The following is a 113,234-nucleotide window of genomic DNA, read 5'->3' as shown; positions in this document are numbered from 1 at the left end:
TACCCGAGCAGTACGGATCTCACCCTGGGAATCGGTGCGGAATGCGTCATTGGCAAGGGTGGCCACCTCTGGACGAGCCCCTTGGGTCCAGTCACGCAGACATTCATCGATTAAAGCCCGTGCAGCCTGCAGACGTTCATCGAACGCTATCGACTCCTGCACTGAGCGCTGGATCTTGAAGCGTCCATCGAAGCTATAAAGAGTGACATTACCCTTCTTGCCGCCAAGTTTAATGTCGTACTGTTCGGCACTCAGCTCGATAAACGCTTCGATATCTCCAAACGCGACTGCCTTGAAGTCGACCAGTTCGGTGTTGAGTTCACTGGCGCGATCCACCAGATGACGCACCAATCGATCACGCTCGATGTCGATAGGCTTGATCAGACTTTCGGGCACCATCCGGCCCTGTGCATCTTGCCAAAAACCTTCGGGCACTAAAGTTTGCGGGGCGTTATTCATCATCTTTTTCCTCAATGGTGGTGGCGCCTTTCCGGCTCGGGCTGATGGCCCATTGGACGGGCTTGGTGTCCACGCAATCGCATGTCGCCAGATCCATTGCGCAGTTTTCACAGCTGTTAGCCGAGTCCTGGTGCGCCGAGGCAGTCAGCGTTTTTTGAAGTACTTCGATGATGTCCCGAACGCCGACTGCGTGACTTTCAGGTTTGTTCAGCGTGGCGGCTGTCAACTTGGTGATCGCATTGGCCACACCTTTCAGCGTGTAGAGCTGTTCACCGAACGACTCGACGAGTTCAAGCGCGAACTGCCGACCTTCCAAGCGCAAGTACTGGTTGATTGGCGCAGTCATTGGTCCTGCTCCTTCACTTGGGAAAACCATGAAACGTAGATGCCGCGAATCTGCACCGAGTGGCGAGTCATTGAATCTCGCGTCTTACTGCTCTGGCCGCGAATTTCGTGAGCAAACCGGCGTGCGACTAGGTCCACATCATTGATCGAGACAACGATGCGTTTTTCGAGGAAGTTCAGCTCCAGGACAGGAACGCCTGCTGCGCGGATATCGCGGGTTAAGTCGTTGAACGTCGACAGCAATGGCTGAAATTCTGGTGCCAAGAGGCTCAGCGGTGGTTTTGGCTGCGACGGCACGAGAGAAAGATTCGCCACGTCACACCCCCTTCACAACGTCAGCGGTGATCATTGGCACGCCCAGCTGTGTCGCGAGATTCATCGCCGCGATCACCAGGTTGCCGATGGCCAGCGGGTACAGCAGGGAAACCGTCTCGTCGCGAACACCACGCCGGCTGGGCTGGGACAGTCGCGCCGCAATGGCCTGAATGCCGCTGGCATCAATGACTTCGCCGAGCACTTTGCCCGCACGGTCAAAACGAAAATTCAAGAACTCTTCCAGGCGACCACCTTCGATTGGCGTCAAGGTGACCCGCTCGCAACGCTGAACGACTTCACGCACATCGGCGTTGCGTTCGCTGAGTTTCACGCCCAGTTCCGGCTGTCCGATCATGATGATGCTCACCAGCTTGGTGAACCCGACCTCCAGTTCCAGGATGCGCTTGAGGTGTTTCAGCGTCGGGATCGGCAGACTGTGTGCTTCTTCGATCACCAGGCAGTGGCGGTATCCGGCTGCGTGAGACTCTTTCAGAGCCTTATGCAGTTGAGCAAAGCGCGCCTCGGGGCTGCTCTTGGGTTTCGCCAGTGGTGCGACAGCAGCCATCATCGACTCAGCAATGTGAGTGCTTTTGAGGGATTTACCCTTCGTGTCGTTGTCTTCGGAAGCCAGGACATAGGGCTCGATGATGATCACCGGGTCATTGTTCTCAGCAATGCGGTTCACCAGGTCACGGCGAAGAGTGCTTTTACCCGCGCCGGACTCACCCTCGACCGCGAGGAACCCACCGTGGCGAGCGGTCTGATACATGATCTCGCGAACGTAGCGAATGTCTGGACTGACCCACATGTCCTGGGCGCACTGCAGCTCATCAAACGGATCGCGGAACAGGCTGAAGGCTTTGCGGGTATTTGGCTGCAAGGTCTGTTTAGGCAGTAACATAGGTTCGTCCTCCCCGGACGGCTCTTTTTTAAGGGCCGGATCTGTCGTGTTGGCGCACGGCAGATCCACTTCTTCAAAGGCGTTGGCGATATCGGCATCGTTGGCGCCAGATTCGGTCAGGAACACACGAATGCGCCCCTGCAGTTCGTCGCAGTCCAGACTGCGCGGCCAGTGGCCGTGGTTCAGCAGCTGGGCCACTGTGGCTCCGCTGAGACTCAGCGACTCGGCCAAGGCCGATTGCGAGCGGCCTACCCCCTGTAAAATTTGCTTTAGCTTCAACATCAATCACCTCCAACCGCAGCCAATACCAGGCTGAACGGTTTGCGCATGACCTCAACAGGTCGTTTCAGCTCGGCCTCAATGGCATCAAGCTGCTCTTGGGGAATTCCCTCCGGATATTTCTGCTGCAGCCAGCTGAAGCTTTCTGCGGACCAGAGATTGGCCAGACGTGGTTGCAGCCACTTCGCCGCCTCGACATGGGTTAACAGGGCGTGCTCCACTGTCGGGGCATTGACGTTTAGTGACGTACCGCGACGCGGGAGATAAGACGGAAGCACGGTGTCGCTGACATGTTTGTGCGGATCGATCAGGCCACCGAACGGCACAGCCTTGGCCTTACGAGCGGCTTCGGCGTCGGCTTGATTGGTGGTGCCGGTAGCGAGCTGTTCCAGGACCTTGCGCGATACCTGGGCCGGGGTTTCGGCGTGGCTCTTATATTGCTCACCAATCGTTGCCGAAGTTTCGGCAAAGCCGAACTCGTCCATCTCGATCCGCTCGATAACGTGATAGTTTTCGCGGCCGTCTTCACCGACCAGGACTGCGATGGCAGCATCCTTGTCGCGCCAGCAGTTGCGGGTAATCAGCAGCTTCTCGCCGACCATTACGCCCGGTACCGAGCTGACATCGAACTGAGCGCCACGGAACGAAACTCTCAACAGGTTGCTGACCTTGCGGTACTCCGGCGTGCTGACCGCCAGTTCTCGGCAGACCTCAATGCTCGGAGCCAAGCGCAGCTGTTCCTGCTTGATCAGCTGCCATACGCCATACCGGGTGCGCCGTGTACGGGTGTGAATCGCGGTGGCGTTGTAGTAACGCATCCACTTGTCAGCCCAGGTATTGATCTGCTCCAGGCTGTTCGCCGCCTGAAACTTCAACGCACTTTCAAACTCACGTTCAACGATGTTGTGCGCCTGTTCGACCTGACCCTTGGCCCGTGCATTGCCCACCTGGTTGATGATCAAGTTGATAGACATGGCACGGCAAAGGTTGCGAAAAATGCCACTGGTCATAGCTGCACCTGGGTCGGTCATCAGCATCCAAGGCACACCATGAAACGGGTCTGACCCGTGACGTTTTTGCATCGCGTTGATCAAAACGTTGCACAGGTTCTCCGCCGACTCAGCGCCCAGCACGTACTCCAGGTACAAAGTGCCGCTGGTGTGATCGGTGATGACGTAACGCCATAGCCGCTGACGTTCGATCTTCTTCAGGTTGCTGGGCTTGCCGTCATAGAACTCGTTTTTTTTCATCTCCCGTGCGCCATCATCAGCGAGGTAGAACTGCGTCGAGATCGATGCGTCCACCTGCCAAACATGGTTGGGATGATTGCTGGCCAGCGATACCGCAGGTGCGTCGTGCAGCAGTTGTTCCGGGTGCAACTTGTAACTCTGCAGGGCGCGACTGATTGCGCCGCTGGTCAACGGGCGCAGCAGGCCAGTTTCTTCATCCACCCGGCCAGCCACAATCAGGCCATTGCTGCGCAGCCGTTCGACGGCACGTTCGATGGTGGATAACTGCTTGTTGTTGGCGCGGATCGACTCCAGGAGCACTGCTGATATCAGACGGGCTTCTTCCAATGGCAAGGCGCTGTTACCTGCATCACTGCGACGTTTACGCGGCTTGGCCACTCGGACCTCCTTCAGCTTGCGCTGAAGTGTTTGGAGGGAAACACCCAGCTCAGCCGCGCCCGCCTTGTAGACGGCTGTACGCTGACCGTGCGGTGCGTTATCGGCGCGCAGGGCGATCTGCGCCAGTTGCTGGGTCTGTACTGGGTTCATGAATTAAGCCTCTGCCTGACTCAGCCATACCGGGGTGTCGCCCTGGTGTTCGGGCAGGTGAAACTCGCTGCGCACCGATGCCAAGGTAGTTTCGAGTTGGTGAATCAGAGCGGCTTTAAAGGTGCGATGGTCTTCACCACTTTCTGCGGCGTGCGCCTCCAGCTTGGTGAAGCCTTCACGCAACGAACCCAAGATGTTGGCTTCGGCCTCGTATGCAACGGCTGCGACTTCCTGGCGTAGTTCTTTCGCGGCCTCATCGGCAGGCATCGACTGAATGCGTTTGCGGGTTTTCTCCAGCTCTTGCTTGGTCTTGTCCAGTTCGGCGGTTTTCTTCGCCATGACTTCGCTTTGCGCTTCGTAGTCGGCGTTGGTCTCATCGAGGCGCTGAGTCAGCTCTTCTTTTTCCTTGGCGTGCTTGGCGATGATCTCTTCGGCAAGATCAACAAACGCGTCCTTGTCCCCGGCTTTGGCAACTTCGATCAATGCGGCTTTTGCGTCTTCAGGTAGGCGTCGGTACTGGCGCATTTCGCGGTATCCGATGCCCATGCGGGACATCGAGTCGAGGGCACTTTCACCGAACAGGCGAAGATTGCGAATATCCTCATCTACCTGGTCAACTGAGCGACCGAGCACCTGACAAAACTCTTCCCAAGTGCCGGTCAAAATTTCCGGACCGGTCCGGAGTTTCATGCCTTTAATTGCCCTGTAGAGCTTGTTTTCTTTGACGAAGGCTAATTTTGAAATCCGGACCGTCCGGGAAAAATCCTCAAAAGCACCAGCAGCTTGAGCCTGCCCGAGCAACTGATTTACGAGGTCACGTTCCTCGCTGTGCGAAGCCAGCATCGTTGCCATCAAATTCTGATCAGCAGTCAGTGCAGCACCATCCAGTGCGGGCAGGTCAATTGCCTCAGCGACTTCCTGTAGTTTGCGTCCCATCTTCATCCCCTTATTTCATTGAACCAGCAGCGATACGTTGATTGATTTCCTGCATCCGGTCGGTCAGGCGGGCCATGTGTTCGGCATGGGCCTGGGCGATTTGCAACATGCCAACGGAGTGAGCGAACCGACCGTTATCCAACTTCACCGCCAGCCCTTCTTCGATCAGGGTTTGCATGGCGCGGGTGATGTTGCTGGGGCTGTCCTTTGCCAACTGAGCCAGTTCGGTATTGCTGAGACCGGTTACCGTGTGGCCCTTCAGCGCTTTGAGGACACGCAATACTCGTGCAGCGGCAGAGACGGTACGGCTCATGGCTGTCCCTCCAGTTCGAGTTGTGGTTGTTGGGTTTGGCTGACATTGCCCCGGTGCCAGGCAAGCCCCTCCATCGCCGCCTGGATGGCAGCAAGGGTCTCATCGGCTTCGCAGTTGTTGGCATAGAAGGCCAACAGCTTTCCGGTCGCGGTGGTCAGCATTTCCTGCAGGGCTTGTGTGTCCTGTGCGGTGCACTTGCGACCTGTCGGCATTGCAATGGTCAGTCGGCCCGAACTAGCCGCGATCCAGCGCGTGACGAAATCGCAGCCGCAGGCCCGTTCATAAGGAAGGATAAAATTGGCAGGCATACGACCAGTCTGCAGCCACTTGTAAACCGACCAATGATCAGTGACCCCCATCTCATCGGCGATGCGCTCCACGCCTTTGTTGTGGGCCTCCTTTGCGAAGTCCTTACACAGCTCCATTGCATGGCGCAGTGAGGTCGGTTGGGCGTTCTTCCAGCGACGGCGATTCATTGGAACGCCCTCAGTAGAACTATTTCCAAACAATTACTCCGTTTGCAACTAGGCAAAAGGATTACTCCAGGCGCAATCTTTTCGGGTACATTCGCCGACATGGATACGAGATATGACCGACCAAATTGAAAAGCTGGAAGCCCAGGTGAATGCTCTGGCACAAGGCTGGTTGCGCCTTGTTGCGATGCTTGAGGTAGAAGGAGTAGTGAAACCGGAACGCATTGATCAGGTTTTGCTACCGATCCGCTGGCCGGGTCAACCAATTGAAGGCGAGGCAACGAAGACAATAGCTTGGCTGTGTGATCAGTTGGCTGGAGCGCGGGACGCTCGTAGGACGTCAAGGTAGCCATCACGCAGCCAACGCCATGGAGGGTTTGAGACCAAGTTTGACCGCAATATCATGGGCCTTGCCGTAGTTGGCTTTGGCTTGGCCATTGAGGACGCGGTACACCTCGTTACGGGTGTAACCGTTTTCGATAGCCCATTGAGTGATCGTTTTGCCGACACGACGGAAGTTTTCTTTCACCTGGTCGGCGGTTAGGGCTTTGGCATGGGTGGCCATAGTGGTGGCTCCTGTGATGCAAAGATAATTGGGTTATGTGGCAATCATGATGGTATCTAAAAAGATACCTGTCAAGTGGTGATGTATGCTTTTGAGTATCGGAGAGCGCCTTAGAGAGGAGCGAGAGCGGCTGGGTTACAGCCAATCTGCGATTGGAGCTGTCGGGGGAGTCAGGAAGCTTGCTCAACTGAAGTACGAACAAGGTGAAAGGTATCCCGGTGCGGACTACCTTGCTGCGCTTGCAAAGATCGGCGCAGATACGCTTTACATCGTGACTGGGGAGCGGTCTGCGGGTGCTCTCACAGCGGATGAAACTGAGTTGCTAGAGAAATTTAGGTCAGCACCATTAGCGGTAAAAGCGGCTGCTATCGCGGCTGTCACTGCCGGCTCTGCTTCTGTCAAACAAACATTCCATGGTGCGGTGGGCCAGTCGGTTGCTGGCGATGTCACCAACAAGGCAGGTGTTACCTTCAATTTTGGGGATGTGAAATCCAAGGAGTAACCCATGAGCCAGGATTTTCATGGTGATGTTGGCCAAGCGGCGGCTGGTGACATCAACAATTACGGCATCAATATCAACCTTGCCGACAAAGCTGAAGCGCGGGGGCTGGTCACAGCTCAGCGGAAGGAGCTACATCAATTGCGCGCAAAGTGCGAGGAACTGGGTGATGATCCGCGGGATGTTTGGCGCCTTGTTCATGCTCAGCTTGGGGTCACAACAATTAGCGAAATCACCGCTGAGCAGTTCTTAAATGCACGAGGCGTGTTGCAAGCAAGGCTGGAATATCTGCAAGAAGAAGCTGATAAACGTAGGTTGGTCGGCAAGGTATTGCGGGTCGTTGCTGAAAAAGATGCCAAGGCTGAGATGAACAATTTCTGCGAGTTAACCTTCGGCCGCACACAGCTCAACAACCTTTTAAAAACTCAGCTGCAAATGACCCTTGAGTTTGTCCAAGGCTTCGTGCCAAGTCGGCAGGAAACACTATCGACTCCCGAGGCCGGCAACCTGACCATCAAGGAATTTTTGATTTTGCATCAGAAAAATGCAGCGGGATTATTCTTCCTCGGTATCTGTATTGGCGGTATTTTGTTCTAGTTGGAATATGGAGGCGCGTGAAAGCGCCTGTTTGACATCTTCAGACTTTAAATAGGGAGATCACCTTTGAAAGTTATATTTTTTATTCTGGCGTCATTTTGCTCCATGGCAGCAAGTGCGCAGACTATTGCGGAAAAGCTAACGACATTGAGCCTGGATAGAACGGTTAGAAGTAGCTCTCCAGAGGTGGAGCGCACACAGGCGGCACTCACAAGAGGCTTAACCGTTTGCAATGTCGAGGATGAGGAAAAGCTCGCTAACATCGCATGGTTCATCACCAAGAAAATTCGCGCTGAAGGCCAGTATGCCGAGGCTACGGACGTAATCGAAGGAGCCAATGCTGTGCTTCTTGGCGCAAAAGCCAAACAAGATTGCGCTGAACTGCTGTCTTTGTATGCGGTGAATCGTATTCAAGGAAGCACGCACTCGGATGCAGTCGCTGGTGGTCGAGGCCTCTACCGCTCAACTGGAGTTATTGAGTAAACACATAGAGAAGTTTTTGTAGTTAGTAATCTCTTTAAACTCGATTAAAAGCCCTCCTGTACCACGCCGCCCATCATGGCGGCGTGTGTATTTCTGGCGTCCGAAAGTGGCGGCGCCATTACAGGAGGCGTCCCATGCGACCCGAAACCCCTCGCGGTATCCGCAACTTCAATCCCGGCAACATTCGTCATGCCAAGGGCGTTCGCTGGCAAGGCATGGCCGTTGCCCAGTCTGATACCAACTTCGTTCAGTTCAATGGCCCACGTTGGGGCATTCGAGCTATTGCCCGTGTACTCATCACATACCAGGACAAGCGTCTGGCCGCTGATGGCAGCCGGATCGACAGTGTGCGCGAGATTGTTGAGCGCTGGGCTCCGGCCTCCGAAAACGACACACAGGCGTACACCCTGCAAGTCGCTCGCGCCATGGGTCTCGATCCGGACTTTGAAGGCGTCGATGTGTATCGGTACGACACCATGCGCGCCCTGGTGCTGGCGGTTATCCACCATGAAAACGGCTCAGGTCCATTGCCTGGCGGACAGTGGTACGGCGAATCGGTAATTGCGGATGGGCTGGCCCTGGCTGGCATCGAGCGCGGGGTACAGCACGGTGCGGGAGTTCCCGCATGAAACTGATCCGCGATTGGCGGTGCTGCTACAAACTCTACAGCGTCCAACTCGGCGTGCTGATCGCCTTGTTTGGTTTCGCTCAACTTGAGCTGCTACCGATGTGGCAGGCGCAGCTTTCACCCAGGGCCTACGCAGCGTTCAACAGCGGTCTGGGACTGCTGCTATTCGTCGCTCGCCTGATCAAACAAGCCCCTAATCGGGAGGTTCAGCCATGAGATTGAACCTGTTTGGCAGGACCTTCACGGCGCTGATGGCGGGCTTGATTGGCGCCTGGCGCTGGACTATTCCGAGTACAGCCGCTGGCACCTGGATCAGATCCAGCGTCATGCCTCCTAGCTCCCATGGAAAGACCGGCATCACTGCGGCAAAACGCCGTGCACGTAAATCACGCAATCGCTTGAGGCATCGTCATGGGCGCGCTTGAACAGCTTGTCTGGCCGTTACCGGCTCGCCTGGCTGCGATGGCTTTGTCTTGCTTCCTCAGTGCAGCGGCAGCGGGTTCAGTGGCCTATGGCTTCGGGTTTCGTTACGCCGAATCGTTGGGCGCCACCGGCATGGCAAACCTCAAGAGCACTCACGCAGAACAGGCGCTGGCCGTCGAAACCGCCAACCGTGTGCAGCTGCTGCAGCAAGTCAACCGTGCCACCGAAACCGAGGCCCTGCTGTCTGCCACGGTCGACCGTTTCACAGAAGAAAAACGCCAGCTCCAGGAGCGCATTCCCCATGTCACGACCCAATACATTGCCGCGCCTGGCGCTGCTGCTGTGCCTATCCCTCGTTGCGTGTTCACTGCTGGCTGGTTGCGCGACTACAACACCGCCCTCGGTGTGCCCGCCTCCGGACCAGGCACCACTGCCACTACTTCTGAAAAAGCGACCTGGCCCGCCACCGGCACTGACGCCGAGCTACTGGAAAGCGGCGTCACTGCCGCCGACATTCTTGCCCACGCCCAGGACTACGGCGTGTGGGCCCGATCCAACCTTGCCCAGCTCAATGCCCTGCTTGATCTCCAAGAAAAGGACTGACGCCCTATGGATGTAGCTGAACACGCTACAGAAGAAGACGACATCGCTGAGGCTGCACTGCGCGTTCGTAACAGCGGGTTGCAACGACGCTCAGGTCGCTCGGCCTACCGTTGTGAGGAATGCGGTGACGCCATTCCCGAAGATCGTCGCCAGGCGGAGCCTGGTACCGAACATTGTTTTGATTGCATAGACGCCTTGGAATTATTGGCCACTCGGGGTTTTGAATGAACTTGAACGAACTCAACTTCGGCTTTCAGTCCGTGCAGTGGCTGATCCTCACGGTACTCGGCATTTACACCTGGATGACCAAACGCCAGGCGGCCAGTGCTCAGGAACTGTTGGAGCTGCGCACCCGCATCGTCGCCCTGGAAGAACACGTTCGACACCTTCCAGACCAGACGGCCGTGACCGATCTGCTGGGGGACATGAAAGCCGTACGTGCCGAACTGTCGGGGGTCAAGGATGCGCTCGGCCCTTTAGCCCGTTCGCTGGATCGGATCAATGATTACTTGTTGCGAGAAAAAGCATGAGCCAATACGCCGACTTTATCCGCCAGGACGTTCGCCTGGTGATCCTGCGCCTGCTGGTCGAGATGACGGCCTATCGCGCCAACAGCTCTGTCCTAACCATGGCCCTGGATAGTTACGGCCACACACTCAGCCGTGATCAGGTGAAAACGGAGCTGCATTGGCTGGCCGAACAAGGCGCTCTGACTGTTGTCGATGTCGGCCCGGTGCTGGTGGCCACGCTCAGCGAGCGCGGCCAAGACATTGCTGCAGGGCGTGCTCGCGTTCCTGGTATCAAACGGCCGGGGGCATAACCATGGCGGGCAAGTCCTCCATCAATCGTCTGCCGTCGATTGTCAAGGCCTATATCCAAAAGTTGTTGCGCGAAGACCGCATGACTTTGGACGACATGCTGTCAGATATCCAGGCGCGCTTTCCCAACGAAAAAGCCCCCAGCCGCAGTGCGCTGGGTCGCTTCAAACTCGGTTTCGACGAACTGACAAGCAAGGTTCGCCAACAGCGCGAGATGGCCGAAGTCTTTGTTGGTGCCTTCGGCGAGGATGCCTCGGACAAAACCGGCGTGTTGTTGGTGGAAGCCATCTCGACACTGACCTATCAAGCAGCCATGGGCGCTCATGAAAAGGACGAGGTGACCATCGCCGAAGTTTCGGCGCTGGCACGCGCAGCCAAAGCCACCATGGAGGCGCGGACGATGAGCGTGAAGGAGCGTCAGGTCATCGAGAAAGCGGCCCGCGAACGTCTGCTCCAGGAGCAAGCCGCCGAGCTGGATAGCGCCGTGAAAGCCAAAGGCATGACCGAAGATCAAGCCATGTTCTGGCGCCAGAAATTCCTGGGCGTGAAGCGATGAAACCCTCTGCCAGCACACTGCGCGTCATCGAGTGGGACGAGCTACCACCGAGCGTCCGGGAAATACCATCGGGGTACAACCCGTTGGACGAGGGCATCTTGATGGCCCACCAGTCGGAATGGCTGGGTATCGATGCACAAATCAAGCTCTGTGAAAAAGGTCGACGCACCGGCATTACCTTCGCCGAGGCATTGGACTCGGTCATCACCGCTGCTTCGCAAAAGTCTGCAGGCGGCATGGACTGCTTCTACATCGGCGACACCAAGGAAAAGGGCCTGGAGTTCATCGGCTACTGCGCGAAGTTCAGCCGGGTGATGGCCGAGGCTCAGGCGTCGGGCGTCAGCGAGATCGAGGAGTTTCTGTTCGACGACCAGGACGATGCGGGCAACACCCGGCAAATCAACGCCTACCGCATCCGCTACGCCTCGGGCTTCAAGATCGTTGCGTTGTCCAGTAACCCGGCCGGCGTGCGTGGTTTGCAGGGCAAGGTCATCATCGACGAAGCCGCGTTTCACCGTGACGTGTCGGCCGTGCTCGATGCCGCCACCGCGCTGCTGATTTGGGGCGGTCGAATCGTCATCATCAGTACGCACAACGGCAAGGGCAACGCGTTCAACCAGATGGTCAACGACATCCGGGACAAACGTTATGGCGACAGCGCCGAAGTCTATCGGGCCACCTTTGACGATGCCGTGGCCAACGGCTTGTTTGAGCGCGTGTGCTACATGGCCGGTAAGGTGGCCACGGCAGAAGACAAGGAAGCCTGGTACAAGAAGATCCGCAACGCCTACGGCCCCCGCAAGGCACAGATGCGTGAAGAGCTTGATGCGATCCCACGTGACGGCAACGGCGTGTGCATTCCCGGCGTGTGGATCGATGAGGCCATGCGCCCCGGCCGAATCGTACTGCGCCTGGCGCTGCAGGACGACTTTACCCAGCAGCCCGTTCAACGCCGCGATGCCTATGTTGAGGACTGGATAGAGCGCAATCTGGCGCCGCTGGTAAGCCAACTCGCTCCAGATCTGCGCCACTACCTAGGCATGGACTACGCCCGGCACCGTGACTTTTCCATCGCATGCCCGATGTCGGTCGACCAGTCTCGCCAGCGGGACGTGCCTTTTGTCATCGAGATGCACCGTGTCCCTGCACGCCAGCAAAAGTTGGTGCTGTTCTACACGCTGCGCGGGTTGCCTCGCTTTAGTGGTGCGGCGCTCGATGCGTCGGGCAACGGCGAAACACTCGCCGAAGAGACCGCCGACGAGTTCGGCCACAACCTCATCAAACAGGTCAAAATCAGTCGGGCCTGGTACGGCGCGTGGATGCCGAAGTTCGTCGGACTGTTTGAAGACAACACCATCACCATTCCCCAGGACGACAATCTGCACCAGGACGTACGCGCCATCGAGACGGTGGACGGCATCCCGATGATCGTTAAGGCCCGTTCACAAGACCTCAAAGACCCGGATCTGTACCGCCACGGAGACTTCGCGGGGGCCGGCGCACTGGCCAACTTTGCCACGCTGGAAGTCACCTCCGGCCCGGTGTCGGTCAAATCACGCCGCCCTCGTCAGGGCAGACGCATCACTCAGGGATACGCATGAACAAGAGAGGCTTGTGGGTCAGCCCCACCGAATTCGTCAGCTTTGCCGACGCCAAGCGCAGCTCGACGCTCAACCAACATATTGCCACTCGTGGGCGTTCCAACGCGGGCGGCTTCAGCGGCGCCAACCTGCCCAACCCCGACCCAATTCTCAAGGCACAGGGCAAAGACATCACTGTCTATCGGGACCTGCGCAGCTCTGCGTTGGTAGGCGGCAACGTCCGGCGTCGCAAGGCCTCCGTGCTTTCACTGGAGCGCGGAATCAAACGCGGCGTCGCGCCAATCAAGGTCGAGAGTTTCATCCGTGACTGGCTCACTGACCTTGACCTGGATCGCATTATTCGCGAGCTGCTCGATGCGCCGCTGTTCGGTTACCAGCCCGTTGAGCTGATGTGGCAGCCGGTAGGCATGAACCTGGTTCCAGAAGACCTGCTCGGCAAACCGGCCGAGTGGTTTTTCTATGACAAGGACAACGAACTTCGCTTCCGCTCCAAAGAGGCCGGCCAAGACGGCGAACTGTGCGACCCGCAGCGTTTCATCGTGGCCAGACAGGACGCAACTTACGCCAACCCCTACGGCTTCCCAGACCTGAGCATGTGCTTTTGGCCGGCGACCTTCATGAAAGGCGGCCTGAAATTCTGGGTCCAGTTCACGGAGAAATACGGCAGCCCTTGGGTCATCGGTAAACACCCACGCGGTGCCACCGACGGCGAAACTGATTTGCTGCTCGACAGCCTTGAAGCCATGGTGCAAGACGCCGTCGCCGCCATCCCGGACGACTCCAGCGTGCAGATCATCGAGGCCGCCGGCAAGGCCGGCAGCGCCGATGTTTACCGCGAGTTGTTGGAGTACTGCCGCAGTGAGATCAACGTGGCCATGCTCGGGCAAAACCAGACCACAGAGAAGGACAGCAACCGCGCCAGCGCGACAGCTGGCGCCGAAGTGGCGAAAGACATTCGCGACGGTGACGCGGGCATTGTCGCCGCCTCATTGAACGCCTGTATTCGCCTGGTCGTCGACCTCAACTTCGGCACTGACGTCGTGGCGCCGTTGTACGAGCTGTGGGAACAAGAAGAAATCGACAGGACACTGGCCCAACGTGATAAGGCGTTGACCGAGTCCGGGGTGAAGTTCACCAGTGCCTACTGGAAACGCACTTACAACCTGCAGGACGGCGATATCAATGAGGCGGTGGCCACCACCGAATCACCGGAGTTTGCTGAGCCGACTGTACGGCCACTACTGGATCAGATCGCCCTCGATCAGGCCATTGGCAGCTTGCCCGCCGAAGCGTTGCAACAACAGGCCGAGCAGGCCGTGGCGCCATTCATCGAAGCATTGCAGCGCGCCCGCGATGACTCAGAGGCGCTCGGTCTGCTTGCTGAAGCGTTCCCACAGATGGACGGCGAGGCGCTTCAACAACAGCTTGCCAACCTGTTGTTCATTGCTGATACCTGGGGCCGGTTGAGCGCCAGCGCGGACCGGGAGGATTGATATGGCTGCCTCGGATAAACGTCTTAGCCCCACCGACCTCAAAGCCATCTTTGGCCTTGAGCCCGAAAAGGCCATCGCCTACCTCAAGTTCAAGGGCTACGCGATCACCTGGAACTGGCAAGACATGCTTGATCAGGCGCACGACCAGGCCTTTACCGTGGCCAAGGCGATGCGCCTCGATCTGCTATCTGATATTCGGGCAGCACTGGAAACCGCGCTGCAGGACGGCCAGACCCTCAAGCAGTTCATCACGAACATGCAACCGACTCTGGAAACTCAAGGCTGGTGGGGGCAACAGGTCATTGTCGATAGCGAGGGCGTCGGCGAACTGGTGCAATTGGGTAGCCCGCGCCGGCTCAAGACGATCTATCAGACCAACCTGCAAAGCGCCTACATGGCAGGCCGTAAGGCCGACATGGAGCAAACCACCGACACCCACCCGTACTGGATGTACATCGCCATCCTGGATGGCAAGACCCGACCAAGTCACCGAGCACTGCATGGTCAAGTGTTCCGCCACGATGACCCCATCTGGTCCGCGATCTTCCCACCCAACGGATTCAACTGCCGCTGCCGTGTTGTCGCCTTGAGCGAAGCCGCAGTGAAACGTCGGGGTTTGAAGGTCGTGTCGAGCGAGGGGCGTATGTTCACCGATACCGTGGAGACCGGCACCGACAAACGTACCGGCGAGGTCAGAACAGCGCCGGTCACAGGCATCCGCACCACGGACGCGGCAGGCAAATCCGTAACATTCCGCACAGATCCAGGATTCAACCACGCACCCGGTACTGGCCTTGCCGACATGCTCAAACGCAAACAGACAGCCGCTTAGGAGATTTTTAATGTTCACCGTCGAACTGGATCACCAACGGTTGCAGACCGCCCTACGGAAGGTTGAGTGGGCCGTGGGTGATCTCGCGCCACTCATGCGCGGCATCGCTGCCGAGCTGGGCAGCCAGACTGAGGAGAACTTCGAAGCGGAAGGTCGCCCCGATTGGGCTGAGCTGTCCGATGTAACCACCACACGCCGCGAAAAAAACGGCAACTGGCCTGGACAGATGCTACAGGTCAGTGCGGCTGGTTTGGCGGCCTCGGTCACCACTCACGCGACCGATAGCTCGGCACTGGTCGGTAGCAACAAACCCTATGCAGCGATGATGCAGTTCGGTGGTGACAAGTCGGACTTCCCTCATCTGTGGGGCGACATACCAGGTCGTCCGTATTTACCGATGAACGCCGAGGGCGAGCTGCAGCCTGAAACTGAGGAAGCCATTCTTGAGTTGGCTGTGAATCATCTGGAAAAAGCCGCCCGCCTGTAACCCCTCTAGAAGCACCCAGCTGACCTTGCAGCTCCGGTTCATCCTCACAGCCACTGGAAAATCGTCGTAAAGGCTTTATAAAGGCTCATTGGGCCTCTCTTGATGCGGGGCCGCGCATAGAAGTGAGATTGCGATGAGCCAGATGAACAAAATGGAGCAAGAGGTCGTTTATCTTACTGCCGTGGTTGAGCTGATTAGATCAATGGTCAATAAAGCCATGTTCAGTGTCATCGCTGAGGGGGAGCACAAAAACGTTTGGTTCGAGTCGTCTACTCACAAGCAATTTTTTTCAATCGCGTTGGTGGATTTTTTATCCACCACTGACAAAGATGCCCCTGTGCCGAAGACCTCCTATTTGAACGCACTACGGACCATTGCCAACGAACCGAGTTTTGAACAATCCGGATCGGTGGCACACCTGAAACAGACCATCGATAATTTTTCGAACTGGCTGGATACAGAAATCGAGGTAGACGCTTGGCTCCCGTCTATTGATCAACAGGTAGTTTTGCAAATATCTCGAAGCTTGCTGCTGAAAATCGGCGGCAATCTATCCAAGCATAATTTCCTTCGCTCGGTAGGCGTTGCGAAAGATCTGCAACGCCTCCTGTCGAACGCTGGAGCAGACGTGGAACTGCACCAAGCGATTCTCGCGCAGCCGGAGATTTATGAAGTCTTTCACATCGATGTCGCCGCCTATCACGCAAGCACAATTGCCGAATTCCTGAATGAGCTTTGGTGGGGCATCCAGACCTATCTCACCCCCGAGTTTCATCGAAGCATAATTCGTGAATACGACGGCACTGGCAGATATCGGTATCAGTATCCAGCTGAAATAACGCATCCCTTTGGTAAAAGTTGCTATTGGAATCTCCTGAATCAGGTTCGCTCGGGACCGATCTTTGAGCGTTTTAAAATCACGCCCCACCTCAAAGGTAATTACTGAGCTAACAGCCAACTCACTCTTTAAACTCGATTAAAAGTCCTGGGTCATTCATTGGCCCAGGCTGTGCGCATTACCTCCACGCAGCGCACAGTCATGAAACCACTGCACATCTTCAAATCCGGCAGCCACACCGCAATGAATGGCGTCAGCTTCGACTTTAGCGAGTCTGATCTGGCCGCCACGGTGGACGCGTACGACCCGGCCCTGCACGAAGCCCCGATGGTCATCGGCCACCCGAAGCATGACGCCCCGGCCGCTGGCTGGGTCAAGTCGCTGACGGCTACTGCTCAAGGCCTGATCGCCGAACCACAACAGGTCGACCCGGCATTCGCTGAGCAAGTGGCCAAGGGCAGCTACAAGAAAATTTCCGCCTCTTTCTACCACCCCGACGCCGCTAACAACCCCGTGCCCGGCGTGTACTACCTGCGCCATGTCGGCTTTCTCGGCGCCCAACCGCCAGCCGTAAAAGGGCTACGCCCCATTGAGCTGGCCGACGGAGAGGAAGGCGTTGTCGAGTTCGGCGACTACGGCCACGAACTCAACTCCGACATGTGGCGCCGTTTCCGCGAATGGCTCATTGGCAAATTCGACAAAGACACCGCCGATCAGGTGGCCCCATCTTGGGCTATCGACAGCCTCGCCGAAATCGCCCGCCAGCCCGAACCGGGCGATCAACCCGCTTTCTCCGACCCCACCCGATCCACTGAGGTAACCAACATGTCCGTCCAAGACAAATCCGCCCTGGAGGCGGAGAACAAGCGCCTGAAGGCCACCATCGCAAAACACGACAAGGACGCCCGCTCCGCTGCCCAGGAAGCCATCCACGCGAAGAACGTCGAGTTTGCCGAGAAACTGGTGGCAGCGGGCATGAAACCCGTTCACGCCTCGGCGGTGATTGCTGCACTGGACTACGCCGACTCCAGCGAAACCCCGTTGGAGTTCGGCGAAGAGGACGCCCGCGAGCCATTGAGCGATGGCCTGAAAGCGATCTTCAGTGACCTGGCCGGCGGTGTCAGTTTCGCTGAAGTCGCCACCAAGACCCGCGCCGGACAGACCATTCCCCAAACCACCAACCCATTGCTGGCCGACGCTGAAGCCCGCTCGAAACGATAGGAGGCCCCATGGCCACGTTTACTCAACCGAAAGATCCGGGCGACTTGCTCTTGGTCGAGGTCTGCCCAGGCTGGACGAAAGACAAAATCACTTTGCTGGCGGGGACGAATTACCCATTTGGCCAGGTTCTGGCGAAAGTCTCCGGCAAGTACCAGGCGCTTGATCTCGCTGGCACTGGCTCGGCCAAAAAGTCTGCGGCGGTTTTGATTGAAGCAGTGGACGCAACGGTCGGTGACAAGCCCGGCGTGGTGGTCTCCCGCGGAGCCGTCATCGACCCCGCCGAACTGGCATGGCCAGCCGGCGTCACCGAACCCCAGAAGGCCACCGCCCTGGACGAACTCAACGCCCTTGGCATCGTTGCCCGTACGGCCCTCTGATCAGGAGTACTCCATGAATCTGCAAGACATGTTCAGCATTGCCAACCTTACCGCCGCCGTGAACAAGCTTCCCGCGATTCCCGGCAAAGTCGGCGCGATGGGGTTGTTTGACGAGAAAGGCGTTACCAGCACCAGCGTGGTTATCGATGAACGCGAAGGCCGCCTGATACTCGTCCCGAACACCTCGCGCAATGACGATCCTGCCGCAACCAAGGCTGGCAAACGAAAGCGCCGTAGCTTTGAAACACTGCACCTGCCGATCAACCGGCCAATCCTGCCAAGCCAGTTGCAGGGCATCGCTGCATTTGGCCAGGAAAGCACCACCGCACCCGTGGCCACGGTGATCAACGACAACCTGCAAGAGCTGAAAAACAGCATCGAGGCCACCCGAGAGTTTCAGCGTGTGGGCGCCTTGCGTGGCAAGTTGCTGGACGCAGACGGCTCGGTTCTGTTCGACCTGTTTGACGAATTCGACGTCGAACAGAAAAAGATCACGGTTGCCCTGGGTAACGCTCAAACCAACGTGCGTAAAGCATGCCTGGATGCCAAGCGCTACGCCGAATCTAAGCTGGGCGGCGTCATGGTCACGGGTTTCCGTTCTTTCTGCGGGCCTGATTGGTTCGATGCCTTCACCGATCACGCCAAGGTCAAAGACGCCTTTGCCCACTATCAGGAAGCCCAAGACCGTATCGGCGGAGACATGCGTTCCGGGTTCACCTTCGGCGGCATCGAGTTCATCGAGTACGACGTCACCGTCAGCGGTCAACGTTTCATTCCGGCCGATATTGCTCAGGTGTTCCCGGTGGCCCGTGGTGTGTTCCGCATGTTCAACGCACCGGCCAACTACAACGAAACCGTCAACACCCTGGGCCAGCCGTTCTACAGCAAGGCTGAGGAACGCAAGCTGGGCAAAGGTTGGGATCTGGAAGCCCAGGCCAACCCGTTGGCCATGTGCTTGTTCCCTGAAGCACTGGTCGAGCTGAAGGCGGGCTGACCTATGCGCTACTGCACCCGCGCCGACATCGGCAACGCTATTCCTGATATGACGCTGATTCAGCTCTCCAACGATGATCCTGCGGCTGAGCTGCCCAATGAAAGGGTCATTGAGGACGGCGTACGTCAGGCGGAAGAGTTGGTGGATGGCTACCTTCGGGGCCGCTACAACCTGCCGCTCGATCCAGTGCCGACTTTGTTGCGGGACGCAGTGGTCTACTTGGCGCGGCACTGGCTGTATCAGCGCCGCCCCGAGGGTGCATTGCCCGATGCAGTGAAGGACAGCCGCAAGGACACCATCAAGCTCCTGGAAAGTATCCGCGATGGTGTTGTTACCTTGGGCATGCCCAGCGGCCAGGCTGCGCCAGAGCCTGGTGAGATTCGCGTGCGCGCCCGTCGTCAGCAGTTTGATAGCGATCTCTGGGGGCGTTACTGATGAGCACAGCCCAGCCCAAAACCCAAACCGAGCAGCTACTCGATGCGATGCGTGCCCGACTGCAGGAACAGTTCGGGCAGTCGTTGATGGTCGAGCTGTTCCCCGAGAACCCAACAGCGTATCGACTGAATCATCCGCGTGGGGCGATCTTGCTGGCTTACGGAAAATCGACCTTCGGAGGGTCCGAAGCCGGTGATGCGATGTTCCAGGCACGCAATATCGTCGTCAGATTGACCCTAGTGTTCCGCCAGCTCAATGGCAAAGACGGTGTGATCAGCTACCTCGATCAGATCCGCACATGCCTGACCGGCTGGTATGCACCTCACTGTGACCAGGCGTGCCGTCCTGTTGCCGAGCAATTTATCGGCCAGATAACTGGGCTGTGGCAATACGGCCAGGACTTCGCTCTTCGTGCCACTCAGCTGCAGATCATGGCTCCTGAAGGTGGGCCGCTGCTCAAACATGCTCATTTCGAGGAAGACCAATGACTCTTACCCGCTACATCTATACCGGCCCGCAAAGCGCCGCCTCCCTGCGGGTAGGCGAATCCCGCGAATTGCTTGAAGTGCAACTGCTCTCTGGAAAACCGGTCGAGCTGCCGGCCGATCACGAGTACACCCTGGTGTTGTTGGAACTCAAGCACCTGGTACTTGCACCACCTGACGCGAAACCTGCCAGCAAGACTGCGGTTGCGCCTCAGAAATCTGGACAGGAGTAACGCCCATGCCTGCTAACTATTTGCACGGTATTGAAACTACCGAGGTCGAACGTGGGCCTCGGGCCATTCGGGTGGTCAAGTCGGCGGTCATCGCCGTGGTTGGCACGGCGCCCATCGGTCCGGTCAATGAACTGACTTTGTCCTTGAATGATAAGGACGCCGCTCAATTCGGCTCGCATCTCACCGGTTTCAGCATTCCAGAAGCACTGGAGGGTATCTACGACTTCGGCACCGGTACGGTGCTGGTGGTCAACGTGCTCGATCCAGCTATCCACCGCACCAATGTGGTCGACCAGGTGAAACAGTTTGGCGACAACGACCTGCTGCAGCTGGAGCACGGTGCCTTACAACTGCTGGAGTTGAAGCCCTCTGACGGCGCTACGTCGTTCGTACTCGACACGGATTACACAGTGACCATGCTCACTGGACGTGTGAAACGCCTAGCGACAGGTGCAATTCCAGCCAATGGCCAGGTGAAGGCCAGCTACACCCACGCCGACCCGAGCAAAGTTACGCCAGCTGACATCATTGGCGGGATCACCGTCGCCGGACGTCGCACCGGATTGAAGGCCTTCCAGGACAGCTACAACCTGCTGGGCTTTTTCCCGAAGATCTTCATTGCGCCAGGCTTCAGTACTTTGAATTCGGTGAGTGTTGACTTGATCGCGGCCGCTGGCCAGGTCGGTGCGGTCACCTACGTTGATGCCCCCATCGGGACCACGGTGCAGCAAGTGATCGCTGGGCGCGGTCCTGCAGGTGCAATCAACTTCAACACCAGCAGCGACCGTGTCCGTCTGTGTTATCCGCATGTAAAGGTGTACGACGCAGTAACCAATGGCGAGCGTCTGCAGCCGCTCTCAATCCGAGCTGCAGGTCTGCGGGCTAAAGTCGACAACGACAAGGGCTACTGGTGGAGCAGCTCTAACCAGGAGCTGGTTGGCGTGATCGGTCTGGAGCGGCCATTGACCGCTCGCGTGGACGATGCGAGCAGTGAGGTCAATCTGCTCAATGAAAACGGCATCACTACCGTCTTCAATTCGTTCGGTACCGGACTGCGCTTGTGGGGCAACCGCACTGCGGCTTGGCCGACCGTCACGCACATGCGCAACTTCGAAAACGTGCGGCGTACCAAGGATGTGGTCGACGAGTCGATCCGTTACAGCTCATTGCAGTTCGTGGACATGCCGATTACCAGCTCGCTGATCAGCAGCATCACGGAAAGCGTCAACCTGTTCCTGCGTAAGCTGATCGGCGACGGAGCGTTGATCGGTGGTGAGTGCTGGTATGACCCAGCACGCAACCCACAGCCGGAGCTGGAACTGGGCCATGCCCTGTTCAACTACAAGCTGACTGTGCCGTTGCCATTTGAACGCGGCACCTTTGAAACTGAAATCACCGGGGAATACCTGGTCAACCTGGGAGCCGCATAAATGGCAGGCTTTAGCGCACACCGCATCTCCAATGCTGCCATTTATCTGGATGGGGCGAGCTTCTTCGGCCGTGCCGAAGAGATTGATCTGGGCTCAATCAAAACCGTGACCAGTGACTTCCAGGGGCTGGGCATGGTTGGCCTGATCGAACTGCCTGACGGGATCGATAAGCTGGAAGGTAAGATCACCTGGAATAGCTTGTACTATGACGCCGCAGTCAAGCTGGTCACGCCATTCAAGAGCGTCCAGTTGCAGTGCCGTTCCAACGTCCAGGTCTTCAACAACGGCGGCCTCGTTGACGAGATTGCTTTGGTCACGATGATGACCATTACGGGCAAGGAGTATCAACTGGGCAGTCACAAGCCACGCGATCCAACCAAGTACGAAACGCCATTCTCGGCGACGTATGTGCGGCAGGTAATTGATGGGCAAGAGGTAGTACTGCTGGATTACCTGGCCAACATCTTCAAGGTTGGCGGGCAGGATCAGTTGTCCAGATACAGGCAGAACATCGGACAGGCATAAAAATGGAAAAGGCAGTCAACCTTCCGGTTAACTGCCTTTTTTGTCATTCCGCAATAGCATTCGGAACAGAGTTGTACAGCTTCAGAGTCTGCAGAGTAGCGACGTAATAATCACCTTCTCCCCGGATGTATTTTTCGTCTGCAAGCCACGCAAGCACGCTTTTAAGAACCTTCTCCTCAGGGCTATCTCGGTAAAAACCTGAAACACTCAAGAAACCGCTGGTTTCTGCCTTTTGGTATTCGCCTTTAGGAAGCTCAAATGTCTCAGCGGTAATTTTTTCCGGCACTGGGCAAGCATCTACCAGAATCTCCAGAACCTTCTTCGCGAGAATATTGAACTGCTCTTTATTGTCGTTACTCATACCAACCATCTCCTTGGGGTCTAAAAAGCTACGTCATAGAGCGGGTGATGTTAGGGCAATTTTCCGAGATACGCAGTCTCTTTAAACTCGATTAAAAGTCAGCGCCACGACCAGGTGCGATGCTTAGGGCTCATTTAGAGCAGTCGATCAGACCGACAACCTGGAGCACCAAAGATGGCCGAAACAATCAGCTTGACCCTCAAATTTCCTTTCAAGAGTGCCAGCGGCGAGACGATCTCGAAGCTGCCGATCAAGCGTCTCAAACGCAAAGACATCAGCGCCGCGCAGGCAGTCGTCAAAGACGAAGCCGCGCTGGAAGACATGCTGGTGGCCAAGATGTTGGGCATCACGCTGGAGGACCTCGGTGAATTCGATATCGCTGACTCTAAGTCAGCCACCGAGGTGTTGCGGGAAATGTCCAATGGAGGAGACCTTGCTGCAGTCCTGGGACGAGGCACTGTTGCTGGTGCTGAGGATGCAGCCGTCTGAGATTGCCCGACTGGAGATGGTGGAATACTGGCGCTGGGTCGAGACCTGTCAACGCGAGATCAATCGTCGTATCGAACTCGCCGAGCACATGAACGGCTGATCACTGCCATCAACCCGATCACCACCCCCGCCAACAACGCGCCGCCCGCTGCAATGGGGGCGGCCGCTAGGGCAAGCACCGGCAGCCCCAAGCAGAACATCAAAACCGCCGCCCACACGGGCAGGTTCGTCAGGCAAAGCCAGGCAAGCCAGATCACACCGATGCCGATGGCCAGTGCATAGAGGGTTTTGGCGGTGCGTATAGCGGTCTTCTCAAACATGCCCACAGCGTAGCAAATTATGGCTAATGAAGTTCTGGTTGGACTAAAGATCGGGGCCGCGGTATCGGGCAGCCTGAATGCTGCATTCGGTTCGGCCAAGTCGACCGTTCAGCAGCTTGGTCGCGCCACTGACGGGTTGACGGCCAAACAAAAGCTCATCGGAACTGAGCTGGCGTCGACCCTAGCACGTGGTGGCACCGGCATCGAGCGCATGCGTCGGCAGTACGACCAGGTCGGCCGCACCATTGATCAACTCAAGGTCAAGCAAGACCGTCTCAACACCAGTATCGCTCGGGGCGAAACCCTTAAAAACAAACGTGGTGAACTGCGTGGCCAGGCCATGGAGACGGCTGGTACAGCCGCTGTTATTGGTGCGCCAGTTGTTCAGTCGATGCGTACTGCTATCGACTTCAAAGATAAGACCAATGACATCGCAATCACTGGCGGCTTCAATGCAGAAGAGGAAGCGCAGCTCGGCAATGTAATGCGAGGCGCGGCACTCAAGTGGAATCAAACTCAAACCGAAGTCGCTGCAGGTACAGCGGTGTTAATCGCTGGCGGGATCTCCAGTGCCAAAGAGCTTGCTGCTTATGCTCCAGTGATGGCTAAAACTGCTACGGCAACTCGCGCCAGTATGGATGACCTCGGTTCAGTGGCCATCGCTTTGAATGACAACCTTGGAATCGGCGCAGCCGGACTTGAGCGATCAATGAACATGCTGGCCTTCGCTGGCAAAAGCGGCCAGTTCGAATTGGCGGACATGGCCAAATGGCTCCCGCAGCTGACGCCTCAATTTGCCGCGCTCGGTATCACTGGCGAACGCGCAGTTGCCGAGATCGGCGCGTCACTGCAAATCGCTCGCCGAGGCGCTGGCAGTAACGATGAAGCGGCCAACAACTTTAAGAACTTCCTTTCGAAACTCACCGCGAAAGACACCCTAAAGTCCTTCGAGGGCGCGGGGATCGACCTCACCACGTCAATGAAGAACTTGGTGGGGAAAGGTCTCACACCTGTTCAGGCGATGCTGGAAGTCATTACTGACTATGTTGGAACTAAAGGACCAGAGGCCGCAGGCAAGTTTCAAAGCGTCATGGCCATCAAGGATGACGAAGAGCGTCAGATTGCCCTCAACCGTTTGAATGAAGCCTACAAGCTGGGTGAATTGTTTGCGGACCAACAGGTGCTGTCATTCATTCGTCCGGCCATGGCGAACAGAAAGGATCTTGCCGGTATCCAGCAGGGCAGCATGGATGCCGCCGATAAAGGTGGGCTTGATACAGACTGGAAAAAACGGATGGAGAGTCCGAAGGAGCAGCTAAAAGCGCTGACGATCAATCTTTCGGAGATAGGAATAACCATTGGCAGCACGCTGTTGCCAGCACTCGTCGAAGTTACACAGGCTGTCATCCCGGTGATGCAGTCATTTGCCACCTGGGCCAGTGAGAATCCTGCGCTTATCAAAGGTGTCATCGGCCTGGTCGGTGGCCTTTTGCTCGGCAAGTTAGCCTTCATCGGCGTTGCCTACGGGGCCAACCTTGTGCTTTCGCCCTTCGTGGCCATGAGCACCACTATCACAACACTTTCGTCGAAGTGGACTCTACTGCGCGGCATGTGGCAGATGGGTAAGTTCGCCCCCTTAATCAACGGCATGAGCAAAGGCGCCAGCGCCGTGAGCTGGTTGGCTCGAGGCAGCGTGATCCTCGGCAAGGCTCTGGGCGGCAAGTTGCTTTTTGGCTTGCGCGTTGCGGGCCAGGCGATTCTTTGGCTTGGTCGAGCCTTAATGATGAACCCCATTGGACTGCTGATCACGGGAATCGCCGTGGCGGCTTACCTGATTTATCGCTACTGGGAGCCGATCAAAGGCTTTTTCGCCGGTTTGTGGACGGAGATCAAGGCCGGCTTCAGCGGTGGTCTCTCAGGCATTTTAGGGTTGATGGCTAACTTCTCTCCGGTCGGCATGTTTTACAGAGCCTTTGCCGGAGTGATGAGTTACTTCGGAATTGAACTGCCGGGCAAGTTCACCGAGTTCGGCGGCATGATCATTGATGGTTTGGTCAATGGCATCGGCAACGCTTTAGGTGCTGCCAAAGAAGCGGTCGTCGGTATCGGCACTTCGGTCAAAGGTTGGTTTACCGAAACACTCGGCATCCGGTCTCCGAGCCGCGTGTTCATGGGTTATGGCGCCAACATCAGCGAAGGCGCCGCTATTGGTATCAGTGCGCAGTCAGACCTGGTCCGTAAAGCGGCACTGGGCATGGCTGAACAATCGGGTGTCGACCTTGCGCCGCCGAACCCGGCTGATGTATCCAGGGCGAGCATGATGGGGAATGCTGGAGGCGCATCTGCTGAAATGGGTTCCGGCATGGGCGGCGGCCCAAGCTTCACTTTCTCCCCGCAAATCAACGTACCTGGTGGTGCGGATATACAGCAGCAAGTTCAACAAGGTCTGCAGGCCGGCTATGTCGAGTTCACGCGGATGATGGATCGCTACATGCACGACAAACGCCGCCGTAGTTATGGCCCATCTGATGAGGGGATCGCCTGATGTTTGCAATTCTGGGTGATATCGAATTCACCGTGGCTGGTGGCATCAGCGGTATGGAGCAAAGCGGATCGGCCGATTGGGCAGAGCACGCACGTATCCAGGGGAAACCTTTGCTGGAGTGGATCGGTGAAGGTCTGGATGAGTGCAACCTGACCATCGAGCTGCACCCAGTCCTGGGTGACCCCGAGGAGCGGTTACGAACTCTGCGCTTGGCTAAGAGCAAACATGAGCCTCTGGCCTTTGTGATGGGAAGCGGCGAGTACCTCGGTGCCTACGTCATCACCAACATCTCCAATGCCATCCGCCGCTCAACGGCCGTGGGCCAGATCAAAGCTGCCACGGTTCAGCTGAGCCTGAAGGAATACACTGGGGCGTTCACTCGCAAGGTCGCTCGGCCAGGATTGCTCGATCCAGCTTTGAACGGCACAACGGCAGCCACAGCCGGTAAGCCCGGACTTATCTCACGGCTGATGCCATCCCCCAGTACCGTCCAGGCAGTGATTGGTCATGCGAAAACAGCCGGGAACATCCTGAAGGCAGGCCAGAACTTGTATGAGACGGTCAAGAGCGGCAACGCTTCGATGATCCTCGGTCAAGTCCCACAATTGCTGGGTGTCACTGCCAGGGCCATCGGGCCGTTGCAAGGACTGACGTCAGTGGCTGGGTTGCTCGATGACGGCGCCGATCTGTCGCGTCTAGGTGAGGACGTATTGGGCAGTGTGATGGGTGCTCGATCAGCCCTTAACCCGGTCGACCTGGGCAACATCGTCGACCGGTTCTCCGCGTCCCGCGAGTCGCTTGGCCAGGCGCTCACCACAATGGACGGCGCCCGCACCCGTTTGGCAGGGTTGGCGGCGCAAGTCTTGACCAGGAGGGCTTAATGTTTATTCCCCATATCACCACCGATGGCGAGCGTTGGGACCAGTTGGCCTGGCGCTACTACGGTGATGCTCATCGGTATTTGCCGATCGTTGAGGCCAACACCCATGTGCCGATTACCGCCGCTTTACCAGCAGGTTTGACCTTGGCCATTCCCATACTTAAACCCGTGCCCACCACTGAGGATCTTCCACCATGGATGCGATGATCCCCAAGCAAGTACCGGAAGCACGTTTCGTGCTGGCCTACCAGCAGAGCAACATCACCCGAAACGTCAGCCAGCACTTGATCTCTTTGTCTTACACCGACTATCTCACAGGCCAGGCTGACAGCCTGGAGGTCGAGCTAGAGGACACCGAGGGTAAGTGGCGTGATGCCTGGTATCCAGGGCATGGTGACAGCTTGACCCTGTCCATTGGCTGGGAAGGCGAGCCGCTACGCGCCCTTGGCCGGTTTGAGATCGATGAGGTAGAGCTTAATTGCCCGCCCTCGACGATCACCATTCATGGCCTGGCCACCGGGATAAAGGCGGCATTGCGGACCACCGAACACCACGCTTATGAAAACACCACGCTGGATGCCGTGGCCCAGAAGATCGCGGCACGTCAGGGACTGGAGCTGATTGGCAGTATTGAGCCGATCAAGCTCGACCGGTTGACTCAGCAGGAGTCCGATCTGACCTTCCTGCGCAACCTGGCAGCTGAGTATGACTATGCCTTCAAGGTGACCGGCAACCGTATGGTCTTTCATGCCATCAGTGAGTTGGCCAAGGGCGCCCCGGTGGCAACGCTGGTGCTCCAGGACTTAAGCAGTGTGAACTTGCGCGATCAGATCAAGAGCGTCCCTCAAGCCATCGAGGTGAAACACAAAGAACCTGCAAAGAAAAAGCTGATTGCCTACACCATCGAAAATGGTGAAACCGTTGCTGTTCCCAGCAGCGTGAGCAAGGCAACCACCAGCGGTGACACCAAGAAGAGTCGTAAGCGCAGCGCCTCGGCCGAGGAGTCAAAGGCGAAAGCCAAAGCGGAGCTGGCCAAGGCCAACCGAGAACGCACCACCGGCAGTTGGGGCGCGATGGGTCGGCCCAACCTGCTCAGCGGCAACGTTGTGACCTTGGTCGCGGCCGGCAAACTCGGCGGTAACTACCTGATCACCTCTTCACAACACCGCATGACTCGCAGCGGTTACACCGTGGAAAAGTCTGTCTGTCGCATCTCGGCGCCCTCAATCACATTGACCCAGGAGAGCAGCCAGCCGGACCTGGCTTTAACAACCTACGGCATTCAGAAAGAAGTGGTGGCCTGATGGGTGTTGAGCTGGAGTACGGTGAAGTCAGCGCCGTGGATCATCTGACTTGTCGCATACGGGTGCGCCTGGATGATCGTGATGGGGTAGAGAGCTACTGGCTCAATGTGCCCCAGCGCAACACCCAAGGCACAAAGCGTCGGCCTTTGATGCCTGAGCTGAACGAGCAGGTAGCCGTACTGCTGGACTCTGACGGTGTGGGTGGTGTTTACCTGGGCGGGATCTATTCATCGGCCGAACCGCCGCCAGTTGTCGATGAAGACACGGACTATGTGCGCTATAGCGATGGGACTGTCTCGGCGTACGACCGTGCAGCTGGGTTGATGACGCTGGAGTGCGTGGGGGCGTTGCGCTTGAAATGCGGCCGCAACATCACCGTCGAGGCGGGTGAGCCGGTGGTGGTGAAGGCGCCTTCAGCCACGTTGGATGTACCGCAGGTCACCATGAATGGAAACCTGCAGTTGAACGGCAACCTGATGGTAGATGGCAACGTCAATGCAACAGGTACGGTCATGGATGGCGGTGGAAACTCAAACCATCACACCCACTAGCTCTCTTTAAACTCGATTAAAAGCCCCACCGTCCGCTCACTCGCATCATGGGTGCATGACGACACCCATTCCCTACACCAGCATCACCGCCGCCCACTGGCAGCCTGCCCTCGGAACATCCGGCGAGGTGGTCGAGGGCCTGCGCGACATAGACCAAGCCATCCGCATTGTCCTTACTACACCCAAGGGCAGTGACGCTCATCGGCCGGACTTCGGCAGTGATCTTCATTTATATATCGACTGGCCCGTCAACCGTGTGACCCCGCACCTGGTGCGTGAAGCGGTCGACGCTATCCGTCGCTGGGAAACCCGAGTCTCGATCGTCCAGGTGCTGGTGCTCATTGAGGACTCACGCGTCATCTTGCGCGTGCAGTGGCGGGTTGCGGATGGTGTCGCCCAGATGACAGAGGTGCCCTATGCGCGAGCTGCCTAAGCCAATATTCATCCAGATTGATCCGGCTGCAACTGAGGCGGATCTGATCGCCAGGTACGAGGCGAAGGCGAACAAAACTCTATATCCAGCCCAAGTTGAGCGGCTGTACATCGACCAAATCGCCTACGCCGTGACCCGTCTGCAGATGGGTATTCAGAACGCGGGTGAGCAACTGCTGGTTCGGTTTGCCAAAGGGCCGATCCTCGACTACCTGGGTGAGTTGGTCGCCACTCCCAGGCTGCTGGCCGTGCCAGCGCGCTGTGCGCTTCGATTCAGCATGCCAACAGCAGTGCAGCAGCCCTTACTCATTCGGGCAGGAACTCGCGTCAGCACCCAGGACGCCAAGCTCGCTTTTCTCACTGACCAGGACGTCATTATCCCAATTGGCCAGACCCTGGTCGGCGTGACGGCAACCTGTCTGACCGCTGGTGAGCTTGGCAATGGCTGGGCTGTTGGCCAAATCAGCAGCATTGGTAATCCGCCAGCATCTGGTCTGACTGCGACCAACACCAGTGTCACTGCCGATGGTGCCGAGGACGAAGAAGACGACCGTTATCGCGAGCGGATCATCCTGGCACCGGAAGCTTTCAGCAATGCCGGCAGCCGCGGGGCTTATCGGTATCACGCCCTCGCAGTGCATCAGTCGATCATTGATGTTGCCGTCCATGGACCGGACGAAGGGCAACCGGATGGTCATGTTGCGCTGTACCCTCTGACCGACACCGGCTTGCCCTCGGCGGATCTGCTGCAACGGATCAAAGATCAGGTTAGTGGCGAAAAGCTTCGCCCGCTGTGCGATACGGTTCATGCCCATTCACCCACCGAAGTCACCTACCAGATCAAGGCTCGCATCACCTTCTACAACACGGCAGATCGAACTGAGGCCATGAAGGCAGCCAAAGCTGCGGCTGAAGTTTATGCCGTTGAACGACGTGCAGGGCTCGGTCGCGATATTGTCCAGGAACAACTGACCGCGTTGCTGCAGGTGAATGGCGTATATCGGGCTGATCTGGAGTTCCCGAGCGCCCTGCGTGAACTGATCGGTAACGAGTGGGCTAACTGCACCTCGATCCAGCTGGTAGATGCAGGGGTGGCGTATGGCTGACCAGCAGCTACCACCTGCCTTGGCGGGTGACGAACGTTTTGCTCTGCTTTGCAAGCTGCTCAATGAGACGCTGGACAGCCTCGATATTGACGCAATGTTGGTTTACCTGGTCGACCTGGTGAAACCTCAGTTGCTACCGACCTTGGCAGAGCAGTTTTCTCTCCTCGATGAGGCCGCCTGGATGCTGGCCGAGTCGGAGGACGCTAAACGCAGCCTGATCAAGAACTCTGCTCAGTTGCATCGCTACAAAGGCACGCCCTGGGCAATTCGCGAGGTCATACGTCTGCTCGGCTTCGGCGAGGTGACGCTTCAGGAAGGCCTTGGGAACCAGGTGCGTGACGGTTCCATCACCAGGGATGGGAGACACGTCCACGGCGATCCGTCTGCATGGCCGCTTTACAGGGTCTTCCTTGAGCGAGCCATCACCAATGACCAGGCTGCGCTTTTGCGCCGCCTTCTTCTTTCCGTCGCTCCAGCTCGCTGCCGGCTGGTGTCGCTCGACTATCAGTCCGTGGCGATTCGGCATAACGGCGTGGCCCGTCGCGACGGCCAATACAACCATGGGAGTAGCTGATGGCCGAACTACCTGAATTAAACGAATGGCCGGAAGGCATATACCAACTTGAGACGTCTGACCCTGTATTAGGTGGACCGGAAGGCATCGACAACCTGCAGGCCAAACAGCTCGCTAGCCGCACTAAGTGGTTGAAGGCACAGTTAGCGCTTCTGGGTGAAAACAAACAGCCTTTGGATGCGACACTCACCGCGCTTGCAAACCTGGTGTTGACTGGTAACAAACTCATCTACGCGACCGGAGTAGATACTTTTGCTACTACCGCGTTGTCCTCTTTCATCCGTACGTTACTTGATGATGTAGATGACGCCGCCGCTAGGGACACGTTGGGAGCGGCGCCACTGGTCAGCCCGGCGCTAAGCGGCACCCCGACAGCGCCCACCGCAGCGGCTGGCGTGACCTCATCGCAGATAGCCACCACAGAATTCGTGCAGACCGCGATTGCAAAATACAGTTCTGTCACCGCTATCAGTGTTAGCCAGGCACTCACGGCAGCCCATCGCGGGCTAGTACTAATAGATGCTGCCGCTGGCGACCGGACGATCACCCTGCCGGCATCCAACGCCGCCCTGGGTGTTATTGATTTGGTTCTGCGCCGAGTTGACCTGGCGACTAATGCTCTGACTATCGTTGCGTCCGGCGCAGACAAGCTAATGCTCGACACTACGGTTTCTTCGGTCGGCCAGGCGTCGACCGAGTTGCTGTTTGCGGGTGACTACCTGATCTTGCGCAGCGATGGCGCCGGTAAGTGGTGGTGTGTGGGGCAGTGCCAGCTGCCCGGCAGTATCGCGACAGGTTTTACCGTTCTTTCCACGACGGGGGCGTCGACCTACACCGTTCCACCGGTGCTGCGTTCGGGTCGCCGCTGGGCGAAGGTCAAAGTCACTGGTGCCGGCGGCGGTGGTGCTTGTAAATCGGTTTCCCCTGGGCCGGCTGGAGGTTCGGGCGGGGGGGTGGCCGAAAAGCGCATCAATCTTGCCGGGGTGGCCACCGTGTCAGTGACCGTGGGCGCCGGCGGCGTTGGTGGGGCTACGGATGGAGCGATTGGTGCTGTGGGCGCGGCCTCAACGTTCGGGGCTTATTGTTCGGCCCAAGGAGGCGGCGCCGGCCAAGTCAACGGCAACTCGCCAGTCGGCGGCGTAGGGGTGGGTGGTGATCTCAATTACACCTTGGGTAATGGTTGCCCGGCGATATCCGGTCCTGGCGGCTCCCTGTTTGGTGGCTCAGGGGGTGGCGGCGTAAGTTCCATTGCTTCCTCCGATGGTAGCACTCCGTTAAGACCAGGTTGTGGGGGTGCTGGTCGAACGACGTCTGCGGCCCCGTCGGGAGCTAATGGTCTTGTGGAGATTTCATGGTGAGGACTATGTGGGCACTTATCGAAAACGGCACGGTGGCCGAAACTACCGATATCGATCCTGTGGGCCGCTACCACGCCAGTATGCTTTGGTTGGCTTGCCCGGCCGAAGTGGCGGCGGGCTGGGGCTGGGATGGTGAGCGTTTTGTGGCACCGGTGGCCGAGAGTCGCGACCTTATCAAGGCGCGGGTGTGGGCGGCGATCAAGGCCGAGCGCGACCGCCGCAAAGAGGCCGGCTTTCAGGTGGGCGTGCAATGGGTTCATTCCGACTTGTTCAGCCGCAGCCAGTGGCTGGGACTCAAGGATAACGCCCGTGACGCCTTAGCCGCTGGGGGCGGCATGGGCGATGCCTTGCGCGACAGCGAAGACAATCCCGTGGTGTGGAAAATGCTCGACGGCTCGTTTGTGGCGGTTACCGCACAGTTGGCGTTCGATGTCGTGGCGACAGTCACCCGTTCCGACATCGCGATGTTCACCGCGGCCGAGGTGCATAACGCGACCATGTTGCTGTCGGCCGATCCTGCCCGCTACGACTACACCAGCGATTGGCCGCCTTCGTATGCCGAGTGGGCAGCCGCGCAGGGGACTGAATAATGGGGGCGGTGCGGGTGCTGTTCACCCGCCGCCGGGCTATTGGAAGCCTGCTGATACGGGGCATTACCTGGTCGGCCTTCAGTCACGTCGAAATCGTCATTGGTGATCAGGTCATTGGCGCCAATATGTTCTGCGGCGTGAGCCTGACGCCGCTCAAGGAACGATTGGCCATGGCGAGCTATGCGGCGCTGGTGGACATGCCGTGCCCTGATGTTGACGCGGTCAAGGCCGCTGCTCTGAGCAAGCTGGGGGCCGGTTACGACTACCTGGGGCTACTGGGCATCCTCGTGCACTCTGACGACTTCCAAGAGCAAGAGCGGTTCTTCTGTTCGGAGTTCGTCGCGTGGGCCTTCCGTGAGGCCGGCTTTCCGCTACTGCGGCCGGAGTTGACCGGTCGCGGAACCCCGCAGCACTTGTGGATGCTTCCCGCGCCCACGCAGACCGCCGGTAAGCCTGAGACATTGTTGGATTTGACCTAAAGTCGAGCAACGCCATTGCTTCGACTTGGATCGCCGAGCGAAGTGAGCGCAGCGAAGGAGGTGCGCTGCTCTTCATCTGAAATACTCAAGCCGATCCAATCGGCCTGTTTTGATATTCTGTTGCAACGGGTGCAAAAAATTCTGCACTCACTTATCTCAAATCATGGCGTGGATTTTTCGCGCCCGGCATCAGCCTGCATCGAAATCTTCACGAAAATTACCCCGCCTCGCCCTCCTCCCCAATGATTCCGGGCTTTTTACGGTTTCAGCGAAACGCGTCCTGACAGTCCTCCCAACCGATCCCGCTTTGCGCCGTTTGCGTGATGAGCCATGGCATCGCCGTTTTCACAGCATCCTGCTTCACATTGAAGTTAATCACCCCATGTCGCCATAGCAGCATCAGCGTCAACACGCGTTGCGCGCTCGGGTTGCCCTTGAGCTTGCCGGCGCCGTCCTGGGCATCGATGTCCCACAAGGCCACCTGCAAACCCTGCGCCTTGAAGAAGCCTTCGGCATCCGAGCGACGCTGGCCATCGGGCGGGCGGAACAGCGGCACGTAATTCTCCGGCAGCTTGCTTTTCACCAGCTCGACGCTACGTCGCACCGAGTCCTGCCAGTCCTGCCAGTGGCTGTGAGAACGAAATTCCCAGCCTTGCACGCCGATGCACTGCGCTGAATAGGTCGCTTGCACACTGGCCACCGAGCGCTCGGACAGACGCGCCTGGATGTCTTTGCCCAGCACGAAGAACGTGCCGCTCATATTCGACTTGCGCAGGTACTCCGTCACCCACCCGGTGTTGTCCGGCGTGACATTGGCGGCGCTGTCGAAGGTCAGCAAAAACAGCCGGTCATGCATCTCGTCGCCGTTGCGCTCATAGTCGCCAAAACGATCGACTTCGCTGCTGCTCTGTGGAAATAGTGCAGCCTTGCGCAGTTGCTCGTCGAGGTACTGGGCGTGAAACAAACGGCTCGGCTCCGACCACTTTATGTAGTAGCTGTCGTCGCTGACCTGAAACTTGGCCGCTTGCTGGCGCAGGGTGTCCATGTCCTCGACGAGGAAACAAAAGGAAGCATCCTGATCACAGCTCTGCTGGGCGAAGTTGTAGTTGGCGAGCAGGCGTTGCCACATGCGCTGGCGCAGGTTGTTGACGGACTCCAGATTGAGGGTCCGCAAGCCCAGGCGGTGCGCCAGGGCAGGCTCATCCAGCGACTCGCTGGCCAGCAACACGCGGGCGAACATGAGGATTTCGGCGCGTGATGCGACGTCAAACAGCGTCGGGCTGCTGAGCTGTTCCGGCCAGGTGCTGCGATCAAGCGTCGCCACATCGCCCGGCGCCGCCATGGCTCCGAAGCTCAACAGCCACGCCGAAAATAGAAAAACGATACGCAATGGGATGTCTCCATAACAAAACCCGCGCGGCACTATAGCTGATCTGGCCCCTATTCCCGCAGCAGCGCCAAACACCTGTAGGAGCGAGGCTTGCCCGCGAAGGCGGTTTGTCAGTTTAATCATGAGTGACTGACACACCGTCTTCGCGGGCAAGCCTCGCTCCTACAGGGGAACGTGCAAGCCGTCGATCACCTATGGACTTGATAGCTGGAGTCAACCGGCCCAACCCCCTAGAATCGCCCCCACGATTAAAGGAGACGACTTCATGCTGATGGTGATTTCCCCCGCCAAGACCCTCGACTACGAAACACCGCCGGCGACCCAGCGCTTCACCCAGCCGCAGTACCTCGACCATTCCCAGGAGCTGATCATGCAGCTGCGCGACCTGACGCCAGCGCAGATCAGCGAGTTGATGCACGTCTCCGACAAGATCGGCGGCCTCAACGCCGCGCGTTTCGGCAGCTGGACGCCCGCGTTCACACCAGAAAACGCCAAGCAGGCGCTGCTCGCCTTCAAGGGCGACGTGTACACCGGCCTGAACGCACAAACCTTCAGTGAAGCCGATTTCGATTACGCGCAACAGCACTTGCGCATGCTCTCAGGCCTGTATGGTCTGTTGCGCCCACTGGACCTGATGCAACCGTATCGGCTGGAAATGGGCACCAAACTGGCGAATGCCCGCGGCAAGGATCTGTATGCGTTCTGGGGTACGCGGATCAGCGAATGGCTGAACGAAGCACTGGCCGATCAGGGCGACGATGTGCTGCTGAACCTGGCCTCCAACGAGTACTTCTCGGCGGTCAAACGCAGTGCCCTGAACGCGCGCATCATTAATACCGACTTCAAGGACTTGAAGAACGGCCAATACAAGATCATCAGTTTCTACGCGAAAAAAGCGCGCGGAATGATGAGTCGTTTTGTCATTGAAGAACGTGTCAACGACCCGGCAGACCTCAAAAAATTTGACGTTCAAGGCTATCGCTACAGCGCCGAGCAGTCTAAACCGGACCATTTGGTGTTCCTGCGCGATCACGCGCCAGAGTAAGCACCGGGTCGGTGCACGACAGCAAAAAAACGTCGTGCACCGCCGTCTGATCGTCCGACAATCCCCCGCCTTACTTGCCGACATATTGGCGCCAAAAATACATCACTCAATTTTCTAACTATTGTTTCACTCGACTTTGATGATTTTTTTCAGTAGTGGCACTGAAAATTTTTATCGGTAGTGGCACAAAACTATCTAACCCGATAATCGGCCTATATATAAAGGGCCAAACGGCAAGTGCTATCAATATGAGAGCAGTGCCATCTTTCTCAATATTTCAAGAAATTTCAGAATTCGCGATGGGCGGACTGGAACTATGTCCAAATGCGTAGCTCATACCATCGGTAACGATTCTCCCAGCGTTTGTGCGAGATAACTTACGCAGAGAAGAGCGTCACGTAGCGAAGTTGTCACATTAACTTCTAAAGGTCGGACCTCTAATCTGGGCAACCCATAAAGGACAGGAGATAGGCTTATCAATATCCCCTGCAAGGCCAAGGCAGCGCCCCTATAAACGTGCTCACCTGAGCACCCAACCGCTTGATTTACGGGCTTCTGCCTGGCATTGAGCGCGCAAGACCAATGCACGAATGTCTTCTGATCAGAAGATTGGCTGCATAACAGGGCATATCAAAATAATAAGGCCTAGTTGCGCACATCTTGAGTGCACTTATTTAGACACTCGGAACTTTGTATGCCTGCACGCGGCACTGTGGCGCCTGTAAGCCGCACTTTCGAGTGCACTATACCGCTGAACACCATTAACTCCGGCCATGTAATGGCTTGATAAAACACAGAGGTAATTGCGATGCGCATCAGCATATTTGGTTTGGGTTACGTCGGCGCAGTATGTGCCGGTTGCCTGTCTGCACGGGGCCATGACGTCGTTGGCGTCGATGTTGCCAAAGACAAAATCGATATGATCAACGCCGGTAAATCGCCGATCGTTGAACCGGGTCTGGGCGAACTTCTGAAGAAGGGCATCGAGACGGGCAAATTGCGCGGCACGACCAACTTCGCCGAGGCGATTCGCGACACCGACCTGTCGATGATCTGCGTCGGTACGCCGAGCAAAAAGAACGGCGACCTGGAACTGAACTACATCGAAGCCGTGTGCCGCGAGATCGGTTTTGTCCTGCGTGACAAGACCACCCGCCACACCATCGTGGTTCGCAGCACCGTTTTGCCGGGCACGGTCGCAAACGTTGTCATCCCGATCCTCGAAGACTGCTCCGGCAAGAAAGCCGGCGTTGATTTCGGCGTTGCAGTGAACCCTGAGTTCCTGCGTGAAAGCACCGCGATCGCCGACTACGACCTGCCGCCAATGACCGTCATCGGCGAGTTCGACAAGGCTTCGGGCGACGTTCTGCAAGCGCTGTACGAAGAGCTCGACGCACCGATCATCCGCAAGGACATCGCTGTCGCCGAGATGATCAAGTACACCTGCAACGTGTGGCACGCCACCAAGGTGACCTTCGCCAACGAGATCGGCAACATCGCCAAGGCTGTCGGCGTCGATGGTCGTGAAGTGATGGAAGTGGTCTGCCAGGACAAGACGCTGAACCTGTCCCAGTACTACATGCGCCCAGGCTTCGCGTTCGGCGGTTCTTGCCTGCCGAAAGACGTGCGTGCCCTGACCTTCCGTGCCGGTTCCCTGGACGTCGAAGCGCCGCTGCTGAACTCGCTGATGCGCAGCAACGTGTCGCAAGTACAGAACGCATTCGACATCGTTTCCAGCCACGACAAACGCAAAGTCGCCCTGCTGGGCCTGAGCTTCAAGGCTGGTACCGATGACCTGCGCGAAAGCCCGCTGGTTGATCTGGCGGAAATGCTGATCGGCAAGGGTTACGACCTGAGCATCTACGACAGCAACGTCGAATACGCCCGTGTCCACGGCGCGAACAAGGATTACATCGAGTCGAAGATCCCTCACGTCTCGTCCTTGCTCAACGCTGACTTCGACGACGTGATCGCCAACTCCGACGTGATCATCCTCGGCAACCGTGACGAGAAATTCCGCGCCCTGGCGCAGAACGCTCCGCACGGCAAGCAAGTCGTCGACCTGGTTGGCTTCATGTCCAAAGCCACCAGCGTCAGCGGCCGCACCGAAGGCATCTGCTGGTAACAAGCGGCTCCCTGTAGGAGCCAGGCTTGCCGGCGAACCAGGCAACGCGGTGTGTCAGGCACGCCGCCTTCGCGGGCAAGCCTCGCTCCTACGCTTTTTCGCCTGCCTTAACCCCATCGGGCCACCCCACAGGCTCGCCCGAGATAGAGACGGATGCAGATTATGCACAGGCTAAAGCACGGCCTACTTCAGGCCGCCGGTTGGCTGTTTTACCTAAGTTTATTGATGGGCATCGCCATGGCGTTGCCTGCGTCCACATTCGATTCCGATTCGAAGGACTTTATCTTCCTCATCGGTTTCATCGGCATCTGGCGCTACTCGATGGGCGCCACGCACTTTGTGCGCGGCATGCTGTTTCTGTACGTGGTCTACCCGCACCTGCGGCGCAAAGTGCGCAAGCTGGGTGACGCGGCAAACCCGTCCCATGTGTTTTTGATGGTCACCAGTTTTCGTATCGACGCGCTGACCACCGCCCAGGTCTACGCCTCGGTCATTCGCGAAGCGATCGACTGCGGCCTGCCGACCACCATGGTCTGCTCCATCGTGGAAATGTCCGATGAGAAGCTGGTGAAAAGCCTTTGGTCCCGGATGAATCCGCCGGATCGGGTCAAGCTCGACTTCGTGCGTATTCCCGGCACCGGCAAGCGTGATGGCCTGGCCTACGGTTTCCGCGCCATCTCCCGCCACCTGCCGGACGACCGCGCAGTGGTTGCAGTGATCGATGGCGACACCGTGCTCGCCGAGGGCACCGTGCTCAAGACCGTGCCGTGGTTCCAGCTGTTCGGCAATGTCGGCGGCCTGACCACCAACGAGTTCTGCGAAGTGCGCGGCGGCTACATCATGAGCGAATGGCACAAACTGCGATTCGCCCAGCGCCACATCAACATGTGCTCGATGGCCCTGTCCAAGCGCGTGCTGACCATGACCGGCCGGATGTCGGTGTTCCGCGCCACCGTGGTCACCAACCCGGACTTTATCGCCGACGTGGAAAGCGACTCGCTGCAACACTGGCGCCTGGGCCGCTTCAAGTTCCTGACCGGTGACGACAAGTCGAGCTGGTTCAGCCTGATGCGTCTGGGCTACGACACGTTCTACGTGCCGGACGCCGCGATCCATACCGTGGAACATCCGCCGGAAAAAAGCTTCATCAAGGCCAGTCGCAAACTGATGTTCCGCTGGTACGGCAACAACCTGCGCCAGAACGCCCGCGCCCTGGGCCTGGGGGTTAAACGCCTCGGCCTGTTCACCTCGGTGGTGCTGTTCGATCAGCGCGTGTCGATGTGGACTTCGTTGTTGGGCCTGACCGTCGCGCTGATCGCCAGCTTCAAGTACGGCACCGCGTTCATCCTCGTGTACCTGCTGTGGATCGGTATTACCCGCCTGATCCTGACCGTGCTGCTGTCCTTGTCCGGTCACCGGATCGGCCCGGCCTACCCGGCGATTCTCTATTACAACCAGATCGTTGGCGCGCTGGTGAAGATCTACGTGTTCTTCCGCCTCGACCAACAGTCCTGGACTCGCCAGCCCACTTCCCTGACCCGTGATCTCGCCAGCTTTCAACGTTGGTTCAACACCTGGTCGTCTCGGACCATGACCTTCTCCGCCGGCAGCATCTTTGTTGCCGTGCTGCTGATGATGGTCTGACCGCCCCCTTATTGAATTAACCAGGAAAACGCCCCTATGAATACCGCCGTCAACGCCAACGTAGTGCATGAGTCAGAAGCCCAGCGCCAACACGCCCGAGTGAAAATCCCGGCCAAGCTGCGTTTCTTCGGTCCCGACCGGACCCCGATGGAAGCTCGAGTGATCGACCTCTCCGCTGGCGGTCTGGCTTTCAACGCCGGTCAGTTGCCACTGAAAATCGGTGACGTGTACAAGGCTCGCCTGCAGTTCGTCATCGATAACCTCGGCCTGGCCATGGACGTGGAGCTGCAAGTGCGCTCCTTCGACCGCCCGACCGGTCGTGCCGGTTGCCAGTTCCAGAACCTGGAACCACAAGACATCTCGACCCTGCGCCACTTGATCACTTCGCACCTGGCCGGCGACATCGTCAGCATGGGTGAAGTGCTGGCGACCCTGCAGCGCGACAACTTCACCAAGGCGCGCAAGATGAAGGACGGCGGCCACGGCATGACCGCGTTCGGTCGCCTGCGCGCCGTGACGTTCAGCCTGGCGATTTTCCTCGTCGGCCTGGCGGCATTCGGTTTCATCTTCAAGTCGGTGTACGGCATGTACTTCGTCAGCCACGCCCAGGCTGGCCTTGTCAGCGTGCCAGGCATGAACATCACCATGCCGCGCGACGGCACCGTGCAGAGCCTGATCAAGGCCGACGGCGTTGCCGCCAAAGGCGCTCCGCTGGCGACGTTCAGCACCAGCATGCTCGATGTGCTCAAGGGTCATCTTGACGACAATCAACTGCAACCGGCCAAGGTTGAAGAGCTGTTCGGCAAGCAAATGACCGGCACCCTGACCTCGCCGTGCGATTGCACCGTGGCCCAGCAACTGGTCGCCAACGGTCAGTACGCCAGCAAAGGCGACGTGATCTTCCAACTGGTGCCGCGCAACAGCGAAGCCAACGTTGAAGCACGCTTCACCTATCGCCAGTTCGCCGATGTACGTCCAGGCAACACGGTCAGCTTCCAGATCGCCGGCGATGACACCACCCGCAGCGGCAAGATCGTCAGCAGCACCAGCCTGAAAAGCGCCGACCTTTCCTCCGACATCCGCGTGCTGATCCAGCCGGACGAGCCGCTGGACAGCAAGTTCGCCGGTCGCCCGGTTGAAGTGAACAGCACCCGTGGTCCGAACCTGAACTGGCTGATCGACAAAGCCATGGCTTCCGGTCTTTAAGCAGAGGACATGCCTGTGACGACTCCAAATATCCTCAGCACACCGCATACCCTGTGGGAGCGAGCCTGCTCGCGATGGGATCAACGCGGTTCAACTGATTCACCGCGCTGCCTGAATCGCCAGCAGGCTGGCTCCCACATTGGAACAGTGTGTGCCTTGGCATTGGCAGTCAGTCTGGCCGGTTGTGCCGGCCTGCCCGACCAGCGTCTGGCCAACGAAGCCCTTAAGCGCGGCGACACCGCGCTGGCGGCGCAGAATTACCAGCAACTGGCAGACTTGGGCTACAGCGAAGCACAGGTTGGCCTGGCCGATATCCAGGTCGACAGCCGTGACCCGGCACAAATCAAACAGGCCGAGGCGACTTACCGCGCCGCGGCCAGCGTTTCGCCGCGGGCTCAGGCTCGCCTGGGTCGCCTGCTGGTGGCCAAGCCGGGTTCCACCGAAGCCGAACAGCACGAAGCCGAAGGCCTGCTGAAAAAAGCCTCGGCCGCTGGCGAAGGCAACACCCTGATCCCGCTGGCGATGCTGTACCTGCAATACCCGCACAGCTTCCCGAACGTCAACGCCCAGCAGCAGATCAGCCAATGGCGCGCCGAAGGCAAACCGGAAGCGGGCCTGGCCCAAGTGCTGCTCTATCGCACCCAAGGCACTTACGACCAGCACCTGGACGAAGTGGAAACCATCTGCAAAGCCGCGTTGAACACCACGGACATCTGCTACGTCGAACTGGCCACGGTCTATCAGAAACAGGCCAAGCCTGAGCAACAGGCCGAGCTGATCAAGCAGATGCAAGCCGCTCAAGCTCGCGGCACGGTAACCGCTCAGCGCGTGGACAGCGTCGCTCGCGTATTGGGCGATGCAAACTTGGGCAAGACCGACGAGAAAACCGCTCAGTCGCTGCTCGAAGGCATCGCTCCGGGCTACCCCGCTTCCTGGGTCAGCCTTGCGCAATTGCTCTACGACTTCCCGGAACTGGGCGACGTCGACACGATGATGAAGTACCTGGACAACGGCCGCGCCGCTGACCAGCCGCGTGCCGAGCTGTTGCTGGGCAAGCTCTACTACGAAGGCAAAATGGTGCCGGCCGACGCGAAGGCCGCCGAAGAACACTTCAAGAAAGCCGTCGACAGAGAAGTGGCTGCCGATTACTACCTCGGCCAGATCTACCGCCGCGGTTACCTGGGCAAGGTCTATTCGCAGAAAGCGCTGGACCACCTGCTCAAGGCGGCGCGCAACGGCCAGAACAGCGCCGACTTCGCCATTGCCCAACTGTTTTCCCAAGGCAAGGGCACCAAGCCCGACCCGCTCAACGCTTACGTCTTCAGCCAATTGGCCAAGGCGCAGAACACCCCGCAAGCCACCGAGCTTGCGCAAACACTCGAAGCCCAACTGCCGCCTGCCCAGATCAAAGAGGCCCAACGCCTGTTGAAACAAGAACAGGCCGTTCGTGGTGCCTTGAGCCAGAACACGCTGGAACTGCACGCCCTGCAAGAAGAAGACGGCGAGGAATCCCTATGAAGCTGAATCCATTCGTGAAGGCCGGTATCGGCCTGTCATTCGCCCTCTTGTGGTCGTGCCCGACCCTGGCGGCCCTGACCGAAACCCAGAACTATGGCCTTGACGTCAAAGTCACCGCCCAGTCCGAAGACGACACCGACCTGGGTACGGCAAGCGGAGGCGACGTCAACGGCGTCGGCCTCGACCTGCGTCCATGGATCTACGGCGAGAGCGGCGCGTGGAGCGGCTACGCCATGGGTCAGGCCGTGACGTCCACCGACATCATCGAGACCGACACCCTGCAGCAGTCCGACAGCGACGGCACCCAAGCCACCGACAACGGTGATCGTAAGAGCAAGAAAAACTACCTGGCGATGCGCGAGTTCTGGGTCGGCTACAGTGGCTTGACGCCGTACCCTGGCGAGATCCTCAAGCTCGGTCGCCAACGCCTGCGCAACGATGACGGCCAATGGCGCGACACCAACATCGAAGCCCTGAACTGGACCTTCGACACCACCCTGCTGCGCGCCAACGCCGGTGTCGCAGAACGCTTCAGCGAATACCGCACCGACCTCACCGAGCTGGCGCCCAAAGACAAGGATCGCCTGCACGCTTACGCCGATGCGGCGTATCAGTGGACGCCGGGCAACTGGGTCGGCATTCGCGGTCATCACACCCACGATGACGGCAAGCTCGACTATCCGGAGCCAGGTGTTCCCGCCGATTCTCTGGACAAGAAAGAGAACGGCGACATCAGCTGGATCGGCCTGACCGCCGACAGCGACGCCTACAACTGGCGTAACACCAACACCGTCAACTACTGGGGCAGCGTCACCGGCATGAGCGGCGACCGCGACACGGTCAATCCGCTGAACGCCGATGGCACTCCGCCCGCTCAAGCCAAGACCAGTGGCAACGTCGATGGCTGGGCCACTGACCTGGGCGTGCGTCTGCGCCTCGATCCGCAATGGCAAGTCGGTGCAGCCTACGCCCGCGCTAGCGCCGATTACGAACAGAACGGCCTGGAAAGCAACCGTTCGAACTACACCGGTACCCGTTCGAGGGTTCACCGTTTCGGCGAAGCGTTCCGCGGCGAAATGAACAACATGCAAACCGCTACGTTGTTCGGTTCGTGGATGCTCAACGACGAATACGACGCCAGCGTGATCTACCACAAATTCTGGCGTGTCGACGGCAACAAGCCAGTCGGTAGCAACGGCATCAACGCCGTGCAGAACGACACCGACGACGTGACCGGCGCCGTGCTCTCCAGCACGTCCCTGCCGCTGGAAGATGGCAACAAAGACCTCGGCCAGGAAATGGACGTGGTCGTCACCAAGTACTTCAAGCAAGGCCTGCTGCCGGCCTCCCTGAGTCAGTCGATCGATGAGCCTTCGGCCCTCGTGCGTTTGCGTGGCGGTGTGTTCAAGCCGGGCGATGCGTATGGCAAAGGCGTCGACTCGTACATGCACCGCGCGTTTATCGACGTGATCTGGCGCTTCTGATGCGAACCGCGAAGGGAGTTCCTGACATGAACAGTCCGAAGAGAGGCTCGTTGACCTTGCTGGCCGGCGCGATGCTGCTGGCAAGCTCGGCGGCCTTCGCCACGGTGGAGCCGGCCGCGCCCGTCCAGAAAGGGCAGCCGGCGACCGTTGCCAAGGGTCTGCAACAGGCCAAGACCTACACCGTCAGCAGCGCACCGACCGAGCCGCTGGAACTGGCTGCGCCGAAATTGCCGGACACCTCCGGCTACACCGCCGAAGCCATCGCCGCGAAAATCGTGCGTACCAAGGCCGGCAAAATCAGCGTGCGCCGGATGATGCAGGAAGACGCGCTGAAGGACTTCATCGGCGGCGACAACAAAATGGCCGAGTGGGTGGTGCGTCAGCACGGTATCCCGCAGGCAATCTTCGTCGACGACGGCTACATGAACCTCAAGGACCTGGCCAAGAAAGTACCCAAGCAGTACTTCAGCGAAACCTCGCCAGGCGTGTTCCTGGCGAAGTTGCCGATCGTGGTCGGCAAGAACGGCATTCTGGAAATCGACAAGCAGACCCAGGAATTGCGCCTGTCCCAAGAGGCCGGTTCGTTCCTGGTCAACGACGGTCAGCTGTTTGTGCGCGATACCAAGATCACTGGCTGGCGCGAGAAGGAAAACGGTCCGGCGACGTTCAAGTCACCGAAAGAATTCCGTCCGTTCCTGCTGGCCTGGGGCGGCACCCAGACTTACATCGCCAACAGCAAGATGGCCAGTTTCGGCTACGCCAACAGTAAGTCGTACGGCGTGAGTATTTCCCAATACACGCCAAACATGGCCAAGGTCCTCAAGCGCCCTGAACCGACTGGCTGGATCATCGGCTCCGAGTTCTCGGACATGTGGTACGGCTTCTACTGCTACGAAACCCGCGACTTCGTGGTCAAGGGCAACACCTACAAAGACAACATCGTTTACGGCATTGACCCGCATGACCGTTCCCACGGTCTGATCATCGCCGACAACACCGTTTTCGGGACGAAGAAGAAGCACGGGATCATCATTTCCCGTGAGGTCAACGACAGCTTCATCTTCAACAACCGCAGCTACGACAACAAGTTGTCGGGCCTGGTGATCGACCGTAACAGCGTCAACAACCTGATCGCCTACAACGAGATCTACAAGAACCACACGGACGGCATCACCCTCTACGAGAGTGGCGACAACCTGCTGTGGGCCAACAAGGTGATCAGCAACCGTCGCCACGGCATCCGTATTCGTAACAGCGTGAACATTCGCCTCTACGAAAACCTCGCCATGGCCAACGGCCTGACCGGCGTCTACGGCCACATCAAGGACCTGAGCGACACCGACCGGGACATCAAGCTCGACCCGTTCGACGCCCAGGTGTCGCTGATCATCGTCGGCGGTGAACTGGCCGGCAACGGCAGCGGACCGCTGTCCATCGACTCGCCGCTGAGCGTCGAGTTGTATCGCGTGTCCATGCTCGCGCCGACCAAATCCAGCGGCATCAGCTTCAACGGGATTCTTGGCGAGCGCCAGGATGAAATTCTCGACCTGCTGGTGCGCCAGCAGAAAGCCGTGCTGATCGACCCTGTCGAACGCCAGACCGAAATGCAGGACTGAGGATAATTTTATGCACCCACACTTGATCAAATTACTCAGCCTGTCGGCCCTGACCGCCGGCATTCTCGCGGCCAGCGCCGGCGTCCGTGCCGATGAAGTCAAGGCGCCCAGCTTCAGCGCCGAACCGTGCTGCAACCTGTGCCCCGAAGCCCATGACGCGAAGAACTACACCACGCGCTACCAGCAGAACTTCACCACGCTGGTGCAGGCTCAGGGCGACTGGTTGTTCCGTACGCAAGAAGACTTGCGCACCGAATTCGACACCACCCCTGCCGGCTACAAACGCATGAAAGAACTGCACGATGCGTTCAAGAGCAAAGGCGTGGAACTGGTCGTCGTTTACCAGCCGACCCGTGGCCTGGTGAACCGCAACAAGCTGAATCCGGAAGACAAAGCCAAGTTCGATTTCGACAAGGCGCTGAAGAACTACAAGACCATGCTCGGGCGTTTCGCCGCCATGGGTTACGTGGTTCCGGACCTGTCGCCGCTGACCAACGAATCGCTGCCCGACACCCTGCCGGCCCACGACTTCTACTTCCGCGGCGACCAACACTGGACGCCGTATGGCGCCCAGCGCACGGCGAAAATCGTCGGCGAGAAAATCAAGCAATTGCCTGAGTTCGCGGACATTCCCAAGCGCGAATTCGAGAGCCATAAGTCGGGTCGCATGGGCAAGACCGGAACATTACACAACATGGCCGGTCAACTCTGTGGCACCAGCTACGCGATCCAGTACATGGATCAGTTCACCACCGAGCCAAAGGGCGAAGCCGCCGACGGCGACCTGTTCAGTGACTCCGGCAATCCAGAGATCACCCTGGTCGGCACCAGCCACAGTGGCAAGAACTACAACTTCGCCGGTTTCCTCGAAGAGGCCATCGGCGCCGACATCCTCAACGTGGCGTTCCCCGGCGGTGGCCTGGAAGGTTCGATGCTGCAGTACCTGGGCAGCGAAGAGTTCCAGACCAAGCCGCCGAAGATTCTGATCTGGGAATTCTCGCCGCTCTACCGCCTCGACCAGGAAACCATCTACCGCCAGATGATGGCGCTGCTGGACAACGGTTGCGAAGGAAAGGATGCACAGATGACCGGCAGCACCACGTTGAAACCGGGCAAGAACGAATTAATGGTCAACAGCAAGAACCTGAACCTGCAAAACGGCAGTCACCAGGTCGACATCCAGTTCGCCGATCCGTCGGTGAAAGTCCTGCAAGCCACCCTCTGGTACATGAACGGTCGCCACGAGGACATCAAAATCGAAAAACCTGAAACTTCCGACACCGACGGGCGCTTTGCCTTTGAGTTGCGTACGGACGAAGACTGGGCCTCGCAGAATCTGCTGGCCGTCGAAATCCAGGGCCCTGAAGCAGGTGCCACGCCACAGAAAGTCGAAGCGAAAATCTGCAAACGCAACGTATTCCCAGGCGCCGGGCAGCGTACCGCCCAGGCAGGGCAATGAGGTTCATATGCAAACCCGAACTTTGAAAAGATTACTCGCACCATCACTGCTGACGCTGGCGATGTTTGCCGGCGCCACCCAGGCCGCCGCGCCACTGCGCCCGCCACAGGGCTACTTCGCGCCGATTGAAAAAGTCAAAACCGGCGACAAGAGCGAAGGCTGTGATGCGATGCCGACGCCATACACCGGCTCGCTGCAATTTCGCAGCAAGTACGAAGGTTCCGACAAGGCCCGTTCGACCCTGAACGAAGCCTCGGAAAAAGCCTTCCGCGACACCACTGCCGACATCACCAAGATTGAGCGCGGCACCAGCAAGCGCGTGATGCAGTACATGCGTGACGGTCGTCCGGAACAACTGGAATGCACCCTGAACTGGCTGACCGCGTGGGCCAAGGCCGATGCGTTGATGTCCAAAGACTTCAACCACACCGGCAAGTCCATGCGCAAATGGGCGTTGGGCAGCATGGCGTCTTCGTACATTCGCCTGAAGTTCTCCGACTCGCACCCATTGGCAAACCATCAGCAAGAGTCGCAGTTGATCGAAGCCTGGTTCAGCAAAATGGCGGATCAGGTGGTCAGCGATTGGGACAACCTGCCGCTGGAAAAAACCAACAACCACTCGTACTGGTCCGCCTGGTCGGTGATGGCAACGTCCATCGCCACCAACCGTCGCGACCTGTTCGACTGGTCGGTGAAGGAATACAAAGTCGGCGCCAATCAGATTGATGCGCAGGGTTTCCTGCCTAACGAGCTGAAGCGCGAGCAGCGCGCCCTCGCCTATCACAACTACGCCCTGCCACCACTGTCGATGATCGCCAGTTTTGCGCTGGTCAACGGTGTGGATCTGCGTCAGGAAAACAACGGCGCGCTGAAACGCCTGGGTGATCGAGTACTTGCGGGTGTCGAAGACCCGGAAGAGTTCGAGAAAAAGAACGGCAAGGAACAGGACATGACCGACCTCAAGGTCGATTCGAAATTCGCCTGGCTGGAACCGTTCTGCACGCTCTACACCTGCTCGCCGGATGTGCTCGAGAAAAAACACGAGATGCAGCCGTTCAAGACCTTCCGCCTCGGGGGTGACCTGACCAAGGTCTACGACCCGGCCAACGAGAAAGGCAAAGGTTCCTAGAGCCAAACGCAAAACCCCTTGTAGGAGCGAGGCTTGCCCGCGAAGAACGATGACACGGTTCATCAGTTCAATCGCGTCACGGCCTTCGCGGGCAAGCCTCGCTCCTACAGGGTCAGTGTCAGGTTTGAATTGTGTGTTACGCCCCCCGGTTTTCGGTGGGGGGTTTGGGGGGGCCGTTGGCCCTTGACTGTTGGTTAAACATGGAGAGACCGGGATGGTATTTTCATCCAACGTGTTCCTGTTTTTGTTCTTGCCGATCTTTCTCGGCATGTACTACTTAAGCGGAATACGCTATCGCAACCTGCTGCTGCTGCTCGCCAGCTATGTGTTCTATGCCTGGTGGCGTGTGGACTTCCTTGCGCTGTTCGCAGCCGTCACGCTGTGGAACTACTGGATCGGCCTCAAAGTCGGTGCCGCAGGCGTTCGGACCAAACCGGCACAGCGCTGGTTGCTCCTGGGCGTGGGCGTCGACCTGTGCATCCTCGGCTACTTCAAGTACGCCAACTTCGGCGTCGACAGCATCAACGCGATGATGACTTCGGTCGGTCTGTCGCCGTTCATCCTGACCCACGTGCTGTTGCCGATCGGGATCTCGTTCTACATCTTCGAGTCCATCAGCTACATCATCGACGTCTACCGGGGTGATACCCCGGCGACCCGCAACCTGATCGACTTTGCCGCGTTCGTGGCGATCTTCCCGCACTTGATCGCCGGCCCGGTGTTGCGTTTTCGCGACCTCGCCGACCAGTTCAACAACCGCACCCACACCCTCGACAAGTTCTCCGAAGGTGCCACGCGGTTCATGCAGGGTTTCATCAAGAAGGTGTTCATCGCCGACACCCTCGCGGTGGTGGCCGACCATTGCTTCGCCTTGCAAAACCCCACCACGGGCGACGCCTGGCTGGGCGCCCTCGCCTACACCGCGCAGTTGTACTTCGACTTCTCCGGCTACAGCGACATGGCCATCGGCCTGGGCTTGATGATGGGTTTCCGCTTCATGGAAAACTTCAAGCAGCCGTACATCAGCCAGTCGATCACCGAGTTCTGGCGTCGCTGGCACATCAGCCTGTCCACCTGGTTGCGTGACTACCTGTACATCACGCTGGGCGGTAACCGCAAAGGCACGTTGATGACCTATCGCAACCTGTTCCTGACCATGCTGCTCGGTGGTCTGTGGCACGGCGCGAACATCACGTACGTCATCTGGGGTGCGTGGCACGGCATGTGGCTGGCGATCGAAAAGGCCCTGGGCCTGAACACCTCGCCACGCAGCATCAACCCGATCCGCTGGGCGCTTACCTTCCTGCTCGTGGTCATGGGCTGGGTGATCTTCCGCTCGGAAAACCTGCACGTCGCCGGTCGTATGTACGGCGCGATGTTCAGCTTCGGCGAATGGTCGCTGTCGGAACTCAACGCGGCCAGCCTCACCGGCCTGCAAGTGGCAACCCTGGTGGTGGCTTACATGACCCTGGCGTTCTTCGGCATCCGTGATTTCTACAGCAACCTGCCGCCCGAGAAGACCAAGCCTGTGGTGAACGTCGAGGCCGATGGCCCGGCCGCCGCTCAGCCTGGAATGATCAAAGCCGTACCGGGCGACAACCCGGCCAGCATCCACGAGCCTGGTTACACCGTCGGCGTTGAAGCCACCGTGCAACCGGCTTACTGGACTGCGGACTGGTCCCGTTACGTGATGCGCACGCTGGTACTGGTGCTGTTCATCGCCTCGATTTTCAAACTCTCGGCGCAAAGCTTCTCGCCGTTCCTTTACTTCCAGTTCTGAGGGATCTGACCATGACCCGCTCATTACGTATCTTCTACATCGCCCTGTTCATGGTGACCCTGCTGGTGCTGGGCCTGTGGTCGACGCGCAGCTTCTTCGGCTTCAGCACCAACGCCGATGCGACGGTGCTCAATGGCCGCTGGGCCAAAGCCGTGGAAACGCATTACGACGACGAGTTCCCGATCAAGCGCCTGGGCACCAACCTTTGGGCTGCGCTGGATTTCAAACTGTTCAACGAAGGTCGTCCGGGCGTGGTACTCGGTCGCGATCAGTGGTTGTACAGCGATGAAGAATTCAACCCGATCGTCAACGAAGAGTTGAACCTGCAAGGCAACTACGCGCTCGTAGAAGGCGTACGTCAGGAATTGAAAGCCAAGGGCGTGAAACTGGTGATGGCGATCGTGCCGGCCAAGACTCGCCTGTACCCGGAACACCTGGGCGCAGTGAAGCCTTCGAGCATTCACGCCAACCTGTATGAAGACTTCCACGCTCGTGTGGCGGCCAACAAGATCATCGCCCCCGACCTGTTCGGCCCGATGCTGAAAGCCAAGCTGGATGGTCAGCAAGTGTTCTTGCGTACCGACACCCACTGGACCCCGGAAGGCGCGCAAATTGCCGCCGAAACCCTGGCTAAAACCATTGCCGAGAAAACCCCGCTCAGCGGCGAGCCGCAACGCTTCGTCACCGAACCTGCGGAGAAGGTCACGCACAAGGGCGACCTGCGGTTGTTCCTGCCGCTGGACCCGCTGTTCGAAAACCTGATGCCGAAGACAGAGCCGTTGCAAAAGCGCAACACCGTGGTCGCGCAAGACCAGCCTGCCGGTGATGACGCGCTGTTCGCCAACACGGAAGTGCCGGTGGCCCTGATCGGCACCAGCTACAGCGCCAACCCTAACTGGAACTTCGTCGGTGCGCTGAAACAAGCGCTGAACAGCGACGTGGTCAATTACGCCGAAGACGGCCACGGCCCGATTCTGCCGATGCTCAGCTACCTGAAAAGTGATGCTTTCAAGAACAGCCCGCCACAGGTGCTGATCTGGGAGTTTCCTGAACGTTATCTGCCTGTGAACAACGAAATCGGCGACGCCGACCCGCAGTGGGTCGCAGAGCTCAAAGAAGCCGGCGCCCGCCAACAAAACGTAGCCGCAAACACTAAATCCGAGACGCCCGACCGGGCGCAAAACTGAAAGAGAGAGGTACTACCATGACTTTCACTACTACTCCTCGCCGTCTCGCCAAGACCTTTGCACTTGTTGCTGGCATGAGCGTGTTGTCGATGTCCGCCTTTGCTGGCGACGCCGCACTCTACGGCCCGACTGCACCAAAAGGTTCGAGCTTCGTACGTGTCTACAACGCCGGTAACGCTGAAGTCAGCGCCACCGTCGGCAGCACCAACCTGGCCGAAGTCGCGCCGCTGTCCAGCACTGACTTCAGCTTCATGCCGGGCGGCGACTACAGCGCCAAGGTCGGCAGCCAGACCCTGCCGGTGAAACTGGCCGGCGACCACTATTACACCCTGGTCAACAACGCCAGCGGCGCGCCGCAACTGATCGAAGAGCCGCCGTTCAAGAACAAGCAGAAATCCCTGGTTCGCGTACAAAACCTCAGCGACAAGGCCCTGACCCTGAAAACCGCTGACGGCAAGACCGAAGTGGTTCCGTCCGTGGCGGCCAAGGGCCGTGGCGAGCGTGAAATCAACCCGGTCAAAGTCAGCCTGGCCCTGTATGACGGCGCGACCAAAGTCGGCGACGTGAAGCCGGTTGCCCTGGAACGCGGTGAAGCCGCCGTGCTCTACGTCACCGGTAAAGGCAGCAGCTTGTCGCCAGTCTGGGTAAAACGCCCGGTTTCGACGCGCTAAATAATTCGTCAGGACGGTGATCCCCTGTAGCAGCTGGCGAAGCCTGCGTCCGGCTGCGCAGCAGTCGCAATCCCGGCAACTCGGTCGTTCTGAATGACCGCATTGTCTGGATTGACGACGGCTACGCCGTCGAACGCAGCCTCGCAGGCTCGGCAGCTGCTACAGGTGATCCGGCCTGGCTACGGAATAAGAACAAGAGTGAAACGACAGAACGCAGTAGCTCTGACCCATACGATTTTCAAGGAGTAACAATATGATTCCGGTGATCTTGTCAGGTGGTAGCGGCTCACGTCTTTGGCCGCTTTCCCGTAAGCAGTTCCCTAAACAGTTCCTCGCCCTGACCGGCGAACACACGCTGTTCCAGCAAACCCTGGAACGCCTGGTGTTTGAAGGCATGGACACCCCGATCGTGGTCTGCAACAAAGACCACCGCTTCATCGTCAACGAGCAGTTGGCCAACCGTAAACTGGAAACCCAGCGCATCCTGATGGAACCGTTCGGCCGCAACACTGCGCCGGCCGTGGCCTTGACCGCGATGATGCTGGTCAACGAAGGTCGTGACGAGTTGATGCTGGTGCTGCCGGCCGACCACGTACTGGAAGACCAAAAAGCCCTGCAACGCGCCCTGGCCCTGGCCACTGTCGCCGCCGAAAACGGCGAAATGGTGCTGTTCGGCGTACCGGCCACCAAACCGGAAACCGGCTACGGCTACATCAAGTCCACCAATGACTCGCTGCTGCCCGAAGGCGTCAGCCGTGTCTCGCACTTCGTTGAAAAGCCGGACGTGAAACGCGCTACCGAATTCGTCCAGTCCGGTGGTTATTTCTGGAACAGCGGCATGTTCCTGTTCCGCGCCAGCCGCTTCCTGGAAGAGCTGAAAAAACACGATCCGGACATCTACGACACCTGCCTGCTGACCCTTGAGCGCAGCGAACAGGATGCCGACACCATCACCATCGACGAAGCCACTTTCGCCTGCTGCCCGGACAATTCCATCGATTACTCCGTGATGGAAAAAACCCAGCGCGCCTGCGTCGTACCGCTGACCGCCGGCTGGAGCGATGTCGGTTGCTGGGCGTCGCTGTGGGAAGTGAATGACAAAGACGTCAACGGTAACGTCACCAAAGGCGACGTGGTCATTCAGGACAGCAAGAACTGCATGATCCACGGCAACGGCAAACTGGTGTCGGTGATCGGCCTGGAAAACATCGTGGTCGTCGAAACCAAGGACGCCATGATGATCGCCCACAAGGACTCGGTCCAAGGCGTGAAACAAATGGTCAACACCCTCAACGAGCAGGGCCGCACTGAAACCCAGAACCACTGCGAAGTCTATCGTCCGTGGGGCTCCTACGACTCGGTGGACATGGGCGGCCGCTTCCAGGTCAAGCACATCTCGGTCAAACCGGGCGCGTGCCTGTCGCTGCAAATGCACCACCACCGCGCCGAACACTGGATCGTGGTCAGCGGCACTGCCGAAGTGACCTGCGACGAGAACGTGTTCCTGCTCTGCGAAAACCAGTCGACCTACATCCCGATCGCGTCGGTCCACCGTCTGCGCAACCCGGGCAAGATTCCACTTGAGATCATCGAAGTGCAATCGGGCAGCTACCTGGGCGAAGACGATATCGAGCGGTTTGAAGATATCTACGGTCGCTCCACCCCGATCGAACGTGGCGTGTCGGTGAAAACCATCGCGCAGTAAGCGTTCAGCAAAACCAGAAGCCCCCGTCCAGTCCGCTGCGTTCCCTATCCGCAGCGGGTTGGGTGGGGGCTTTTTTTGCTGGTATCAGCCCTGTGACACCTGCCGAAGCGGAGCTAAACGGGACCTTCCACTCAACGATTGCCGTCTACCGGCATAAGGCTTGGGCGCGACAAGCCCGATCAAATCCTGGTTTCTGTTCAACTGCTGAACGACTTCCCCTGTCTGCGATGAGAGCTCGGCGATACGCTCGAAGACGCTCGGGTCTGAGCTGCCAGAGCCGGCGAACTCGTTGTTTATGGCCTGCATCCGGAATTCCACCATATCGATCACCTCCGGAACGGCCTCGTGGACCATGCTCAGCGATTCGGCATTGAGCCCCTGTGACGCCTGGTAAAACTCCCGTCCTATCTTGATCAGGCCCGGCGCTTCTGATCCCAGCTTGCTGGCGACTTTATCGACCAATTTATCAGCCACGGCGGTGGCGATCTTTTTCCCCAGCTTCGTTCGCCCTTCAGGGGTCCGAGGGTCCATTGCCGACAGCTCGAATTTTATCGTCCTCAAGTTGGTTTTACTTTTGGGTTCAACGGCCTCGATGAATGATTTAGGGTTCATTTCATTGCCTTTGAAGCTGATCGGGCGATCCAGTTGATAGGTATCCACCACCCTGGAAATCAGCGCATTTGCCGCTTTAGCCCCGACTGTCGCCCCCGCTTTGCTTCCCAACCCAGCGGTCACAGGACCTGCCAGCCCGCCAATGGCACCGCCCGCCGCAGCCCCCGCCGCCGTGCCCACCGAACTGACAACACTGCTGGCAAGCTGGGTAATGACACGCCTGCCCAACGCTTTGAAACGATGCTGGGCATAGACGTGATTGAGTAGCGAATTCTTGAAATCTGAAGCGCTGCCTCCCACCGACGACAACAGGGTTTGTTGCTTGTCCAGGCTGTCATTCAGTTGCGAAGCTTCGGTCGATTCGCCACCGTCGCTATCGACAAAAGTCACGGGTGAGTTGCCCACCATCTGATACAAATTAGGCCCATCAATCAAACCTTTAGGATCAGGATTGAGCCAACGGAACATCCACGGTACGTAGTAGCGCAATCCATAGTAATAAAGCCCCGTCGCATCCCGCTCCTTGCCCGAATAACGAATGGTCTTATAGTCGGCTTCAATCACATCCGGGCCGGCGTACCACGCGGTTTCGCCGTAGGGGTAATAGACTTCCTGGCTGATGATCTGCGCATCGTCGGCCAGTTCCACGCTGCAGGATTTCAGGTGTTCGACCAGGGTGTAGCGGTACTGATCGTTGACGCCGGACGGCGGCGCGCTTTCCCAATGCAGCACCCGAACACCATTGAGGCCGGCCTGCGCGGTGATGACCTGCAGCGCTTCCCCGGTGCCACTGTCAGTACGAAGTTCCAGACCCGGCAAGTAACGTACTTCGGCCGTCACGGCTCGGGCATTGGTCTGCAACGAGCGACTTTTGCGCACCCGCTGGCCAGCAGCATCATAGAGATAGAGCTCGCAGTCATTGCGGCCGGAATCGCGCTCCACCGGGCTGACAGAGTGCAATTGATTACGCAGATCCCACGTCAGAAAGCGGCCCTGATCCAGCTCCAGTAAGTTGCCCCTGGCATCGAATGCAGCGGCGATGTCTGCTTCGGTCGGCGGCACGCCGTTGCGCCAGGGCAGGCAGCGATTGCTGTACCGCGCGGCGGTTAATTCACGCCCTGGGTGTTGCGCACCAACATGCGTCAGCTTCAGCAGATTGCCGCCCTCGTCATAGCAGAAGCTCTGATGGTAATTGCTGACTGCTGCCGGATCCGTACGACCGACTGAGTCAGGCCCTCGGTTGGGGCCGCCCGCCGCCCAGCCAAACGCCTGGATCAATTGATAAAGGCTGTCGTAGATAAAACGACTGAGAGGGTCTATGCGTTGATTGTTGAAGTAACGCACCGGCAGCGCCTTGTCTTCGATACTCAGCACATTGCCCATTCGGTCATAGATGTAGAACAAGTGTTGCAGCAAACCGACTCGTTCACTGTACGCCCGTCGCTCCATCAGACGACCATCTTCGGGGCGATACGTGAGCGTTGTTTGTACGTCGTTGCCTGCCACTTCTCGTATGGTCTGACCCTCGGCGTTGTATTCGATCTCGCCGACCAGCATTTGCCACGAGGATTGTCCTGCCAGATTCAGGGCGCTGCGGCGTAACCGGCCATCAATGGTGAGGTTGAAGCGCTGGCAATTTTGCCTGGCGTCGACCGATTCCAGCACATCCCCCAGCGCCCCGTAACGCCACGTCGAGCGCGCGCCCTCTCCCGGCTCGAGTAGTTTTTGTCGATCCGCTATCAACTCCGGCCAATCAGGTGCAACGGTTTCCTGGGTGAAGTGTTGAACGTGGCTGGTGGATTGGCCGGTGATCGCGAACGCCTCAAACAGCAAGGTCCCGCCGGGGCCATCCTGGCGAATCAACTGCCCGCATCGGTTACGTTCACGGTTACCCGGATCAGCACCACCATATTCCATACGTTCGGCACATTGGGGTGGTTGCGTGGCGACGTGCTCAAACACTGCCACTGGACGAAGCAGGTTGTCGTAGTGAATCTCGCGCCGGGTACCACGACTGTCCCAGCCTCGGCGCTCTTCATTGGCCAGACCGAAAAGAATAATCTTTGAGCCGGCATCGACGCTGACCGTACATACGGGATCACCGGGCAACGAGTGCACGGTCAGGAGATTGGCCGGGGCCGAGGGATCGTCCTTTTGCAACGCCCACAACCGCGGATCCCAGCGTTTTACCGGAAAACCTGCGGCATCGTGCAGGGTGCGATTGATGCGCGCCAGCGCGGTGGCGTCTTCGTCTGCGCGCCAATATTCAATCGAACGAATCGGCAGCCCCCGCGGGTCAACGACGGATAATCCGGGAGTTTTGTAATGCAATCCCAACGTCGAAGCCTGCATGCCGGTCCGTCCCTGTTTGCCTGCGGTTATCTAACCCCTCGTGACAGCGGCTGGCTACTGTCAGAAATTACAGTGCCGACCAACGGTGATCGCGGATGATCCGTGAATGTCCATTCCCGCAGCCGTTCGGTAGGATGGTGGTCATGAGTTCAAGGAGCGTTCAAACATGTTCATCGGCGTCCTGCTGGTCATCACCTGGCTGATTTTATTGCTGCGCTACCCGGCCAAGGCGTTGCCCGTCTCTGTGGCGGCCGCCATCGGTCTGGGTCTGGTGGCCACGTGGGTGATCTGGATGGACAACCGCGAGGTCAAGCAACTGGCGCGCCTGGAGTTGCGCATTACCTACGCGCCGGAACACTGCCCGGCAGACCGCCCCTTGCAGCTGACCATGAACAACGGCAACGACGTGCCGCTGACCGAGTTGCGCTGGCGCGTCGCCGCGTATGCGCCGGGTGATACGGTCAATCTGGCCGACAATCAATATGCCGCCCCGCGCTATCGCGGACCCGGCGAACTGCAGGCCGGCGCCCATTGGGAAGACTGCTTGCCCCTGCCGCCGCTGCGTCCTGGCTATCGCCCGCAAACCCTGGAGTTTCGCGCCGAGCGTTTGCAGGGTAGTTTCTCCGACTGATCCCCTACTTCTTTTTGCACAAGGACCGCGCCATGCCCGTTGCGTTGATTACCGGTTGCTCCAGCGGCATTGGCCGCGCCCTCGCCGATGTGTTTAAAGGTGCCGGATACGAAGTCTGGGCAAGCGCCCGCAAGGCTGAAGACGTGGCTGCGCTGGCAGCTGCCGGTTTCACCGCTGTGCAACTGGACGTCAACGACGGCGAGGCACTCGACCAGTTGAGTGAGCGCATCAACCAGCAACATGCTGGCCTCGATGTGCTGATCAACAACGCCGGTTATGGCGCGATGGGCCCGCTGCTGGACGGCGGCGTGCCGGCGATGCAGCGCCAGTTCGAAACCAATGTGTTTGCGATCGTCGGTGTGACCCGCGCGCTGTTTCCGGTGCTGCGCGCCGCCAAAGGGATCGTGGTGAACATCGGCAGCGTTTCCGGGGTATTGGTCACGCCGTTTGCCGGCGCGTATTGCGCCTCGAAAGCGGCGGTGCATGCGCTGAGCGATGCATTGCGCATGGAGTTGGCGCCGTTTGGCGTGCGCGTGATGGAGGTGCAGCCAGGTGCGATCGAATCGAGCTTCGCCAAAAATGCCGGGCATGAGGCGGAGCAGTTGATCACCGAGCAATCGCCATGGTTTCCGCTGCGTGAAGGCATTCGTGCGCGGGCCAAGGCCTCCCAGGACAAGCCGACGCCTGCCAAGGAGTTTGCGATCGGTTTGCTCAAGGCTGTGCAACAGAGCAAACCACCGCGCCTGATTCGTCTGGGTAATGGCAGCCGGGCGTTGCCATTGTTGGCGGGGTTGCTGCCGAAAGGGTTGTTGGAGGCGGGGTTGATGAAGCGGTTTGGGCTTAGGGGGCAACTCTAAGACCGAGTCGACGCCATCGCGAGCAGGCTCGCTCCCACAGGGGAATGCATTCCAAATGTGGGAGCGAGCCTGCTCGCGATGACGTCTGAATCCTCTCTGCAGAATTTCAGGAAACAATCATGACCGACTACACCGAATACTTCGACGAAGTGATCCAGGCCCACGTCGCCATCGAGCAATGGCTGGCCGAGGACCAGGACGAGTCCGCACTTGAGCGCCTGCTCACGCGTTTTTCGCCACAGTTTTCCATGATCTCGCCATTGGGTCGGGTGCTGGATTTCGCCGCGCTGAACGAGTTGTTCCTGCGGGCGGGCGGAAGGAAGCTCGGCTTCAGGATTGAGCTCAGCGAGTTACGCGGGACCGCGCTGTACGACGGTGGCGCGGTGGTGAGTTATCGCGAGCAGCAGACTGATGCGACGGGGCTGCACTCTGATCGCCGCTCGACGGTGGTGTTTGAAAAGCAGGCGTCCGGCTCAGTGATCTGGCGGCATTTGCATGAGACGTTTTGCAAGGGCTGACACGGTCGCCTTTCGTGGCGAGGGAGCTTGCTCCCGCCGGGCAGCGAAGCGGCCCTCAAATGGGACTGCCAGGCAGTCCAGCGGGAGCAAGCTCCCTCGCTACAGGGTTACTCGCCAGCTGCAGATTTAACGACGACAGTGCAAGTAATCCCCGCCGCCAGCCGCACCCCGTTTAACATCGGGTTCACGTCCGCAATCAGCTCGCGACTCTCCGGGTTATCCCGGTCGTAGATGCCGTGTGAAATGCTTTCCACATCCCCCTTCAGCGCCATAGACATTCCTCCGCTCGTCCGGAATGTGCTGGTACCTGTTATTTCTGACAGTAGACACCTCCCCTCCCCAAACACAGACTTCTACTGACCGGAACGAGTCCCTGTTCGTATGTGTTTCTGATGGGATGCATAGGTACTTTGATCGTCATTTGGCTAACCGGAGCCCTTTAATCCTATCGAGGTACTTATGAACCAGAACACTATCGTACGTCGCCCTGGTGACCGCGACAGATCATTCGGTGTCGACGGAGAGGTCACGCTGAGCATCCTTCCCGACGAAATCCATTACACACGTCTGATAAAGGGTGTTTTGGCACTCCCGGACAATAGAATTCTGTTGAGTATGACGCTGGAAACGAAAACCGACTTCGGACAATACGGGCTTGCAATACTGACCTCTGAGGGCGAACTGGACAAAGGTTTTAACAATGGAAGTCTGCTGATTGGCTCTTTCGAGGGGGATGCACCATGCGACGGGGGCAGACTTTTGCGTCTGGCGGACGGACGCCTTTTAATGCTCGGTGCACATATTGAGTACTCTGGACCCGAGCCGATAAACCACTTGGCCGTTGCCTGTTTCTCCAGTGATTATTCACCGGAAAAAACTTTCGGAGTAAGCGGCACCGGCCACCTCGTTATTGAAAATCAGCCCGACGAAATTTGCATGACGAACGACTCCAGAGTTGCCGAGCAAGCGGATGGAAAAATACTCATCTGCACTACTTATCACCAACACGGCAACTGGAGAAATACCACCGGGGTACTCTATCGGCTGCTTCCCGACGGAAAATTCGACACGACCTTGAACGGCACCGGTCGCCTTGATTTCAAAATGCAAGACCCGAGTACACCGACCGGCCTCTCCGCCCTGCTGCCCCAAGCCAACGGAACAATCGTGGTAGCGGGTTATGGAGCCTTGCACTCTGAAACCGAAATAGCGCTTTTCGCGCGCTTCGATGACAAGGGCGTTCTCGACCCGGAGTTTGGCAGCCCAAGTACTCCCGGCTACTGTGGCATAGAAGTAGACAACCACCCGACCCGGTTTAACGGACTTCTATCCACGAATCAAGGTTTTGTCGGGCTGGGCCAAGCCGGTGAGTCGGGCATCCCTGACACCAAAGGAATGCTTGCCGGCATCACAAAAAATGGCTTGCCAGATCCCGACTTTAACCATGGCAAGCCGCTGATCACGAAATACGATAAGAACAGGGAGAATGCGTGGCTCGATGGCTACGTGCAACTCGATGGAAAGTTAGTGATCTCAGCGGCACGACATTACATATACATTTCGCGTTGGCTACCCGACGGCACTCACGACCCAGAGTTCGGCATTGCCGGGCTTGTTAAGGAAGACTTTTCCAATGTCGCAGATCCGGTCATTGTAGGTGTCCGCCCCGATAACACATTTTTCTGGGCAGGCAACCCCATCGGGATCGACGGCGGGCTTGGCAAACTGATCACCTACTTCAGTTGAATCACTAGCGTGATGCGTGCTGTAACGGCGACGGGGATTGTTTCACCACAACAGTGCAAGTAATCCCCGCCGCCAACAGCACCCCCTCCGGCACTTCATCAATGTGAATCCGCACCGGTACTCGCTGCGCCAGGCGCACCCAGTTGAACGTCGGGTTCACGTCCGCAATCAGCTCGCGACTCTGCGGGTTATCCCGGTCGTAGATGCCGCGAGAAATGCTTTCCACATGCCCCTTCAGCACTTCGCCGCTCATCAACTGCATGTCGGCCTTATCGCCCACTCGCACGTGCGGCAGTTTGGTTTCCTCGAAGAAGCCGTACACCCAGAACGAGTTCATATCGACCACGGCCATTTTCGCTTCGCCGATGCGCGCGTAGTCGCCGCGATGCACGTTGAGGTTGGTGACGTAGCCGTCCACCGCCGCACGGACCTCGGTGCGTTTGAGGTTCAGTTCAGCGGCTTCCAGTTGCGCCTGGGCATGCTGGTAATCGGCCAGGGCCGAGTCGGCGATGTTGCTCGCGTCGTCGCGGTTCTCCCTGGAGATCACCAGCGCGTCCATGTCAGCGCGGCGATGGGCGTTGACCTTGCGCATCTCCCACGTCGACTTGCGCGAGGCCACCAGCGACTGCGCCTGTTTGACCGCGATGCGGTAGTGCTCGGGGTCGATGCGCATCAGCAGATCACCCTTCTTCACCAGCTGGTTGTCGCGCACCGGCACCTCCACCACTTCACCGGTGACGTCGGCGGCGACGTTGATGATGTCGGCGCGCACCCGGCCGTCGCGGGTCCACGGCGTGTCCATGTAATGCACCCAGAGGGTCCGGCCGATCCATAGCGCGAGGGCCAGTACCAGCAGGGTGGCGAGCAGGCTGAATAGCTTTTTCATCAGATCGTTCTCAACGGTAGACAGTCAGCGCCAGGGCGCCGAACAGACAGGTAAACAGGCTCAGGCGCAGCAGCGCCGGGTGCCAGAAGAAGCGGTACAGGTCGAACCCGGACAGAAACCGGTCGAGCGCCCAGGCCAGTGCGGCGGCGATGAAAAACATCAGCGTCATGGTCGGCATGTACACGCCGTGGAAGGCGATTTCACGCGGCATGTTCAACTCCTTGGGGCTGAGTGATTGCGTAAGCGGCGAGTGGCGATTGCGGGTCCAGTAATGAAGTACGAATGAAGTGCAAATAACTCTTCACCCGACGCAACGCCGAGGTATCGAAGTGCGGCGCGAACGGTTCGTCGGTAGCTTGTACGCGGCTGATGGCATGGTCGACCGCGATCAATCCGCGCTCCAGATTGCTCTGGCTCGGTTGCAGAAACAGCCGCACCAGCGAGCGACCCATCACGCGGATCGCCTGGCGCCACGGCTGGGATTCGGCGTAGGCCGGATGCACCGGCAGAATCGCTTGTTCCTTGCGCAACTCGATGATCGCGTGGCCGACCTCCAGCACCACGAACATCCAGCGCAGCAAGTCCCGTTGCACCTGCGGCTGGCCCGCCGCGAGGCCGTAAGCCTGATGCAGCAAATCCCGGGTACGGCTTTCAAAACTCGAAGCCAGGCCCTTGAGCTTGCCGCTGATCGCGTACACCACTTGCCCGCGCAAATCCTGTTCGAGCCGGCGCCATAACCACCGGCTGTTCGGCGGCAGAATGATCGCCCCGGCTGCCGCGCACACCAGCATGCCGAGCACCATGGCGATGTAGTCGTTGATGAACGCGTAAGGGTTGTAGACGGTGAGGTTGTCCGGCACCGAACCGGTGCTGAAGAAGATCAGCAAGCCGAGGCCGACACCGGCGTATTGCGGCCGCGAAGTAAGGAACGAGCCGAGCACGATCACCGGCGCGAGCATCACGCACAGCAGGGGAAAACCGTCGATCCACGGGAAGATGAAAAACATCTCGACGAAGCCGATCAATGCCCCGAGGAACGTCCCGCAAGCCATCTGGAATGCCATGCGCTTCGGGTTGGGTGTCGCGGCGGAAAGGCCGACGGTGGCGGCGGCGATCAGGGTCATCGTCGCCCCGCTCGGCCATGCAGTGGCGACCCAATAGCTGCCAAGCACCACCAGAATGAACGCCGCACGAATCCCCGACGCGGCCGAGGCCATCCAGTTGGTTTGCGGGGTGAACGGCTCGTCCCATTGCTCCCGTGCATGACTGTGATCGGCCAGCGATGCGTGGGTCTGTGCATAACTGTGCAACTCGTCGACGAAGCGATAGAGCAGTTCGTACGCGGTGTGGAAATCGAGCTGCTCGGCGTCGCTCGGATCGCTCTCCTGAAAGGTCGCCCGCAGGCTGCGAACCCGCGCCGGCAGATTTTCCTTGTAGGTGGTCAACGCGCTGGTCAGGCGTGCGGCGTCGGGGCTGGTCAAGGCGCGGCCGCTGAAGCCGTCGAGCAATTCCGCCAGGTCCTGCAACCCCGGTTTGATCGCCGCCACCACGTGGTCGGTGCCGCTGCTGCGCAAGCGTTCGAGCAATTGGTGCAAGGCGTTGAACCGCGTGGTGATGCCCATGAATTCGCTGTTCAAGCGACTGAGTCGACCGTTGCGCCGACGCATGTGCGGGTCCTCGAACACGGTGACGCTGCGCAGCCCTTCCAGCCCGACCGCCTCGGCGATAAAGCGCACGTTACTGGCCTCGAAAGCCTCCCGTTTGCTGCGGCCGCGCAGGCCATCGGTAACGAACAAGGCGAACACACCGAAGCGCTGATACAAGGCGTTGCGCATCGCCGCGCTGGCGGTTTGCGGCAGGATCGCGGCGCTGACTACGGTGGCGCAGAGAATCCCCAGGGAGATTTCCAGCACCCGCCAGACCGCCGCCATGAACGCGCCGTCCGGGTGGGCCAACGCGGGCAAGCCAACCATCGCGGCGGTGTACCCGGCGAGCACGAAACCGTAGGCGCGAAAGTTGCGATACCGCGCCGCGCCGGCCGAACAGATGCCGACCCAAATCGCCAGTGAGCCGAGGAACAGTTCGGTGTTCTGGGCGAACAAGGCAATCAACGCCACCATCACCGCCGACCCGGCCAAGGTGCCCAGAAAGCGGTAAAAACTCTTGGCGAACACCTGACCGCTTTGCGGTTGCATGACGATGAACACGGTAATCATCGCCGTGCGCGGCTGCGGCAATTCCAGACGCATCGCCAGCCACAGCGTCAGAAACGCGGCGAACAGCACTTTGAAAATGTAGACCCAGGTCACGCCGTCGCTACGTGCCCAGTCGAAGAAACCCCGGCGCCATTCAAGGGAATACAGCCAGCGCAGAGGTGCGGGCGAGGGAGTCATGGAATCCTGTTCACTTTAATTCAGTCAGGTGGAGAACGTGTGGGAGCCAGCCTGCTGGCGATAGCGGTGTATCAGGTGACATCAGCATTGACTGACACACCGCTATCGCCAGCAGGCTGGCTCCCACAGGTTCTGTGTTCACTTGAGAAGCGTCGGGGTTATCGGTGCCGCGGTCCGACTGTCTTCCGGCACATCGTCACCCGCACCCAGCCCACCACCCAGCGCCGTCACCAGTTCGGCATGAGCACTTAGTCGCGCCGCCTGAACCCGCTGCTGCACCTGCTGTTGCTTGAACAACAAAGTCTGCGCGTTGAGCACATTGAGGTAATCGGTGAGCCCGCGCTGGTAGGCGATCATCGCGATGTCGTAGGTTTTCTGCGCGGTGACCACGGACTCGGCAGCGAAGGTTTGCTGCTTGTCGATGGACTCGCGGCGGATCAACTGGTCAGAGATGTTCTTCAGCGCGTTGACCAGCGTCTGGTTGTACCTGGCCACGGCGATGTCATACCCGGCCGAGGCTTCGCCCAGCTCCGAACGCAAGCGGCCGCCATCGAAGATCGGCAACGAGATCGCCGGACCGATGCTGTAGTTGAGTTTCTTGCCGGTCAAAAACTCCAGCGCCCCGCCGCCGGTGGCCATGTAGCGGAGGCTGCCGACCAGATCGACATTGGGATAGAAACCGGCATGGGCCACATCGATGCCCCGCGCCTGAGCCGCTACTTGCCAGCGACTGGCGACCACGTCCGGGCGTTGACCGAGCAATTGCGCGGGCAGTGACGACGGCAGTTTCAGTGGTGCGGCCAACGACAGCGTGGGTCGCTGCAACTGCGCGCCCTCCCCTGGCCCCTTGCCCGCGAGGGCTGCCAGTTGGTTGCGGCTCAGGGCGATTTCTTCGTCCAGCGCGTCGATCTGACGATGGGTTTCCGGTAGCGGCGTTTGCGCCTGGCTAACTTCGAAATGCGTGCCGATACCGCCGTTCAAACGTTTTTGCGCGAGATCGAGAATTTGCTGCTGTTGTTTCAGGGTCGCGGCGACGATGTCCCGCTGCGCGTAATGCAACGACAGTTCGATGTAGGCGCGCACGATGTTGTTCTGCAATTCGAGCTGGGCCAGACGCGCTTCGGCAGCGCTCATGTGTGCCATGTCTACGGCGCGCTCGGTGGCGTTGCTTTCACGGCCCCAGAGGTCGAGGGCGTAGCTGAAACCCAGCGCGGCGTTGTTGTCCCAGGTCGTGGTGTTGGCCAGCTCGCCCGGCCCGTAGAACTGATCAGTGGGCCAGTTGTGGCGCTTGAGGGTGGATTCGCCATTGATCTGCAACGATTCGGCAGACTCGGCGATGCCGGCCATGGATTTGGCCTGTCGCACTCGCGCAGTAGCCATGGCCATGGTCGGGCTGCCTTGCACGGCGAGGTCGATCCAGCGGTTCAGTTGCGGGTCGCCATAGGCCTGCCACCATTGGGCGGTGGGCCAGTGAGCGTCCTGCGCGGCGCTCTGGATGGCTTCGTCGGTGGCCAGTGAATTGGCCTCCAGTGCCTTGCCCTGTGGGGCAATGCCTCCGGTTCCGATACAGCCGCTGATTGCGAGGGATAAGGCCAAAACACTGAGCGTCTGAAGCGCTCTGCTGATGCGACGCGGCACTGCTGAAAATTCCTGAAAGAAGAGGCGTACGAGGTCCTGTGTAGGAGCGAGGCTTGCCCGCGAAGGCGGCGTATCAGTCGACATCGTCGGTGACTGTCAGACCGCCTTCGCGGGCAAGCCTCGCTCCTACAAAGGATCGGCGCAATTCTAGGGGTGGGTCTTAATGGCGATAAGCTGGGAATCCTGTGAATCTTTGTTACCGTTAACGCGATAATCCCTTGGTCGGGGTCACCGCCCCGCAACTTCGTGTCACAATTTGCCATCGCACCCGAGAGCACCTCATGGACACTTTGCAAAACATGCGCGCCTTCAGTTACGTGGCCGAGGCCGGCAGCTTCACCGCCGCCGCCGTGCAACTGGACACCACCACGGCCAACGTCTCGCGCGCGGTCTCCAACCTGGAAGCCCACCTGCAAACCCGCCTGCTCAACCGCACCACACGCCGCATCGCCCTGACCGAGGCTGGCAAGCGCTACCTGTTGCGTTGCGAGCAAATACTGGCCTACGTCGAAGAAGCCGAAGCCGAGGCCAGCGATGCCCACGCCCGCCCGGCCGGGCAGCTCAAAGTGCACACCATGACCGGCATCGGTCAGCACTTCGTGATCGACGCCATCGCCCGCTACCGCAAAACCCACCCCGACGTCACCTTCGACCTGACCATGGCCAACCGCGTGCCCGACCTGCTCGACGAGGGCTACGACGTGTCCATCGTGCTGGCCAGCGAACTGCCGGACTCGGGTTTCGTGTCTCAGCGTTTGGGCATCACCTACAGCATCGTCTGCGCCTCGCCGGCCTATGTGAAAGCCAACGGCTGCGCCCACAAGCCCAGCGACTTGCTGAACCACGCGTGCCTGCGCCTGGTGAGCCCGGTGATCCCGCTGGAGAAATGGACCTTCGACGGACCCGAAGGCCAGGAAATGGTCACCATCAACAGCTCACCGTTTTTGGTGAACTCGGCGGATGCAATGAAGACAGCGATCATCAGCGGCATGGGCGTCGGCGTGTTGCCGGTGTATGCGGCGATTGAAGGACTGCGCAACGGCACACTGGTGCGGGTGATGCCGAACTACCGCTCGCAGGAACTGAATCTGTATGCGATCTACCCGTCGCGGCAGTACCTGGATGCGAAGATCAAGACGTGGGTCGAGTATTTGCGTGGGTCGTTGCCGGAGATATTGGCGGCGCATCAGGCGGAATTGGTGGCGTATGAGTTGAGTGGGAGTTTGGGCGGGGTTCGGGTGGCGAACTGATTTCACGGTCCTACAGACGCGGCGATTTTGGGGAATGTTTCCGACGGGTTCTGTCGGTTGTTGGGTCGGACGGGAAATGGGTAGGCTTTGTGGGTCGCTGGCATTTCAGCGATCGGGTCTGGAAAACCCGAAGAAGGATTACGGCGCATGACATAATGCGGCGCTTTTTTAGCACCGCGATTTGAGTTATGGCGGCTGTGCGTGGGAGACCTTCGGGTCTGCCGGGTTTGATCCTTTCTCGGTTTTTCCAGTCCGCGTACAGCTGCCACCCTTTCGTCTGGAAAACGAAAAGTGGCAGCTCCTCGACTCTAAGGATCTTTGCCAAATGATTAAAGAAACTCCGAATCCCCCGGAAACTGACGACGTTTCCCCATACGAATCCCTCGATTCCAAAAAACTCAACGACGCCGCCGAGCGCGCGTTGGATCACTACCTAAACCCCGCAGCCCTCAAATCCCCTGCCACCCGCAAACCCAGCACGATGTTTTTGATTGCACCGAATATCAAAGACGAAGATCTGTTGGCCCACACCTGCGAGTCGCTGGCCCAGGCCAGTGTGATGGCGAGTGATTTCGCGGACTATCTGGAAGGCCCGCACCGGCACAAGGCGATGGCCATTCAACAGATCGTCATGCTGGCCGAACTGGCAGCGAACCGGATGCTGGATAACGTCGCCGTACCAAAACCTCAGCCGCACAGCTAATCCCCTGTGGGAGCGAGCCTGCTCGCGATGGCGGTCTGACATCCGGCATTGATGTCGTCTGACACTCCGCCATCGCGAGCAGGCTCACTCCCACAATTGAATTGGGCGCATCAGCAAGGGTGGCTATCCGATCGCCATCGCAGCGATGCAGCGGCCCGACAAGCCAGCTTTTACAATTGAATTGCTAAGGCTCTTATGCCAAGTGGATATCAAATAAAACACCTTAATAGCCAACACGTATAACAAACTGTCAAAACTGACAGTAGACATAATGCTCGTTCAAATCGAAACTCTATGACGCATTCTCACTAATCTTTGAAGGAGCAAGAATATGTCTCAACTAATCGATAGCTGGCCAAATGTTGGCACAGCTAACGCAAAAATTGACAACGACTTCCCATTGCCGGAATTCAACGGTGTTGTCACGACAGTTTTGAAACAACCACTATATTTGTATCTGGGTGCCCGCCAGAAAATCAGTACGACCGAAACCATTCTATTAAAATTAACGGTTTCACTGTCCATCAAGGCAGGACGTTACGAACTGACCAACAACGAAATGATTTTTCACGCACCTAACTTTGTAAAGGAATGGGTGGATGAAGATGGAGCAATACGATCAAAAAGGTATTACCCCGACGACAACATCGGGTATGTAGACGTTAAAAAAATTGATATTGAAAAGGGTATCTTCGAAGCAGATTTTGACGTCTCACTTCAGAATGAAGGAAATCACCATCAAGCGATCGGTTATATAAACGCTACTAGATGGAGCGAGTGAACCGGTAATAGAGGCAATTGTAAACACGGTTTGTTTTCCACAGAAGTAGTTCCTCACCGCCCTCCTGGCACTTGGTAGGAGCGGTCGTGAGGTGCAGGGTAATCGAGGCGCTCGCAAAACCCTCGACAAGAATGTTAGCGTGCTTGGCATTCTCCAAGCCCCGACGAGCCCTCCTCCCATGAAAAAGACCGTCCTCGCCTTCAGCCGCGTCACCCCGGAAATGGTCGAGCGCCTCAAGCAAGATTTCGACGTCATCGTCCCCAACCCGAAAAACGGCGACATCAACGCCCAATTCAACGAAGCCCTGCCCCACGCCCACGGCCTGATCGGTGTCGGTCGCAAACTCGGTCGCACGCAACTGGAAAACGCCGCCAGACTCGAAGTGGTCTCCAGCGTCTCCGTCGGCTACGACAACTACGACGTCGCCTACTTCAACGAACGCGGGATCATGCTGACCAACACGCCGGATGTCCTCACCGAAAGCACCGCCGACCTGGCCTTCGCCCTGCTCATGAGCAGCGCCCGCCGCGTCGCCGAACTCGATGCCTGGACCAAGGCCGGCCAATGGCAAGCCACCGTCGGCGCACCGTTGTTTGGCGGTGACGTGCACGGCAAAACCCTGGGCATCGTCGGCATGGGCAACATCGGCGCGGCCATCGCCCGTCGCGGGCGGCTGGGCTTCAACATGCCGATCCTCTACAGCGGCAACAGCCGCAAGACCGGGCTGGAACAAGAACTCGGCGCGCAGTTCCGCAGCCTCGACGAACTGCTGGCCGAAGCCGATTTCGTCTGCCTCGTCGTGCCGCTCAGCGAGAAAACCAGACACATGATCAGCCACCGCGAACTGGCCCTGATGAAGCCAAGCGCCATCCTGGTCAACATCGCCCGCGGTCCGGTGGTCGATGAGCCTGCGCTGATCGAAGCCCTGCAAAACAACCGCATTCGCGGCGCAGGCCTGGACGTCTACGAGAAAGAACCAATGGCCGAGTCGCCATTGTTCCAATTGAAAAACGCGGTGACATTGCCGCACATCGGCTCCGCCACCCATGAAACCCGCGAGGCCATGGCCAACCGCGCGCTGGCTAACTTGCGCAGCGCACTGCTGGGCGAGCGACCGCAAGATCTGGTCAACCCGCAAGTCTGGAAAGGCTAACTAAAACGGGCAGACACTTTTAAAGTATCTGCCCGCTTTTACATAACTTGCAATTCAGTCAACACACTAAAATCAGTTAAGCGCTATACACTCCACACCACTAATCCGACCCTACGGAAAACAGTGACGGAGCACACTCACCTTGAACAGCCTTACCACCGACAAAATCATCAGATATAGCAAGTTTTCATTGATGGCTTATATAAGCTTTTTTGGCCTACTGGTGATGTACAGCAACTTCACCGACTATTCATCCAACTATGAATACGTGGGCCATATTTTGAGCATGGACACCACCCGGGAAAACATCAACCTGAACTACCGGGCAATCACCTCGCCCATGCTCCACCACCGGATCTACTGGCTAATTATCACCCTTGAAGTGATTTATACCGCCTTCTGCCTGTTTGGCGCCTATCACCTTTACCGAAATATGAATGCGTCCGCCGAGGTGTTCCATGAGGCCAAGAAGTTCTCACTTATTGGACTGATGATCGCCATCTTTGTCTATTACGTCTGCCTGCAAGTGATCGGCGTGGAGTGGTTCAACATGGATGAATCACAAGTCTGGAACGCCAAGGACTGGGCTCGGCATATCGTCGATTTCATACTTCCGCTGCTGATATTCGTCGCCCTCAGGACTGAGCGCTGAGCGCGCTCGGGCCCAGGTTTTTCAAGCAAGCTTGCCATTGCCTTGCGCCATCGGCACCTTGGGTTTACGGAACACCAGCACATTACCCAGCATCACCAACACTAACCCCATCAATGCCGGCGCGGTCCATTGATAACCTTCGGCAAATGCCGAGACGTTAAGCGCCACTACCGGGAACAGGACGGTGCAATAGGCCGCTCGCTCCGGGCCCATCCGCCCGACCAGCGTCAAGTACGCGGTGAAGCCGATGACCGAACCCGGAATCACCAGGTACAGCAGCGAACCGATGTAGCGCGTATTCCATTCCATGTCGAACGGGATGCCCCTGACCAGACACCACATCGACAACATCGCGGCGCCATACGCCATGCCCCACGCGTTGGTGGTCAGAGGCTTCAAACCGGCCTTCTGTTGCAGGCTCGAGAGCATGTTGCCGGCCGAGAAACATAGGGTGCCGAGCAGCGCCAGGCCCAAGCCGAGCAAGGTTTCCGGGCTGGCTGTGTGGCCGGCCACCTCCGGCCAGAACAACAGGCCAAGCCCGGACAGGCCCAACGCACCGCCCATCAATACGTTGCGGGCGATTTTCTGGCCGAAGAACACCCGTGCATTGAGGGCGTTCCACAGGGTGGCGGTGGAAAACACCACGGCAACCAGGCCACTGGGAATCCACTGACTGGCGGTCAGGAAACACATGAAGTTGACGCAGAACAGACACAAGCCCTGGGCCAGGCAGATCAAATGCCCGCGACGGTTCATCACTTGCAGGCGTCGGCTGAGCAGCAGCAGGACGAACAGCACCAGCGCAGCCAGGCCGAAGCGATAGACGATCGACACGGGAATGGCCACCACGCCCAGCTGCCATTTCAAGGCAATCCAGGTGGTGCCCCAGATCAGCACGGTCAGCAAATACAACGAAAGGTTCATGGCGACAGCTCCGGGATGGGCAATGCAGTTCACTTTGTAGCGAGCGAGCTTGCTCGCGCTGGGCTGCGTAGCGGCCCCAAATCCTGGAAAACTCCCCCAGTTTTGTGAGTGCTGCGCACTCAAGCGGGAGCTAGCTCCCTCGCCACAGTGCATTGCCTGATTAGGGATCCAGTGTGCTGCGCCAAATGTGGGCGCACTTGCATAAACTTGCGCTTTTGTTGGCCGACAGGCTGGCAGGCCAGCGGCTACGGAGTAGGATGCGAAGCGTTGGAGAGAAAACGATCATGCCCGCACTGGAAACCCTGCAAGTCTTTCAAGCCCTCAACCGCTCGCCCAATGCTCGCCTCGAGCACAGCGCCGAGCTCGGTGACGGCATGGCTGCAGCCTTGTGGAGCAACCATCACGACGCCCAGGACTACGAGGCGCCGAGCCACCACACGCTGTCGTGCTACATCGCCGGCGGCACCGGCACCTTCCGCCGCGACCAGCCCGGCACCAAGGGCGGCCCGGACAAGTTGTGCATTCTGCCGGCCGAGCATCAATCGGGCTGGGTAATCAACGGCGACATTCGCCTGGCCCACGTGTATTTCAGCCCCGAACAATTCGCCCTCGGCTGCGTCACGCTGCTGGATCGCGAACCTCGCGAACTGCAATTGCGCGAAGCCACCTTCCTTGACGATCCGGCACAAGCCCGGCGCTTCCACCAAATGCTTACCCTCAACTGGGACGAACCCGGCGAACGCCTGCTCACCAGCAGCCTCGCTCACGAAATGCTCAGCCATGTGTTGCTCTGTCAGGTCGGGATGCGTGAGGGCTTGCGACTCAAGGGTGGACTGGCGGCGCATCAGCGGCGGCAGTTAGTGGAGTTCATCGACAATCAATTGGCCGAGGCCATCAGCCTTGGGCAATTGGCGGCGTTGTGTGCGTTGTCGGAGTATCACTTTGCGCGGATGTTTCGCGAGAGCTTTGGCTTGCCGCCGCATCAGTATGTGTTGGCTCGAAGGCTGAGCCGGGCGCGGGAGTTGTTGCGTTCGACGTCGCAGCCGTTGGGGGAGATTGCATTGGCGTGCGGGTTTGCCAGTGCGAGTCATTTCACCAATCGGTTTCGGCAGATTTTGGGCGGGACGCCTGGGGAGTATCGGCAGGCGTTTTTGCGTTAATCCTGAGATTTGCGGCGTCTGTCATGCAGTCTTCGCGGGCAAGCCTCGCTCCTACAAGGGCAACGTAAAACGTGTAGGAGCGAGGCTTGCCCGCGAAGAACGATGACGCGGTCTGCGATCAGAATTCCAATGTGCTCGACAACGAAATCTGCCGCGAATCCCCCATCGACACAAAGAACCGGCTCGCCGCCGAGGTGTAGTAGGTGCGGTCAAACAGGTTCTTCACGTTGAGCTGAAATTTGACCTTCTGCCCTTCAACCTTGGTGTCGTAAGTCGCGAAGGCATCGACCACGGTGTAGCTCGGCAGGTCGAAATCGTTGACGGCATTACCCGCCCGCTCGCCGACATACCGCGCGCCCGCGCCGACGCGCAATTGATCGCCGCCGATAATGGTCCCGAAGTCGTAGACCGCCGACAGCGAGCCACTGTTCTTCGCCACGTTTTGCAGTTTTTTGCCCTTGTAGTCCGGGTCTTCGGTGACTTCGGCGTCGGTGTAGGCATAGCTGCCGATCATGCTCCAGCGGTCGCTGAGCTGGCCGCTCAAATCCACTTCCAGACCTCTGGAGCGCACTTCGCCGGCGGCGCTGTAAATCGTCACCGGGCCTTCGGAATTGGCCACCAGCACGTTGCGTTTCTTGATGTCGAACAGCGCGACGTTACCGGTCACGCGACCCGGCATGTCGAGCTTGGCGCCGATTTCCCAGGACTTGGCTTCTTCCGGCGCGACGCTGCCGTCGAGCACGGTGCTGCTGCCGCTCAACGGTGCGATGGTCGAGTTGGGCTTGAACGATTCGGTGTAGCTGCCGTAGAACGACAGTTCATCAGTGAAGCGATAGACCAGACCGGCGCGGGGCACCCATTTCTGGCCGTTGCTGTCGGTGTTGGCCTTGAACGGCACGCCTTTGCCGGCGTACTGGTCGTATTCCTGGAAGCGTGCGCCCGCGACGAAAATCCATTGATCGGTGAGGTGAATCGAGTCCTGCAGGAAGATCGAATCGCTACGCAGTTCGTCGGTCTGCGCGCTGTCGGCCGGGCTGACGGTGGTGCCGGCGACTTCGCGGCCATAGACCGGGTTGACGTAGCTGAAGGTGCTCAGGCTTCTCTGGCGGATCAGGTCTTCGCGGTAGATCTTGCGGTACTCGTCATCGATGCCGAACACCAGGTCATGTTGCATTCCCAGCAGGTTGACGTTGCCTTCGAGGCTGGCGGTGGTGAATCGGTCGGTGCTGATGGCGTTCTGAGTACCGTCCATGCTGCGGGTCAGCGTGCCCCGTCGGGTGTCGATGGCGGTGACGCGCACCTGGCTGGCGTCGTAGGTTTCACGGTTCCAGCTGTAGCCGAAGTGGGCGTTCCAGTTGTCGTTGAGCTCGTGATCGGCCTCGAAGTGGTACAGGTCCGAGCGGCCTTCCATGTTGTTGAACGGCTCGTCCAGACGCTCATTGCGCGAGATGTCCAACGGGTGATTGGTGCGTGGGTCGATGATCGTGCCGCGGTCGAACGGGGTCAGGAACTCGCGGTGTTCGTAGGAGAACAGCAGCTTGGTGCTCTCGCCGAACCAGGCCAGCGACGGTGCCACCAGCGTCTCGCGGTGGGTGCCGAAGTTGCGCCAGTAATCCTCGTCTTCGTGGTCCAGTACCATGCGGTAAGCGAAGCCGGAATCACCGAGCGCACCGGTGCTGTCGAGGCCGCCGCCGCTGCCGTTTTTGCCGTCGCCGTAGGTCGAACCGCGCAGCGTCAGGGCGTTGTATTGCTCGAGCTCGGGTTTCTTGCTGACCATGTTGACCACACCGCCCGGGTCCTGGATGCCGTACAGCAGCGAGGCCGGGCCCTTGAGCACTTCGACCCGGTCCACGGTCGCATTCATGCCTCGACCCTGCACGATCGGCATGCCGTCGCGCATGATCGAGCCGTTACGGTTGTCGCCGAAACCGCGGGTCATCACCGAATCCTGAGTGCTCGCCAGCGTGTTGCCCTGAGTGATGCCGCTGACGTTGGCCAGCGCATCATCCAGATTGCGTGGTGCCTGATCGCGAATGACCTGGGCCGGGATGACGTTGACGGTCTGCGGGATTTCCTGGAGCAAGGCCGACGAGCGCATCACCGAACTGGTGGGCGGCGGCTGATAGCTCATGGATTGATCGGCCACCGAGTTGATGGTGGTCGTGCCCAGACTCAACGTGCCGGCGGTGGGCAGCGGTTCAAGCACCAGGGTGTGAGCGTCGCTGCGGCGGAAGGTGAAACCCGAACCGCTGAGCAGACGCTGCAGGGCCTGCTCGGCGCTCAACTGGCCATTGATCGCCGGGGCAGTGAGACCGTACGGCGCTTCATCGGTGTAGACCACGCTGATGCCGGTGACCCGACTGAAGTCGCTCAGGGCCTGGGGCAGCGGTTTGGCAGCGATGGCGAAGCTGAACTGCGTGTGCTGCAGCGTGCCGGCAGCCTCAGCGGCCGATGCGACGCGTGATGGCAGCAACGCCAGCGCCAACATGCTCAGTGCAGAAGCACCCAACCACTGTTTGACCGAACCCGATTTTGCCCTGGACTTCATTGCTCAATGACCTGTGTAGAACCTACGGGATGCGAATGACTCGCAGTTTCAGTCACTACACGGATGGGGGTCGGGTTTACCTCACCATAATTTTGAAAATAATTTTTTTGCCTTGGGAGATGTGGTGTTCGGTCTGACGCCTTCGCGGGCAAGCCTCGCTCCTACATTGATCGCGCATGATCTGTTGGAGCGAGGCTTGCCCGCGAAAGCGCCGGTAGCCTCAGCGCAAAATAATCAGATGCCCCAAAACATTGGTCTGCTCAAACCCCAAAACGCCCTGCAAAGAACTCAAAACCACCTCCGGGTCCTTGCTCGGAAAACTGCCACTCACCCGCCGCGCCGCCAGTTCATCATTGAGCAGCACAATCCGCCCCGGGTAATACCGCCCCAAGTCCTGCACCACATCAGCCAACGTGGCCTTGTAGTAATTAAGCCAACCCTGACGCCACACCAACTGCGCTTCGCTGTCCACCGCGTGCAGCTTTTGCGCCGAGCCTTCGCCGTAAGCCACTTGCTGGCCGGCGCTCAGAATCTGTTGCTCGGCGTACTTGTCCGCGGTCACGCCGACCCGCCCGGACAGCACCGTAACTTGCGCGCCGTGCGGTTGCAGGCGCACTTCGAACTGCGTGCCGAGCACCTGCACCTGACCCTTTTCCGCAGCGACCACAAACGGATCACCCGTGTGGGTCACGCTGAAAAACCCGGCACCGCGGCGCAGCTGAACATGGCGCTCACCACGACTGATATCCACGGCGATGGCGCTGTCGGCATCCAGCGTGACTTGCGACTGATCGGCCAATGTAACGGTGCGAATTTCCCCCGGTGCAGACACATAGTCCGCCCCCAGATCATCGATCCAGCGCGTCGGCTGCCAACCCGCACCGAGGCCGATCATCAGCACCAGGCATGCGGCCATGGCCAGCGCGCCAGACCAGCGCCGCACGCTGGAGCGTCGAGATTGGTTCATGGCATTAAGGTAACCCTGCAAGGTAAACGCATCTTCGTCGGCCAGGGTGCGCGCCGGCGCTTCGCTCAATTCCCACAGCACTTGTGCCTGGGCGTAAGCCTCGGCGTGGGCGGGATCGGCCTGGAGCCAGCGACTGAAAGTGAGTTGATCGCCGCTGCTGGGCTGGTCGTGCAACAGGCTCAGCCAGGCGAGCGCGGCCTGCTCCTGAGCGGACGTCGGGGTGACGCGGTCGGGTTGATTCACGGTGCTTTCCCTGGCGTGCGCGTTGGCGGTTCCCGCAGGCTGGCCTTGCAGGCATCGAGGGCGCGCATCATATGTTTTTCCACGGCGCTTTGGGACAGGCCCATGGCCTTGGCGATCTCGGCGTATTTGCGCCCGTGGATGCGGTTGAGCAGAAAGATTTGCCGGGTGCGTTCCGGTAACGCGCGCAACGCCGCTTCGACGTGACGCAGATCGTTGCCCGCCTCCAGCGCGGCTTGTGGTTCGCTGCCCTGGCTGTCCGGCTGATCCGGCATCCAGCCTTCGTTGACCCGCACCCGCGTGCCTTCACTGCGCAAATGGTCGATGGCGATGTTGCCGGCGCAACGCAGCAGGTAAGTGCTGAGTTCCTCGACTTGCACCAGTGGCCGCCGCCAGAAACGCAGAAACAAGTCCTGCACCAGATCGGCGGCGGTCGCTCGGCAGCCGACACGCCGGCTCACCAGCGCTTCCATCTGCGAACGCTGGGACAGGAACACCTGAAGGAAATGCGCACGGGCGCCACGATGTTCTTCGTCGTGTGATTCAGGTGGATTAGTGATCATCACTGCGCGAACACTGCAACGGGGCTCGCGAGCACGCTCAACCCGGCCAACGCCAGAGCCAGACGCGGGCGATACGGCAACAACAACACCAGCAGCAAGGCGCTGAGCATCAACACCGCGAACCACTCCACCAACCCCAAGCCCCAACCGGTATTCGACACCGCCGCCCATAAGGAAACCGCCAGCAACACCCAGCCGCTCAGCTTGAACGCTTTGCGCCGCCGGGCCGATGCCTTGCGTCCGAGCAATTCGGCGTGATGCCGATCCATCGATAAACACAGCGCGGTGAAACCGCCGTAACACAGCAGCAAGGCCAGCAACATTCAGTTCACCTTCTGCTCAAGCGTGATCGGTCGGGCACGTTCTTTAACAACACGAACGGCCTGCCCGGTGCGCTGCATTTTCCACGCAGCCCAGGCCAGGAACAGGCCACTGCCCAGGCAGGTCAAATCGAACCCGGCGAGCGTCCAGTCGCCTTGAGCCAGCGTCACACCCAAGTGGTACGGCGTGGTCAAAGCATTGAGTAGCGGCACACCGCAGAACAGCACTGCGGCCAACGCCAACTGCTCGACCCACGCCGCGCGGCCGCGGACCACCGCATGAATCACGCTCACGCCCCAAACGATGAAGAAGCTGTTCACTTCCCAATCCGCCCGGGTCGCCATCTCGACCGGCAGCAGCCGATTGGCCCAGAAGAAAGCCGCCACCGCGACCACCAGCCCGGACATGCTGGCAATGTTCAGCACTTCCACCAGCCGCAGCTCGAAGGGCATCACCGCGCTTTTCGCATGTTTGAGCTGGCGCTTGCCGAGCCAGATCACCAGCCCGGTTCCAATCATCGCCGTGCTCGCCAGACCGCAAATGAAGTACAGCCACCGAAGAACGGGGCTCGCGAAATGGCCCATGTGCAAACCATAAAAACTGCCGGCGATGGCCATCGGCACCGGTTGCTGCGGCGTGGCGCTGAGTTGTTGACCGGTCACGCCGTTGAAGGTCACCGCGCTGCTGGCGTCATAAATCACCCGGTCGGCATCGTCCCTTGAGACGACAATCGAGGCATTCGCATCCCCCGGATTGTTCACCGTCAAACGTTCTACCCGACCGCCCGACCACTGCGTGCGCGCCCGCTCCAACAGCGGCGCCATCGGCGCCAGCTCAGCCGGTTTGCCGGCGAGTTCGGGTGTGCTGGAGGCCGGGAACACCTCTGCGTAAAACGCGCGTGCATCACCTTTGTACGAGGCCAGGATGCTCGCCGGCATCACCATCGCCATGAAAATCACCAGGCTGCTGTAAGTGATCATCAGGTGAAACGGCAACACCAGAACGCCCACCGCGTTGTGCCCGTCCAGCCAGGAACGCTGGCCTTTGCGGGGGCGGAAGGTGAAGAAGTCCTTGAAGATTTTCTTGTGGGTGATGATCCCGGTGATCAGGCCGATGAACATCACCATGGCCGCGATGGTCGACAACCAGCGACCCCACGGATAAGGCATTTGCAGCTGGAAGTGGAAGCGATAGAAGAAGTCGCCGCCACTGGATTCACGGCCCTGCACTTCGCTGCCGGTTTGCGCGTCGAGGAGTTTTTCGGTGAATTGCCCACGCTCGCCGGGTATGGCCGGCGACTGCTGCCAGCGCACCGACAGGCCCGGCTCTCGGGCACTCGGCAAATCGATCAGCCAGCGCGAGGCACCCGCTGCGTGTTGCTGAAGGTAATTTTGCGCCAGGGTCAAACTGGCTTCGGAGCTCACCGAACGCGCCGGTATCTCGGGCTGCATCCAGTGACTGATTTCGTCCTTGAAATAGGCAAGCGTGCCGGTCAGGAAAATCGCGAACAACAACCAGCCGAAGATCAACCCGGCCCAGGTGTGCAACCAGGCCATCGCCTGACGAAAACCCTCTTTCATGCGTGGCCCATCCAATACGCCAGCCCTGCCACCGCCGCCAGCACCAGGCCCGGCACGATCAACCCGAACCAGGCCTGCCACGCGCTGCGACAGGCAAAACACCAGAGCACCGCGACCAGATAGACCAGAAACGAAGTCATCATCCCGGTCACCACCGCTTCGGCCCGGGCCATCGGCAGCCATAAGCTCAGGCTGACACTGGCCAGCGCCGCAACGACATAGCCGCCCAACACCGCGGCCAGCACGCGGGAAGTGACGGCCAGTCGATAAGAAACGGGGAGCGTGCTGATTTTGCCTTTCATGTTTCGACCTTGAAACCGGGTGAGGCCGCGTGACGGTCACGGGGCCAGCAAGCGCGCAATATTAATGATAAATATTCTCATACGCAAAACAGATCCGATTGCAGGGGGCCATTCCACACCTCTACAATGCGAACAATTCTTGTTCTCTAACGTATCCGTTTGTGTCGGAGTGGTTCTGTTGCAGCCCGCCAATCCCGTCGAAGTCCTCTATCACGCCCACCACAACTGGCTCACCGGGTGGTTGCGGCGCAGGCTTGGCTGCCCGGAAAGCGCGGCGGACCTGGCCCAGGACACGTTCATTCGCGTACTCACTGCGCGGGAAACTCCGCAGATTATCGAGCCACGAGCATTCCTGACGACGATCGCCAAACGCGTGCTGTTCAATCATTACCGTCGTCAGGATTTGGAACGCGCCTACGCCGAAGCACTGGCGCACCTGCCGGAGGTGTACGCACCGTCCGAGGAAGAGCGGGCAATCATCCTGCAAACCCTGATGGAGCTGGACCAGTTGCTGGATGGTTTGCCGCGACTGGTCAAACGCGCCTTTTTGCTCGCACAGGTCGATGGCCTGACTTATCCACAGATCGCCGCCGAACTGGGGATTTCCATCGCCACGGTCAAACGCCATTTGAGTAAAGCAGCCATGCGCTGCTACTTCGCACTATGAACGGCACTCCGGACTTTTCTTCCCAGGTCGCCGAGCAGGCGGTGCACTGGCTGATGGAAATGCAGCAAGGCCCGCTGAACCCGCGCCAGCAACAAGCTTGGCAGCAATGGCACGATGCGCACAGCGAGCATCAACGGGCGTGGGAACATATCCAGCGGGTCAATCAGCGACTTCGCGGTTTGTCTTCACCGCTGGCCCACGCGGCGCTCAATGCGCCGAAGTCCGGCAGCCGACGTCAGGCGTTGAAACTGTTGCTGATTCTTGGCGCCGGTTCTGCGGTCACTTGGGGCCTGCGCGAACACAACGTGCTGTCGCCGTTACTCGCTGATTACCGCAGCCCCATCGGTCAGCGGCGCAAGGTGGCGCTCGGCGCAGGCAATCAGTTGCAGCTCAACACCGCGAGCTCGGCGGATCTGCGGGTGGAGGGTCAGCAACGGCTGATCCGTTTGCTGGAGGGCGAACTGCTGTTGACCGCCACCCAGGCGTTTGAGGTGCAGACCGCGCAGGGGGTTTTGACCACGCAAGGTGGGCGATTGAACGTCCGGCAGTTTGCTGATCGCACGCAGGTGGCGGTGTTCGAGGGCAGCGCCGAATTGACGCCGGACGGTGGCACACCGCAGGTTTTGCCAGCCGCGCGGCAGTTGGGTTTCGGCCCGCGTGGCGTGGGCCAATCGCTGCCGCTGGACGCCAATAGCGGCGCCTGGGCCGATGGCATGCTGGTGGCCGCGCACATGCGCCTCGGGGATTTTCTCGACGAACTCGGGCGTTATCGTCGCGGGCAGCTGAATTGCGATGCGAAGGTGGCGGATTTGTTGATCTCCGGGACGTATCCGCTGGACGACAGTGAGCGGATTCTTGATCTGCTGGAAATCAGTTTGCCGGTGAGGGTCAAGCACTTTACGCGGTATTGGGTGACCGTCGAAGCGAAGGTGTAACCCAAGGCGAAACACAAACCCTGTGGCGAGGGGGCTTGCCCCCGTTGGGCTGCGAAGCAGCCCCAAAACCAGATGAACACATTCCTTCAGACAATCCGAGTATTTCGGTTTTGCGACTGCTGCGCAGTCGAACGGGGGTAAGCCCCCTCACCACAGGTCCCCACTCGCCACAAAAAGTGATCCACGCAAAAAATTTTGTTCCACGTGAGCCGTTTTTCAGATCTGGCGTGACAGAGAAGGAAAGCCCCCTTGATTCCACCTTCTCAGGATCGTCGTCCATGCACCCCACCCGCCTCACTCCGCTGGCCCGCACCTTGCGCCAACTCTTGCTGGGCGTCAGCCTGAGTTTCGGCGTGCTGCCGCTCGCTCTCGCCGCCGATGCCAAGCCGTACCACATCGCCCCGTCCTCGCTGGAAAACGCCCTCAACCAGTTCGGCCGTGAAGCCGGCGTGTTGATTACCTTTGGTTCGCAAATCACCAGCGGTATGCAGAGTCGTGGCCTGGAAGGCAACTACACCCCATCCCAGGGCTTGGACGCTTTGCTCGAAGGCACCGGCCTGCAAGCTCGCGCCGAGGGCGACAATGCCTTCAGCCTGCAACCGGCGGGCGACACCGCGCTAGAACTGGACACCTCGAAAGTGGTGGGCGACTGGCTCGGCGACGCGGCGCAAATCAACGTCTTCGAGCACCCCGGCGCACGTGATGTGATCCGTCGTGAAGAGTTCGAACGCCAGGGCGCGACCCAAGCCAAGGACGTGCTCAACCGTATCCCCGGCGTGAACGCGCCGGACAACAACGGCACCGGCAGCCATGACATGGCGCTGAACTTCGGCATTCGTGGCCTCAATCCGCGCCTGGCATCGCGCTCGACCGTGTTGATGGACGGCATCCCGGTGCCCTTCGCCCCCTATGGCCAGCCGCAGCTGTCATTCGCCCCGGTGAGCATCGGCAACATGGACGCGGTGGACGTAGTGCGCGGCGGCGGCGCGGTGCGTTACGGCCCGCAGAACGTCGGCGGCGTGGTCAATTTCGTGACCCGTGCGATTCCCGATGAGCCAACGGTGAAAGGCGGTTTCCAGACCGAAACCAGTCCTTCCTCCAGCCATGACGGTTTCAAAACCACCGGCAACTTGCTGGCCGGCGGCACGGCCGACAACGGCCTGGGCGGGGCGCTGTTGTACTCCGGCACCCGCGGCGGCGACTGGCGTGAACACAGCGACACTGAAATCGACGACCTGATTCTCAAGGGCAAGTATCAGCTCGATGACGCCAACAGCTTCAACGCGATGGCTCAGTATTACGAAGGCAGGGCGGACATGCCCGGCGGTCTGAACGTCGCTGATTACGACGCCGACCCGTATCAGTCCACCCGCCCGAAAGACCAGTTCTGGGGCCGCCGGACGATGTTCAATGTCGGCTATCGCTATCAGGAAGATCGCCGCGAATTCACTGCCAACACCTTCTTTACCAAAACCTTGCGCAGCGGTTATCTGGATCAGGGCACGTTCCTGTCGCTGTCGCCGCGCGAGTATTGGGTGCGCGGCCTGGAAACCCGTTTTGCCCAAGGTTTTGACCTCGGCCCGACCAGCCATGAAGTCGGCGTCGGCTATCGCTACATCAACGAAGCCGGCCACGAACTGCGCTACCGCGAACCCATCGCCAACAATACCTTCCCGACCACCAACAGCCGCAATGACCGCGACACCCGTGGCGGCACCGAGGCGAATGCGTTCTTCGTCGACGACCGGATCGACATCGGCAAGTGGACGATCACCCCAGGCATTCGCTACGAGATGATCGATTCGCAGCAGACCAACAACCTGACAAACGTGAAGTACAAGGGCGACTACAACACCGCGCTGCCGGCGTTGAACGTGCTCTACCACGTGACGGACACCTGGAATCTCTACGCCAACACCGAAGGCTCGTTCGGCAGCGTGCAGTACAGCCAGATGCCAAACCGGGTGACCAGCGGCGAAGTCAAACCCGAGAAGGCGCGGACCTGGGAACTGGGCACCCGTTACGACAACGGCGCACTGAGAGCCGAGATCGGCGCGTTCCTGATCAACTTCGACAACCAGTACGAAAGCAATCAGACCAACGATTCGGTGATCGCCCGGGGCGAGACGCGTCATCAAGGCATTGAAAGCAGCATCAATTATTCGCTGGATGATTTGAGCCCGTCGCTGGCCGGCTTCGATGTGTATGCCACATACGCCTATGTGGACGCGACCATCCGCGAAGACGGACCGAACAAGGGCAATCGTGTGCCGTTCTCCTCGAAACACAAAGGCACGATCGGGTTGGGGTACACCGAAGGCGCCTGGAAGCTGAACCTGGACAGCAGTTACCAGAGCGACCAGTTTGCCGACAACGCCAACACCTCGGCCGAAAGCGCTGATGGCAGCACGGGCAAGATTCCTGGGTACATGTTGTTCAGCAGCCGCGCGGCGTATGACTTCGGGCCGAAACTGTCGGATTTGAATGTGGCGGTGGGGGTTAAGAACATCTTCAACCACCAGTACTTCACCCGGTCGTTTGATGACAACAACAAGGGCAAGTACGTGGGGGAACCGCGGACGGTTTATGTGCAGACGTCGGTGGCGTTCTAATCGAACGCCCTTACAACGGAAAGCTTAAGGCATAACGCGATTTTGTAGCAGCTGGCGAAGCCTGCGTCCGGCTGCGCAGCAGTCGTAAAGTCAGACGGTGCGGTGGGTCAAGAACACCGCGCATTCAGGTTTTACGACTGCTTCGCAGCCGGACGCAGGCTTCGCCAGCTGCTACATATAGCGTGTCACAGTTGAAGTCACTGAGCGCTGGAACCAAAACGGGCCTGCATAAGCAGGCCCGTTTTCAGTGGGAAGGTAAAAATTAAATCAGGCTTCAGCCGTTTTGTGCAGCCTGTTCGTTCTCGAGAAACTCGTCTTCCAGCAGCGCATCGGCAGCGACTCGTTCGAACGGCACCACAGCGGCACGTGGTTTGCCCCGCAGTTTGCCGAACAGATGCTCAAGCGCGTGTTCAAGTTTTTCCGCCGCACCGTCGATGGCTTGCTCCAGGGTGTCGGCTTTATGGGTGACAGAAATCGGTTGGTGGCCTTTTGGCCGCGCTTCCAGCTGGCAGCGCATGTCATGGGGACCTGGCTTGTCGCCGTTCTCGTCCCGCAGATGAACCTCGACGCGTGTCAGGTCCTCTTCATAACGTTCAAGCGTGCTCTCAATGGTAGTACGTACCCACTCCTCCAGTCGGATGCTGCTTTGAATATGGTTATCGCTGTTGACTTGGATTTGCATAGTTCATCCCTTATTTCAGCTAGCTTGCGAGAGGCGCATCGGCTGGCCCTTGGGCGTCATCACCGTGACCTCTTACTTACACAATCGGTCTGCGCGCAGAACATTTCAACCCCTAAAAAAAGATAAATATGGATTCGCAAAAAAAGTCGGACAACGACAAAAAGCGCTGTTAAGGTCGGGAGTTGGGTCGACTCGCTTCTTTGTCACAAATGCTCACATCTGCCGCTCCGCCAGCGGGTGCAGACTCCGGAAAATCCCCGCCTCTTCTACCAGCCAGTCATGCACCGCCCGCACACCCGGATGGCTCAGCGCGCCGGGCGCATAAAGCAGCACGTAACGCTTGTGATTGGGCACCGCCAGGCCGAACGGCACGATCAACGTCCCCCGCTCCAGCTCATCGTTGAGCAACGTTCGCCGCGCGATCGCCACCCCCATGCCGGCAATCGCCGCTTCGATGGTCAGGTGATTGCGATTGAAGGTATGCCCGCGCCGCACGTCCGCGCCCTCGAAGCCAATGGCATTGAGGTAGAACTCCCATTCCGCGTACTCGTAACTGCCGCGCCAGGCGGTGATGTCGTGCAGCAGCGGAAAGTGAATCAGGCCCGCCGGACCGTGCAGCGGTGGTCGACCGCGCAGCAGGCTGGGGGCGCAGACCGGGAAGATCTGCTCGTCCAGCAGGGTTGTGGATAACAACCCGGGATAACTGCCGTCATTCAGGTCGATCGCCAGGTCGAAGTCACCCTCGTGCAGCGGCACGCTGCTGTCCTCAGCCACCAGGCGCAATTGAATGTCCGGAAAGCGCTGCTGCAATCGCGGCAGGCGCGGGGTCAGCCACTTGCTCAGGAACGAAGGAATTGAACGCACCCGCAGAATTCCGCTGATCATTCCCGCGTCCAGTCGTCGCAATTCCGCGTCGATGCTGCCGTAAGCCTCGTTCACCGTAATGGCCAGTCGCTGACCCTCGGCGCTCAATTCCACGCCGCGGGCACGGCGGTGGAAAAGTCGAAAACCCAACCGTTCTTCCAGTTGGCGGATTTGCTGACTGACCGCACCCGGCGTGATGTGCAGCTCTTCAGCGCAGCGGGTGAACGACAAGTGCCGCGCGGCACAGGAAAACACGTGCAGCCAGACGTACGTCTGGGCGTGCAATTGGCGACTCATTGTTTAGTCCTGCTAAAGGCTGTCTTAGGAAGTTTCGTTGGTCACGTAGGACCAACGTAGGCAGTATCGCCGACATTGCGCTTGTCCTACAAAAATGGCAGCGATTTCTCTTCCATTGCTTGTATAGGCTTTAGCATGGCTATCAGTGTTTTCGATCTCTTCAAAGTCGGCATCGGTCCGTCCAGTTCCCACACCGTCGGCCCGATGCGCGCCGCGGCGACCTTTGCCCAGGCACTGATTGACCAGGATTTGCTCGACGCCGTCCGTCGGGTCGAAATCCGCCTTTACGGTTCCCTCTCGGCCACCGGCGTCGGCCACGCCACCGATCGTGCCTGCGTCATGGGCCTGATGGGCGAATGGCCGGACAGCATCGATCCGACCACCATCGACAGCCGCATCCACACCCTGCGCGAAACCGGCGAACTGTCTCTGGCCAGCCAAAAGACCATCGCCTTCAACTGGCAACAGGATCTCCTGCTGCTCGACGAGAGCCTGCCTTACCATCCCAATGCCATGTCCCTGACAGCCTTCGGCGAAACCGGTGAACTGTCGGAGCAAACGTACTACTCGATTGGCGGCGGCTTCATCATCGAAGCGGCGGAAGCCGAGTCCGGCATCGCGCCGACCAGCGACGTGGTGTTGCCGTACGATTTTTCCAGTGCCGCCGAATTGCTCAAACTCTGCAACCAACACGGTCTGCGCGTTTCCGAGTTGATGATGGCCAACGAATTGGCCTGGCGCAGCGAAGCCGAGATCCGTCAGGGTCTGCTGCACATTTGGTCGGTGATGCGCGAGTGCGTCGAGCAAGGCATGCGTCACGAAGGCATCCTGCCGGGCGGTCTGAATGTTCCCCGTCGCGCAGCGAAATTGCACCGCAGCCTGTTGGAAATCGGCAAGCCGAATGTCATCACTTCCACCTTGTCGGCCATGGAGTGGGTCAACCTGTTTGCTCTCGCCGTGAACGAAGAAAACGCAGCGGGCGGCCGCATGGTGACGGCGCCGACCAACGGTGCGGCAGGGATCATTCCGGCGGTGCTGCACTACTACATGAAATTCAACCCGGACGCGTCGGACGATGACGTTGTCGCGTTCTTTTTGGGCGCGGCGGCTGTAGGAATACTCTGCAAGAAAAACGCGTCCATCTCCGGTGCCGAAGTCGGCTGTCAGGGTGAAGTCGGCTCGGCCTGCGCCATGGCCGCTGCCGGGCTGGCCGACATCCTCGGCGCCACGCCCGAGCAACTGGAAAACGCTGCCGAAATCGGCCTGGAACACAACCTCGGCCTGACCTGCGACCCGGTCGGCGGCCTGGTACAAGTGCCGTGCATCGAACGCAATGCGATTGCTGCCGTGAAGGCAATCAATGCCACGCAAATGGCCTTGCGCGGCGACGGCAAACACTTCATTTCCCTGGACCGGGTGATCCGCACCATGCGCGATACCGGCGCCGACATGCACGACAAATACAAAGAGACTTCACGGGGCGGCCTGGCAGTGAGCTGGGTGGAGTGCTGAGGAGCATTCCCTGACCGCCCGTAACCGTGAGCCCGAGCAAGAACAATAACGAGGCCAAACGATGACCGATGTACGTACACCTGCTGCCGATAATCCTGCTGTAGAACTCACACGCGACACAGCAACAGCCACCAAGGGCTGGAGCAAACACGACACCACCTGGATGCTCGGCCTCTACGGCACGGCGATTGGCGCCGGCACGCTGTTCCTGCCGATCAACGCCGGCGTGGGCGGTTTCTGGCCGCTGCTGATCCTGGCAGTACTGGCGTTTCCGATGACCTACTTTGCTCACCGGGGCCTGACCCGTTTCGTGCTGTCAGGTCGCTCCGGAGACATCACCGAAGTGGTGGAAGAACACTTCGGCGTTGGCGCCGGCAAGCTGATCACGCTGCTGTACTTCTTCGCGATCTTCCCGATTCTGCTGGTGTACAGCGTGGCGCTGACCAACACATTGAGCAGCTTCATGGAACATCAATTGCTCATCGCCCCGCCACCGCGAGCGATTCTGTCGTTGCTGTTGATCCTCGGCTTGATGGCGATCGTGCGGTGTGGCCAGGGTGTCATCGTCAAATGCATGAGCGTGCTGGTTTACCCGTTCGTCGCGGCGTTGCTGCTGCTCGGTGTCAGCCTGATCCCGAACTGGAACGGTGCGTTCTTCGCCACCGCCAGCGAAGGCATGCCTTTGCCGCTGTTCTTCAAAACCCTGTGGCTGGCAATCCCGGTCATGGTGTTCTCGTTCAACCATTCGCCGATCATTTCCGCCTTCGCCGTTGACCAGAAACAACGCTATGGCGAGCACGCCGAGCGCAAGAGCAGCGGCATTCTCGCCATCGCCCACGCGATGATGGTGGTGACGGTTATGTTCTTCTGCTTCAGCTGCGTGCTGGCCCTGTCCCCGGCCGATCTGGCGGCGGCGAAGGCACAGAACATCTCGATCCTGTCGTACCTGGCCAATCACTTCCAGACCCCGGTCATCGCGTATGCCGCGCCGCTGATTGCGCTGGTGGCGATCACCAAATCCTTCCTCGGCCATTACATCGGCGCCAGCGAAGGCTTTCAGGGCCTGATTGTGAAAAGCCTGCGTGGCCGTGGCCGAGTGATGTCGGCGAGCTGGCTGAACCGCCTCACCGCGCTGTTCATGATCCTCAGCTGCTGGGCCGTAGCGACCTTCAACCCGAGCATCCTCGGCATGATCGAAACCCTCGGCGGGCCGATCATTGCGTGTCTGCTGTTCCTGATGCCGATGTACGCCATCCGCCGCGTGCCGGCCTTGCGCCAGTACTCGGGCCAGGCGTCGAACGTGTTCGTGGTGTTGATCGGTTTGATTGCACTGTCAGCGATCATCTATTCATTCATGCCCTGAAACGGGCAGACCTGAAGCCGAATAGGTAAGCCGTAGCACGAACCTGTAGCAGCTGGCGCAGCCTGCGTTCGGCTGCGCAGCAGTCGTAAAACCTGAGCGCGCGGTCTTCCTGAAGCACCGCGCTGGCTGATCTCACGACTGCTTCGCAGCCGAACGCAGGCTGCGCCAGCTGCTACAGGGAGTGTGTTTCGCCTGAACTTTCTTGACTGCCTGCGCGCCTCTTTTCCGTCACGATCATTGTTCGACAGTTTTCCCGGCACGTCCCTTGCTACATCACCTGCGAGGCAAAAGGACTTTGAAAACCTCAGCGAGCGGCCTGCCGATGGTCTGGTAGTGCGAACCAACCCGATCATGGCCGGTCAACAACTGCACGTTCAATCAGGCGGTGACGCACCATGGACAACCCATTTCAGCTCATTACCGATGCCTTCGCAGCGGACTATCAGATCAACCTGAGCATTCAGGGTCTGGACGGCAGCATCATGCTGACCCTCTCCAACAGCGGCCACGTGGTTGCCAAGCGGATGATCAGCGCCGAACAGCGCAATGACCCCAAGCGTCTCAAACGCCTGGTACAAAGCATTCAGTTCGGCATCGCCATCGAACAGGGCCACAGCGCCATGACGATCCTCGAAGCGATGACCGATGGCGACAATCGCAACCCGCCTCCACCCCAAGTCAAAGGCAAGCCCCGCCCAACCATCGGGCTTTAAATTTCGCCCTTCTCCACTTCGGGATGTTCACCGGAACCCGCTCCGATCTTGCGTTGCGGGTTCTCGATCTTCACCGAAGGAAATTGCGACGAAGCGTAACGCACTACCAGAATCGCAAACGCCAGCAGCAGAATCCCGCCGCACAGGTAGATGATCCCGAGGTCCGGCGGATTGTGGTGCGAGACGTTGGAAATCAGCAGCCGCGTCAGCGCCGTGATCGCCACGTAGATCAGAAAGCGCACCGGCATGTGGTTGGTCTTGAAGTAAATCCCGACCATCGCCCCCAGTTCCAGGTAGATGAACAGCAGCAAGATGTCATCGATCTTGATGTCCCCTTCTTCGATCATCCCCAGAAATTCCATCACCGCCGCCCAGGCGGTCACTGCACCGATGGCGAACAGCGCCAGGTAATGGAAGGTCTCGACGAACAGGTTGCCCAGGGACTCGGCCAGTTGGTGCACGTTCTGCCGCAGGTTCTCGGCCCAGTTGATTTTCACGATGATTCTTCCTTAGCTCGGTTCGAGCGGATGATGCGGGTTTGACGTGACGGTTGTTCTGCATGCAGAAAAAAGGCCAGAGGCACCCTACACATGATGGCGAGGTGCTCTAAAACGCGCTCCGTGGCGTTTGGTCGCACCCTTCCCGGCCACCTCCAAACCTGTGGGAGCGAGCGTGCTCGCGATTGGAGTACCTCGGTCCACCTGACAAACCCTGATTTCGGTCTACATTGAAAAGCCACTACCCAAAGCGCAGGGATTCGCTTATCCTTTTCGCTGTATATAAATACAGTGGTCGAAACAGACAACTAATGTGAAGGCATGTGAGGTGGTGAATGGCCGTCGAAGTGGTATACCGCAGCAGCCGAGATCTGGAGCGCTTGTTCATGGATAAAGCCGAAGCTGACCGTCATGACAAAATGCTCGAACTGGCTGAATTGCTGGCTGAAGTGTTGCAAAAAGCCGTTCCGTCCCTGACCGAACAGCAAGTGGAAGAAGCCGGGATCTACATGGCGAAGAATCGCGATGTATTTGCCAAGGCATTCAAGAGCCAGCCGGATGCTTTGTCCGAACTGCTGAATGCGCCGCCTGAAGTGGTTGAAAAGGCTGAACCGGTAGAAGTGGCTGAAGCCGCTGAGCCGACCAAGCCAGCCAAAGCTGCCAAGACACCGAAGTAAGCAAGGCCCGAATTGAATAGGCCCTGAGTCGAATGGCTCAGGGCCTTTTTCATGTCGGGGGTAAGGTATGGCTCAGCGGTACAGCACTTTCTCCGCCAACTCGTCTGCCACCCGTGCAGGGGAACGTTTTTCCGCCTGGGCATGGGCGAAGACTTCGGTCAGCCGCGAGGCGATTTTCGACAGGTGTGCGGTGATGGTCGTGAGCTCTTCGCCACGGTGTTTGAGCGAAACGTAGATCAACCCGCCGGAATTGATCACGTAATCCGGCGCGTACAGAATGCCCCGCCGCTCCAGTTGATCGGCGACTTCCAGATGGGTCAGCTGATTGTTCGCCGAACCGGCCACCGCCGAGCAGCGCAGTTGCGTCACGCTGTGGCTGTTGAGCACGCCGCCCAGGCCGCAGGGCGCGAGAATGTCGCACGGCGTACTGAGCAGCGCGTCGTTGGCAATCGGGTGAGCGCCCAACTGCTCCATCGCCAGTTGCACCTTGCCGTGATCGATGTCGCTGACCAGCAGTTCGGCGCCAGCGGCGTGCAGCTGTTCGGCCAAGGCATAACCGACGTTGCCCAAACCCTGAATGGCCACTCGCAGGCCTTCGAGGTTATCGCTGCCCAGGCGAGCCATGGCGGTGGCACGAATGCCGGTGAACACGCCCATCGCTGCATGCGGTGCCGGGTCGCCCGCTGAAGTGGTGCTGGTGACGTGTTGGGTCTGTTGGGCGATGCAATCCATGTCCGCCACCGAAGTGCCGCTGTCGATCGCGGTGATGTAGCGACCGTCGAGCTGATTGATGCAGCGTCCGAAGGCTTCGAACAGCGCGGCGCGGTTTTCCACATGCACCGGTCGAACAATCACCGCCACCCCGCCGCCCTGGGCCAGGCCGGCCAGCGCCGCCTTGTAACTCATGCCCTGCGCCAGGCGAATGGCATCCTCGACGGCAGACTCGTCGCTGGGATAGGCAAGGTAACGACATCCCCCCAGGGCTGGCCCCAGACGGCTGTTATGGATGGCAATGACCGCCTTCAACCCGGTGACCGGGTCGACGCTCAGATGCAGCGATTCAAGGCGAGTGCTTTGCATGAGAGCGAACATCGTCGGGCTCCCGAATCACTTCTTGTAGTCGCCAGTATAGGCTTGCGCCCAAAATTTGCAGAAGCGCACCGGAATAAGCAGCGGCGCAATGCAGGCTTTCGGACATAACCTGAAACAGCATGTGTGCAGCACTGGACGAACGCCGCAGACGAGGCTAAAACGAGGCATTGCCCGGAGATTTCGATGACCCCGCGCCAGCGTTTTTTTGACTGCCTGCAACGATCACCGCCCGCGCTGTTCGAGGCGGCGCTGTGGATGGCGGCCGAGCACGACAAAGAGGTGGATCCCGAGAAGGTCCTGGCAGACTTCCGAGACCTGCAACAGCGGGTCAGTTATGGCTTGCCGATGCTGCCGGTGAGCGAATTGGCCCAGCCGCTTTTGCGGCGGATGAATGACCTGGGGTTCGCCCAGGACGACTTCACGCCGCTGCGTCCGCAAGTGGCACTGCTCAATAAGGTGTTGGAGCTCAGGCGCGGTCAGCCGCTGTCCTTGGGGCTGATAGCGCTGGAATTGGCCAAACGCCTGGAAATCCCCATGGTCGGGGTCAATTTCCCCGGGCATTTCCTGCTGCGTGTGCCGGGCGCCGATCATCTGCTGGACCCGTGCGGCGGGCGCCGCTTGTACCCCAACGATTGCCGTGAATTGCTGCAGCGCCAGTACGGCCCGAACATGCAACTGAACGCCGAGCATATGCTGACCGCCGAGCCGGCGCAGATGCTGCAACGGCTGTCACGCAACCTGCGTCAGCTGCACCTTTCCCACGATGACTACATCGGCGCCCTGATCGACGCCGAACGCGTGCTGGAACTGGGCAACGCCAACGCCGCCGATTACCTGGCACGGGCCAGCCTCTATCAACGGCTGGACTGCCCGAATGCCGAGCGGTTCGACCTGGAGCATGCGCTGCTGCTCAGCGACGACCCGATCCAGCGGATTCGCCTGACTGAACGCCTGGGGCACCTACCACCCAATTCCATCGTCCATTGACCACAACTCCTTGTGGGAGCGGCGGTGCGGCGATCCGACTTGCCCGCGATGAGGGTGTGCCAGTCGACATTCATGCAGCTGACACGCCGCCATCGCGGGCAAGCCCGCTCCCACAGGGGTGGCGGTGTCAGGCCTCAGGTGTGTCTGGCTGATTGGCCGGGTGGGCCTTGATGAAGGCGGGATGCGTGGCGGCCAACGCCGCTATCCGGAGAATCCGTGGATACGGCTCAAGCGAAATGTTGAACCGCTCGGCTGCGTACAGTTGGGGTACCAGATAGACGTCCGCCAAGCCTGGCGCCGGCCCAAAGCAATAACCCTCATCCCCAATCAACTGTTCAACCGTCGCCAGCCCCTGGCTGATCCAGTGACCGATCCACTCCGCCACTTGCGGCTCATCGTGACCCAATTGCCGCAGCTTGTTGAGCACGCTGACGTTGTGCAGCGGATGCACGTCGCAGCCAATCACTGCCGCGACTCCACGCTCGTGAGCGCGCGCGGCCAAGTCTTTGGACAGCAGCGGCACCTGTGGATAACGCTCCTCCAGGTACTCGATGATCGCCGGTGACTGAATCAGCAGCTCGCCTTCATCGGTGCGCAAGGCCGGCACCCGGCCTTGCGGGTTGATGGCCAGATACGGCGCTTGCCGATGCTCGCCACCTTGCGGCGCAATCAGGTTGACCGGCAGCGCCTGGTAATTCAGGCCCTTCAGTGCCAACGCGATGCGCACCCGGTAAGAGGACGTCGAACGGTAGTAGGTATAGAGTTCCATAACCCGATCCTCTTAGCGCGCCGCGATCACTTTGCCACGGCATTCGCCGAAACCGATGGAGGCAAAACCGTCGCGGCTGCAACGGGCGCGCAGGATGATCTCGTCGCCGTCTTCGAGGAATTTGCGCACCTCGCCCGACGCCAGCTCAATCGGCTTTTTCCCGCCCTCGGTGATTTCCAGCAAACTGCCGAACTGACCGTTTTCCGGCCCCGACAAGGTGCCCGAACCGAACAGGTCACCGGCCTGCAATTGGCAGCCGTTGACGCTGTGGTGTGCGACCATTTGCGCCACGGTCCAGTACATGTGTTTGGTGTTGCTGAGGGTCAGGCGATGGGCCGGCAGTTTTTGCTCGCGCAGACCTTCGGTAAGCAACAGCACTTCCAGCTCGATATCGAATGCGCCAGCGGCTTGATCACGCTTGTCGGACAGGTACGGCAACGGCTGCGGGTCGCCTTCCGGGCGCGCCGGTTGAGCAAGACGGAACGGCTCCAGCGCCTCCGCGGTCACGACCCAAGGCGAGATGCTGGTGATAAAACTTTTCGACAGGAACGGCCCCAGCGGCTGGTATTCCCAGGCTTGGATATCGCGCGCCGACCAGTCGTTGAGCAGGCAGAAACCGGCGATATGGTCGGCTGCGTCGCCAATGGCGATCGAGTCGCCCATCTCGTTGCCCTGACCTATCCAGATGCCCAGTTCCAGTTCGTAATCCAGACGTGCGCACGGGCCAAACGTCGGTTCGGTCTGGCCGGCCGGCAAGGTCTGGCCTTTCGGACGGCGAACGGCGGTGCCGGACGGGCGAATGGTCGAGGCACGGCCGTGGTAGCCGATCGGCACGTATTTGTAGTTCGGCAGCAATGGGTTGTCTGGACGGAACAATTTGCCGACGTTTTGCGCGTGCTCGATGCCGACGTAGAAGTCGGTGTAATCGTTGATTTTCGCAGGCAGATGCATTTCGCAAGTCGCCGCCAGTGGCAGCAGTTTTGCGCCTTGGGCTTCGATCTTGCCGTGCAGGGTGCTGCCTTCAGCGAACAGTTCCAGCAGACGTTCGCGCAGTGCAACGCGAGCCTCACGGCCCAATTCGAAAAACGCATTCAGCTGACCGCCACGGGTGGCTTCTACTGCGGTTTTTGCGACGCCGTCGAACAAGCCTGCGTCCAGTGCGGCTTGCAGATCAAAAATGTGTTCGCCGATGGCCACACCGCTGCGCGGTGCCGAGCCGTTGACGCTGAACACGCCCAGCGGCAGGTTTTGCAGTGGGAAATCAGCATGGCCGTTGGCGGAAGAAACCCAGCTGCGAGTGATGGAAGTCTGAGTCATGGGTTATCTCCGGGTCGGGTCGAAAGTGGCGGGCAGCGTGGCCCAGCAGGCATCGTAATTGTTTTGCAGTTGCGGGCAATCCAGGGCGAAAAGGCTCGGACGCAGCACCTGGCTGGTCTCGAACATGAAGGCCATGGTGTTGTCGATTTTCGCTGGCGCGAGTTCGGCGTTGATTGCCTTGGTGCAGGTTTCACCGTCCGGGCCATGAGCGCTCATGCAGCTGTGCAACGACGCACCACCGGGCACGAAGCCTTCGGCCTTGGCGTCGTATTCGCCTTTGATCAGGCCCATGAATTCGTTCATCAGGTTGCGGTGAAACCACGGCGGACGGAAGGTTTTCTCGGCCACCATCCAGCGCGGCGGGAAGATCACGAAGTCCAGATTGGCCAGACCGTGGACGCTGGTCGGCGACGTCAGGACGGTGAAAATCGACGGATCCGGGTGATCGAAACTGACCGTGCCGATGGTGTTGAAACGGCGCAGGTCATATTTGTACGGCACGTTATTGCCGTGCCAGGCGACCACGTTCAGCGGCGAATGATCGAGCTCACAACCCCACAACTGGCCGAGGAATTTCTGCACCAGGGTGGTCGGTTGCTTGAGGTTTTCGTAATGCGCGACGGGCGTCAGGAAATCCCGGGCATTGGCCAGACCGTTGCTGCCGATCGGCCCCAGGTCCGGCAGGCGCAGCGGTGCGCCGTGGTTTTCGGCAATGTAACCGCGCGCTTGCGGGTCGAGCAATTCGACGCGAAATTTCAGACCGCGCGGCAGCACGGCGATTTCCAGCGGCTCCAGTTCCAGCACGCCCAATTCGGTGGCGATGCGCAGGCGACCCTGCTCGGGTACCAGCAACATTTCACCGTCGGCATTGAAGAACACGCGCTCCATGGAGCGGTTGGCGCGGTAGCTGTAAATGCTGATCCCGGCCGGTTTGTCTGCGCCCGAGTTGGCGGCCATGCTCACTAGCCCATCGATGAAATCGGTCGGCTCGGTCGGGATGTCCAACGGGTTCCAGCGCAGGCGGTTGGGGGTCACTTCACCCAACGGACCACCGGCCAGTTGTCGATCCAGTTTGACGAACGCCGGGTGATTGGCCGACGGCTGAATCCGGTACATCCAGGTGCGCCGCGCTTCACTGCGGGCCATGGTGAATGCGGTGCCGGAGAACAGTTCGGTGTAGAGGCCGTAAGGGGCTTTTTGCGGGGAGTTCTGGCCGACGGGCAGTGCGCCGGGCAACGCTTCGCTGCTGAATTCGTTGCCGAAGCCTGACTGATAAGCCAGCGCTGGCGCCGTTGAATCGAGGTTCATGGAGCCTCCTGAACAGGGAGTAGGCAATGGCCTGTCGCTCTGCTGCAGAGGTCTCGGCACGCCTGGGTTATTTTTGTCGTAATTCAATTACGCATAACGTAATTTGATTGGTATTGACCGTCAAGCTATAAAGACGCCCATTCGTCCCGGGATCAAACCGCCTCATGGAAACGCCGCGCAACAACGACAAACAGAAAGTCCGCTCGGCCGAGGTCGGCACTGACATCCTCAAAGCGCTGGCCGAGTTGTCGCCCTCGACTTCGTTGTCGCGCCTGGCCGAACACGTGCAGATGCCGGCGAGCAAGGTTCATCGTTATTTGCAGGCGCTGATCGCCAGCGGTTTCGCCGAGCAAAACGCTGCGACCAACCACTACGGCCTCGGCCGCGAAGCCTTGCGCGTCGGCCTCGCCGCACTCAACAGTATGGACGTGCTGAAAGTCGCCGCCCTGCCCTTGGCCGAGTTGCGCGATGAACTGAACGAAACCTGCTTTCTGGCGGTGTGGGGCAATCATGGCGCGACCGTGGTCCATATCGAGCCGGCCGTACGCGCGGTGACGGTGGTGACGCAGTTGGGCTCGGTGTTGCCGTTGCTTAGCTCTTCGACTGGCCTGGTGTTTGGCGCATTTCTACCGAAGCGTGAAACCGTGGACTTGCGCGATCAGGAACTGCAAAACGCCACCGACCACGTCTTGGCGAACGATCAAACCTATATGGCTTTGTGCGAACAGATCCGCGAACGCGGCCTGCATCATGTGCATGGGTTGTTGATGCCTGGAGTGGACGCCTTGTCGGCACCGGTGTTCAACGCCGTGGGGAATGTCGCGGCGGTCTTGACCATTGTCGGCCCGACCTCGTTATTTCACGCCGACGAAAACGGCCCGGCGGCGCAGCGATTGCTGGCGGCGACGCGGGCCGTGAGTTGGCGGATGGGGTATGAGACTTCTTCGAAGTCTCAAGACCGGAACTGATCAGCTCCGATCATTCATCCGCTATGGATGACGTTTTGATGTGGACCCGACCTTCAACCGACCACGCGGGTCGAGCTCACAGGAGTCCAGTGCGGCACAGCCACCGCTGTGACATAACTGATTCCAACCGGAACGCCCGTAACGGCCGAGAGCACGTCGGACAGATCCCTGATTGAAGACAACAGGCCAAATGCAGAAGCTGCCGATCCTACCGCTGCAACTTTACCCAGGTACATGACGATTGCCCCACGCCATGCGCTGGCAAAATGTGCATTGGCGCCTGCAGAATCACCTTGGCTGGAGGCAATAATGCCTTGCACGATCGAGTGACTGATCTTCAACACGCTGACAGCGAAACCCACTGGTGGAACAAAGATCGAAACTACATCCAATGCCACTTCGAGAAGGATCTTTGTTTCCTGCCAAAACGATTCGGCTGGAGTGGTAGTCAAGACATCCAGATCATCAAGAGAGCGACCGATCATGCTTTCGTATTCGGCCTTGAAGTTATAGACCGGATGCGCTCCGCCCAAATTGGGTATGGGCAGCGATCCTCGGGGATCGCGGGACTTGCTGATGTATTTGCCAATCCTGTCCTGCCCACGCAACCCGGCCAGATTCCGAAGATGCTCGCCCAAAAGACGATCATTCTCGATAGCCTTGGATAAATCACCGACCCAGACAAAAGCGTTACCACCAGGCGAATTCGGGATATAGGCATACTTCACATGACGCTCACCAAAAACATATCCCCCCGCTATCCGCGCACCTTCAAGCCAGAATTCGTAAACGCCCTCGCCAGGCTCACTGCCGGGTGAAATACCGGGTGGAGTCATTGTGTCTCGATCCAGCCCCTTGATCGACTGTACCAGCCATTCATACTGCAGCTGCGGCAAACTGCCATTGAGCTTTTGCGTCAGCGCCGCCCTGAACATCTCATTCTTTTTCAGCTCACGGTAAAGGTTTACCCTCAGATCATCCGGGTACCATAGAAATTGTGATTTCAGATAATGGCTGTAATGTTCCCCGGGCATCAGGTCCACAAGTTTATTGAGTGTATTGGACGTCAGCTCAGTCATGGGCTTGCCTGTATCCTTCCACCAAAACTCAGAGACTCTGATGTTGTCTCTGTACGTATTGGAACCAGGCACGAGAATCTTCTCGAACACACTGTTATCGCTGCGCCACAAATGCCAGTTGATAAATAGCTGTGTCAGCGTCATTGCGCCTTTATGAAATTTCACCATGACCTGATCTGGATCGATCCTGCGATCGCCAGTGCGGCCAAGGGATTCATTCAACCGGCTCATGACCAAGTCATGAGCAAACTTCTGAAAACCCTCTATATGAAGTTTTTCTTTTGACGCGTCATAAATTGCCTTGAAGTCCGTATTCAAGCGATTGAACAGGTGACGATCAGCCACAGGGGCGTTTCGGTACCAGTTTGGCGTTACGACCTTTTCTTCGGCCTCTTCCCAGGCCAAGAGGCTTTGAATACTTCCCTTTAGCCCATCGCTATCGGCCCAGGCGACAAGATTAACCTGGTCCCACCACGCTCTGCCCTGGATCCTCTCCGTCGGCTCCCCACGTGGCCACTCCTTGCGGAATACTTCATGTTCCAGGTTATGTCGATCACTATCATGGACTTGGCTTTGAAGATAAGCGCGCCCCTTTTCTTCAAGTGCCCACAGTCCGATAGTCCGTTGCAGACTGTCCAGATCGGAGAACTCGTACCAGTCTTTATCCATCGCAGAGCCTGGTGCATAGAGCACATATGCTTTGCGATTCATCTCTCCCCCTTTTCTCCGGTAGACGATGAGATCCTTCAAAGGCTTGAAGTTATAGAAAGACCTCAACGCAATACCGGACGCCTCAATAGAAGGGTCGCCAAAGTTATAACGCTGGACAATATCCTGCGCCGTCGAGGTGATGTGCTTTTGCAAAATGGCACTGAACAGCGTCATTGCCGTCTTGCGCCCCAACACTTCCCGCATCGCTTCCTTGACGTTCTGCTGGCCATACACTCGCTGCCGTGCCGGTCCATAGGCCAGACGCAGCTCCAGCGTTTCGATGGCCCGCGCGATGTTTTCAGGCGTCAACCTGGCGATGCCATAGTTTTTGTCCAGCGTAATTGTGTAACGTCCCGCCCGATCATGCACCCCATACATGAAAGCCTGAGTCAGCGTTTTCCGCTCGCTGAGTTCTATCCGTTTGCCATCCGCCATCCGGACCGAGTGATTAATATTCACGAACACGGTGTCAGGATTGATTCGTTCGTCGGTTCCCGGCGAGATGAAATCCTCTACAGCTTGTCGGGCATAGGCTGCAAGGCTCGCCACGTCCTTCGTCAATTCATGAAGCTGAATCTGGCTTTCAAGCAGGTTCTTCTCCAGACCGACATAAAGCTCCTGATTCGTGACATAGGCTTTTTTAAACCACTCGGGCCGGGCATTCTTCTGCATGGCCTTGATCAAGAACACGTTTCGCGCATTTTCAGAACGTACGAGCGTAGCCATGGACAGAACGGTATCCAGCGGCACCCACGCTGCCTCGGTATGCGCACCAGCTGACTGTAACTTTCGTACTTGATAAATGAAGTCACGACTTTGCATTGCAAGCAGGCCGTCATTGCAATGCTCAAACAGATCTTCCAGGATTCTCGCGTAACGAATCGCTGGAGCACTCGATATCAGCGCTCGTTCCTCCTCCGGTAGAACCTGCAAAAACTCTGTACGGGTCGACGCATTGGACATGCGTTGTTGCAACGCTTGGTGAAGTGCACTCGCGGTGCTGAATTTCTCTATCCCACCGAACGGTGAATAAAGAACAACCTCCTGACTGCCTGCTGGATTCAGTTCGTTTCCGACAGCACCGGAAAGAGAAATGACAAACGTGGAAGCCAGCGTGGAAAAACCTCCCTGTTGTTTTTCAACAGATACGGCATAGCAGGAACTTGGCAGCCCCGAACCGATTAAACCATTAATTGTCGCGACGTTTCCTTTGGGTATCAGGTTCTCGTTGGCAGCCATATCCAGCTCACGCCAAAAAAGTTTGGCCTGGAGAGTGCGCAACGCTTGTTTAGGCGACGGTAACGAACGACCTCGACTATCAACCACGGAGGAGTCATCCCAATACCTGCTTAGTGTGAAACTGCATTTTTCAGGTAGTTTTTGCATCAGTTCGACAATCACATTGCCGACTTTTGTCACGTCCAGATATTTGAGTCTGAAATTTTCATTATCCACGCCAGCAAGCTCATACATGCCGTATTTATCAGCAGTGTATTTGGGTGGATTGCCACGCTTAAAGCATTCAAAAAAAACATCCAACATATTACCGACGGGCTCGGAGGAGGATGGCCTTGCACCCGTCAGAATGTTAACAAAACGGCGTTCTAAAGAGGCGTTCGGGTCTAGCTTCCGCCACTCATCTAGCAGACAACGGTATAGGATTGCCTTGAACTGAGGAATGTCATGGAGTGCTTCCAGCAAATGGGTCCGAGCGTCACGCACATGTTCCAGGGTTGTATTTTTTTCCAATTCGTTTTGCATTTCCAATCTCGATTAGTTTGATCACAACAAACGACATGTCGCTGCCGATTAACTTGAGATCAAACTAAAACAGATAGCTTTGCCATTAAACACTCAAAACATTTTTCAATTGTTGTATATGAAACCAAAACACAACCAGGACACATCAAGTAAAAAGCAAAGCGGGCTCCACGATGAAGTCATCTACTCAACCACTGCTGGACTTAAACGACTACAACCACCCCGCCTTAATTTCAAATCAAACATCAAAACACCAGACCTTACATATAAGATGTAACATCTACCGCCGCAGTCTTGCCAATAAAAACAAGGAAGTTAATAGCAGTCACCAACTCCCGACACTCCGTGAACGTCTTGCCCTGCAGGCAAACCGCCGCACATTCATCAATCCAACAATCCGACGCTCTTGGCCTTCGCAACCGCCTGAGTACGGCGCTCTACTCCCAACTTTCCGTGAATTCTCCTCGCATGTGTTTTTACTGTATGCAAGGAGATAAACAACCGCTCGGCTATTTGTTGATTCGAATTGCCCAGAGCAATCAGTTTGAGCACTTCTACTTCACGTTGGCTGAGCGGACTGATTTCACTCACCAGCGGATTTTTTTCAGTGCGTTCCCCGGCAACATCCAGTGCGGGCAAAAGATCAGGCTTGCGCAATTGCAACTCACCCAGCGCCTGTCGAAGTCCATGGTGCTCAGTAAGATTCAATCCTTTACACAACCAATCCCGGGCGCCGGCCATGTCACCGTTCTGCCACGCTACTTCGGCCACGGCGAAAAGCAACTCAACCTCCAGCGCCGGCATGCCCGCGCGTTGCGATTGTTCGAGTGCCTGTGTGAAATGGGTCAGCGGATCGTTGGCCAGGTGCAGATCGACCTTTGCCAGTATCAACAGATAGTCGATCCGCGCGATCAACATCAGTGTCGCTGGGGGAGCCTGCCGCGCATGCGGTCCGCGATAGTGGCGCAGTACTCGGCTGAGCGCCTCATGCGCCAATTCCGGTCGGCCCTGCTGAAGCCAGAAATGGCTGCTGACTTGCAATAGCACACCGCGGTAAACGGTGTCGGGTATCTGCCGTTGCTGCATCAAGCGCTCGGCGTCGCGCAGATGGACAAACGCTTGGGCATAGTCGCGCTGATTGGCTGCCACCTGCGCCAAACCGAGGAAACCGTAAAGCACCCGTTTGTCGTGGTTGCGTAAACAGATATGCAGCCCGGCTTCGAAAAACTCGGCAGCCTGCGCATCCAGGCCCTGACACAAACTCAAGCGCCCACGGTGCAGGGCTATTCGCCCAAGCAGGGGCTCGGCAATCCGCCGTTGTTGAGTGAACATGCCATGTACGTTGGCAAGCAAACTTTCGGCGCGTTGAGGGGCCCCCCGCTGCTCCAGCAATTGGGCATGATCGAGCTCCAGCAACCCTTCGAAAACCAGCGAGCCTTGTGCCCGCGCCAAACACAAAGCATCACGGTTCATCGCCTGAGCGACATCCAGTTCGCTCCGCAGCAATGCCTGCTGCGTCAACCCCGACAAGCACATCACGCGCACGGTCCAGAGCTCTGGGCCGAGGTCATTGAGCGCTTCGAGAAAATGCGCGCGCGATCCGTCCATCCGCCCTTGAAGATGTAACAGCCAACCTTGCTGCGCCTGCCACCGTGCAATCAGTTGCCGCTGCAGAATCGCCGACGGCTGCGGGGTGAATCGCGCCAGTTGTTCGATGCAATCGCCAGCTTGCTCGAATCGCCCGGCAAACAACGACGCCGCCGTGATCAACCCGACCAGTTGCGGCGAACCGAACATCAGCGCTTCGCCTTGTTGCTCGTACAACCGCAACAACAGCACGACCGTCTGTTCCTCGAACAAATGCTCAAAACTGAAATGCTGCAACAGGCTGACCGCAACCTCGAACTCTTCAGCCAGCAAGGCTTGTTCGAAAGCCGCTTTCCAGTCCAGTTCGGCGGCAAACCACTGGCAGGCGCGGCGATGCCAGGAACGCCCGGCCGGCCATTGTTCATCGCGCATCAATTGCGTGAGTGGAGGGAAGATCTGCAGCCAGTCGGCCGAATCCTGCCAGGGCTCGATAAAGCATCCCAGGTCCTGCAACGTCTTCAGACATTGCGCGCCCTCCCCCGCGCCAAACAGGTGATCGCACAGCCGTGCATTGAAGCGAGGCAAATGCGCGAGCACCCGCCAGACTTCCGTCAACTCCGGGGTCAGGCTGGTGAACAGTTCGTGCTCAAGGTAGTCGAGCAAGGTGTCCGGTCGGCTGTGATGCGGGTCGTTGCGCGACCAGTCGCATTTTTGCAGCAGCGCAACGCGTACACCGGCGCACCAGCCACCACTGCGCTGGATGATTTTGCTGGCGGCGGTACTGGCGTCGGCCGGTGTCAGGTGACGCAATAGCGAGGCGATTTCAGTTTGATTGAAGGCCAGCGTGGCGCGCTCGCCTTCGTACAACTCGTCATCGAGCAGCAACCGTGGCCAGTTGCATTGCGGACGACGGCGGGCACCCAGCCACCAGGTCAGCATCGGACTGCTGACGGCCAGCATGCGATCGAGCAGTTGGTCGAGTTCCGGGTTCGGAGCGCGGCAATAGTCATCGAGAAACAGCCAGGTCGGTGCCGGCAATCGAGCCAGCGCACCGAGCATTGCCGACTCTTCTGACGAAGCCAACCCCAGCGCTTCTGCCACACGCTGACGAAAATCCGCCGCACTCATCACCACACCAGACAACGGCAACCAGCACACCCGGCAGTCCGGCGGCGCCTGCAACAGGCAGTCGGCGAGAAGCGCGGTCTTGCCGCTGCCAGCCGGTGCGCAGAGTAATTTCACCCGTGATGTGGACGCCAGCAGAGGCTCGGTCAAGCGATCACGCGACAGGTGATGAGAGGACAGACGGGGCAGGAATCCAGAACGGTCAAGACACGGGGTCATGGCGGTCATTGCGGCGTGCCTTTTTATAATTGTCCGGCAACCGTAGCCCTCTCTGGCCCGCTTGTTGAGAAGTATTCAGGACGCTGATTGGCAGCCATAAAAAGTCTGGCGTTTGTAGCGCTTTTCGCAGTTTGTAGGAGCGTTGCTTGCTCGCGAAGAACGATAACGCGGTGTGCCAGTCAGACCGCCTTCGCGAGCAAGCAACGCTCCTACAGGGGGGCGGTGTTCTTACCGCACACCCTCGGCACGCAACGCCGATGGCGTGTAATCCGCAGCCTTGGCTTCGAAGCCGAATTCAAAGCTGTGCTTCTCTTCGTTCTTCATCCCCAGCGCAATGTATCGACCGGCAATGATGTCGTAGAGCGCTTCCAGTGTGTACGCCTGGGCCTGGTGATCGTAGTAGTACTGAGCGTGACCTTCGGCCACTCGCCACAGTTGACCGCGACCGTCGTAGTGGTCCACCAGCGCGACCTGCCAGCTGTCTTCGTCGATGTACATGTGACGTTTGGCGTAGATGTGCCGCTCGCTCGGCTTGACCGTGCCGATCACTTCCCAGACGCGGTGCAGCTCATAACGGGTCAGGTCCTGGTTGATGTGGCCGGCCTTGATGATGTCGTCGTATTTGAGGCTCGGGGAGTCGAGTTTGTAGCTGTTGTAGGGGATGTACATTTCCTTCTTGCCGACCAGTTTCCAGTCGTAGCGATCGGGCGCGCCGGAAAACATGTCGAAGTTATCGGAGGTGCGCAAACCATCGGCGGCGGTGCCCGGTCCGTCGTAGGCCACTTGCGGTGCGCGGCGCACACGGCGTTGGCCGGCGTTGTAGATCCACGCCAGGCGTGGTTCTTTCACCTGATCGAGGGTCTCGTGCACCAGCAACACGTTACCCGCCAGACGCGCCGGCGCGGTTACCGACTGTTTGAAAAAAGTCAGCACGTTGGCGGCTTTTTCCGGGTCCAGGTCCTTCATCAATTGCGGGACGGCGATCTCTTCTTCGAAGCGGATCGGCGTGTAGCTGCCGTTGGTCTGCGGCGTCACCTGGGTGATGATGCGACGCAGATTGCCGCCGTGATAACGGGTGATGTGGTTCCACAACACTTCCACGCCCGTCTTCGGAATCGGGAATGCGTAGTAGCGGTTGCCGGTGAAATTGGCCAGGCCGTTACCGTCGTTGATGCTGTTCACGTTCAGCGCGCTGCGCTTGGCCGACTCGTAGATTTCCGGCGGTACGGCCACGGTACGGTGAGTCGGGTAGACCGGGATCTTGTAGGTTTCCGGGTAGCGCTTGAACATCGCTACCTGGCCTTCCGAGAGTTTGTCCTTGTACTTGTCGACGTTCGCCGGGGTGATCACGAACAGCGGTTTTTCGCTGGCGAACGGGTCAGCCAAGAAGCCTTTGCTGTCCACCGCGCCCGCGTTTTTCGGGATGCCACCGGTCCACGCCGGGATCGAGCCGTCGGCATTACCGGCCTTCTCGGCGCCGAGCGGCGTGAGGGTGGTCCCGAGTTTGTTCGCTTCGTCCGGCGACACCGCCGCCATCACATTGGCCGCCAGCAGGCTCAGGGCCAGGGCGCCGCATTGCAGAATCATCTTGCGCATCAAATTCATCCTTCTCAGCCAGATCAGAAGTTCACGCCGAAACTCAGTGCCAGGAAGTCGCGGTCTTCCAGGGTGTTGTAGTCACCGCCGAAGAAATCGGTGTAACTGAGGCTCGCGGTATAGGTGTTGCGGTAGTCGGCATCGACGCCGACGCTGACCGCCTTGGCGCCTTCGTTGAACAGCCCGTTGGGGCCGTAGCCTGCGACGTCATGGGACCAGGACAGGTTGGGCTTGAGGTTGATCCCGCCGATCACGTTGGCGTAATCGAGGATTGCCCGAGCGCGGTAGCCCCAGGAGGTCGAGGTGACGAAACCTTCGGTATCGCCGCCGAAACCGTACTGGCCGTAGACCGAGTCGCGGCCGTAACGCAGGTTGCTGCGCGACTCCAGACCACCGACGTGAACCACCGCCGCTTCGCCGACCAGGGTCAAACGCTGGGCGCCCCACACTTGATCGAAGAACTGCGTAAGGGTGCTTTGGATCTGCGTGATTTCCTTGCGGCGGTAGCCTTTGTTGTCGGCGCCAGGGGTGGTGGCGATCGGCGATGCGGCGCCGCCGGCAATCGGATTGACCATTGCCAGGGTCAGGTCATTGGTGCTGACTTGTACCGGAGCATTCGGCCGATAGCTGATCTCGCCACTCCACGCGGTGCCGGTAGGCAGGGTGGTGGAGAAACTCGCGCCGTAGAGACGAATGTCTTCCGGGTATTCGAGGTAATACTGACCGCGACCGAGCATTACGCTTTGGGCCAGCCCCGCTCCGCTGCCAGGCGCCAGCGAGTTGGCAATGCCGACCATGCCGGGCAGGCTGGCCAGTGTCGACGCACCCGCGGTCACGGTGCCGACCGACGGTGTGCGGCTGTGGTAATTCATGAAATACAGCCCGTACTCGGTGTCGTCACCGAGCCAGCGCAACGCCGTGCCCCACTGCCCCGAATCCCGCGCATCGCGGTCGCCGCCACGGGGAACGACCACGCCCTCGCGGGTCACCTGGATCGGTTGACCGAAGGCTGCCGCCAATGGCGCCAACGGGGCAATCGCGGGGCTGCCGACGGTGTAATTGTTGTTGCAACCATCCGCCACCACGTCGTTGCCGAAGAAGGTGCCGCAGTTGTCGACGACAGTCTGGTCCCACTCCAGTTGATAGAACCCTTCCACCGAGAGCTGATCGGTCAACCCCTGGGAGGCGAACAACATGTTCACCGGAATAAGGCCTTCCTTGATCTCGGCGCCTGGGCGACGGAACGCTGATACGTCGATCGGGTTGATGCTGTTGATCGAGTTGCCGATGAAAGTACTTTCACCCCAACTGACCACCTGCTTGCCAGCGCGCACGGTGCCCGGCAAATCGGCGATGGAATAGTTGTGATAGACGAAGGCATCGAGAATCTGCGCACCGGAGGACTTGGCGCCCTCCTTGCGGCCACTGTCGCTGATCGGCTTGAACTCGCGGGTTTCATCCTTGAGCTCGAAGTCGTACCAGTACTTGCCACGGACGAACACACCGGTGTCGCCGTATTTCAACTCGAGGTCGTGCAGGCCCTTGAAGATCTTGGAGAAGGTTTCGCCTTTCTTGAAATTCAGCCGGCCGTCATCACCGGTCGAAGACTGGCCGGTCCCGCCGTTGACGGTGCCCACCAAAGACTTATCGGCATCGCGCATGCCCCAACTCGCGCCGACGGACAGCGAGGAGTCGAACGTCCCCTCGATTTCGCCGATGTTGAATGCAACCGCTTGCGCCTGGGCACAGCAGCCCAAGGCAACCGCAGCGGCCAGCGCTTGCGGCGTGAAGATGGCGCGCATTGTTGTTTTTGTCATGCGTCTTCCCCGGTGAGTGACAGAAGGCCCCACCCTACTGCCGCACGCTGGGAGCGATAAGCGCACCAAGGAGGTATTCGTGGTGTACCTCTAAAGGATGAATGGCCTGATGAGGCGGGGGTTTACGCCGGGTATGGATGGGCTGGATGGGGGGTTATCAGTCAGATGCATGGCGGGAGGCTGGCACCGCCCCATGTAGCAGCTGTCGAGCAACGCGAGGCTGCGTTCGGTTCAGGCCGCGTTCGAAGGAATCAGTCGTAATTTCAGGCAATGTGGTACATCAGGAAGACCGCATGCGCAGGTTTTACGACGACTTCGTCGCCGAACGCAGCCTCGCGCTGCTCGACAGCTGCTACAGGGGATGCGGCGCACTGTTACTCATGCTGCAACAGAGCATGTCGCGAATCGCTATTTTTCCTTTGGGCTCAAGGCCTTATTCTTGCCGGGCTTTCACGGTGAACAACCTGGAAGCGCGAAGCGATGGTGTGTGATGAACCCGCGCCATTCGCGACAGAATCCAGATGAATCGACGTTTTATCGATTGATCGCCCCGTGTTCACTGACGTTGATTTGTAGCTCCTTGATCCAACGTCTTACTTTGGCCGCTGCGTTTGCAGCGGCCTTTTTTATGGGCGATGGTTTTGTGGCGGGGGAACAATCGGGGGAATGGCAGAACTCAGATAAGCCCTGCGGAAGGCATCAGGGTCACAACGAATACTTCTGCAAATTCCCCATCATTTCCTTCAGCGCCTCAATATTGTCCTTAGGATGCGCCGCCCCTTCGAAATCACAAATCTGCTCCCACTGCGCCGCCACATCCTCCGGCGAGAACCCCACCCGTGGATCAAACCCTGCGCCCAGGCTGCGTTCCCAACGCACCTTGCCCATCCAGCCGCCGCCGACTTCAAACAAACCGGAAGTTTCCTGGCAGTTCTCACTGGCCAGGTACACCACCAACGGGCTCACCAGTTCGGGCTTGAGTTGCTCGAACACTTGCGGCGGAATCAAGCCTTCGGTCATGCGAGTGCCGCCGGTGGGCGCGATGGCGTTGACCAGGATGTTGTTCTTGCGGCCTTCGATGGCGAGTGTGCGGGTCAGGCCGTAGAGGCCGAGTTTGGCCATGCCGTAATTGGACTGGCCGAAGTTGCCGTAAATGCCCGAAGTCGATGCGGTGAAGATCACGCGGCCATAATTTTGCTCGCGCATATGCGGCCAGGCGGCGCGGGTGACTTTGTAGGCGCCTTCGACGTGGACGCGGTAAACCAGATCCCAATCGGCATCGTCCATTTTGTGGAAAGTCTTGTCGCGCAGGATCCCGGCGTTGTTGACCACGACGTCGATGCGGCCGAACGCGTCGAGGGCGTGCTGGACGATTTTGTCGCCATCGGTGACGGAGTCGTGGTTGGCTTCAGCGATGCCGCCAGCCTCACGGATTTCCGCCACAACGCGGTCTGCTGCCGACGCGTTGGCGCCTTCCCCTTGAGCCGAGCCGCCGAGATCATTGACCAGCACTTTGGCGCCCTGCTTTGCGAACAGCAGTGCGTGAGCCCGGCCAAGGCCACCGCCTGCACCCGTGACGATCACTACTTTATCTTCGAAGCGCACAGACTCATTCATGGGGAACTCCAGCAGACCAGGGACAATAAGTCTGAGTGTCAGGCAACAGGCTGCTGGTCACAATAAACACGGGTAGAGCTGAATGGTGCTCGATAAGGCTGGGGGATAGTCAGGAACAGGCCGCCTTGCGTGGCGGTGAAACCAGCCGATCCCGAAACACCAGGTAATGCTTGAGCACCTGCGCCGGCGCTTCAGTCTGTGGGTAATGGCCGATATCAGGCAGCAGTACCGTGTCCGGGTCGGGGATCAGCTCTCGATAGCGCTTGACCATGTGCGCGCCGGAAATCGGATCGACCTCGCCGTCGATGACCCGCAACGGCACTTCACCGCGCTGCATGGCACTGACCCAACGCTCGCGCTGGACACGCCGCTCAGGGATATAGGCGATGAGTTTGTGCATGATCCGCGGACCGTGATTGCTGTCGATCAGCGCCCAGAAATCATCCATCTCGCTTTCGCTGGGCCGCGTCTGCGGACCGAAGATCTGCCGGAAACTTTTCACCAGCCCATCGCGGGTAAAGGCTCTACCAATCATCCAGCCCAAGGGACTGAGCAGCAGTTTTTGCATCAATACCGGGCGATGGGTTTCAGGAAACAGGCCGCCGTTGAGGAACACACAACTGGCGATATCAATGCGGTCTTCGTAATGACGGGCCAACAATTCCTGAGCCACGCTATCGCCATAATCGTGGGCCAGCAGATGCACCGGCTGCTCGACGTTCAGGTGCGCGAGCAAGGCCTGTTGCAGATCGGCCTGCTCCAACAAACTGTATTCATGGTTGACCGGTTTGGCTGAGTCGCCGAAGCCGAGCATGTCGCAGGCAATCACCCGATAGCGCTGCGCCAGCGGTTGCCACAGGTAATGCCAGTCCCAACTGGCGGTCGGGAAGCCATGGATGAGCAGGAGCGGCTCACCCTGCCCCGCCGTCCAGTAGCGAATGGTCTGGCCTCGGAATACGAACGTCTGGCCCCGTTTGCGCCAGACACACAGGGGGATCTCGGCGAGTGCCATTAGAGTTTATAACCCGGGTCTTGTTGATCGAGTTTGCGCAGCAACGCCGGCCAGGCCAACGCACCACCCATCCCTTGAGCACTTTTGGTCACACCGGCGATCATGGCTTTGGCGCCCGCCAGAATCTGCGGCTCGATGGCAATAAGCTCGGCTCCACCGTTCTGTGCCAGCACCTGGATATCGCAGGCGCGCTGGAAGGTAAACATCATCAGGAACGTGTCGGCGATGGTGCTGCCACAGGTCAGCAAGCCGTGGTTGTGCAGCATCAGGAAATTGTTTTCACCGAGGTCGGCTTGCAGGCGCGCCTTCTCTTCATGGTTCAACGCAACGCCTTCGTAGGCGTGGTAAGCCAGGCTGGACAGCACAAACAATGACTGCTGACTGATCGGCAGAATGCCCTGTTTCTGCGCCGACACCGCCACACCCGCAGCGGTGTGGGTGTGCAGCACGCAGACCACGTCGTGACGCACTTCATGAACGGCGCTGTGAATGGTGTAACCCGCCGGGTTGATCTCGAAAGGGCTGTCCATCAGTTTGTTGCCAGCCTGATCGACCTTGACCAGGCTCGACGCGGTGATCTCGTGGAACATCAACCCGAACGGGTTGATCAGGAAATCTTCTGTGCCCGGCACCTTGGCCGAGATGTGCGTAAAGATCAGATCGTCCCAGCCATGCGAGGCGACCAGACGATAACAGGCAGCCAGGTCGACGCGGGTCTGCCACTCGGCGGCACTGACCTGGTCTTTGACACTGTGGGGAGATTGGACGGGAGCAACGTTCACGGCAAGGACCTCCTGTTCTTATTGTTTTACTGTGGTTACAGCAGTCTAGTCAGCCCCCGGATTTCGTGTAGTTGCATTCGCAGCCAGCTTGATGGCCTAACGAGTCAGTTCGGAATAAAGCCTGGATCCATGTCAAAGGACCGCCGCCAATAAGGGGGCGGCAAACAGATTCAAAAGCCCCGTCAGAACCATGACAGCGCCGCGCCCCATGACCGGTCAGCCCCGCAGCGCGCTAATCAACTCCGCGAGCCAAGGCTCGGCGTCGGTTTCCGGGGTCACACTTTCGCTGGCGTCCAGGCGCAGCATCGGCAGCACTTCGCGCAGGCCCAGTTCACCGAACAATTCACGCATCTGCTCACCGCCACCGCAGAACGTATCGCCGTAACTTGCATCGCCGAGGCCGATCACGGCACCCGGCAAACCACGCCAGGCGGCGGGCAACTGATCTCGAATCGTCGAATACAACGGTTGCAGGTTATCCGGCAATTCACCCATGCCGGTGGTCGACGTCACCGCCAAAAACGCTTCCGGGCCGTATGCCTGGACATCGGCAAGCGTCGCCCGCGGGTTGTGCCAGGTTTCGAAACCCGCATCTTTTAAAAGAGTGGCGGCGTGACGGGCAACTTCTTCAGCCGTGCCGTACACCGAGCCGGAAATGATGGCGACTTTCATCAAACTGATCCTGAAGCTGAGTAAAAGACGCAGATATTAACAGCACAGCCTTATTTGATCTTTTAGAATGCTGCCCTCAACCCACTCGGAAAGGATTCTCCGATGATCAACGCTCAACTGCTGCAAATGGTGATAAACGCTTCCAACGACGGCATCGTGATTGCTGAGAAGGAAGGCGAGCTGGATAACATCCTGATTTACGTAAATCCGGCGTTCGAGCGTCTGACGGGTTACACCAGCGAAGAAATTCTCTACCAGGACTGCCGGTTCCTGCAGTCTGGCGACCGCGATCAAGAGGCCCTCGCTACGATTCGCGAGTCGTTGACCAATGGCGGCTCCTGCCGGGAAATCCTGAGAAATTACCGCAAGGACGGCACGCCGTTCTGGAATGAGCTGTCCCTTTCTACAGTGAAAAACGAGAGTGATGGACAGACTTATTTTATTGGCGTGCAGAAAGACGTCACGGTCCAGGTCAAGGCACAGCAGCGCGTTGCGCAACTGGAAGCGCAAGTGGCTGCGATGCAAGCCGAGCTTGATGCGTTGAAAGCGACGAACGGCGAAAACAAAACAGCGAATTAATTGTCATTAACTACAATCACCGATGACTTTGTAACTTTTTCTTTCGAGTTAGCCATGCAACGCGACACACTCCTGACACAGGATGAGCTGGATTTTATCCAGACCATGCAACACAACCCGCAACTCAATGTGCGGGATGCGACGTCGAGTCTGCTCGTAAACGGTGGATCGCAAATCCGTGATTTGCTCACGCGCCTGGCGGCACATGAGCAAGTCACCATCCACGCCAACTTCGAAAACCAGCAAATGACCTTTCCGCTGCACCTGGTGGAAGACGAATTTCATGCGCTGCATTTGCGCCTGGGCGTGCCGAGTATTTATGAAGACGGGCCGATGGTACGGCCATGGCGCCTGACGCTTGAAGAGCCGGTGGCGCTGGAAAATGCCAAAGGCCAACCCGGCACGATGTGGGTGCATGAAATATCGTTCAAAGGCGTTTTGCTGGAAGTTCGCAACAAGACCAAACCACCCAAGCACTTTGCTTTGTGGTTCAGTCCGTCAGGCTATGAGCGAATTGCGCTGCGCGGCACTTTTGAGCGTGAAACCGAGAACGGTTTTTATGCCTACGAATTGAGCCAGACCGACAAGGACGAGACCGAGCGTCTGCGCCAGTACATCCTTCAGCAGCATCGTCTGACACATCCCGCACTGCACATCTGAATCAGGTATCCAGATTTCCTGCCAGGAACTGTTTCAGACGCTGACGCATCACCATTCCCTCATTCCCCAGACAGCCGATCGACGTTCCGGTCAGGCTGTCCTGTGCCAGGTCCGATGCATCGCCGGCCAGCAACAGCTGACAATCCAGGCTCAGGGCCAGTCTATTCAAACGTCGAGGTAACTCGGGTGCCGGAGCACAATTGGACACTAGCACCAGTGCCGAGGGTTTGATCCGCTCGCAGACCAGGGTCAACTCATCGAATGGCTGACCGATCGCCAACAATTGAATCGCCGAATCGACACTGCTCAGGTACAGCGCCGTAAGCAGCACTTCCAGTTCATGGGCCTGATCGGCCAAGGCGCAGACAATCACGCGCCGCGGTTGCATGACCCGCACCAGCAGCATGCGCTGCAATACGCGAGAACGTAGAAAACCATCCAGAAATAGCCATTCGCTGGTCTGACCGAACGCTTCGTGGCGCTGCAGCATCAACTTCCAGATCGGCAACAGGATGTCCTGGAACACCACTGTCAGGGGGTAGCTGGAAAAAATCTGTCCGTAGACTTGCTCCAGTTGCACCTCGTCAAACGCCGTCACCGCCACCTGAACCTGCTGCTGCCATTGGGCGTAGTCGGCCTGAACGAGTTCGTCGGGAATGATCTTCGCCAAGGCTTTGAGCGGTTCGGTCTTGGCCAGAATCTTGCCGACCTTGCTGACCGCAACGCCGCGGTCGATCCAGGCGAGGATGCTGCGAACCTTTTCGATATCGGCCATTGAGTACAGCCGATGCCCGCTTTCGGTGCGTGTGGGCTGGATCAGGCCATACCGCCGCTCCCACGCTCGCAACGTGACGGGGTTGATGCCCGTCAGGCGTGCAACCTCACGAATAGGGAACAGATCTTCACGCTCGATGGATAGATTCGCCTGCGAGGCAGGGACACTTTCAGTCAGGACAGGCATGTGGCAATCAACGTCCTTGTGCAAAATTGGATCCCATTCTACTCCTCCTGCCCTATCACTATTCAATACGTTGATAAGCGACGGATGCCGCTGGTGTAATTATCAGAATCAGGAATAATCCTTGCTGGTCTCAAGGTGCAGCCCATCACCCGGCGCTGTACCTGGCTAATCTCCTACCCGGAGTGACGCGTTTGTCTTACGGAGATACATAATGTCTACCTCACCCGTCACGCTGATGGTTTCGCGCCGCGTTGCCGATGGGCGTTATCAGGACCTGATGGTCTGGTTGCGCGAAGGCGAACAACTGGCCACCGATTTTCCCGGTTATCTCGGCTCAGGCGTGCTCGCTCCGCCGCCCGCAGATAACGAATTCCAGATTATTTTCCGCTTTGCCGACGAGCAAACCATGCACGCCTGGGAGCATTCGGCTTCGCGTACCGCTTGGCTGGCACGCGGCAGCGATCTGTTTGCGCATAAGACGGAACATCGCGTTAGCGGGATCGAAGGTTGGTTCGGCGCCGTCGGCCAGCGTCCACCACGCTGGAAACAGGCCGTGGCGATCTGGCTGGCGTTCTTTCCGGTTTCCCTGCTGTTCAACTTTGTATTGGGACCGTTGCTCGGCGAAATGAGCCTGTTGCCTCGTGTACTCATCAGCACCCTGTGCCTGACGCCATTGATGGTCTACTTCTTTATTCCACTGTCGACCCGCATGCTGGCAGGCTGGCTGAACAGCGCACCAGCACGTTCGCTGCCCGCCGAGCCCTCCACCCAAAACCACTGATCCTTGTAGGAGCGAGGCTTGCCCGCGAAGAAGACAACTCGGTTCAACAGACAGATCGAGTTATCGTTCTTCGCGGGCAAGTCGGATCGCCGCATCGCTCGCTCCTACAATAGCCACCTCACGACCCGTCGCTGGTATAGTTTTGCTCTTACCGCGACGCGAGCCGTTCATGACCTCTTCTGCAGCTCCGATCCTCATCACCGGTGCCGGCCAGCGTGTCGGCCTGCACTGTGCGCAGCGTTTGCTCGAAGACGGCCATCCGGTGATCTTCAGCTACCGCAGCGAACGCCCCGGTGTGCAGACCTTGCGCGACCTGGGCGCCACCGCGGTGTTTGCGGACTTCTCCACTGAAGCGGGAATCCTCGCGTTCATCACCGAACTGAAAACCCACACCGACAGCCTGCGCGCCATTGTCCATAACGCGTCTGAATGGCTGGCCGAAACCCCGGACACCGACGCCGAGGCCTTCACCCGCATGTTCAGCGTGCACATGCTGGCGCCCTACCTGATCAACCTGCACTGTGGCGATTTGCTCGAACGCTCAAGCCCCGCCGACATTGTCCACATAAGCGATGACGTGACCCGCAAGGGCAGCAGCAAACATATCGGTTACTGCGCCAGCAAAGCCGGGCTCGACAGCCTCACCCTGTCCTTCGCCGCGAAATACGCGCCGACAATCAAGGTGAACGGTATCGCGCCAGCCCTGCTAATGTTCAATCCCGACGACGACGCCGCGTACCGTGCCAAGGCCTTGGCCAAATCCGCGCTGGGCATCGAGCCCGGCAGCGAAGTGATCTACCAAAGCCTGCGTTATTTGCTCGACAACCCCTATGTCACCGGCACGACCCTGACCGTCAACGGCGGACGGCACATCAAATAAGCGGCCCCCGCGAGGATGTTCCATGACGTTATCCCTGCCCCAGAATTCCCTGTCCCAGAGCTATCGCGAAATCCTCATCGGCCTCGGTGAAAACCCCGACCGCGAAGGACTGCAAGACACCCCGGTTCGCGCGGCCAAGGCCATGCAGTACCTCTGCCATGGTTACGACCAGAGTGTCGAAGAGATCGTCAACGGCGCACTGTTTGCGTCTGACACCGATGAGATGATCATCGTCGCCGACATCGAACTCTATTCGTTGTGCGAACATCACCTGCTGCCCTTCATCGGCAAGGCCCATGTGGCTTATATTCCGACGGGCAAGGTGCTGGGACTGTCGAAGATCGCGCGGCTGGTGGACATGTTCGCCCGCCGCCTGCAGATTCAGGAAAACCTCACCCGGCAAATCGCCGAGGCGGTGCAACAGGTGACCGACGCGGCCGGTGTCGCGGTGGTCATCGAAGCCAGGCACATGTGCATGATGATGCGCG

At 58.7% G+C, this 113,234-nt stretch carries 113 protein-coding genes and 2 pseudogenes (2 of these 115 running past the window's edge); 74 read left to right on the top strand and 41 right to left on the bottom strand.

What is annotated here, in order from left to right; genetic code table 11:
* The 8 genes in view from ACYZT6_RS02855 to ACYZT6_RS02820 are tightly spaced (at most 10 nt apart) and all read right to left on the bottom strand, a layout consistent with a single transcriptional unit that may run on beyond the window.
* Positions 1–459: the 5' portion of a DUF3164 family protein gene (locus ACYZT6_RS02855; protein WP_462025640.1), read on the bottom strand. It extends 168 nt beyond the left edge of the window; the window shows 459 of its 627 coding nt (coding positions 1–459); the start codon lies at positions 457–459; its stop codon lies off the left edge, out of view.
* A complete protein-coding gene (locus ACYZT6_RS02850) occupies positions 452–805 on the bottom strand; it encodes a hypothetical protein (protein ID WP_462025639.1) in 354 nt (117 codons plus the stop codon). Before ACYZT6_RS02850 ends, ACYZT6_RS02855 begins: the two co-directional genes overlap by 8 nt.
* Positions 802–1,119, bottom strand: coding sequence for a hypothetical protein (locus ACYZT6_RS02845; RefSeq protein WP_462025638.1), 318 nt, complete (start codon positions 1,117–1,119; stop codon positions 802–804). Before ACYZT6_RS02845 ends, ACYZT6_RS02850 begins: the two co-directional genes overlap by 4 nt.
* A 1-nt stretch (position 1,120) precedes the next feature.
* Positions 1,121–2,302 carry an ExeA family protein gene (locus ACYZT6_RS02840; protein ID WP_462025637.1) on the bottom strand — a complete coding sequence of 394 codons (1,182 nt, stop codon included), beginning with the start codon at positions 2,300–2,302 and terminating at the stop codon, positions 1,121–1,123.
* Positions 2,302–4,077, bottom strand: coding sequence for a transposase family protein (locus ACYZT6_RS02835; protein WP_462025636.1), 1,776 nt, complete (start codon positions 4,075–4,077; stop codon positions 2,302–2,304). The genes ACYZT6_RS02840 and ACYZT6_RS02835 overlap by 1 nt, the downstream gene beginning before the upstream one ends.
* Before the next feature lie 3 nt (positions 4,078–4,080).
* Positions 4,081–5,013: a hypothetical protein gene (locus ACYZT6_RS02830; RefSeq protein WP_462029902.1), complete on the bottom strand. Its 933-nt coding sequence runs from the start codon at positions 5,011–5,013 to the stop codon at positions 4,081–4,083.
* A 10-nt stretch (positions 5,014–5,023) separates the two neighbouring features.
* On the bottom strand, positions 5,024–5,326 hold the full coding sequence (locus ACYZT6_RS02825; protein WP_462025635.1) for a helix-turn-helix domain-containing protein: 303 nt from the start codon (positions 5,324–5,326) through the stop codon (positions 5,024–5,026).
* Positions 5,323–5,802: a hypothetical protein gene (locus ACYZT6_RS02820; RefSeq protein ID WP_462025634.1), complete on the bottom strand. Its 480-nt coding sequence runs from the start codon at positions 5,800–5,802 to the stop codon at positions 5,323–5,325. The genes ACYZT6_RS02825 and ACYZT6_RS02820 overlap by 4 nt, the downstream gene beginning before the upstream one ends.
* Positions 5,803–5,914: 112 nt before the next feature.
* Between ACYZT6_RS02820 and ACYZT6_RS02815 the strand changes: the two genes are divergently transcribed.
* Positions 5,915–6,148, top strand: coding sequence for a hypothetical protein (locus ACYZT6_RS02815; RefSeq protein WP_462025633.1), 234 nt, complete (start codon positions 5,915–5,917; stop codon positions 6,146–6,148).
* Between the two features lie 3 nt (positions 6,149–6,151).
* Here ACYZT6_RS02815 and ACYZT6_RS02810 read toward each other — a convergent pair whose 3' ends face one another.
* On the bottom strand, positions 6,152–6,364 hold the full coding sequence (locus ACYZT6_RS02810; protein ID WP_462025632.1) for a DNA-binding protein: 213 nt from the start codon (positions 6,362–6,364) through the stop codon (positions 6,152–6,154).
* 85 nt (positions 6,365–6,449) lie between these two features.
* Here ACYZT6_RS02810 and ACYZT6_RS02805 point away from each other — a divergent pair, with 85 nt between their 5' ends.
* The 23 genes from ACYZT6_RS02805 to ACYZT6_RS02695 all read left to right on the top strand — a co-directional run bounded on the left by ACYZT6_RS02805 (position 6,450) and on the right by ACYZT6_RS02695 (position 21,922).
* Positions 6,450–6,866: an XRE family transcriptional regulator gene (locus ACYZT6_RS02805; protein ID WP_462025631.1), complete on the top strand. Its 417-nt coding sequence runs from the start codon at positions 6,450–6,452 to the stop codon at positions 6,864–6,866.
* 3 nt (positions 6,867–6,869) lie between these two features.
* Positions 6,870–7,460, top strand: coding sequence for a hypothetical protein (locus ACYZT6_RS02800; RefSeq protein ID WP_462025630.1), 591 nt, complete (start codon positions 6,870–6,872; stop codon positions 7,458–7,460).
* Positions 7,461–7,526: 66 nt separating this feature from the next.
* Positions 7,527–7,943, top strand: coding sequence for a hypothetical protein (locus tag ACYZT6_RS02795; protein ID WP_462025629.1), 417 nt, complete (start codon positions 7,527–7,529; stop codon positions 7,941–7,943).
* Between the two features lie 134 nt (positions 7,944–8,077).
* Positions 8,078–8,572 (top strand): structural protein, encoded by a 495-nt coding sequence (locus tag ACYZT6_RS02790; protein ID WP_462025628.1) that lies wholly within the window; start codon positions 8,078–8,080, stop codon positions 8,570–8,572.
* On the top strand, positions 8,569–8,787 hold the full coding sequence (locus ACYZT6_RS02785) for a DUF7940 domain-containing protein (RefSeq protein WP_462025627.1): 219 nt from the start codon (positions 8,569–8,571) through the stop codon (positions 8,785–8,787). Before ACYZT6_RS02790 ends, ACYZT6_RS02785 begins: the two co-directional genes overlap by 4 nt.
* A gap of 195 nt (positions 8,788–8,982) precedes the next feature.
* A complete protein-coding gene (locus ACYZT6_RS02780; protein WP_462025626.1) occupies positions 8,983–9,597 on the top strand; it encodes a lysis protein in 615 nt (204 codons plus the stop codon).
* 6 nt (positions 9,598–9,603) lie between these two features.
* Complete coding sequence (locus tag ACYZT6_RS02775) at positions 9,604–9,825, top strand: TraR/DksA C4-type zinc finger protein (protein ID WP_462025625.1); 222 nt, start codon at positions 9,604–9,606, stop codon at positions 9,823–9,825.
* Positions 9,822–10,127 (top strand): DUF2730 domain-containing protein, encoded by a 306-nt coding sequence (locus tag ACYZT6_RS02770; protein WP_462025624.1) that lies wholly within the window; start codon positions 9,822–9,824, stop codon positions 10,125–10,127. The genes ACYZT6_RS02775 and ACYZT6_RS02770 overlap by 4 nt, the downstream gene beginning before the upstream one ends.
* Positions 10,124–10,417: a VpaChn25_0724 family phage protein gene (locus tag ACYZT6_RS02765; RefSeq protein WP_462025623.1), complete on the top strand. Its 294-nt coding sequence runs from the start codon at positions 10,124–10,126 to the stop codon at positions 10,415–10,417. Before ACYZT6_RS02770 ends, ACYZT6_RS02765 begins: the two co-directional genes overlap by 4 nt.
* A gap of 2 nt (positions 10,418–10,419) precedes the next feature.
* On the top strand, positions 10,420–10,971 hold the full coding sequence (locus tag ACYZT6_RS02760; RefSeq protein WP_462025622.1) for a phage protein Gp27 family protein: 552 nt from the start codon (positions 10,420–10,422) through the stop codon (positions 10,969–10,971).
* A gap of 101 nt (positions 10,972–11,072) precedes the next feature.
* Positions 11,073–12,572, top strand: coding sequence for a hypothetical protein (locus ACYZT6_RS02755; RefSeq protein ID WP_462025621.1), 1,500 nt, complete (start codon positions 11,073–11,075; stop codon positions 12,570–12,572).
* Entirely contained in the window at positions 12,569–14,065 is a 1,497-nt protein-coding gene (locus ACYZT6_RS02750; protein WP_462025620.1) for a DUF935 domain-containing protein, read from the top strand. Before ACYZT6_RS02755 ends, ACYZT6_RS02750 begins: the two co-directional genes overlap by 4 nt.
* Position 14,066: 1 nt before the next feature.
* Positions 14,067–14,897 carry a phage head morphogenesis protein gene (locus ACYZT6_RS02745; protein WP_462025619.1) on the top strand — a complete coding sequence of 277 codons (831 nt, stop codon included), beginning with the start codon at positions 14,067–14,069 and terminating at the stop codon, positions 14,895–14,897.
* Positions 14,898–14,907: 10 nt separating this feature from the next.
* A complete protein-coding gene (locus ACYZT6_RS02740) occupies positions 14,908–15,384 on the top strand; it encodes a phage virion morphogenesis protein (protein WP_462025618.1) in 477 nt (158 codons plus the stop codon).
* A 133-nt stretch (positions 15,385–15,517) separates the two neighbouring features.
* Positions 15,518–16,330: a hypothetical protein gene (locus ACYZT6_RS02735; protein ID WP_462025617.1), complete on the top strand. Its 813-nt coding sequence runs from the start codon at positions 15,518–15,520 to the stop codon at positions 16,328–16,330.
* A 93-nt stretch (positions 16,331–16,423) separates the two neighbouring features.
* Positions 16,424–17,443: a phage protease gene (locus ACYZT6_RS02730; protein WP_462025616.1), complete on the top strand. Its 1,020-nt coding sequence runs from the start codon at positions 16,424–16,426 to the stop codon at positions 17,441–17,443.
* Positions 17,444–17,451: 8 nt separating this feature from the next.
* Positions 17,452–17,820, top strand: coding sequence for a head decoration protein (locus tag ACYZT6_RS02725; RefSeq protein ID WP_462025615.1), 369 nt, complete (start codon positions 17,452–17,454; stop codon positions 17,818–17,820).
* A 13-nt stretch (positions 17,821–17,833) separates the two neighbouring features.
* Positions 17,834–18,814, top strand: a complete 981-nt coding sequence (locus ACYZT6_RS02720) for a major capsid protein (RefSeq protein ID WP_462025614.1) — start codon at positions 17,834–17,836, stop codon at positions 18,812–18,814.
* 3 nt (positions 18,815–18,817) lie between these two features.
* Positions 18,818–19,249 carry a gp436 family protein gene (locus ACYZT6_RS02715; RefSeq protein ID WP_462025613.1) on the top strand — a complete coding sequence of 144 codons (432 nt, stop codon included), beginning with the start codon at positions 18,818–18,820 and terminating at the stop codon, positions 19,247–19,249.
* Positions 19,249–19,737 (top strand): Gp37 family protein, encoded by a 489-nt coding sequence (locus ACYZT6_RS02710; protein WP_462025612.1) that lies wholly within the window; start codon positions 19,249–19,251, stop codon positions 19,735–19,737. The genes ACYZT6_RS02715 and ACYZT6_RS02710 overlap by 1 nt, the downstream gene beginning before the upstream one ends.
* Positions 19,734–19,967 carry a hypothetical protein gene (locus tag ACYZT6_RS02705; protein WP_462025611.1) on the top strand — a complete coding sequence of 78 codons (234 nt, stop codon included), beginning with the start codon at positions 19,734–19,736 and terminating at the stop codon, positions 19,965–19,967. Before ACYZT6_RS02710 ends, ACYZT6_RS02705 begins: the two co-directional genes overlap by 4 nt.
* A gap of 5 nt (positions 19,968–19,972) precedes the next feature.
* Entirely contained in the window at positions 19,973–21,397 is a 1,425-nt protein-coding gene (locus ACYZT6_RS02700; RefSeq protein ID WP_462025610.1) for a phage tail sheath subtilisin-like domain-containing protein, read from the top strand.
* Positions 21,398–21,922 (top strand): phage major tail tube protein, encoded by a 525-nt coding sequence (locus ACYZT6_RS02695; protein ID WP_462025609.1) that lies wholly within the window; start codon positions 21,398–21,400, stop codon positions 21,920–21,922.
* A gap of 43 nt (positions 21,923–21,965) precedes the next feature.
* Here ACYZT6_RS02695 and ACYZT6_RS02690 read toward each other — a convergent pair whose 3' ends face one another.
* Entirely contained in the window at positions 21,966–22,283 is a 318-nt protein-coding gene (locus ACYZT6_RS02690) for a hypothetical protein (RefSeq protein ID WP_462025608.1), read from the bottom strand.
* Between the two features lie 174 nt (positions 22,284–22,457).
* On the opposite strand from ACYZT6_RS02690, the gene ACYZT6_RS02685 reads away from it, so the two are divergent.
* A complete protein-coding gene (locus tag ACYZT6_RS02685) occupies positions 22,458–22,772 on the top strand; it encodes a phage tail assembly protein (RefSeq protein ID WP_462025607.1) in 315 nt (104 codons plus the stop codon).
* A 59-nt stretch (positions 22,773–22,831) separates the two neighbouring features.
* Here ACYZT6_RS02685 and ACYZT6_RS02680 read toward each other — a convergent pair whose 3' ends face one another.
* On the bottom strand, positions 22,832–23,092 hold the full coding sequence (locus ACYZT6_RS02680; RefSeq protein ID WP_462025606.1) for a hypothetical protein: 261 nt from the start codon (positions 23,090–23,092) through the stop codon (positions 22,832–22,834).
* A 19-nt stretch (positions 23,093–23,111) separates the two neighbouring features.
* On the opposite strand from ACYZT6_RS02680, the gene ACYZT6_RS02675 reads away from it, so the two are divergent.
* Genes ACYZT6_RS02675 through ACYZT6_RS02625 form a run of 11 tightly spaced genes read left to right on the top strand, consistent with a single transcriptional unit; the run spans position 23,112 to position 32,911 of the window.
* Positions 23,112–25,637 carry a phage tail tape measure protein gene (locus tag ACYZT6_RS02675; protein ID WP_462025605.1) on the top strand — a complete coding sequence of 842 codons (2,526 nt, stop codon included), beginning with the start codon at positions 23,112–23,114 and terminating at the stop codon, positions 25,635–25,637.
* Positions 25,637–26,518: a phage tail protein gene (locus ACYZT6_RS02670; RefSeq protein WP_462025604.1), complete on the top strand. Its 882-nt coding sequence runs from the start codon at positions 25,637–25,639 to the stop codon at positions 26,516–26,518. The genes ACYZT6_RS02675 and ACYZT6_RS02670 overlap by 1 nt, the downstream gene beginning before the upstream one ends.
* Positions 26,518–26,724, top strand: coding sequence for a tail protein X (locus tag ACYZT6_RS02665; protein ID WP_462025603.1), 207 nt, complete (start codon positions 26,518–26,520; stop codon positions 26,722–26,724). The genes ACYZT6_RS02670 and ACYZT6_RS02665 overlap by 1 nt, the downstream gene beginning before the upstream one ends.
* Entirely contained in the window at positions 26,712–27,821 is a 1,110-nt protein-coding gene (locus ACYZT6_RS02660) for a phage late control D family protein (protein ID WP_462025602.1), read from the top strand. Before ACYZT6_RS02665 ends, ACYZT6_RS02660 begins: the two co-directional genes overlap by 13 nt.
* A complete protein-coding gene (locus tag ACYZT6_RS02655) occupies positions 27,821–28,372 on the top strand; it encodes a phage baseplate assembly protein V (RefSeq protein ID WP_462025601.1) in 552 nt (183 codons plus the stop codon). The genes ACYZT6_RS02660 and ACYZT6_RS02655 overlap by 1 nt, the downstream gene beginning before the upstream one ends.
* Positions 28,373–28,427: 55 nt before the next feature.
* Positions 28,428–28,805, top strand: coding sequence for a GPW/gp25 family protein (locus ACYZT6_RS02650; protein WP_462025600.1), 378 nt, complete (start codon positions 28,428–28,430; stop codon positions 28,803–28,805).
* Positions 28,789–29,910, top strand: a complete 1,122-nt coding sequence (locus ACYZT6_RS02645) for a baseplate assembly protein (protein ID WP_462025599.1) — start codon at positions 28,789–28,791, stop codon at positions 29,908–29,910. Before ACYZT6_RS02650 ends, ACYZT6_RS02645 begins: the two co-directional genes overlap by 17 nt.
* Entirely contained in the window at positions 29,903–30,484 is a 582-nt protein-coding gene (locus ACYZT6_RS02640) for a phage tail protein (protein ID WP_462025598.1), read from the top strand. Before ACYZT6_RS02645 ends, ACYZT6_RS02640 begins: the two co-directional genes overlap by 8 nt.
* Positions 30,484–31,842, top strand: coding sequence for a glycine-rich domain-containing protein (locus ACYZT6_RS02635; protein WP_462025597.1), 1,359 nt, complete (start codon positions 30,484–30,486; stop codon positions 31,840–31,842). The genes ACYZT6_RS02640 and ACYZT6_RS02635 overlap by 1 nt, the downstream gene beginning before the upstream one ends.
* A 5-nt stretch (positions 31,843–31,847) precedes the next feature.
* Positions 31,848–32,432, top strand: coding sequence for a DUF4376 domain-containing protein (locus ACYZT6_RS02630; protein WP_462025596.1), 585 nt, complete (start codon positions 31,848–31,850; stop codon positions 32,430–32,432).
* Entirely contained in the window at positions 32,432–32,911 is a 480-nt protein-coding gene (locus ACYZT6_RS02625; protein WP_462025595.1) for a C40 family peptidase, read from the top strand. Before ACYZT6_RS02630 ends, ACYZT6_RS02625 begins: the two co-directional genes overlap by 1 nt.
* A 265-nt stretch (positions 32,912–33,176) precedes the next feature.
* On the opposite strand, the gene ACYZT6_RS02620 is transcribed toward ACYZT6_RS02625, so the two are convergent.
* Positions 33,177–34,301 (bottom strand): polysaccharide deacetylase family protein, encoded by a 1,125-nt coding sequence (locus tag ACYZT6_RS02620; protein ID WP_462025594.1) that lies wholly within the window; start codon positions 34,299–34,301, stop codon positions 33,177–33,179.
* A 265-nt stretch (positions 34,302–34,566) separates the two neighbouring features.
* On the opposite strand from ACYZT6_RS02620, the gene yaaA reads away from it, so the two are divergent.
* From yaaA to ACYZT6_RS02555, 13 genes are all read left to right on the top strand, one after another.
* The gene (yaaA, locus tag ACYZT6_RS02615) at positions 34,567–35,346 is read left to right on the top strand and encodes a peroxide stress protein YaaA (protein WP_462025593.1); all 780 of its coding nucleotides are present in this window, start codon (positions 34,567–34,569) and stop codon (positions 35,344–35,346) included.
* 808 nt (positions 35,347–36,154) lie between these two features.
* Entirely contained in the window at positions 36,155–37,471 is a 1,317-nt protein-coding gene (locus tag ACYZT6_RS02610; RefSeq protein WP_462025592.1) for a nucleotide sugar dehydrogenase, read from the top strand.
* Positions 37,472–37,633: 162 nt separating this feature from the next.
* Positions 37,634–39,115 (top strand): mannuronan synthase, encoded by a 1,482-nt coding sequence (alg8, locus tag ACYZT6_RS02605; RefSeq protein ID WP_461957320.1) that lies wholly within the window; start codon positions 37,634–37,636, stop codon positions 39,113–39,115.
* Between the two features lie 36 nt (positions 39,116–39,151).
* Positions 39,152–40,321: a PilZ domain-containing protein gene (locus ACYZT6_RS02600; protein WP_462025591.1), complete on the top strand. Its 1,170-nt coding sequence runs from the start codon at positions 39,152–39,154 to the stop codon at positions 40,319–40,321.
* A 15-nt stretch (positions 40,322–40,336) separates the two neighbouring features.
* Positions 40,337–41,839 (top strand): alginate biosynthesis TPR repeat lipoprotein AlgK, encoded by a 1,503-nt coding sequence (algK, locus tag ACYZT6_RS02595; protein ID WP_462025590.1) that lies wholly within the window; start codon positions 40,337–40,339, stop codon positions 41,837–41,839.
* Positions 41,836–43,323: an alginate export family protein gene (locus tag ACYZT6_RS02590; RefSeq protein WP_462025589.1), complete on the top strand. Its 1,488-nt coding sequence runs from the start codon at positions 41,836–41,838 to the stop codon at positions 43,321–43,323. The genes algK and ACYZT6_RS02590 overlap by 4 nt, the downstream gene beginning before the upstream one ends.
* A 26-nt stretch (positions 43,324–43,349) precedes the next feature.
* Positions 43,350–44,939, top strand: a complete 1,590-nt coding sequence (gene algG / locus ACYZT6_RS02585) for a mannuronan 5-epimerase AlgG (RefSeq protein WP_462025588.1) — start codon at positions 43,350–43,352, stop codon at positions 44,937–44,939.
* Between the two features lie 10 nt (positions 44,940–44,949).
* Complete coding sequence (locus tag ACYZT6_RS02580) at positions 44,950–46,398, top strand: alginate O-acetyltransferase (RefSeq protein WP_462025587.1); 1,449 nt, start codon at positions 44,950–44,952, stop codon at positions 46,396–46,398.
* 7 nt (positions 46,399–46,405) lie between these two features.
* On the top strand, positions 46,406–47,527 hold the full coding sequence (locus tag ACYZT6_RS02575) for a mannuronate-specific alginate lyase (protein ID WP_462025586.1): 1,122 nt from the start codon (positions 46,406–46,408) through the stop codon (positions 47,525–47,527).
* 214 nt (positions 47,528–47,741) lie between these two features.
* The gene (locus ACYZT6_RS02570; RefSeq protein ID WP_462025585.1) at positions 47,742–49,307 is read left to right on the top strand and encodes an MBOAT family O-acyltransferase; all 1,566 of its coding nucleotides are present in this window, start codon (positions 47,742–47,744) and stop codon (positions 49,305–49,307) included.
* Between the two features lie 11 nt (positions 49,308–49,318).
* Entirely contained in the window at positions 49,319–50,494 is a 1,176-nt protein-coding gene (locus ACYZT6_RS02565; RefSeq protein ID WP_145306902.1) for an alginate O-acetyltransferase, read from the top strand.
* Between the two features lie 17 nt (positions 50,495–50,511).
* Positions 50,512–51,165 (top strand): alginate O-acetyltransferase AlgF, encoded by a 654-nt coding sequence (locus tag ACYZT6_RS02560; RefSeq protein WP_042932354.1) that lies wholly within the window; start codon positions 50,512–50,514, stop codon positions 51,163–51,165.
* Positions 51,166–51,418: 253 nt separating this feature from the next.
* Positions 51,419–52,870 carry a mannose-1-phosphate guanylyltransferase/mannose-6-phosphate isomerase gene (locus tag ACYZT6_RS02555; RefSeq protein WP_462025584.1) on the top strand — a complete coding sequence of 484 codons (1,452 nt, stop codon included), beginning with the start codon at positions 51,419–51,421 and terminating at the stop codon, positions 52,868–52,870.
* An 84-nt stretch (positions 52,871–52,954) separates the two neighbouring features.
* On the opposite strand, the gene ACYZT6_RS02550 is transcribed toward ACYZT6_RS02555, so the two are convergent.
* A complete protein-coding gene (locus tag ACYZT6_RS02550; RefSeq protein WP_462025583.1) occupies positions 52,955–55,834 on the bottom strand; it encodes an RHS repeat domain-containing protein in 2,880 nt (959 codons plus the stop codon).
* A gap of 166 nt (positions 55,835–56,000) precedes the next feature.
* Between ACYZT6_RS02550 and ACYZT6_RS02545 the strand changes: the two genes are divergently transcribed.
* From ACYZT6_RS02545 to ACYZT6_RS02535, 3 genes are all read left to right on the top strand, one after another.
* Positions 56,001–56,465 carry a multidrug transporter gene (locus ACYZT6_RS02545; RefSeq protein ID WP_462025582.1) on the top strand — a complete coding sequence of 155 codons (465 nt, stop codon included), beginning with the start codon at positions 56,001–56,003 and terminating at the stop codon, positions 56,463–56,465.
* A 32-nt stretch (positions 56,466–56,497) separates the two neighbouring features.
* Positions 56,498–57,322: an SDR family oxidoreductase gene (locus ACYZT6_RS02540; protein ID WP_462025581.1), complete on the top strand. Its 825-nt coding sequence runs from the start codon at positions 56,498–56,500 to the stop codon at positions 57,320–57,322.
* Between the two features lie 119 nt (positions 57,323–57,441).
* Positions 57,442–57,840, top strand: coding sequence for a DUF4440 domain-containing protein (locus ACYZT6_RS02535; RefSeq protein ID WP_462025580.1), 399 nt, complete (start codon positions 57,442–57,444; stop codon positions 57,838–57,840).
* A 107-nt stretch (positions 57,841–57,947) separates the two neighbouring features.
* Here the strand turns inward: ACYZT6_RS02535 and ACYZT6_RS02530 are convergent.
* Positions 57,948–58,106, bottom strand: a pseudogene (locus tag ACYZT6_RS02530) (efflux transporter periplasmic adaptor subunit); the annotation flags it as partial.
* 193 nt (positions 58,107–58,299) lie between these two features.
* Here ACYZT6_RS02530 and ACYZT6_RS02525 point away from each other — a divergent pair.
* Positions 58,300–59,586 carry a hypothetical protein gene (locus ACYZT6_RS02525; RefSeq protein WP_462025579.1) on the top strand — a complete coding sequence of 429 codons (1,287 nt, stop codon included), beginning with the start codon at positions 58,300–58,302 and terminating at the stop codon, positions 59,584–59,586.
* Positions 59,587–59,590: 4 nt separating this feature from the next.
* Here the strand turns inward: ACYZT6_RS02525 and ACYZT6_RS02520 are convergent, their stop codons facing one another.
* From ACYZT6_RS02520 to ACYZT6_RS02505, 4 genes are all read right to left on the bottom strand, one after another.
* Positions 59,591–60,472, bottom strand: coding sequence for an efflux RND transporter periplasmic adaptor subunit (locus tag ACYZT6_RS02520; RefSeq protein WP_462025578.1), 882 nt, complete (start codon positions 60,470–60,472; stop codon positions 59,591–59,593).
* A gap of 10 nt (positions 60,473–60,482) precedes the next feature.
* Positions 60,483–60,683, bottom strand: a complete 201-nt coding sequence (locus ACYZT6_RS02515) for a DUF1656 domain-containing protein (protein ID WP_007896379.1) — start codon at positions 60,681–60,683, stop codon at positions 60,483–60,485.
* Positions 60,673–62,865, bottom strand: coding sequence for an FUSC family protein (locus ACYZT6_RS02510; protein WP_462025577.1), 2,193 nt, complete (start codon positions 62,863–62,865; stop codon positions 60,673–60,675). The genes ACYZT6_RS02515 and ACYZT6_RS02510 overlap by 11 nt, the downstream gene beginning before the upstream one ends.
* Positions 62,866–63,003: 138 nt before the next feature.
* Positions 63,004–64,503: an efflux transporter outer membrane subunit gene (locus tag ACYZT6_RS02505; RefSeq protein ID WP_462025576.1), complete on the bottom strand. Its 1,500-nt coding sequence runs from the start codon at positions 64,501–64,503 to the stop codon at positions 63,004–63,006.
* A 281-nt stretch (positions 64,504–64,784) separates the two neighbouring features.
* On the opposite strand from ACYZT6_RS02505, the gene ACYZT6_RS02500 reads away from it, so the two are divergent.
* From ACYZT6_RS02500 to ACYZT6_RS02480, 5 genes are all read left to right on the top strand, one after another.
* A complete protein-coding gene (locus ACYZT6_RS02500; RefSeq protein WP_010463147.1) occupies positions 64,785–65,753 on the top strand; it encodes a LysR family transcriptional regulator in 969 nt (322 codons plus the stop codon).
* 325 nt (positions 65,754–66,078) lie between these two features.
* A complete protein-coding gene (locus ACYZT6_RS02495; protein ID WP_462025575.1) occupies positions 66,079–66,456 on the top strand; it encodes a DUF6124 family protein in 378 nt (125 codons plus the stop codon).
* Positions 66,457–66,787: 331 nt separating this feature from the next.
* Positions 66,788–67,237: a hypothetical protein gene (locus ACYZT6_RS02490; RefSeq protein WP_462025574.1), complete on the top strand. Its 450-nt coding sequence runs from the start codon at positions 66,788–66,790 to the stop codon at positions 67,235–67,237.
* Between the two features lie 178 nt (positions 67,238–67,415).
* Positions 67,416–68,390, top strand: a complete 975-nt coding sequence (locus ACYZT6_RS02485; RefSeq protein ID WP_462025573.1) for a 2-hydroxyacid dehydrogenase — start codon at positions 67,416–67,418, stop codon at positions 68,388–68,390.
* A gap of 142 nt (positions 68,391–68,532) precedes the next feature.
* Positions 68,533–69,042, top strand: coding sequence for a DUF2165 family protein (locus ACYZT6_RS02480; protein WP_462025572.1), 510 nt, complete (start codon positions 68,533–68,535; stop codon positions 69,040–69,042).
* Positions 69,043–69,063: 21 nt separating this feature from the next.
* Here the strand turns inward: ACYZT6_RS02480 and ACYZT6_RS02475 are convergent, their stop codons facing one another.
* A complete protein-coding gene (locus ACYZT6_RS02475; RefSeq protein ID WP_462025571.1) occupies positions 69,064–69,966 on the bottom strand; it encodes a DMT family transporter in 903 nt (300 codons plus the stop codon).
* Between the two features lie 284 nt (positions 69,967–70,250).
* On the opposite strand from ACYZT6_RS02475, the gene ACYZT6_RS02470 reads away from it, so the two are divergent.
* Entirely contained in the window at positions 70,251–71,126 is an 876-nt protein-coding gene (locus tag ACYZT6_RS02470) for a helix-turn-helix domain-containing protein (protein WP_462025570.1), read from the top strand.
* 118 nt (positions 71,127–71,244) lie between these two features.
* Here the strand turns inward: ACYZT6_RS02470 and ACYZT6_RS02465 are convergent, their stop codons facing one another.
* The 6 genes from ACYZT6_RS02465 to ACYZT6_RS02440 all read right to left on the bottom strand — a co-directional run bounded on the left by ACYZT6_RS02465 (position 71,245) and on the right by ACYZT6_RS02440 (position 77,647).
* The gene (locus ACYZT6_RS02465) at positions 71,245–73,674 is read right to left on the bottom strand and encodes a TonB-dependent siderophore receptor (protein ID WP_462025569.1); all 2,430 of its coding nucleotides are present in this window, start codon (positions 73,672–73,674) and stop codon (positions 71,245–71,247) included.
* 220 nt (positions 73,675–73,894) lie between these two features.
* Entirely contained in the window at positions 73,895–74,884 is a 990-nt protein-coding gene (locus ACYZT6_RS02460; RefSeq protein WP_462025568.1) for a FecR family protein, read from the bottom strand.
* Entirely contained in the window at positions 74,881–75,444 is a 564-nt protein-coding gene (locus tag ACYZT6_RS02455) for an RNA polymerase sigma factor (protein ID WP_462025567.1), read from the bottom strand. The genes ACYZT6_RS02460 and ACYZT6_RS02455 overlap by 4 nt, the downstream gene beginning before the upstream one ends.
* A complete protein-coding gene (locus ACYZT6_RS02450; RefSeq protein WP_462025566.1) occupies positions 75,444–75,767 on the bottom strand; it encodes a DUF3325 domain-containing protein in 324 nt (107 codons plus the stop codon). The genes ACYZT6_RS02455 and ACYZT6_RS02450 overlap by 1 nt, the downstream gene beginning before the upstream one ends.
* Positions 75,768–77,345: a PepSY-associated TM helix domain-containing protein gene (locus tag ACYZT6_RS02445; protein WP_462025565.1), complete on the bottom strand. Its 1,578-nt coding sequence runs from the start codon at positions 77,343–77,345 to the stop codon at positions 75,768–75,770.
* Complete coding sequence (locus ACYZT6_RS02440; protein ID WP_462025564.1) at positions 77,342–77,647, bottom strand: DUF3649 domain-containing protein; 306 nt, start codon at positions 77,645–77,647, stop codon at positions 77,342–77,344. The genes ACYZT6_RS02445 and ACYZT6_RS02440 overlap by 4 nt, the downstream gene beginning before the upstream one ends.
* Before the next feature lie 178 nt (positions 77,648–77,825).
* Here ACYZT6_RS02440 and ACYZT6_RS02435 point away from each other — a divergent pair, with 178 nt between their 5' ends.
* The 3 genes from ACYZT6_RS02435 (at position 77,826) to fecA (ending at position 81,861) form a co-directional block, all read left to right on the top strand.
* A complete protein-coding gene (locus ACYZT6_RS02435) occupies positions 77,826–78,314 on the top strand; it encodes a sigma-70 family RNA polymerase sigma factor (RefSeq protein ID WP_462025563.1) in 489 nt (162 codons plus the stop codon).
* Positions 78,311–79,249, top strand: coding sequence for a FecR domain-containing protein (locus ACYZT6_RS02430; RefSeq protein WP_462025562.1), 939 nt, complete (start codon positions 78,311–78,313; stop codon positions 79,247–79,249). The genes ACYZT6_RS02435 and ACYZT6_RS02430 overlap by 4 nt, the downstream gene beginning before the upstream one ends.
* 278 nt (positions 79,250–79,527) lie before the next feature.
* Entirely contained in the window at positions 79,528–81,861 is a 2,334-nt protein-coding gene (gene fecA / locus ACYZT6_RS02425) for a TonB-dependent Fe(3+) dicitrate receptor FecA (protein ID WP_462025561.1), read from the top strand.
* Between the two features lie 274 nt (positions 81,862–82,135).
* Here the strand turns inward: fecA and ACYZT6_RS02420 are convergent, their stop codons facing one another.
* Both ACYZT6_RS02420 and ACYZT6_RS02415 read right to left on the bottom strand, forming a co-directional pair.
* Entirely contained in the window at positions 82,136–82,543 is a 408-nt protein-coding gene (locus ACYZT6_RS02420) for an HPF/RaiA family ribosome-associated protein (RefSeq protein WP_054049780.1), read from the bottom strand.
* 213 nt (positions 82,544–82,756) lie between these two features.
* Positions 82,757–83,704 (bottom strand): LysR substrate-binding domain-containing protein, encoded by a 948-nt coding sequence (locus ACYZT6_RS02415; RefSeq protein ID WP_462025560.1) that lies wholly within the window; start codon positions 83,702–83,704, stop codon positions 82,757–82,759.
* A 135-nt stretch (positions 83,705–83,839) separates the two neighbouring features.
* On the opposite strand from ACYZT6_RS02415, the gene ACYZT6_RS02410 reads away from it, so the two are divergent.
* From ACYZT6_RS02410 to ACYZT6_RS02400, 3 genes are all read left to right on the top strand, one after another.
* A complete protein-coding gene (locus ACYZT6_RS02410; protein WP_462025559.1) occupies positions 83,840–85,216 on the top strand; it encodes an L-serine ammonia-lyase in 1,377 nt (458 codons plus the stop codon).
* Positions 85,217–85,277: 61 nt separating this feature from the next.
* Positions 85,278–86,579, top strand: coding sequence for a serine/threonine transporter (locus ACYZT6_RS02405; RefSeq protein ID WP_462025558.1), 1,302 nt, complete (start codon positions 85,278–85,280; stop codon positions 86,577–86,579).
* Between the two features lie 395 nt (positions 86,580–86,974).
* Complete coding sequence (locus ACYZT6_RS02400; protein WP_462025557.1) at positions 86,975–87,292, top strand: DUF3509 domain-containing protein; 318 nt, start codon at positions 86,975–86,977, stop codon at positions 87,290–87,292.
* On the opposite strand, the gene ACYZT6_RS02395 is transcribed toward ACYZT6_RS02400, so the two are convergent.
* Positions 87,289–87,789, bottom strand: coding sequence for a phosphate-starvation-inducible protein PsiE (locus ACYZT6_RS02395; RefSeq protein WP_131061150.1), 501 nt, complete (start codon positions 87,787–87,789; stop codon positions 87,289–87,291). The two genes, ACYZT6_RS02400 and ACYZT6_RS02395, sit on opposite strands and share 4 nt — an antisense overlap.
* A gap of 335 nt (positions 87,790–88,124) precedes the next feature.
* On the opposite strand from ACYZT6_RS02395, the pseudogene ACYZT6_RS02390 reads away from it, so the two are divergent.
* A pseudogene (locus ACYZT6_RS02390) lies at positions 88,125–88,364 on the top strand (YebG family protein); the annotation flags it as partial.
* Positions 88,365–88,538: 174 nt separating this feature from the next.
* Here the strand turns inward: ACYZT6_RS02390 and ACYZT6_RS02385 are convergent.
* The gene (locus ACYZT6_RS02385) at positions 88,539–89,558 is read right to left on the bottom strand and encodes a Glu/Leu/Phe/Val dehydrogenase family protein (protein ID WP_219095759.1); all 1,020 of its coding nucleotides are present in this window, start codon (positions 89,556–89,558) and stop codon (positions 88,539–88,541) included.
* 183 nt (positions 89,559–89,741) lie between these two features.
* Between ACYZT6_RS02385 and ACYZT6_RS02380 the strand changes: the two genes are divergently transcribed.
* Positions 89,742–90,545 (top strand): SirB1 family protein, encoded by an 804-nt coding sequence (locus tag ACYZT6_RS02380; protein ID WP_462025556.1) that lies wholly within the window; start codon positions 89,742–89,744, stop codon positions 90,543–90,545.
* Positions 90,546–90,672: 127 nt separating this feature from the next.
* Here ACYZT6_RS02380 and maiA read toward each other — a convergent pair whose 3' ends face one another.
* Genes maiA through hmgA form a run of 3 tightly spaced genes read right to left on the bottom strand, consistent with a single transcriptional unit; the run spans position 90,673 to position 93,939 of the window.
* Entirely contained in the window at positions 90,673–91,314 is a 642-nt protein-coding gene (maiA, locus tag ACYZT6_RS02375; protein WP_462025555.1) for a maleylacetoacetate isomerase, read from the bottom strand.
* 12 nt (positions 91,315–91,326) lie between these two features.
* Positions 91,327–92,631, bottom strand: a complete 1,305-nt coding sequence (fahA, locus tag ACYZT6_RS02370; protein ID WP_462025554.1) for a fumarylacetoacetase — start codon at positions 92,629–92,631, stop codon at positions 91,327–91,329.
* Between the two features lie 3 nt (positions 92,632–92,634).
* Positions 92,635–93,939: a homogentisate 1,2-dioxygenase gene (hmgA, locus tag ACYZT6_RS02365; protein WP_462025553.1), complete on the bottom strand. Its 1,305-nt coding sequence runs from the start codon at positions 93,937–93,939 to the stop codon at positions 92,635–92,637.
* 164 nt (positions 93,940–94,103) lie between these two features.
* On the opposite strand from hmgA, the gene ACYZT6_RS02360 reads away from it, so the two are divergent.
* Positions 94,104–94,907: an IclR family transcriptional regulator gene (locus tag ACYZT6_RS02360; RefSeq protein ID WP_462025552.1), complete on the top strand. Its 804-nt coding sequence runs from the start codon at positions 94,104–94,106 to the stop codon at positions 94,905–94,907.
* A gap of 53 nt (positions 94,908–94,960) precedes the next feature.
* Here ACYZT6_RS02360 and ACYZT6_RS02355 read toward each other — a convergent pair whose 3' ends face one another.
* The 4 genes from ACYZT6_RS02355 to ACYZT6_RS02340 all read right to left on the bottom strand — a co-directional run bounded on the left by ACYZT6_RS02355 (position 94,961) and on the right by ACYZT6_RS02340 (position 104,802).
* Positions 94,961–98,458, bottom strand: a complete 3,498-nt coding sequence (locus ACYZT6_RS02355; RefSeq protein WP_462025551.1) for a dermonecrotic toxin domain-containing protein — start codon at positions 98,456–98,458, stop codon at positions 94,961–94,963.
* Positions 98,459–98,842: 384 nt separating this feature from the next.
* The gene (locus tag ACYZT6_RS02350; RefSeq protein WP_462025550.1) at positions 98,843–101,398 is read right to left on the bottom strand and encodes a LuxR C-terminal-related transcriptional regulator; all 2,556 of its coding nucleotides are present in this window, start codon (positions 101,396–101,398) and stop codon (positions 98,843–98,845) included.
* 219 nt (positions 101,399–101,617) lie between these two features.
* Positions 101,618–102,985, bottom strand: coding sequence for a DUF1329 domain-containing protein (locus ACYZT6_RS02345; protein WP_462025549.1), 1,368 nt, complete (start codon positions 102,983–102,985; stop codon positions 101,618–101,620).
* Between the two features lie 23 nt (positions 102,986–103,008).
* Positions 103,009–104,802 carry a DUF1302 domain-containing protein gene (locus ACYZT6_RS02340; RefSeq protein ID WP_462025548.1) on the bottom strand — a complete coding sequence of 598 codons (1,794 nt, stop codon included), beginning with the start codon at positions 104,800–104,802 and terminating at the stop codon, positions 103,009–103,011.
* Positions 104,803–105,095: 293 nt separating this feature from the next.
* On the opposite strand from ACYZT6_RS02340, the gene ACYZT6_RS02335 reads away from it, so the two are divergent.
* Positions 105,096–105,293: a hypothetical protein gene (locus ACYZT6_RS02335; RefSeq protein WP_462025547.1), complete on the top strand. Its 198-nt coding sequence runs from the start codon at positions 105,096–105,098 to the stop codon at positions 105,291–105,293.
* A gap of 214 nt (positions 105,294–105,507) precedes the next feature.
* Here the strand turns inward: ACYZT6_RS02335 and ACYZT6_RS02330 are convergent, their stop codons facing one another.
* The 4 genes from ACYZT6_RS02330 to ACYZT6_RS02315 form a co-directional block, all read right to left on the bottom strand.
* Complete coding sequence (locus ACYZT6_RS02330) at positions 105,508–106,419, bottom strand: SDR family oxidoreductase (RefSeq protein WP_462025546.1); 912 nt, start codon at positions 106,417–106,419, stop codon at positions 105,508–105,510.
* 109 nt (positions 106,420–106,528) lie between these two features.
* Positions 106,529–107,431: an alpha/beta fold hydrolase gene (locus tag ACYZT6_RS02325; RefSeq protein WP_462025545.1), complete on the bottom strand. Its 903-nt coding sequence runs from the start codon at positions 107,429–107,431 to the stop codon at positions 106,529–106,531.
* On the bottom strand, positions 107,431–108,213 hold the full coding sequence (locus tag ACYZT6_RS02320) for a class II aldolase/adducin family protein (protein WP_462025544.1): 783 nt from the start codon (positions 108,211–108,213) through the stop codon (positions 107,431–107,433). Before ACYZT6_RS02320 ends, ACYZT6_RS02325 begins: the two co-directional genes overlap by 1 nt.
* A 216-nt stretch (positions 108,214–108,429) precedes the next feature.
* Positions 108,430–108,885 carry a flavodoxin gene (locus ACYZT6_RS02315; protein ID WP_462025543.1) on the bottom strand — a complete coding sequence of 152 codons (456 nt, stop codon included), beginning with the start codon at positions 108,883–108,885 and terminating at the stop codon, positions 108,430–108,432.
* Positions 108,886–108,987: 102 nt separating this feature from the next.
* On the opposite strand from ACYZT6_RS02315, the gene ACYZT6_RS02310 reads away from it, so the two are divergent.
* Together ACYZT6_RS02310 and ACYZT6_RS02305 are read left to right on the top strand one after the other, a co-directional pair.
* Positions 108,988–109,464, top strand: coding sequence for a PAS domain-containing protein (locus ACYZT6_RS02310; protein WP_462025542.1), 477 nt, complete (start codon positions 108,988–108,990; stop codon positions 109,462–109,464).
* Between the two features lie 54 nt (positions 109,465–109,518).
* Positions 109,519–110,124 carry a hypothetical protein gene (locus ACYZT6_RS02305; protein WP_462025541.1) on the top strand — a complete coding sequence of 202 codons (606 nt, stop codon included), beginning with the start codon at positions 109,519–109,521 and terminating at the stop codon, positions 110,122–110,124.
* Between the two features lies 1 nt (position 110,125).
* On the opposite strand, the gene ACYZT6_RS02300 is transcribed toward ACYZT6_RS02305, so the two are convergent.
* Positions 110,126–111,085, bottom strand: coding sequence for a MerR family transcriptional regulator (locus tag ACYZT6_RS02300; RefSeq protein WP_462025540.1), 960 nt, complete (start codon positions 111,083–111,085; stop codon positions 110,126–110,128).
* Positions 111,086–111,296: 211 nt separating this feature from the next.
* Here ACYZT6_RS02300 and ACYZT6_RS02295 point away from each other — a divergent pair, with 211 nt between their 5' ends.
* The 3 genes from ACYZT6_RS02295 to folE all read left to right on the top strand — a co-directional run.
* A complete protein-coding gene (locus ACYZT6_RS02295; RefSeq protein WP_462025539.1) occupies positions 111,297–111,866 on the top strand; it encodes an antibiotic biosynthesis monooxygenase in 570 nt (189 codons plus the stop codon).
* A gap of 169 nt (positions 111,867–112,035) precedes the next feature.
* Positions 112,036–112,746 (top strand): dihydromonapterin reductase, encoded by a 711-nt coding sequence (gene folM / locus ACYZT6_RS02290; RefSeq protein ID WP_462025538.1) that lies wholly within the window; start codon positions 112,036–112,038, stop codon positions 112,744–112,746.
* Positions 112,747–112,768: 22 nt separating this feature from the next.
* Positions 112,769–113,234 carry the 5' portion of a GTP cyclohydrolase I FolE gene (gene folE / locus ACYZT6_RS02285; protein WP_462025537.1) on the top strand. The gene runs 110 nt beyond the window's last position, so only the first 466 of its 576 coding nucleotides appear in the window; it begins with the start codon at positions 112,769–112,771; its stop codon lies beyond the right edge, outside the window.

This window comes from Pseudomonas sp. RT6P73, from assembly GCF_054897715.1.
Note: the sequence above shows the minus strand (reverse complement) of the source record. Positions and strands in the feature narration are given on the sequence as shown.

Coding starts and splice junctions, on each gene's coding strand:
- ACYZT6_RS02330 (WP_462025546.1), bottom strand. CDS start 106,419: ATGAATGAGTCTGTGCGCTTCGAAGATAAAGTAGTGATCGTCACGGGT.
- ACYZT6_RS02730 (WP_462025616.1), top strand. CDS start 16,424: ATGAAACCACTGCACATCTTCAAATCCGGCAGCCACACCGCAATGAAT.
- ACYZT6_RS02640 (WP_462025598.1), top strand. CDS start 29,903: ATGGCTGACCAGCAGCTACCACCTGCCTTGGCGGGTGACGAACGTTTT.
- ACYZT6_RS02700 (WP_462025610.1), top strand. CDS start 19,973: ATGCCTGCTAACTATTTGCACGGTATTGAAACTACCGAGGTCGAACGT.
- ACYZT6_RS02545 (WP_462025582.1), top strand. CDS start 56,001: ATGTTCATCGGCGTCCTGCTGGTCATCACCTGGCTGATTTTATTGCTG.
- ACYZT6_RS02820 (WP_462025634.1), bottom strand. CDS start 5,802: ATGAATCGCCGTCGCTGGAAGAACGCCCAACCGACCTCACTGCGCCAT.
- ACYZT6_RS02800 (WP_462025630.1), top strand. CDS start 6,870: ATGAGCCAGGATTTTCATGGTGATGTTGGCCAAGCGGCGGCTGGTGAC.
- ACYZT6_RS02755 (WP_462025621.1), top strand. CDS start 11,073: ATGGCCCACCAGTCGGAATGGCTGGGTATCGATGCACAAATCAAGCTC.
- ACYZT6_RS02315 (WP_462025543.1), bottom strand. CDS start 108,885: ATGAAAGTCGCCATCATTTCCGGCTCGGTGTACGGCACGGCTGAAGAA.
- ACYZT6_RS02540 (WP_462025581.1), top strand. CDS start 56,498: ATGCCCGTTGCGTTGATTACCGGTTGCTCCAGCGGCATTGGCCGCGCC.
- ACYZT6_RS02560 (WP_042932354.1), top strand. CDS start 50,512: ATGACTTTCACTACTACTCCTCGCCGTCTCGCCAAGACCTTTGCACTT.
- ACYZT6_RS02720 (WP_462025614.1), top strand. CDS start 17,834: ATGAATCTGCAAGACATGTTCAGCATTGCCAACCTTACCGCCGCCGTG.
- ACYZT6_RS02670 (WP_462025604.1), top strand. CDS start 25,637: ATGTTTGCAATTCTGGGTGATATCGAATTCACCGTGGCTGGTGGCATC.
- ACYZT6_RS02550 (WP_462025583.1), bottom strand. CDS start 55,834: ATGCAGGCTTCGACGTTGGGATTGCATTACAAAACTCCCGGATTATCC.
- ACYZT6_RS02430 (WP_462025562.1), top strand. CDS start 78,311: ATGAACGGCACTCCGGACTTTTCTTCCCAGGTCGCCGAGCAGGCGGTG.
- ACYZT6_RS02520 (WP_462025578.1), bottom strand. CDS start 60,472: ATGAAAAAGCTATTCAGCCTGCTCGCCACCCTGCTGGTACTGGCCCTC.
- ACYZT6_RS02350 (WP_462025550.1), bottom strand. CDS start 101,398: ATGACCGCCATGACCCCGTGTCTTGACCGTTCTGGATTCCTGCCCCGT.
- ACYZT6_RS02705 (WP_462025611.1), top strand. CDS start 19,734: ATGACTCTTACCCGCTACATCTATACCGGCCCGCAAAGCGCCGCCTCC.
- ACYZT6_RS02555 (WP_462025584.1), top strand. CDS start 51,419: ATGATTCCGGTGATCTTGTCAGGTGGTAGCGGCTCACGTCTTTGGCCG.
- ACYZT6_RS02415 (WP_462025560.1), bottom strand. CDS start 83,704: ATGAGTCGCCAATTGCACGCCCAGACGTACGTCTGGCTGCACGTGTTT.
- ACYZT6_RS02805 (WP_462025631.1), top strand. CDS start 6,450: ATGCTTTTGAGTATCGGAGAGCGCCTTAGAGAGGAGCGAGAGCGGCTG.
- ACYZT6_RS02665 (WP_462025603.1), top strand. CDS start 26,518: ATGTTTATTCCCCATATCACCACCGATGGCGAGCGTTGGGACCAGTTG.
- ACYZT6_RS02455 (WP_462025567.1), bottom strand. CDS start 75,444: ATGATCACTAATCCACCTGAATCACACGACGAAGAACATCGTGGCGCC.
- ACYZT6_RS02575 (WP_462025586.1), top strand. CDS start 46,406: ATGCAAACCCGAACTTTGAAAAGATTACTCGCACCATCACTGCTGACG.
- ACYZT6_RS02360 (WP_462025552.1), top strand. CDS start 94,104: ATGGAAACGCCGCGCAACAACGACAAACAGAAAGTCCGCTCGGCCGAG.
- ACYZT6_RS02410 (WP_462025559.1), top strand. CDS start 83,840: ATGGCTATCAGTGTTTTCGATCTCTTCAAAGTCGGCATCGGTCCGTCC.
- ACYZT6_RS02745 (WP_462025619.1), top strand. CDS start 14,067: ATGGCTGCCTCGGATAAACGTCTTAGCCCCACCGACCTCAAAGCCATC.
- ACYZT6_RS02440 (WP_462025564.1), bottom strand. CDS start 77,647: ATGAAAGGCAAAATCAGCACGCTCCCCGTTTCTTATCGACTGGCCGTC.
- ACYZT6_RS02735 (WP_462025617.1), top strand. CDS start 15,518: ATGAGCCAGATGAACAAAATGGAGCAAGAGGTCGTTTATCTTACTGCC.
- fahA (WP_462025554.1), bottom strand. CDS start 92,631: ATGACTCAGACTTCCATCACTCGCAGCTGGGTTTCTTCCGCCAACGGC.
- hmgA (WP_462025553.1), bottom strand. CDS start 93,939: ATGAACCTCGATTCAACGGCGCCAGCGCTGGCTTATCAGTCAGGCTTC.
- ACYZT6_RS02445 (WP_462025565.1), bottom strand. CDS start 77,345: ATGAAAGAGGGTTTTCGTCAGGCGATGGCCTGGTTGCACACCTGGGCC.
- ACYZT6_RS02515 (WP_007896379.1), bottom strand. CDS start 60,683: ATGCCGCGTGAAATCGCCTTCCACGGCGTGTACATGCCGACCATGACG.
- ACYZT6_RS02655 (WP_462025601.1), top strand. CDS start 27,821: ATGGGTGTTGAGCTGGAGTACGGTGAAGTCAGCGCCGTGGATCATCTG.
- ACYZT6_RS02300 (WP_462025540.1), bottom strand. CDS start 111,085: ATGCCTGTCCTGACTGAAAGTGTCCCTGCCTCGCAGGCGAATCTATCC.
- ACYZT6_RS02535 (WP_462025580.1), top strand. CDS start 57,442: ATGACCGACTACACCGAATACTTCGACGAAGTGATCCAGGCCCACGTC.
- ACYZT6_RS02810 (WP_462025632.1), bottom strand. CDS start 6,364: ATGGCCACCCATGCCAAAGCCCTAACCGCCGACCAGGTGAAAGAAAAC.
- ACYZT6_RS02750 (WP_462025620.1), top strand. CDS start 12,569: ATGAACAAGAGAGGCTTGTGGGTCAGCCCCACCGAATTCGTCAGCTTT.
- ACYZT6_RS02775 (WP_462025625.1), top strand. CDS start 9,604: ATGGATGTAGCTGAACACGCTACAGAAGAAGACGACATCGCTGAGGCT.
- ACYZT6_RS02690 (WP_462025608.1), bottom strand. CDS start 22,283: ATGAGTAACGACAATAAAGAGCAGTTCAATATTCTCGCGAAGAAGGTT.
- ACYZT6_RS02305 (WP_462025541.1), top strand. CDS start 109,519: ATGCAACGCGACACACTCCTGACACAGGATGAGCTGGATTTTATCCAG.
- ACYZT6_RS02645 (WP_462025599.1), top strand. CDS start 28,789: ATGCGCGAGCTGCCTAAGCCAATATTCATCCAGATTGATCCGGCTGCA.
- ACYZT6_RS02380 (WP_462025556.1), top strand. CDS start 89,742: ATGACCCCGCGCCAGCGTTTTTTTGACTGCCTGCAACGATCACCGCCC.
- ACYZT6_RS02420 (WP_054049780.1), bottom strand. CDS start 82,543: ATGCAAATCCAAGTCAACAGCGATAACCATATTCAAAGCAGCATCCGA.
- ACYZT6_RS02675 (WP_462025605.1), top strand. CDS start 23,112: ATGGCTAATGAAGTTCTGGTTGGACTAAAGATCGGGGCCGCGGTATCG.
- ACYZT6_RS02450 (WP_462025566.1), bottom strand. CDS start 75,767: ATGTTGCTGGCCTTGCTGCTGTGTTACGGCGGTTTCACCGCGCTGTGT.
- ACYZT6_RS02340 (WP_462025548.1), bottom strand. CDS start 104,802: ATGACAAAAACAACAATGCGCGCCATCTTCACGCCGCAAGCGCTGGCC.
- ACYZT6_RS02485 (WP_462025573.1), top strand. CDS start 67,416: ATGAAAAAGACCGTCCTCGCCTTCAGCCGCGTCACCCCGGAAATGGTC.
- ACYZT6_RS02525 (WP_462025579.1), top strand. CDS start 58,300: ATGAACCAGAACACTATCGTACGTCGCCCTGGTGACCGCGACAGATCA.
- ACYZT6_RS02590 (WP_462025589.1), top strand. CDS start 41,836: ATGAAGCTGAATCCATTCGTGAAGGCCGGTATCGGCCTGTCATTCGCC.
- ACYZT6_RS02570 (WP_462025585.1), top strand. CDS start 47,742: ATGGTATTTTCATCCAACGTGTTCCTGTTTTTGTTCTTGCCGATCTTT.
- ACYZT6_RS02295 (WP_462025539.1), top strand. CDS start 111,297: ATGTCTACCTCACCCGTCACGCTGATGGTTTCGCGCCGCGTTGCCGAT.
- ACYZT6_RS02335 (WP_462025547.1), top strand. CDS start 105,096: ATGCGCAGGTTTTACGACGACTTCGTCGCCGAACGCAGCCTCGCGCTG.
- ACYZT6_RS02400 (WP_462025557.1), top strand. CDS start 86,975: ATGGACAACCCATTTCAGCTCATTACCGATGCCTTCGCAGCGGACTAT.
- ACYZT6_RS02470 (WP_462025570.1), top strand. CDS start 70,251: ATGCCCGCACTGGAAACCCTGCAAGTCTTTCAAGCCCTCAACCGCTCG.
- ACYZT6_RS02715 (WP_462025613.1), top strand. CDS start 18,818: ATGCGCTACTGCACCCGCGCCGACATCGGCAACGCTATTCCTGATATG.
- ACYZT6_RS02500 (WP_010463147.1), top strand. CDS start 64,785: ATGGACACTTTGCAAAACATGCGCGCCTTCAGTTACGTGGCCGAGGCC.
- ACYZT6_RS02825 (WP_462025635.1), bottom strand. CDS start 5,326: ATGAGCCGTACCGTCTCTGCCGCTGCACGAGTATTGCGTGTCCTCAAA.
- ACYZT6_RS02345 (WP_462025549.1), bottom strand. CDS start 102,985: ATGCGCAAGATGATTCTGCAATGCGGCGCCCTGGCCCTGAGCCTGCTG.
- ACYZT6_RS02610 (WP_462025592.1), top strand. CDS start 36,155: ATGCGCATCAGCATATTTGGTTTGGGTTACGTCGGCGCAGTATGTGCC.
- ACYZT6_RS02695 (WP_462025609.1), top strand. CDS start 21,398: ATGGCAGGCTTTAGCGCACACCGCATCTCCAATGCTGCCATTTATCTG.
- fecA (WP_462025561.1), top strand. CDS start 79,528: ATGCACCCCACCCGCCTCACTCCGCTGGCCCGCACCTTGCGCCAACTC.
- ACYZT6_RS02725 (WP_462025615.1), top strand. CDS start 17,452: ATGGCCACGTTTACTCAACCGAAAGATCCGGGCGACTTGCTCTTGGTC.
- maiA (WP_462025555.1), bottom strand. CDS start 91,314: ATGGAACTCTATACCTACTACCGTTCGACGTCCTCTTACCGGGTGCGC.
- ACYZT6_RS02405 (WP_462025558.1), top strand. CDS start 85,278: ATGACCGATGTACGTACACCTGCTGCCGATAATCCTGCTGTAGAACTC.
- ACYZT6_RS02815 (WP_462025633.1), top strand. CDS start 5,915: ATGACCGACCAAATTGAAAAGCTGGAAGCCCAGGTGAATGCTCTGGCA.
- ACYZT6_RS02310 (WP_462025542.1), top strand. CDS start 108,988: ATGATCAACGCTCAACTGCTGCAAATGGTGATAAACGCTTCCAACGAC.
- algG (WP_462025588.1), top strand. CDS start 43,350: ATGAACAGTCCGAAGAGAGGCTCGTTGACCTTGCTGGCCGGCGCGATG.
- ACYZT6_RS02490 (WP_462025574.1), top strand. CDS start 66,788: ATGTCTCAACTAATCGATAGCTGGCCAAATGTTGGCACAGCTAACGCA.
- ACYZT6_RS02770 (WP_462025624.1), top strand. CDS start 9,822: ATGAACTTGAACGAACTCAACTTCGGCTTTCAGTCCGTGCAGTGGCTG.
- ACYZT6_RS02710 (WP_462025612.1), top strand. CDS start 19,249: ATGAGCACAGCCCAGCCCAAAACCCAAACCGAGCAGCTACTCGATGCG.
- ACYZT6_RS02850 (WP_462025639.1), bottom strand. CDS start 805: ATGACTGCGCCAATCAACCAGTACTTGCGCTTGGAAGGTCGGCAGTTC.
- ACYZT6_RS02495 (WP_462025575.1), top strand. CDS start 66,079: ATGATTAAAGAAACTCCGAATCCCCCGGAAACTGACGACGTTTCCCCA.
- folM (WP_462025538.1), top strand. CDS start 112,036: ATGACCTCTTCTGCAGCTCCGATCCTCATCACCGGTGCCGGCCAGCGT.
- alg8 (WP_461957320.1), top strand. CDS start 37,634: ATGCACAGGCTAAAGCACGGCCTACTTCAGGCCGCCGGTTGGCTGTTT.
- ACYZT6_RS02660 (WP_462025602.1), top strand. CDS start 26,712: ATGGATGCGATGATCCCCAAGCAAGTACCGGAAGCACGTTTCGTGCTG.
- ACYZT6_RS02740 (WP_462025618.1), top strand. CDS start 14,908: ATGTTCACCGTCGAACTGGATCACCAACGGTTGCAGACCGCCCTACGG.
- ACYZT6_RS02680 (WP_462025606.1), bottom strand. CDS start 23,092: ATGTTTGAGAAGACCGCTATACGCACCGCCAAAACCCTCTATGCACTG.
- ACYZT6_RS02510 (WP_462025577.1), bottom strand. CDS start 62,865: ATGACTCCCTCGCCCGCACCTCTGCGCTGGCTGTATTCCCTTGAATGG.
- ACYZT6_RS02785 (WP_462025627.1), top strand. CDS start 8,569: ATGAAACTGATCCGCGATTGGCGGTGCTGCTACAAACTCTACAGCGTC.
- ACYZT6_RS02630 (WP_462025596.1), top strand. CDS start 31,848: ATGTGGGCACTTATCGAAAACGGCACGGTGGCCGAAACTACCGATATC.
- ACYZT6_RS02465 (WP_462025569.1), bottom strand. CDS start 73,674: ATGAAGTCCAGGGCAAAATCGGGTTCGGTCAAACAGTGGTTGGGTGCT.
- ACYZT6_RS02830 (WP_462029902.1), bottom strand. CDS start 5,013: ATGGGACGCAAACTACAGGAAGTCGCTGAGGCAATTGACCTGCCCGCA.
- yaaA (WP_462025593.1), top strand. CDS start 34,567: ATGCTGATGGTGATTTCCCCCGCCAAGACCCTCGACTACGAAACACCG.
- ACYZT6_RS02840 (WP_462025637.1), bottom strand. CDS start 2,302: ATGTTGAAGCTAAAGCAAATTTTACAGGGGGTAGGCCGCTCGCAATCG.
- ACYZT6_RS02790 (WP_462025628.1), top strand. CDS start 8,078: ATGCGACCCGAAACCCCTCGCGGTATCCGCAACTTCAATCCCGGCAAC.
- ACYZT6_RS02600 (WP_462025591.1), top strand. CDS start 39,152: ATGAATACCGCCGTCAACGCCAACGTAGTGCATGAGTCAGAAGCCCAG.
- ACYZT6_RS02760 (WP_462025622.1), top strand. CDS start 10,420: ATGGCGGGCAAGTCCTCCATCAATCGTCTGCCGTCGATTGTCAAGGCC.
- ACYZT6_RS02475 (WP_462025571.1), bottom strand. CDS start 69,966: ATGAACCTTTCGTTGTATTTGCTGACCGTGCTGATCTGGGGCACCACC.
- ACYZT6_RS02780 (WP_462025626.1), top strand. CDS start 8,983: ATGGGCGCGCTTGAACAGCTTGTCTGGCCGTTACCGGCTCGCCTGGCT.
- ACYZT6_RS02580 (WP_462025587.1), top strand. CDS start 44,950: ATGCACCCACACTTGATCAAATTACTCAGCCTGTCGGCCCTGACCGCC.
- ACYZT6_RS02355 (WP_462025551.1), bottom strand. CDS start 98,458: ATGCAAAACGAATTGGAAAAAAATACAACCCTGGAACATGTGCGTGAC.
- ACYZT6_RS02325 (WP_462025545.1), bottom strand. CDS start 107,431: ATGGCACTCGCCGAGATCCCCCTGTGTGTCTGGCGCAAACGGGGCCAG.
- ACYZT6_RS02565 (WP_145306902.1), top strand. CDS start 49,319: ATGACCCGCTCATTACGTATCTTCTACATCGCCCTGTTCATGGTGACC.
- ACYZT6_RS02650 (WP_462025600.1), top strand. CDS start 28,428: ATGACGACACCCATTCCCTACACCAGCATCACCGCCGCCCACTGGCAG.
- ACYZT6_RS02625 (WP_462025595.1), top strand. CDS start 32,432: ATGGGGGCGGTGCGGGTGCTGTTCACCCGCCGCCGGGCTATTGGAAGC.
- ACYZT6_RS02835 (WP_462025636.1), bottom strand. CDS start 4,077: ATGAACCCAGTACAGACCCAGCAACTGGCGCAGATCGCCCTGCGCGCC.
- ACYZT6_RS02635 (WP_462025597.1), top strand. CDS start 30,484: ATGGCCGAACTACCTGAATTAAACGAATGGCCGGAAGGCATATACCAA.
- ACYZT6_RS02385 (WP_219095759.1), bottom strand. CDS start 89,558: ATGTTCGCTCTCATGCAAAGCACTCGCCTTGAATCGCTGCATCTGAGC.
- ACYZT6_RS02685 (WP_462025607.1), top strand. CDS start 22,458: ATGGCCGAAACAATCAGCTTGACCCTCAAATTTCCTTTCAAGAGTGCC.
- ACYZT6_RS02765 (WP_462025623.1), top strand. CDS start 10,124: ATGAGCCAATACGCCGACTTTATCCGCCAGGACGTTCGCCTGGTGATC.